The following is a 115,343-nucleotide window of genomic DNA, read 5'->3' on the forward strand; positions in this document are numbered from 1 at the left end:
AACCGTTCGGCGGTCGGCGAGCAGTACGTCGACCTCCAGCCGCGCACGTCCCACGGGCCGTATCTCCTGGACGGCAGCACCATTCCACGCGCGCGTACGCGCGTGCCGCTGCCCGCGACGGATCTCGTGCTCAGCCTGGACCGGCTCGTGAACTCGGTCGGCAAGGACGATCTGCGGGTCACCGTCGACGAGTTGGGCAGCGCGTTCGCCGGTACAGGGCCCGATCTCGGGCGCCTCGTCGACTCGGGGGACGCGCTCGTCGACTCGGCGACGGAGGCGCTGCCGCAGACCGTGTCGCTCATCGAGGACGCGCGCACGGCGCTCGGCACGCAGGCCGAACAGGGCTCGTCCATCAAGTCGTTCGCCCGGGACCTGTCGCGGCTGAGCGCGCGGTTGAAGTCCAGCGACGGCGATCTGCGCAAGGTGATCGGCGGCCTGCCGCCCGCCGCGCGGCAAGTCGACTCGCTGCTGAGGTCCCTCGACCCGAAGGTCTCGGTGCTGCTCGCGAACCTGATCAGCGGCGGCCAGGTCGTCCGCGCCCGGCTCCCCGGTGTCGAGCAGGCCCTCGTCACCTTCCCCGGCCTCACCGCCGGCGGCCAGACCATCGCGCCGGGCGACGGCACGACGCACTTCGGCCTGGCCCTGAACGTCGCCGACCCGCCCGCCTGCACCAAGGGGTACGAGGGGACGAAGTGGCGCGACCCCGCCGACACCCGCACCCGCGAGGCGAACACGGACGCGCGGTGCGCCCTGCCGCGCGGCAGCAAGACGTCGGTGCGCGGCGCGCAGAACGCGCCACGCGCGGCGACGAACACGGACGGAGACCCCGTCGGGATCGGCTCGACGGGCGGCCAACAGGCCATGTTCGGAAAGGAGTCGTGGCAGTGGCTGCTCGTTGGACCCATGACGTGAGGCGCCGGCTCACGGGCCGGCCGGCGAAGGCCGTACTCGTCGCGCTGACGGTGCTCGCGGTCGCGGTCACGACCGCGTTCGGGCTCGGTCTGCACCGTCAGCGCGAGGCGGAGCGGCAGCGCCAGGACATCCTGGCGGCGGCCCGCCAGTCCGCGCTGAACTTCACGACGCTGGACTACCGGCACTACGAACGGGACAGCGGCAACGTCCTCGACGGTGCCACCGGCGACTTCAAGAAGCAGTTCGCGGCGCAGACCGGGCAGTTGACCAAACTCGTCGCCGAGAACAAGTCGGTGTCCAAGGGACAGATCCTCGACGCGGGGCTCGTCAGGTCGGCCGCGGACTCCGCCCGCGTCCTGGTCGTCGCCGACAGCGAGGTGACCAACAAGTCGGTGCCCAAGGGCCAGGCGCGCACCTACCGGCTCCAGCTCGACCTGGTGCGCAGGGACGGCCGCTGGCTGACGTCCGACGTCGAGTTCGTCGGCTGACCGGTGACCACTGACCACTGACCACTGACCACTGAGGAGCGTGGAGGAGTGTGGGCGTGACGAAGACGTCGATGAGCGCGGCGGCGCGTGCGGCGGCGAAGCGGGCGGAGCGGGGGCGGCGGGCGCCGACACCGGCGGCGACGCCGGCGGGTCCGGGCGCTGTAGCGCCGGAACGCGTAGAGCCGGACCTCGTACAGCCGGATCCGGAAGAGACCGCGGACCCGGTGACGACCGCGGCCCCCGAGACCATCGCGGACCCCGAGACCATCGCGGACCCCGAGACGACCGCGGACCCGGTAAAGGCCGAGCCGGACCCGGAGCAGCCCGCCAGGACCCGCCCTCCCCTGCGCACCCTCGCCTGGTGCGCCCTGCTCCTCGTACTGATCGCGGCCCTCGTCGCCGCCACCGTCCTCGGCCTGCGCTACCGGGACGGCGTGCGGGCCGAGCAGGCGCGCGGTGAGGCCCTCGACGCGGCGCGGAAGGCGGCGCCCGTCGTCCTGTCCTACGACTACCGCCACCTGGACCGCGACTTCGCCGCCGCCCGCGACCGCCTCACCGGCGGCTTCCTCGACGAGTACCGCGGGACGACGTCGAAGGCGGTCGGGCCGACGGCGAAGAAGTACCACGGCGTCGTCAGGGCCACCGTGGCGCAGGCCTCCGGGGACGCGCCCGCCGCCGCCGTGAAGTCGACGTCCGCGGACCGCGCCGTGGTGATCCTCTTCGTGAACCAGACGACCCGCAGCACCCGGCTCGAAGGCCCCCGCGTGGACCTCAACCGGGTCCGGATGGCGATGACCCGCACCGCGGACGGCTGGAAGGTGAGCGGCGTGGACGCCCTCTGAGGCTCGGCGACCGGTCGTCGGAAGGCCGTTGTCAGTGCGAGCGGCTATCCTCGGTCCCGATGTCGAATTTAGGGGATTCGACGGACAACTGACCTTCTATGTAAGGGAGTTGGCGTGGGGGGAACGGGTGTGGTGCAGGATGCCGTCGCGGCGCGGGCCAAGGGGCTGACGAAGGCGTACGGGTCGGGTGAGACGCAGGTGCTCGCCCTCGATTCGGTGGACGTGGACATCGCGCGCGGCCGGTTCACGGCCGTGATGGGCCCTTCAGGGTCCGGAAAGTCCACATTGATGCACTGCCTGGCGGGGCTCGACACGGTCTCGGCGGGACAGGTGTGGCTCGGGGACACGGAGATCACGGGGCTCAAGGAGCGGGAGCTGACGCGGCTGCGGCGCGACCGCATCGGCTTCATGTTCCAGTCCTTCAACCTGATCCCGACGCTGAACGCGGCGGAGAACATCACGCTGCCGATGGACATCGCGGGCAAGTCCCCGGACGGGAAGTGGCTTGACCAGGTCATCGACACGCTGGGCCTGCGGGACCGCCTGGGGCACCGGCCCGCGCAGCTGTCCGGCGGGCAGCAGCAGCGCGTCGCGTGCGCGCGGGCGCTCGCCGCGCGCCCCGAGCTGATCTTCGCGGACGAGCCGACGGGGAACCTGGACTCGCGGGCCGGGCTCGAAGTCCTCGGATTCCTGCGGCAGTCCGTCGACGAGCTCGACCAGACCGTGGTCATGGTGACCCACGACCCGGGCGCCGCCGCCCATGCCGACCTGGTCCTCTTCCTCGGCGACGGCCGCCTCGTGGACGAGATGCGGGAGCCGACGGCGGAGGCGGTCCTGGAGCGCATGAAGCGTTTCGACGTCACCCGCCAGGCCGTCGTCGACAAGCCCGGCCCCGAGGTGTAGCCGTGCTGAAGGCGACGCTACGAAGCTTTCTCGCGCACAAGGGGCGCCTCGTCCTGTCCGCGCTCGCCGTCGTCCTGTCGGTGGCGTTCGTCGCGGGCAGCCTGATCTTCTCGGACACCGTGTCGCGCACCTTCGACCGGCTCTTCGCCTCGACGTCGGCGGACGTGCGGGTGGGGCCGAAGGAGGACGACTTCGACGAGTCGGTGCCCTCGGGCACGGTGCGTACGGTGCCTGCCTCGCTGGCCGCTCGGATCGACCGGGTCGCCGGGGTGGCGGACACGCACATAGACGCCGGGGTGGAGAACATCACGGTGGTCGACCGGCACAACAAGTCGGTGGGGCCGACCACGGGCGCGCCGACGATCGCCACCAACTGGGAGCCCACGGACCGCAGTCCGGTGCGCCTGACGTCGGGGCACGCGCCGCGCGGTCCCCGGCAGGCGCTGCTCGACGCGGACACCGCCGACAAGAAGCACGTACGCGTCGGGGACCCGCTCACGGTCATGGCCGAGCCCGGCTCGTTCAAGGTCGAGGTCGTGGGCATCGCCACGTTCCGTACGACGAACCCGGGCGCGGCCCTCGTCTTCCTGGACACCGGCACCGCGCAGCGCAGGCTGCTCGGCGGCACCGGCAGGGCGACGAGCATCGCGGTGGACGCGGCGCCTGGCGTCGCCGACGCGACCCTCAAGCAACGGATCGGCCAACAGCTCGGCGGGGCCTACGACTTGAAGACGGCCGACGAGGACGCGAAGTCCTCGGCGGAGGACCTCGGCGGGTTCCTCGACGTCATCAAGTACGTGATGCTGGGCTTCGCCGGGATCGCCGTCCTGGTCGGCGTGTTCCTGATCGTCAACACGTTCTCGATGCTGATCGCGCAGCGGACCCGCGAGCTGGGGCTGCTGCGGGCGCTCGGCGCGGACCGGCGGCAGGTACGGCGCTCCGTGCTCACGGAGGCGGTGCTGCTGGGGCTCGTCGGTTCGGCGGCCGGGTTCGCGCTCGGGGTGGGGCTCGCGTACGGCCTCATCAAGCTGATGGGCGTCTTCGGGATGAACCTCAAGTCCACGGAGATGGTGGTGGGTTGGGGCACGCCCGTGGTGGCGTTCGCGGTCGGCGTCGGGGTCACGTTCGTGGCCGCGTACCTGCCGTCGCGGCGGGCCTCCGGGGTCTCGCCGATGGCGGCGCTCGCGGACGCCGAGATAGCGGGTGTGGGGCGGCCGTTGAAGGTGCGGGCGGTGGTGGGCGGGGCGATCGGCGCGGCCGGCGCCGCCGCGCTGGCCGGCTGCTGGACGGCGGACAAGACCGCGCCCGCGGCCTCCCTCCTCGGCCTCGGCATCGTCCTCACGCTGATCGCGACGGTCGTCGCGGGCCCGCTCCTCGTACGGCCCGTGATCCGGGTCCTCGGTGGCGCGTTCCCCACCGTGTTCGGCTCGGTCGGCCGGATGAGCCAGCGCAACGCGCTGCGCAACCCGCGCCGCACCGGAGCCACCGCCGCCGCGCTGATGGTGGGGCTCGCCCTGGTGGCGGGGATGTCGGTGGCGAGCGCGTCCATGAGCCGGTCCTTCGACGAGCAGATCGACGACACGCTGGGCGCCGACTTCACCGTGCAGAACGCCAACTTCATGCCGTTCCCGCAGGAGGTCACCAGGAAGATACGGGCGACGGACGGCGTCGGCCTCGTCGTGCGCCAGCGGTTCACCGCGCTCGCGGTGCGGATGCCGGACGGGAAGCGGGTGAAGACGACGGCGGCCGGGTGGGACCGGCGCATCGACGACGTCGCGCACGTCACGTACGCGCGGGGCGACAGCGCCAGGGGCCTGGCGGCCGGGCACCTGCTGCTGCAGAAGGAGTTCGCGGACGACCACGGGGCGCGGGTCGGCAGCGTGCTGCCGGTGGAGTTCCCCGGCGGGCAGCGCGCCCGGCTGACCGTGGGCGCCCTCACCGACCAGGAGGGCCACGACTTCGGGATGGCGGGCGGCTTCGCCATGGGGATGCCGACACTGCTGAAGTACGCGCCGGGCGGCCAGGACTCGGCGGTGTACGTGAACGCCGCCTCCGGCACCTCCCCCGACGCGCTGCGCGACCGCCTGGAGAAGACCCTCGACCCGTATCCGCAGGTGCAGGTCCGCGACCTCGCCGACTACAAGGACCTCGTGCACGGCCAGATAGCGGTGCTCCTGTACCTGGTGTACGCGCTGCTGGGGCTCGCGATCGTCATCGCGGTGCTCGGCGTCGTCAACACGCTCGCCCTGTCCGTCGTCGAGCGCACCCGGGAGATCGGGCTGCTGCGGGCGATCGGTCTCGCGCGGCGGCAGTTGCGGCGGATGATCCGCCTGGAGTCGGTGGTGATCGCCGTGTTCGGGGCGGTGCTCGGGCTCGCGCTCGGCCTCATATGGGGCGTCGTCGCGCAGCGGGTGCTGGCCCTTGAGGGCATGAAGGCGCTGGCGGTGCCGTGGTCGACGATCGTCGCGGTGGTCGTCGGCTCGGTGGTCGTGGGGCTCGCGGCGGCGCTGTTGCCGGCGCTGCGGGCGTCGCGCATGAATGTGCTGGCGGCGATCGCGCACGAGTAGCGATACGGCACGGGTAGCGAAACGCACAGGTAGCGATACGGCACGAGTAGCGAAACGCACGGACAGCGATGCGGCACGAGTAGCGATGCGGAAGGGGCGCGGCGGTCGTAGGCTCGAACGGCCAGCAACTGTCCACGCCCGAAGGAGAGTTCATGCCGCGCCCCTTCCGCTTCGGCGTCAACCTGGTCACCCCCGCCCCCGACGACGCGTGGCGCGCCAAGTGCCGCAGGGCGGAGGAGCTGGGCTACGACGTGATCCTCGTCCCCGACCATCTGGGCGCCCCGTCGCCGTTCCCCTCGCTCGTGGCGGCGGCCGAGGCGACGAGCCGGCCGCGCCTCGGCACGTTCGTCCTCAACTGCGCGTTCTGGAACCCTGTGCTGCTCGCCCGCGAGATCACCACCACCGTCGCGCTCACGGGTGGCCGCCTGGAGCTCGGCCTCGGCACCGGCTACGTACGCGAGGAGTTCGAGCAGGCCGGCATCGAATGGGGCACGCCGGGCAGCCGCGTGGACCACCTGGAGCGCACCGTCACGGAGCTCGACCGGCAGCTCGCCGCCCCCGACCAGGGCCCGCGCCCGCCGCTCCTGATCGGCGGCAACGGCGACCGGATGCTGCGGATCACCGCCGAGCACGCCGACATCGCGGCGTTCACCGGGGCCAGGGCGCCGTCCGGGAACGCGGGCGGCCTCGAAGCGCTCACCGGCGACGAACTGGCGGAGCGGGTCGCCCTGTACCGGAAGTACGCGGCGGACCGCGCCGAGGCCGCCGAGCTGAACCTGCTCGTACAGCTGGTGGCGGTCACGGACGACCGGCCCGCCGCCGTCCAGCCCCTCCTGGAACACCTCCCGCACCTCACCGAGGAACAGGTCCTCGACTCCCCGCTCCTCCTCGTCGGCACCGTCGAGGAGATCACCGCGCAGCTCCTGGAGCGGCGCGAGCGGTACGGGTTCTCGTACATCACCGTCCTGGAGCCGCACATGGAGGCGCTGGCGCCGGTGATCGAGGAGCTGCGGGGGCGCTGAACAGCGTCCGGCTGACGTCCGGCACGGCGTCCGGCGTGGCGTCCGATATATGGAATTCGCGGCCTCCGGCGTCCCGCCGGTGATGGGATCGGCCCATGAGTGATCTTCTGAACGATCTTCGTATACGTGCCGCGGGACCCGCCGATCTCGATGCCGCGCTCGCCTTCTGGAAGGAGGCCGCCGAGGGCACCAGCATCAGCGACGACCGCTCGGGCGTGGAGCGCCTCGTCGCGCGCGATCCCGAGGCGCTGCTCCTCGCCGAGCGCGACGGTGAGCTCGTGGGCACGGTCATCGCCGGGTTCGACGGCTGGCGCTGCCACCTGTACCGGCTCGCGGTGCACCCGCAGGCGCGGCGCCAGGGCATCGGTTCCGCGCTGCTCGCGGCGGCGGAGGAGCGGTTCGTGGCGCTCGGCGGGCGGCGCGGCGACGCCATGGTCCTCGACCGCAACGAGCGGGCGCGGCACGCGTGGCGGGCGGCGGGGTACGCGCCCGAGCCGCAGTGGAGCCGCTGGGTGAAGCCGCTCGACGCCGTCGACGCACGCTGAGCCGGGCCCGAGGAACCGGGGGGGCTCCCACGAACAGCAGCCGTACTTTGCTGCTCCTTTAACATGGATGGGTCACTCGAACTCTGCGAAAGGTGTGAGCGTCCGCCCATGGGCGAGCCCCCTAGTATCTGGTCCACCCCCTCGCGCGGCCCCCACGAGCGCGCGTCCGTCCCGGCTCTGGCCGACCATGGGACGGAGGTGACGACCCGATGACCGAAGTGCTGCTGCTCGCCGTGGCGGTCCTGCTGTCGCTGGCCTGCGGCGCGTTCGTCGCGGCGGAGTTCTCGCTCACGACCGTGGAGCGCGCCGACCTGGAAGAAGCCGTGGACCGCGGTGAGCGCGGTGCGGCCGGCGCGCTGAAGGCCGTACGGAACCTCACCTTCCAGCTGTCCGGCGCCCAGCTCGGCATCACCGTCACCAACCTGGTCGTCGGCATGCTCGCCGAGCCGTCGATCTCCAAGCTGATCGCGGGCCCGCTGGAGTCGCTCGGCCTGTCGGCCGCCGCGTCGTCCTCGGTCGCGCTCGTGCTCGGCACCGCCCTGTCGACCGTGTTCCTGATGGTCGTCGGCGAGCTGGTGCCGAAGAACTGGGCGATCTCCGCGCCGCTGGCCGTGGCCAAGCGGGTGGCGACGCCGCAGCGCCTGTTCAGCGCCGCGTTCCGCCCGTTCATCACGCACCTGAACAACACCGCGAACCGGCTCGTGCGCCGCTTCGGCATCGAGCCGACCGAGGAGCTGGCCTCCGCGCGCGGACCGCAAGAGCTGATGGCGCTCGCCCGGCACTCCGCGAAGGAGGGCGCCCTGGAGGCGGACACCGCCGAGCTGTTCGTACGCACCCTGAACCTCGCCGACCTGACCGCCGAGAACGTGATGACGCCGCGCGTCCAGGTCATGGCCCTCGACATCCAGGCCACCTGCGAGGACGTGGCGAACGCGACGCGGGCCACCGGCCTGTCCCGCTTCCCCGTCTACCGCAGCACCCTCGACTCCGTCGTCGGCGTCGTGCACATCAAGGACGTCCTTGCCGTGCCCGACGATCTGCGGGCCCGCAAGGGCGTCGCCGATCTGCTGCGCGAACCCCTCCTCGTACCGGAGACGCTGACCGTGGACCGGCTGCTCGACCGGCTGTCGGGGAAGCGGACGATGGCGGTCGTCATCGACGAGTACGGCGGTACGGCGGGTGTCGCCACGCTTGAGGACATCGTCGAGGAGGTCGTCGGCGAGGTCCGTGACGAGCACGACCCGCACGAGACCCCCGACATCGCGGCCGCCGGCACCGACCCGGAGGGCCGGGCGCTGTACTCCGCCGACGGCGCCGCCCGCACCGACCAGCTCGCACGGGTCGGACTGCGCGCGCCCGACGGACCGTACGAGACGCTGGCCGGGCTCGTCGCGACCGAGCTGGGCCGGATCCCGGACATCGGCGACAGCGTCGAGGTCGCCGGGTGGCGGCTCGACGTCGTGGACGCGCACGGGCACCGCGCGGCGCGCGTCCTGCTGCACGCGCCGCTGATCCTCGACACGGAGGCGCGGCGCAGGGCGGACGAGGAGAAGGGTTCCGGTACGGAGAAGCGTTCCGGTACGGAGAAGCGTTCCGGTACGGAGAAGGGGGCGGCCCGATGACCGCGGTCCAGTTGCTGATCGGTCTGGCGACGCTCGTCGTCAACGCCTTCTTCGTGGGCGGAGAGTTCGCCCTGATCTCCGTACGCCGCAGCCAGATCGAGCAGGCCATAGAAGAAGGGGCGGAGGGCGACCGGCGCGCGCGCAGCGTGCTGTGGGGCCTGGAGCACGTGTCGGCGCTGCTCGCCGCGGCGCAGCTCGGCATCACCCTGTGCACGCTGGTCCTCGGCATAGTCGCCGAGCCCGCCATCGCGCATCTCCTGGAGCCCGCGTTCGACGGGGTCGGGGTGCCGCACGGCCTGGTCCACCCGATCTCGTTCGTGATCGCGCTGACCGTGGCGACGTATCTGCACATGCTGCTCGGCGAGATGGTGCCGAAGAACATCTCGCTCGCCGAGCCGGTGCGCTCCGCGCTGCTGCTCGGCCCGCCGCTGGTGGCCATCGCGCGCGCCCTGCGCCCGGTCATCTTCGCGATCAACGCCTTCGCGAACGGGCTGCTCAAGCTGCTGCGCGTGGAGGCGAAGGACGAGGTCGCGGCGACGTTCTCGGACGACGAGCTGGCCCGCATGGTCAAGGACTCCTCCGACGCGGGCCTGATCGACGACCGCGCGCAGGAGCGCCTGCACGACGCCCTCGAACTCGGCCGCCGGCCCATCAAGGACGTCGTCCTGCCGATCGAGAAGGTCGTCTACGCGCGCGTGGGCGTCACGCCGGAGGAGTTGGAGCGGCTGTCGGCCGAGTCCGGTTTCTCGCGCTTCCCCGTGGTGGACGAGGGCCGTCGGATCGTCGGCTACCTGCACGTGAAGGACGCCCTCGACGCGACGCCGCGCGACCTGCCGTTCCGGGTCCCGGACATGCGCTCCATCGCGCGCGTACGGGAGACGACGCCACTGGACGACGTGCTGACCGCGATGCGCGGGAGCCGTACGCACGTGGCGGCGGTGCTGGGGGCGGACGGCCGCCTTGCCGGGCTCGTCACGATGGAGGACGTACTGAGGGAGCTGTTCGGCCAACCGGTGTGAGCGTGCGGACTTGGAGAGGGGACCCGGATCGATGAGCCAGCTCGTCCTGAAGGACGTGACGTACGGCTATCCGGACCGGCCGGTCCTGGACCGGGTCTCGCTGTCCGTGCGGCCCGGTGAGAAGGCGTGCGTCATCGGTGAGAACGGCTCGGGCAAGTCGACGCTGCTGCGGCTGCTCGCGGGCGAGCTCGCCCCGGCCGACGGCTCCGTGGTCGTGACCGCCGACGGCGGCAGCGGCTACCTCGCGCAGACGCAGCCGCTGCCCCCGCAGGCCACGGTGCAGGACGCCGTGGACGCGGCGCTCGCCGAGCTGCGGGACCTGGAGCGGCGCATCGGGGATGCGGAGGCGTCGCTCGGTTCGGCCGGTCCCGGCGAGCTGACGGCGTACGCGGATCTGGTCGAGGCCTTCGAGGCGCGCGACGGCTACCGCGCGGACGCCCGCCTCGACGCCGCCCTGCACGGCCTCGGCGTCCCGCACCTGGCGCGCACGCGCACGCTCGGCTCCCTGTCGGGCGGCGAGGCGGCGCGCCTCGGCCTTGCCTGCGTCCTCGCCCCGCAGCCCGAACTGCTGCTCCTCGACGAGCCGACCAACCACCTCGACGACGAGGCGCTGAGCTGGCTGGAGGACCGGCTCCGAGCGCACCGGGGCACGGTCGTCGCGGTCACCCACGACCGCGTGTTCCTCGACCGGGTGGCCGGAACGATCGTCGAGGTCGACGGCGACCGCCGCTCCGTCGCCCGCTACGGCAACGGCTGGCACGGCTACCTGGAACAGCGCACGAGCGCGCGGCGCCGCTGGGAGGAGCGGTACCGGGCGTGGTCCGACGAGGTCGACCGCCAGGAACGCATCGCCGAGGACACCTCCGCCCGCCTCTCCGGCGGCTGGCGGATGCGCGACAGCAGCACCTTCGCCAAGTTCTCCAAGCACCAGCGCTCGGTGGAGGGCCAGGTGTCGGGCGTCGTCCGCAACGCACGCGAGCGGCTGCGCAGGCTGCGCGCCGACCCGGTCCCGAAGCCGCCGGAGCCGTTGCGGTTCCGTGTGGACGTGGACATGGACGTGGACGTGGACGTGGGTGCGGTGAGCGGGAGCCCGCTGGGCTCCGCCGAGCACGGTGTCCTCGAAGGCGGCGACCACCCCTTCCTCCGCCCCGTAGAGGTCACGGACGTCGTGGTCGACGGTCGGCTCGACGTGCCGGGGCTGATCCTCGAACCCGGCTCCCGCACCCTCGTGACCGGGCCCAACGGGGCCGGTAAATCGACCCTGCTCGCGCTCCTCGCCGGGCGCCTCGCGCCGGACCGGGGAACGGTCCAACTCCCGCCGCGCATCGGCTACTTGACCCAGGAAGTCGCGCACGACGGCACACGGCAGCCGCTCCTCGACGCGTTCGCGGCCGGGCTCGGCGGGCTGCCCGAGGACCACGCGCGGGCCCTGCTCGCGCTGGGCCTGTTCCGGGAGGAGGACCTGGCGGTACCCGTGCGGGACCTCTCCGTGGGGCAGCGCCGCCGCCTCGACCTGGCCCGCCTCGTCACTCGCCCCGCCGACCTGCTGCTCCTGGACGAGCCGACGAACCACGTCTCCCCCGCCCTCGCGGAAGACCTCGACGCGGCCCTGTCCGGCTACGCGGGCACCCTCGTCGTGGTCTCCCACGACCGCCGCCTCCGGTCCCGCTTCGAGGGCCGTCAGGTGCGGGTGGCGGGCGGGTCCGTCGCGGGGTGAGGACCGGAGGCGGTGGGCGCCTCCAGGACACCCGGACCGTGCGGTCCGATGCCCGCGGTGCCGACCGCCGTGAGGACCGCGAGCAGCGCCGCGAGGCCCGCCGTGCCGAGGGCCGCGGCCCAGTCGACGTCGAGCAGGCTCGTCGCGCCCGCGACCAGCACGGCGGCCAGCGCCTGCGCGAACGTCCGGATCGCGCGCTCGGCGGTGGCCTTCCAGAAACCGATGCTCCACATGACGTACTCCCCCGTTCGTCCGAAGGCTTCGTCCGAAGCCCTCGCGCGAAGCCCTCGCGGCTCCGCGCTCCTGGCATACCGCCACCGGGCCCGGCCGCACCAGACCCGCGGCGCACACCGCTTCGTTGCCCCGGGATACGATCTGTCCAGCCATGCACACGAACCCCACCCACACCAGCCTCGTCGCGGTCGGCGACTCCTTCACCGAGGGCATGTCGGACCTGCTGCCCGACGGCTCGTACCGCGGCTGGGCCGACCTCCTCGCCGACCGGATGGCCGCGCGCACCCCCGACTTCCGCTACGCGAACCTCGCCGTACGCGGAAAGCTCATCGGCCAGATCGTCGACGAGCAGATCGATGTCGCCGCCGCGATGAAGGCGGATGTCGTCACGCTGGTCGGCGGCCTCAACGACACCTTGCGCCCCAAGTGCGACATGGTCCGCGTCCGCGATCTGCTGACCCGGGCCGTGGAGACGCTGGCCCCGTCCTGCGAGCAGCTGGTGCTCATGCGCAGCCCCGGCCGCAACGGCCCGGTGATGGAGCGCTTCCGGCCGCGCATGGAGGAGCTGTTCACCTGCATCGACGACCTCGCGGCGAAGCACGGCGCCGTCGTCGTCGACCTGTACGGCGCCCCGGTCCTCGGCGACCAGCGCCTGTGGGACGTCGACCGGCTGCACCTCACGGCTGAGGGCCACCGCCGGGTCGCGGAGGCGGTCTGGCAGACGCTCGGCTACGAGCCCGAGTCCGACTGGCGCGCCGCGCTCGCCCCCGCCGTCCCCCCGAACTGGCTGACCCGCCGCGCGGCCGACGCCCGCTTCGCCAAGCAGCACCTGGCCCCCTGGATCGCCCGCCGCCTGACCGGCCGCTCCTCGGGCGACGGCCGCTCCCCGAAGCGCGCAGAGCTGTCCCCGTACCCGGACGACTCCCGCCCCTAGAACCCTTCTCCTCGACACAGCCCGCCGACGGTCCCGCATCATCACGCCCCGCCGACGGTCCCGCATCATCACGCCCCGCCAACGGTCCCGCATCATCACGCCCTGCCGTCGGACGAGAGGCAGCGGGGTCCGGGGCAGAGCCCCGCGACCGCACCCCCGTGAGACCGAAACCCTTGCCAACCCGCCGCCCCACCCGTTTCACTCGTGCCACGGGGCCCGGCAAGGAGCGTGACCATGAAGCCTCGCGTCCGCAGCGCCGCGCTCAGCGGCTACGTCCCCCTCACCCGCTCACTCGGCATCGCCCCGCACCCGCTCCTGCGCGAGGTCGGCCTGCGCCCCGCCGAACTCTCCGTACAGGACCACTGGATCCCCGGCCCCGCGGTGACCCGCCTACTGGAACGGTCCGCCGCCGCGGCCCGCCGCGAGGACTTCGGCCTGCTGCTCGCCGGCCGGCGCCGGTTCGCGAACCTGGGCCCGATCAGCCTCGTGGCCCGCGAGGAGCCGACCCTGCGCGGCGCGCTCGAACTCCTGATCCGGCACGAGGACGCGTACAACGAGATGCTGCACGGCCGCCTCGACGAATCCGGGGACCGGTCGGTGCTGAAGGTGTGGCTGGAGTCGGGCGAGCCCGCGCCCACCCGGCAGGCGACGGAGCTGGCCGTCGCCGTCTTCCACCACGTCGTACGGGAGATCCTCGGCGAGCGCTGCCGCCCGGTCGCGGTCTGCTTCACGCACTCCGCGCCCGCCGAACTCGGCACGCACCGCCGCCTGTTCGGCCCCGCCGTGGAGTTCGACCGCGACTTCGACGGCCTGGTGCTGCACACCCACGACCTCGACGCCCCCAATCCGCACTCGGACCCGCTGCTGCACGCGTACGCCCGCCAGTTCTTCGACTCGGTCACCGAGCCGCGCGGGGCCGCGCTCGTCGACCAGGTGCGGGAGCTGATCGAGGCGCTGCTGCCGACGGGCCGCTGTTCCATCGAGGAGGTCGCGCACCGCCTCGGCGTGGACCGCAGGACGGTGCACCGGCATCTGGCGGCGGCCGGGCAGACGTTCTCCTCGCTGCTCAACTCCACGCGGGCCCGCCGCGCGGAACAGTTGGTGGCGAACCCGAGCCATCAACTGACCGAGGTCTCGCTCCTCCTCGGCTTCTCCGCGCCGAGCGGCTTCTCGCGCTGGTTCCGCGACCAGTTCGGCTGCACCCCGCGCGCCTGGCGGGCCCGGCGCACGGGCACGGGTGCGTCAACTCCTGTCCCCAAGTGACAAGTTGGCTGTCCCTTTCGGTTAAGCGGCTCTCGTAACCCGTCCTTAACGTGTCGGTGGTAGGCGAGAAACCGCACCGAAGGGTACGTATCCATGCATTTCCATGACGACTCCCTCTACCCCGAGAACCAGCAGAAGCTGGTCGTCCAGGTGGCGCCCTACGGCCCCGAGTGGCTGCCCGGCGACGCCGACGACCTGCCGCTGACCATGGACGAGCACGTACAGGCCGCCGTGGACTGCTACAACGCGGGCGCCACCGTCCTGCACATCCACGTACGGGAGTTGGACGGGCACGGCTCGAAGCGGCTGTCGATGTTCAACGAGCTGATGGGGCGGCTGCGCGAGGCCGTGCCCGACATGGTGCTGCAGATCGGCGGTTCGATCTCCTTCGCCCCGGAGGACGAGGGCGGCGACGCGCAGTGGCTGAGCTACGACACCCGTCACATGCTGGCGGAGGTCTCGCCCGCGCCCGACCAGGTCACCATCGCGATCAACACCAACCAGATGAACATCGTCGAGCTCTTCGACGACGCCGACATCGAGGGCACGTCCATCGCCAAGCCCGGCTACTACAAGGCGTACCGGGACATGGTCGTCGAGGCGGGGCCCGAGTTCTACCTGGAGCACCTGAAGCGGCTGCGGGCGAACGGCATCCAGCCGCACTTCCAGCTCGCCAACCTGTCCCAGCTGGAGACCGTCGAGCGCCTCATCCGCAAGGGCGAGTACCACGGCCCGCTCGTCCTCAACTACGTGGCGATCGGCGGCGGTTTCGCGGGCCGGCACCCCGCCGACCTGGTCGAGTTCATCCGCCGCGTGCCGGACGGCGCCGTCCTCACCATCGAGGCGTCGATGCGCGCGGTGGCCCCCATGAACGCGGTCGGCATCGCGCTCGGCGCGCACGTCCGTGTCGGCAACGAGGACAACCTGTGGCGGAGGAAGGGCGAGCGGATGTCGTCCGTGCAGCAGGTCGAGCAGATGGTGCGGATCGCCGACGCGGTCGGCCGCGAGGTGGCCTCGGGACCGGAGGCCCGCGAGATCTACCGGCTCGGCGAGTGGTACGACAGCACCGACGAGACCCTCGCGCAGTTGGGCATGGTGCCCAATCGCGTCCCCGGGCAGCGCGGCGCCATGCTGCGTCCTGTCAACGTCGAGTCCGAGGGCGGCCGCTGATGGCGTACGCGGTCCGCTTCCACGAGACCGGCGGCCCGGACGTGCTGCGCTGGGAGCAGGTCGACGTGGCCGCCCCGGGCCCCGGCGAGGTGCGCGTGCGGCATCAGGCGGTCGGCCTGAACTTCGCCGACACCTACTTCCGCACCGGCCTGTACCCGGCGCCGCTGCCCGCAGGGCTCGGCGTCGAGGGCGCGGGAGTGATCCTTCAAGTCGGCCCCGGTGTCACGGAGTTCGCGGCGGGCGACCGGGTCACGTACACGGGCAGCCCGCTCGGCGCGTACAGCACCGAGCGGGTGATGCCGACGGATTCGCTGATCAAGCTGCCGGACGCGATCGGCTTCGACACCGCCGCCGCGATGACGATGCGCGGGCTCACCTCGGCGTATCTGCTGCGCCGCATCCACCCGCTGCGGGCCGGCGACACGATCCTGCTGCACGCGGCGGCGGGCGGCGTCGGCCTGATCCTCACGCAGTGGGCGAAGCTGCTCGGCATCACCGTCATCGGCACGGTGTCGACACCGGAGAAGGCGGCCGTCGCCCGGGAGCACGGCTGCGACCACACCATCCTGTACCGGCGCGAGAACGTCGCCGAGCGGGTCCGTGAACTCACGGGCGGGGAAGGCGTTCCGCTCGTCCTGGACAGCGTCGGCAAGGACACCGTCGAGGCGTCGATGGCCTCGCTGCGCCGCCGCGGACTCCTCGTCTGCTTCGGCACCGCGTCGGGGGTGCCGCCGCTGGACGCGATGCAACTGGCCGTCCACGGCTCGCTGTTCGTGACCCGGCCCGCGCTCGCCGACTACATCGCGGACCCGGCCGAACGGGCCGCGCTCGCCGGTGAGTTGTTCGACCACGTGGCGGCCGGCCGGATCACGGTCCGGATCCCGCAGCGGTTCGCGCTGCCGGACGCGGTCGACGCGCACCGCGCCCTGGAGTCGGGCCGCACGACGGGCTCGTCCGTCTTCGTCCTCTGAACCACGGGAGCCACCATGTCCGTACGCACGCGCACACCCCTGTCCGTCGCACCTCTCACCTGCACCCTCGGCGCCGAGCTGCACGGGGTTCAGCTCGGCGACGCCGCCCACGACGACGACCTGTTCGCCGAGATCCGCCAACTCCTGCTCCAGTACAAGGTGTTGTTCCTGCGCGACCAGACCATGACGCGCGCCGAACACGTCGCGTTCGCCTCCCGCTTCGGCCCCCTTGAGGACCACCCGGTGGCGGGCAGCGACCCCGAACACCCCGGCCTCGTCCGCATCTACAAGGACCTCGACTCCAAGCCCGAGCACTACGAGAACGCGCTGCACTGCGACGCGACGTGGCGCGAGTGCCCGCCGATGGGCGCGGTGCTGCGCTGCGTCGAGGGCCCGGCCGTCGGCGGCGACACCATGTGGATCGACATGGCGGAGGCGTACCGGCGGCTGCCCGACCGGGTCAAGCGGCGCGTCGAGGGGCTGCGCGCCCGGCACAGCATCGAGGCCACGTTCGGCGCGGTCATGCCGATCGCCGAACGGCACGCGCTCAAGGAACGCTTCCCCGACCCGGAGCACCCGGTGGTGCGCACCCACCCGGAGACCGGCGAGAAGATCCTCTTCGTCAACGCGTTCACCACGCACTTCGTGAACTACCACCGCCCGGAGAACGTGCGCTTCGGCCAGGACTACGCGCCCGGCGCCGCCGACCTCCTGCGCTATCTGATCAGCCAGGCCGCCGTCCCCGAGTACCAGGTGCGCTGGCGCTGGACCCCGAACTCCGTCGCCATCTGGGACAACCGCTCCACCCAGCACTACGCCGTCCAGGACTACTGGCCCGCCGTGCGCCGCATGGAGCGCGCCGGCATCACCGGCGATCGACCCTTCTGATGGCGGGCGCCGTCCTGACGTCACGGTCCGCGGACACACCACCGGCCGTGTCGCGCCGCTACGCGTGGCTCGTGTTCGCCCTGAGCTTCGCCCTGCTCCTGTCCGACTACATGTCACGGCAGGTACTGAACGCCGTCTTCCCGATGCTGAAGGCCGAATGGCTGCTCTCCGACGGCGAGTTGGGGACGCTGAGCGGGGTCGTCGCGCTGATGGTCGGCGTGCTGACCTTCCCGCTGTCCCTGCTCGCGGACCGCTGGGGCCGGGTGCGCATCCTGGTCGCGGCCGCCGCGGTGTGGAGCCTGGCGACGCTGGGCTGCGCCGTCGCGGCGGGCTACGGCGAGATGTTCGCGGCCCGCTTCGTGGTCGGTGTCGGCGAGGCGGCGTACGGAAGCGTCGGCATCGCGGTCGTGCTGAGCGTGTTCCCGGTGTCCCTGCGGGCGACGCTGGCCGGGGCGTTCATGGCCGGGGGCTCCTTCGGCTCGGTGCTCGGCGTCTCGGTCGGCGGCGTGGTGGCGCAGGCGCACGGCTGGCGCTGGGCGTTCGGCGTGATGGGCCTGTACGGGCTGGTGCTCGCGGTCGGCTACGGCCTGGTGGTCAAGGAGCGCAAGCTCGGCGAGCGCCCTCCCACGGGTCCCCGCCGCCCGCCGATCCGCTCCCAACTGCCGCACCTGTTCAACTCGGTGTCCGTGGTGTGCGCCTACGTCGGCAGCGGCCTTCAGATGTTCCTGGCGATGGCGCTGCTGACGTGGATGCCCAGCTATCTGGAGCGGTCCTACGGGCTTCCCACCAGTAAGGCGGGCCTGGCGGCAGGCGCGTTCGCCCTCATCGGCGGGCTCGGCATGATCCTGTGCGGCGCCGTGGCCGACCGGCTCAGCAGACGCGCCGGGATCCGCAACTGGACCGTGGCCATCGTTTGCAGCCTCGGCTCGCTCACCCTCCTGACCGCCGGTTTCCTGCTGCCGACCGGTCCGGCGCAGCTCGCCCTGGTCGGCCTGGGCACGCTGCTCGCGGGCGGCACCTCGGGCCCGGCGGCGGCGATGGTGGCGAGCCTGACCCCGGCCGCGATCGCCGCGACGGCGCTCGCCACGCTCACCCTCGCCAACAGCCTCATCGGCCTGGCACCGGGCCCCGCCCTGACCGGCGTCCTCGCCGACCACCTGGGCCTGACGGGGGCGCTGCGGGTGATCCCGCTCGTCGCACTCCTCGGCGCCACGGCCTTCGCCATCGGCAGACGCACGTACGAGAAGGACCTGCGCCGCACGGCCACGACCACGGCCACGGCCACGACTACCGCCACTACCTCCGCCACGAGCACCTTGGAGCCCCCACCGTGAACCATCCGCAACAGCCGACCGTGGTGTTCGTACCCGGCCTGCGCGACCACGTCGACGACCACTGGCAGACCCACCTCGCGCGGGAACTCCCCGGATCCCGCACCGTGCCGCCGCTGACCCGCGACCGCCTCGGCCGCGCCTCCCAAGTGGCGGCGCTGGAACGGGAGGTGGCCAAGACGACCACCCCCGTCCTCTTCGTGGCGCACAGCGCGGGCGTGCTGACCACCGTCCACTGGGCGCGGCGGCACAGCGCGCGCGTCGTGGGCGCGCTGCTCGCGGCCCCGCCCGACTTCGAGACCGCCCTGCCGGACGGCTACCCGTCCCGCAAGGAACTGCGCGAGCACGGCTGGTCCCCGGTGCCCCGGGAGCGACTCCCCTTCCCCAGCGTGGTCGCCGCGAGCAGGAACGACCCCCTGGCACGCTACGACCGGGTGGCGTCGCTTGCCGCGTACTGGGGCAGCCGGCTCGTCGACCTGGGCCCGGTCGGCCACCTCAACCCCGCTTCTGGGTACGGGAGTTGGCCCGGCGCGATGGAGCTGCTGAGTGAACTCGGCGTCACGCACCGGACGTTCGCGTAGGGCCCTTCCGGGCCTCAGCGCAGCGGGTCGTACGCCGCCAGGTCCGTGCCCGGGTCCGCCCCGCGCGCGAGGCGCGCCGCGAGCGACCCCGCGTACGGGCCCATCGTCAGTCCGGAGGCGCCGAGGCCGTTGACCACGACGAGGCCCGGCACCTTCGGGACCGCGCCGAGCAGCGGGCGGATGTCGGGGCCGACCGGGCGGAAGCCGATGCGGGTCTCGACGTGGGTGGCGTCGGCGAGGCCGGGGGCCACGGCCAGCGCCTCGTCGAGGACCTCCTTCAGCCCGGCCGCCGTGACCCGGTGGTCGAAGCCGGAGCCTTCCTCGCGGGTGGCGCCGACCACGACCCGGGAGTCGTCGAAGGCGAGCAGGTAGTGGCTGGACATCGGGAGCACCACCGGCCAGTCGGTGGTGTCCGTGCCCGGCAGCCGCAGGTGCACGATCTGGCCGCGCTGCGGCGCGATCCGCAGGGTGACGCCGAGCGGTTCGAGCAGCGCGGGCGCCCACGCGCCGGCGGCCACGACCACGCTGTCCGCGCCGATGAACGCGCCGTCGACCCGCACGCCGCGCGCCGCGCCGCCGGGCCCGTCGGCGACGACCTCGGCCGCGCCCTCCACGACCCGGGCGCCGTGCTTCACCGCCGCCCGGCACATCGCGTCCCGCACGAGCCGGCCGTCGAGGCGGGCCGCGCCGGGGATGTGCACGGCGGGTCCTTCGTGGCCGAGCGGCGGGAAGAGTTCGCGGGCGCGGCGGGCGTCGACCAGCTCCACGTCGCCCGCGAGCGGGGACTCGGCGGCGCGCCCGGACACGTACCGCAGTACGTCATCGGCCTCGTCCTCCGTGGTGAGCCGCAGCGAGCCGACCCTCCGGTACCCGAGTTCCGTCTCGCCGTCGGCGGCGAGGGCCGCGCGCAGCTCCTCGTAGTGCTCGGCGCCCGCGCGCGCGAACCGGTACCAGTCCGGGTCCTCGACCCGGGAGGACCACGGGCAGATGATGCCCGCCCCGGCGGACGTGGCGCGCCCCGGGGTCCGGGGGTCCACGAGGGTCACGTCGACCCCGTTCCTGGCCAGTTCGTAACCGGCCGCCGCACCGGCGATACCGGCGCCGACGACGACTGTGCGCATGCTGTTCTCCCTCTCTTCCGACTGGTGGCCCTTGGCGGCATGCGGGCTCACCGCACGCCGCCCATCCGGCGCCGCACCCACGGCGTAAGCAGGTGCATGACAATGCCTACCGCCATGACGGCCGCGCCGACCCCGGCGAAGTACCGGATCTCGGTCTCGGGGGTGTAGAGCCGCACCAACTGCGCGTTGATGCCGCCCGCCGCCGCGGAGGCCAGGAACCAGAGGCTCATCATCTGGGCCAGGAAGGCGCGCGGCGCGAGTTTGGTGGTGGCCGACAGGCCCACGGGTGACAGGCACATCGATCCGCAGATCACGACTACGTAGCTCAGCACCAGCCACCACGGACTGGCGGGCTCGTCCGTGCCGTTCAGGAGTCCGGGTCCGGCCATCAGCACGAACGAGGCGCCGCCGAGCAGCAGTCCGGTGCCGAACTTGCGCGGCGTGGACGGCTGCCGGTCGCCCCACTTGATCCACAGCCACGCGAAGAGCGGGGCGAGGACGAGCGTGGCGATGGGGTTGAGCGACTGGAACCACGACGACGGGACCGCGAACCCGAAGACCTCCAAGTCGGTGCGCTGGTCGGCGAATTGGGCCAGCACCGAACCGGTCTGCTCGTTCACCACCCAGTAGCAGACGGCGCCGATGAACAGCGGCACGTACGCGATCAGCCGGGACCGCTCCACGGCGTCCGTGCGCGGGCTGCGCACCATCATGACGAGGTAGCCGGCGGGCAGCAGCACGGCGAGCACCGACACCGCGTTGATCAGCGCGTCCACGGTGAGCGAACCGGCCGCGCCGAACACCGCGACGGCCACGGCGACCACCGCGACGCCCACGGACATCCGCACGGCCACCTGGCGGCGCTCACCGGTACGCAGCGGGTTCGTGGGCGCGTCCCCGGCCCCACCGAGCCGCGCCCGCCCTCGTACGTAGCCGAAGAGTCCCGCGGCCATGCCGACCGCGGCGAGGGCGAACCCGAGGTGGTAGTCGACCTGTTGGCCGAGCGTGCCCACCAAGTACGGGGCGATGAAGGCGCCCAGGTTGATGCCCATGTAGAAGAGCGAGAACCCGGCGTCGCGACGGATGTCCGCCGGCGCGTACAACTCCCCCACCAATGACGACACATTGGGCTTCAGCAGCCCCGTGCCGAGCACGATGAGCACCATCGACACCAGCAGCGCGGGCAGCCCGCCCGGCACCGCGAGCGCCAGGTGCCCGCACATGATCGCGACGCCGCCCAGCACGACGGCGCGCCGCATCCCGAGGAGCCGGTCGGCCACCCAGCCGCCGAGCACGCCCGACATGAAGACGAGGGCTCCGTACACCGACACCAGGGCGGCGGCGGTCGGCTTGTCGAGGCCGAGGCCGCCGTCGGAGGTCCGGTCGTAGAGGTAGTAGAGGAGGATCGCGGACATCCCGTAGTACGAGAACCGCTCCCACATCTCCAGGAAGAACAGGGTGGCGAGGCTGCGCGGATGCCCGAAGAACCGACGGTCACGGTGGTCGCCGGGCGGCGCCTCGCCCACCGCACGGGTATCGGTATCGCTTGTTTCGCTCATACCCACCTCTACCTCTCCACGACTTCAGCAGATCGTGCCGTCGGGCCTCCGCAGCAAGGGGCGGTCGACGGTCCAGAGCACCTCCGCGACGTCGCTGCCGCGATTGTGAATGGCGTGCGGGACACGGGACTTGAAGTGGATCGAGTCGCCGGGGCCGAGCACGGCCGTCTCCTCCGGCAACAGGAACGCCAGCTCACCGCGGAGCACGTAGCAGAACTCCTCGCCGTCGTGCTGCGTGACCGGCGACGGCTCGGCGGTCGGCTGCACCGTCGTGGCCAGCGTCTCGATGCGCTGGTCCGGCAACTCGGCCGTCAGAACGCGGTGTTCGCGCTCGCCCAGCGCCATCCGCGCGACGTCCGGGTCGTCGTGCCGGGTGACCGCGTACTCGCGCCTGCCGCGCCGCCCGGCCGCGCCGAGCAGTTCGACTGCGTCCACGTCCAGCGCGCTCGCCAGCGCGAAGAGCGAGGTCAGCGAGAGCGAGTTGATGCCGCGCTCGGCCAGCGAGAGAAACCCGGCCGAGAGCCCGCAGCGCTCCGCGAGCGTCCGCAGCGTCAGCCCGCGCTCGGTGCGCAGCCGCTTGATCGCGGCCCCCACCACGCGACTCGGCCCGTCCTCGACGACCGGCTCCTCCGACTGTTCCTGCTCCTCCGACTGCTCCTTGTCGACCACAGCGAAATTAAGTCACGCCAAACAAAGCCCGTCAATACTAAACACCTGCACCCTTCCGGCACCGCTCCGGCAGGCGCCCCACGACAGCCCCGCCGACCTGTACGTTCCTACATTCGGACGATGGTTCGGAGCCTGTAGGGACGCCCGGTAAACTTCCTCCACGTGACTGCGCCTGCAAAGCCCCGTATCCCGAACGTTCTCGCCGGCCGCTATGCCTCCGTCGAGCTCGCCACCCTCTGGTCCCCCGAGGAGAAGGTGAAGCTGGAGCGGCAGCTCTGGCTCGCCGTGCTGAAGGCCCAGAAGGACCTCGGGATCGACGTCCCGGACGCCGCGATCGCCGACTACGAGCGCGTGCTCGACCGGGTCGACCTGGCCTCCATCGCCGAGCGCGAGAAGGTCACGCGGCACGACGTGAAGGCCCGCATCGAGGAGTTCAACGCCCTCGCCGGGCACGAGCACGTCCACAAGGGCATGACCTCCCGCGACCTCACGGAGAACGTCGAGCAGCTCCAGGTCCGCCTCTCCCTCGAACTGGTCAGGGACCGCGCCGTCGCCGTCCTCGCCCGCCTCGGCAAGCTGTCCGGCGAGTACGCGGAGCTGGTCATGGCCGGCCGCTCGCACAACGTCGCCGCGCAGGCCACCACCCTCGGCAAGCGCTTCGCGACCGCGACCGACGAGCTGCTCGTCGCGTACGGCCGCGTCGAGGAGCTCCTGAACCGCTACCCGCTGCGCGGCATCAAGGGCCCGGTCGGCACGGCGCAGGACATGCTGGACCTGCTCGGCGGCGACGCCGACAAGCTCGCCGACCTGGAGCAGCGCATCGCGGCCCACCTCGGCTTCTCGCAGGCCTTCACCTCGGTCGGCCAGGTCTACCCGCGCTCCCTCGACTACGAGGTCGTGACCTCGCTCGTCCAGCTGGCCGCGGCCCCGTCCTCCATGGCGAAGACGATCCGCCTGATGGCCGGGCACGAGCTGGTCACCGAGGGCTTCAAGCCGGGCCAGGTCGGCTCGTCCGCGATGCCGCACAAGATGAACACCCGCTCCTGCGAGCGCGTCAACGGCCTCATGGTGATCCTGCGCGGCTACGCGTCGATGACCGGCGAGCTGTCGGGCGACCAGTGGAACGAGGGCGACGTCTCCTGCTCGGTCGTCCGCCGCGTGGCCCTCCCGGACGCCTTCTTCGCACTCGACGGCCTGCTGGAGACCTTCCTCACGGTGCTCGACGAGTTCGGCGCCTTCCCGGCGGTCGTTGCCCGCGAGCTGGACCGCTACCTCCCCTTCCTCGCTACGACGAAGGTCCTCATGGCCTCCGTCCGGGCGGGCGTCGGCCGCGAGGAGGCCCACGAGGCCATCAAGGAGAACGCCGTCGCCTCCGCCCTCGCGATGCGCGAGCAGGGCGTCGAGCGCAACGAGCTGCTCGACAAGCTGGCCGCCGACTCCCGCATCCCGCTGGACCGCGCCCAGCTCGACGAGCTGATGGCGGACAAGCTGTCCTTCACGGGTGCCGCCGCCGGTCAGGTCGCGCAGATCGTGGCCCGCGTAGAGGAGATCGTGAAGCGGCACCCCGAGGCCGCCGGTTACACGCCGGGAGCGATCCTCTGACCCGCCTTACGCAGGCCGACCTCGAGGCCGCTCGCGACCGTCTGCTTCCGGACGTCGTCGCGAGCGGCCTCGACGTCATCTTCTGCGGGATCAACCCGGGCCTCATGTCGGCCGCGCTCGGCCACCACTTCGCCCGCCCGGGCAACCGCTTCTGGCCGGTCCTCCACCTCTCCGGCTTCACACCCCGGCAGCTCAAGCCCGCCGAGCAGCGGGAACTCCTCTCGTACGGCCTCGGGCTCACGAACGTCGTCGCGCGCGCCACCGCGCGGTCGGACGAGCTGAGCGCGGACGAGTACCGCGAGGGCGGACGCCTCCTGGAGGAAAAGGTGACCCTCCTCCGCCCCACCTGGCTCGCCGTCGTCGGCGTCACCGCCTACCGCTCCGCCTTCGGCGACCGCCACGCCAAGATCGGCCCCCAGGACCGCACGATCGGCGGCGCCCGCGTGTGGGCCCTGCCCAACCCCAGCGGCCTGAACGCGCATTGGACGGCGGCGACGATGGCGGAGGAGTATGCGCGGCTGCGGGAGGCTGCCGCCTAGCCGAGTCGTTTCGGACGTCACCGCGCAGGCACGTGGAGAGCCGCCCGGGGCGTCCGCACGGGGGACGGACTTTCCGCGACGGGCGCATCGGTGTGGGTGCCGCGACGGGGAGCAGTCCCCGCGCTCATTGCGTCATCACCGCCCGCCAGGGCCGGGTGATGATCTCGCGGTAGGTGTGGTGGACGGGATGGTGCCCGACGTGCCGGAACACCCACTCCTGCGCGGCGAGCACTCCGTCCACACCGTCCTCGTACGGCGGTGACTCACATTCCGGCGTACCGTCCTCCAGGCAGACGACGCACACCATCTTCCGCGTCAGCGGCTCCGCATCCGGCTCCCGGTCCGGGGACAACAGCCACGTCGCCATAGTGATCACGGACTTGGGCATGCCGCACACCTCTCGGACAGGAGACTGTGAACGACGATGCTCGCCCGCAGCTGCTCGCCCTCGTCGGGCGGCCGCAGCAGTTCAGGGCGGGCGTCCCACTCCCGGCCGCCGCCTGGGATCCGGAGCTGGACATACGCCCCCTCGTAGCCCATCACGTAGCCCGCCTTGTTGTGCTCGGTATCAACGACCAAGTCGCCAATCCCGTACTCCTCGTTCATGTTTCACGACCCCCTTGCTGGATCACCTCTGCCAGCCGCATGGCCACATCTGCGCGGATGCGCCCCAGCTCCACGAGACGTAGGTGCGGAGAGGCACTGTCTACCGAGAGGGACGGCAGCACAATGCCCGCCTCGCTCAGCGCCGATCGCAGGGATTCCGCCGCCGTCTCGGGATCGACCTCCTGCGGCTTGGTTCGTCCGGCCATGAACAGGACGCTAAGGATGGGCAATTGATCTGCACTAGGCGAGTTACCCGAAGTTTCTTGACCTCCCGCCAGAGTTACGCGAAGTTATTCACAACGGCCCGACCAAGCCGACTCGTGGCCCTCCGGACTGCGTGATGCTTAGCGGATCAGCCCCGGAGAAGGGAACGATCATGGCCCGACGACTGCGCTTCAACGGCACCGGTAGCGGCGGCGGCTCCTGCCCAGCGGTGTATGAAGACCTCAACAGTGGCGAGGTCATCGTGCACGGTCCACGGCTCACCGACCCGGATGCGCTCGCCCAACTCCAGCACATCGACGAAGACGAGATCCCCATCGTCATGCCCCGCAACACGCTGGTCGACTTCGGGCCCAAGGACCGCGACACCGAGCCGCGCATCCTCGACCCCGAGACGTTCGCAGGGATGTTCACCAACTTCCAGCACAGCGCCTGGCACCTGGAGATGCGCCAGGGCTACGCCGTGGACCGGGCCACCGACACCTACGCCCAGTTCGTGCGCGGCGAGAAGCCGACGTGGGACATGGACTCATCGTGGGCCCGCACCATCAGCGCGAAGACACAGGACGGGGCCGACGTCGGCCGGGTCCGCATCGTCGACGACCCGCCCACCGAGGGACAGCTCTACCTACTCGCGCACGCCGAGCACAACGACGCCCTAGGCGAAGAGGTCCGCAACATGTGGCGCGCGGACGCCGAACGACACAACCTTCCCGACGAGGACTTCTGGATCTTCGATTCCCACATCGTCGCTCTATGCCTCTGGGACGACGACGACAACCTGACGGGCGTCGAACTGATCTCGGAGCCCGCACGCGTCAATCAGTACAACCGGCTGCGCGACGTAGCGCGGCATTACGCCATCCCCTACAGGGACTTCGTGGCGCGCATGGCCGCGACGAAGGAGTGAAAAGCAGGTGAGTGCCGGTGAGCACGGACTATCAGCAGGCGCGCGCGGATCTCGGAGTACGCCTCCGCGAACTGAGGCTCGCCGCACCTGAAGGCCGGCTCACCGGTACACAGCTGGCTGAACGCCTCGGGCCAGGATGGACCAAGGTAAAGGTCAGCAAGCTGGAGAACGGCAAGCAGACCGCCACACCCAACGACCTGCGCGCGTGGGCCGACGGAACCGGCCAGCCGGAGTCCTACGAGGAACTGCTCTCCAGGCTCCGCGGCTTCGAGTCCCACATCCGCTCCTGGCGCCGCCAACTGGCCGCCGGGCACCGGTCCGTGCAGGACGCCGCCTCGGCCGAGCACGACAGGACGCGCGTCCTCACCATCTGGGAAAGCTGCCTCATCCCCGGCCTGCTCCAGACGCCGGACTACGCGCGACACGTCTTCACCCGGCACGCCGAACTGATGCGGTCACCACCCGACACCGAGGACGCTGTCCGCTCTCGTATCCAGCGGCAGGAGTTGCTGTACCGGCCGGGGCACACCTGCCGGATCCTGATGTGGGAGGGAGCGCTTCGTTCACTCGTGTGCCCGCCGTCAGTGCTCGCCTCCCAACTCGACCGCATCACCGGAGTCGTCGGCCTCGACACCGTCGAACTCGGGATCATCCCCTTCAGCGCCTCCCTGAAGATCTGGCCCGGCAACAGTTTCTGGATCTATGACGAACGCCGGGTGATCGTCGAGGACTGGCACGCCGAACTGTGGATCGACGACGCCGACAGCATCGCCACGTACGTGCGCGTCTGGAGCACCCTGCGCGAGTCCGCCGTGTACGGCGCCGACGCGCACAACGTCATCAACGCCGCCCGGCGGACGCTCGGTTCACGATAATCCCCACGACAGCCCCACGGTCACATCGATCACCGGACGGTCCTCCTCGCACTCGCTGGGTGCGGCACCACGTACGCGGCCCCCAGGGACCTGATTTCACCAGTGAACTCCCCGACACGAAAAGGACGTTGCGCTTCTGCGTCATCGCACGGCGCACGGCTACGGAGACGACCACCCCATGGCACCTTCACCCTCACCGCCACCCCGAGCACTCGACGTACTGATGGCCATGCGCGAGGCCGCGATCGCCCGGTCCGTCGAGGACATGAGACGCGTGTACGCGATCGACGCGGTGCACGAGTTCCCCTTCACGCGGCCAGGCGTTCCGTCGCGGATGGAAGGAAGGGAGGCCATCATCGGGTTCGTCAGCGCGTTCTGGCGCACCACCCCACTGCGGTACGAGCGCTATCGAACCATCGCCGTGCACAGCACCGCGGACCCCGACACCATCGTCGTCGAGCAGGAGGTGGAGGGAACCAGTTCCACGACGGGCCCGTTCGTGCTGCCCAACGTTCTGGTGCTCACGGTCCGAGGCGGCGAGATCGCCCACGTACGCGACTACGCCAACCTGGTCGCCCTCGAAGCGGCCACCGGGAACGCCGCCCGGCGGGCGCCCGGTTCACGGTGACCGCCGGGCGCGCCGGTCGTACCTCGCCCTGGCGACGCGGCGCACGGCGCCACTCGCGACCGACACGCAGAAGCTGATCAGCGTCGCGCTCCCCCAGCGCGCCTCGTTCATGTCGCCGCCGTTGACCGCGATGCACAGCCACAGGGACATGAAGAAGGTCATCGTGCACAGGATGCGCGACGGGACCAGGTACCAGACCGGTTTGTCCTGGACGATGGCCGCGAATCTCCGGTCGATGTCCGCCTTCGAGAGATGTTCCCCGCGTTCCTCGCTCACCGTGTCCCCCGTTTCCGCTGAGCGGCCCCTGAACGATGAACTTAAGCGACAACTCCCGTAGGCGAAAGGCGAATCGGTATGCGTCGTACGCCTTCTTCGACAGTCACGGCTTGCGAGCCACCACCCCGTACTGGGCCACCCGCTCGCCCTCCTCGTCACGCCACCGCGCACACGACACCAGCCCCGGCTCCACGAACTCCAGGCCGTCGAGGAACGCGGACACTTCGGCGCCCGTGCGGGCCGTGATCGGGGGCTTGGCGTTTTCGTTCCAGAAGGCCATGGCCTCCGTGTTGCCCTCGCCGCCCAGTTCGAGGGTGGGGTGGGTGAGGACGACGTGGCTGCCGGAGGGGATGGCGTCGATGAGGGTGCGGACGATGGACGTGGCCTCGGACGTGTCGAGGACGAAGTTCAGGATGCCGAGAAGCATGACCGCGACGGGGCGGTCGAAGTCGAGGGTTTCGGAGGCCGCGTCGATGATCGCGCGCGGGTCGCGGGCGTCCGCGTCCACGTAGTTGGTGCGGCCCTCGGCGGAGCTGGTGAGCAGCGCGCGGGCGTGGGTGAGGACGATCGGGTCGTTGTCGACATAGACGACGCGCGCGTCCGGCGCGATGCGCTGGGCGACCTCGTGCGTGTTGTCGACGGTGGGCAGGCCCGTGCCGATGTCGAGGAACTGGCGGATGCCCGCCTCGCCCGCGAGGTAGGAGACGGCGCGGCCGAGGAACGCGCGGTCGGCGCGGGCGACCTCGCCGATGCTCGGGTACATGGACGTCACCATGTCGCCGACCTTCTCGTCGACCTCGTAGTGGTCCTTGCCGCCCAGCCAGTAGTTCCACACGCGCGCGTTGTGCGCGACGTGGCTGGAGATCCGGCCTTCCGGCTGGTTCCCGTCGGTGGCGGTCATGGGGTCTCCTTCGTGCGGGGCGGGCGGCTGATGCCGCTGATGACACTGCTGCTCAAGATCCCATGGTGGCACGGGAGTTCGAGTGCGTGCGGCAGCGGCCCGCCGCCCCACCGCCGGCAGGCGGATCACGCGTCCCTGCGCCGCACCGCCCACCACCCCGCGAACAGCGCCGCCGCCGCCCACAGCGCGGTCACCGCGAGCCCGGACCACGGGCCGAGCGAGCCCTCGGCGTGCTGGTGCAGGACCTGCTGACCCGCGCGGTCGGGCAGGTAGTCGGCGGCCCCGCCCGCGACGTCCCCGATCACGAAGGACACGATCAGCAGGAACGGTACGAGGATGCTGAGCACGGCCACCGCGCTGCGCAGCACCGCCGTGAGTCCCGCCGCGAACAGCGCCATGAGCGCGAGGTATACGCCGGCGCCGACGCAGGCCCGCACCGCTCCCGGGTCGCCGAGATCAAGTGCGTACGAGCCCATGAACGCCTGGCCGACGAGGAACGCGGCGAAGGTGGTGAGCAGGCCGACGACGAGGCCGCAGGCGCCGACGACCGCCATCTTCGCGGCGTAGAAGAGGGTTCTGTTCGGGACGGCGGAGAGGGAGACGCGCAGGGCGGCGTTCAGGTACTCGGAGGAGACGGCCGTGGCGCCGAAGGCGAGGGCCGCGATCTGGCCGAAGTTGAGGGCGTAGAAGGCGCCGAAGAGGAGGTCGCCGCCGTCTTCGGCCTCGGCCTCGGCCTGGCCGATCGTCGCGAAGGCGAGGACGGTCACGGCGAGGGTCGCGATGAGGACGGCGAGCAGTGAACCGAAGGTGCCCCGGAGTGACCTGACTTTGATCCACTCGGAGTGCAGTACGGCGGTGGGTGACATGGAGCGGGGTGACAGAGAGTTCATGGGTCAGGCCTCCTGGAGGGGCGTGGCGGCGAACTCGGTGTCGTTCGCGGTGAGGGCGAGGTAGGCCTGCTCCAACGAAGCCTGTTCGTCGGCGAGTTCGAGGACGGGCACGCCCTCGGTGGCGGCGAGCGCGCCCACTTCGGCGGCCGTGACGTCCGCCACGGTGCACAGGCCGTCGTCGGTGAGCGTCACCGTGTGGCCCGCGCGGGCGAGTGCGGCGCGCAGCCGGGCGGGGTCCGTGCAGCGCACGCGTACGCGGCGGGCGCTGTGCGCGGCGATGAAGTCCTGCATCGGGGTGTCGGCGAGGAGCCGGCCGCGGCCGAGGACGACGAGGTGGTCGGCGAAGGTCGCGGTCTCGTTCATGAGGTGGCTGGAGACCAGCACCGTGCGGCCCTCGCGCGCGAGGTCGCGCATCAACTCCCGTATCCAGATGATGCCTTCGGGGTCGAGGCCGTTCGACGGCTCGTCCAGGAGGACGACCTCGGGGTCGCCGAGCAGCGCCGCCGCGATGCCGAGGCGTTGGCGCATGCCGAGCGAGAACGTCTTCACGCGGCGCTTCGCGACGGCGGCGATCCCGGCCTGTTCGAGGACCTCGGCCACGCGCGTGGCCGGGATCCGGTTGCTGGCGGCCAGCGCCCGCAGATGGTCGCGCGCGGTGCGGGAGCCGTGTGCCGCCTGCGGGTCGAGGAGGGCGCCGACGACGCGCAGTGGTTCGTCGTACGTGACGTAGGGGCGGCCACCGATGAGCGCCGTCCCGGAGGTGGGGCGGTCGAGGCCGAGGGCGAGGCGCATGGTGGTGGACTTTCCGGCGCCGTTCGGGCCGAGGAAGCCGGTGACGCGGCCGGGGGCGACCTGGAAGGTGAGCCGGTCCACGGCGCGGGTCGTCCCGTACTCCTTGGTGAGGTCCTTGACGTCGATGCTGGTCATGGCAGCAGCGTCGCGTGCGGAACGGGGCGCGGGCCTCCCCCTGCGGTGGGCATCGCCTCCCCCGCACGGGGGGGCCGGGCCTGCCGGGGCGGCTGGCACGATGACGGCATGCCCCGCTCCCTGCCCCGCCCGCTGAGGCCGCTCGCGCGTGCGGTCACGTACACCCGCTGGCTGCATCTGCTGCTGGCGTCGGTGCTCGCCTTCACGTGCTCCTTCGTGTATCCGGGGCTCGAAGATCCCACCCCCGGGGACTGGGTGGCGGTCTACCTGATCCCGGTGCCGCTGCTCGCGGTGGCCGGTCTGGTGCCGGTGATGCGGCGGGCCGAGGGGCTGCAGGCGCGGTTGATGCTGTTTCCGGGTGGGCACGCGCGCGTGGCGGAGAGCGCGGAGGCCGGCACGGTGTCGGTGGCTCCGTCGGCTTCGTGGAGCGACCGGGGCAGGGCGGCCCTGTGGCTCGTGCTGCGGCATGTGCTCGGGTTGAGCGTGGCGCTGTTCTCCGGGCAGGCGATGGCGCTGGTACTGGAGTTGGCGGGGGCGGCGGCCGGCGAGCACGTGGACTCCACGTGGCGGTTCGTCGTCACGGGCACCGGCTGGTGGCACGTGCTGGTGATCCCGTTCGTCCTGGTGGTGATGCTGTACGTGGTGGCGGGCGCGGGCCGGGTGATGGCGCGCCTGGCGCCGCTGCTGCTCGGGCCCTCGGCCGCCGAACGGCTCGCGGTCCTGGAGGAGCGCACCGAACAACTCCTGGAGCACAACCGCATCGCCCGCGAACTGCACGACTCCATCGGGCACGCGCTGACCATCGCCGTCGTGCAGGCGGGGGCGGCGCGGGCGGCGGGCGACCGGGCGTTCACGGACCGGGCGTTGGAGGCCATCGAGGAGACGGGGCGGGCGGCCCTCGACGACCTGGAGCGGGTCCTCGTGGTGCTGCGCGAACCGGAGCGGCCCGCGAGCACCCGGCCGACGCTCCAGGACGCCGACCGGCTCCTGGACTCGGCGCGGGCGGCGGGCGCGAAGGTCGACGTGACGGTGTCGGGCCCACTGGGCACGGTCCCAGGACCGGTCACGCGCGAGGGCTACCGCATCCTTCAGGAGGCGCTCACGAACGTGCTGCGGCACTGCGGAACCGTGCCGGTCGCCGTGGTCCTCCAGGTCGCGGACGGGCGGCTCGTCCTGGAGGTGCGCAATCCGCTGCCCACGGGTGCGGGGTCCGCCGTCCCGGCCGGTACGGGCAGCGGGCTGCGCGGCGTCCGGGAGCGGGCCGCGCTCCTCGGCGGCACGGCCCGGACGGGCCCCTACGGAGCCGATTGGCTGGTGCGGGTCGAGCTTCCCGTGACCTGATCTACGCTGACGGGGTGCCGCTCACTGTCCTCCTCGTCGACGACGAACCCCTGGTCCGCGCCGGGCTGCGCGCCGTGCTCGAAGCGCAGGGCGACATCACGGTGGTGGGCGAGGCCGCGGACGGCGCGGCGGTCGTCCCGCTGGTGCGCGAGCTGCGGCCCGACGTGGTCGCCATGGACGTACGCATGCCGCTGCTCGACGGGATCGAGGCCACGCGTGCGGTGCTGCGCGGCGCGGAACGGCCGCCGAAGATTCTCGTGATCACGACGTTCGAGAACGACGAGTACGTGTACGGGGCGCTGCGCGCGGGCGCCGACGGGTTCCTCCTGAAGCGGGCGCGGCCCGAGGAGATCGTGCACGCGGTGCGGCTCGTCGCGGCGGGCGAGTCGCTGCTGTTCCCGGCGGCCGTGCGCAAATTGGCGGCGGAGTACGGGAGTTCGGCCGCGCGGGCGGCGTTGGAGCGGGCGGCGCTGACCGAGCGCGAGGGGCAGGTGCTGCGGCTGATGGCGCGCGGCCTGTCGAACGCGGAGATCGCCGCGGATCTCGTCGTCGGCACCGAGACCGTCAAGTCGCATGTGAGCGCGGTGCTGACGAAGCTGGGCGCGCGGGACCGGACGCAGGCGGTGATCGCGGCGTACGAGTCGGGGTTCGTGGCGCCGAGTTGAGGGGGCGACCTGCAAGGTTCCCGCGCCGCGCGGCTGAGCAGCGTACGGCACAGAAGTGCACCCGACTCTCGCCGCTTGCGGCTGCTGCGGGTACCATCCGGCCAACTGGTGCGACTGCGGGAGGACGACGGTGGGGCGGCTGACCGGCGGGGATCCCTCTCTGCTCAGGCGGATCAATTCGGCGGTGGTGCTGCACGCGTTGCGCTCCGCCGATTTCGCGACGCTCACGGAGGTCACGCGCGTCACGGGGCTTTCCCGGCCCACCGTGGAGGGCGTCGTCGAGGGGCTCATGGAGGCCGGGCTCGTCGTGGAGACCACGGTCGAGGAGTCGGGGGCGCGGCGGCAGGGCCGGCCCGCGCGCAAGTTCCGCTTCCGGGCCGAGGCGGGGCATCTGCTCGGCCTGGAGATCGGCGCGCACCGGGTGTCGGCGGTGCTCTCCGCGCTCGACGGGAGGGTGCTCGGTTCGGCGGCCAAGGAGGTCGACGAGGCCGCGGACGCGGACGAGCGGCTCGAACGGTTGCGGGGCACCGTCGCCGATCTGCTGCGCCGTGCGGGTGTGGCGCGGGGTTCGCTGTGGGCGGTCGGGGTCGGCAGTCCCGGGATCGTGGAGGCGGACGGGACGGTGCGGCTCGGGACGGCGCTGCCGGGGTGGACCGGGCTGCCGCTCGGCGAGCGGTTGCGGCGGTCCTTCAAGTGCCCGGTGTTGGTGGAGAACGACGCGAACACGGCGGCCGTGGCCGAGCACTGGAAGGGGGCCGGGGCGGACACGGACGACATGGTGTTCGTGCTGGCCGGGCTGAGCCCCGGGGCTGGTGCGCTGATCGGTGGGCGGCTGCACCGGGGGTACGGGGGCGCCGCCGGGGAGATCGGGGCGTTGCATCTGCTGGGGCGTGAGGTGCGGCCGGAGGCGTTGCTGTCCACCACGGGTGAGCCCTTGCATCCGTTGGACGAGCACGCCGTGGCGAAGGTGTTCGCGCTGGCGCGGGAGGGCGACGAGCGGGCGTCGGCCGCGGTCGAGCGGTTTCTGCAGCGGTTGGTGCACGACGTCGCGGCGTTGGTGCTCGCGCTGGACCCGGAGCTGGTGGTCGTGGGTGGGTGGGCCGCCGGGCTCGACGGGGTGCTTGAGCCGTTGCGGCGGGAGCTGGAGCGGTATTGCCTGCGGCCGCCGCGGGTGGCGTTGTCGGTGCTCGGCGAGGCGGCCGTGGCCACGGGGGCGTTGCGGCTGGCGCTCGATCACGTGGAGGCGAAGCTGTTCGCGGCGGAGAGCCGGGTCACCGCACGCCACTGACGCGCACGGCACCCCGGCTCCCGGACCGCTGTCCTACGACAGGGCCCAACTGGCCCCGGACGAGCCGGACTCGACGGTCAGGCGCCCGCCTGACGCCGGGCCGGGTGTGAGGAGGACCCGCTCGTCGGGAGCGGTGTGGTTGCCCAGCCGGACCCCGCCGAATCCGTCGGGCGTCGTGCACCACGGATAGCCGTCGTCGTTGGGCCGGAAGAGGTCCATCGTCACCGCGCTGCCGCCCAGTGGCTGGTACGGGTGGGCGGAGGTCGAGTTGACGTAGCGCCCCTTGTTGACCAGGTAGTAGCACGGGTTGTCGCCGGTCCGGCCCGCGGGGATCGCGCTGAACCGCTGGCTTTCCGCGTCCTCGTCGCGGTCGAGGATCACCGGCGAACCGGCGTCGTCCTGCCGGTCGACCTCCATGACCAAGGGCTCCGGCGTCTCCTCCTGAAGCACGACCTCCTTGGCCTGCAGCGCCTCGTCGGCGTTCTGGAGGAACCAACGCTGGGCGGCGGTGCCGTTGTAGTCCCGGCCCGGCGGGCGCCCAGAGCTGGTCCGCGGCCTCGGTCGGCCACATCACCGTGCGCGCGTCACGAGCGCCGCCCTCCTGCCCCAAGTACGTTCCGTTGTACGGCGCTTGCGCGTGGTGCATGCGGTAGTAGCCGGGGAACTCCGGGTCGGCGGCGAGGCTGAAGGTCCGCGCCGGGAGGTTGGCCTGGTTGAGCGGCTGGTCGCGCACGGAGTGATCGCCCTGGCTCGGGCCGGCCGCCTGGGTGGTGGCGGCGTTGCGGACGACCGTCCGCGCGGGCAGGGGCGGCGCCGCCGAGCGGGTGGGGGTCGGCGGGTTGGGCAGGTTGTTCAGCGCGTACAGGACCGGGTAGTGGTCGGAGGTCCGGATGCCGTTGACGACGGCGACGCCGGCCACGGCGGGCTGTGGCTGGACGCCGCCGTTGGGGACGACCACGTAGTCGAGGATGGACGACGACGAGGGGAAGGTGACCCCGCCGGGGCCGTGGACGGTCGCCGTGTTGCCGAGTTCGTTGGCCAGGCCGACCGGGTTGCGGCTGTAGACGGCCAGATTGACCCGGCCGGGCGGGGCGGTCTCGTTGGTGTCGGTGTGCAGCCAGTACAGGTACTGGGGGCGGCTGGCCGTTCCGATCCGGTACTCGCGGACCGGGATGCGGGTACCGGCGTTGTCCCAGTACTGGACCACGGAAGCTAACACGCGTGAAGGAAACGAGTGGGCCTGGTGGATATTTTTGAGACATGCGCGCCCATGGGGATTGCCGATGGGGACTCGTGGACCTCGCGACGGCCCGGCGCGCGGGTGGGTCAGGAAGCCTTCGGGTGCGGGGCGTCGTGGATCTCCACCGAGGCCGTGTCGCCGAAGGTGAGGCGGCAGGTGTCGGCGCGGTAGGTGGCGACGGAGACGGCGGCGGGGGTGCCGTGGGTGAAGTAGCGGGTGGTGACGACGAGGACCGGGGCGCCGGGGAGGCGGTCGAGTTCCTTGGCGTCGTCGGCGCGGGCCGAGCCCAGTTCGACGGCGCGGTCCTCGCCGTCGAGGCCGAGGCTCTGCAGCTCGCGCAGCACCGCACGCGCGCGTGCCGCGCCGGTGTCGGTGGTGGGCAGGTCGGGGGCCGCGGCGGAGGGGACGTAGAGCAGCTCGGCCGCGACCGGCTGGCCGTTCGAGACGCGGGTGCGGCGCAGGACGTGCACCTCGGTGTCCGGGGCGGTCTCGAGCGCGGCGGCGACGGCGCTCGGCGGGCTCTCGACGGTGGCGTCGACGGCCTGCCACGCGTCGTCGCTGCCGCCCGGCCAGTCCCTGGCGTTCGACGCGACGGCGACGCCCATGCGGGGCGGGGCGACCGTGGTGCCCACGCCGCGGCGGCGCTGCAGCCGGCCTTCCAGCTCAAGCTGTTCGAGTGCCTGGCGGAGCGTGGCGCGGGCGACGCCGAAGCGGGCCGCGAGATCCCGCTCGTTCGGCAGGATCTCCCCCACCGTGAACTCGGAGTCGAGCGCCTCGCTGAGCACGGTCTTCAGGTGCCAGTACTTCGGCTCCGGAGCCGCTTCCAACTGCGTGGTCCCCACCCTGTCCTCCGCAACAGCCGTGCCCTGGCAGCGTTTTATCGCCCTTGTTTATTAAAGGTTCCTGCCTTATCCCTGCGAGGGTATGACCGCTTTCGGAACTTGGTCAATACCAATCCCCGATCGGGACACGCCGGGACCCCGCGGGACATGGAGAGGCCCGGCCCCCCGCGCGCGTGGCCGGGGCCGGGCCCGAAGGCGGCAGCGGCTAGGCCAAGGAGGCCAGCTTGTCCGGGTTGCGCACGATGTAGACGTGCTGGATCCGGCCTTCGTGGAGGCCGAGTTGGATGACGGAGTCCGGCTTGCCGTTTCCGGTGACGAGCACGCCGAGCGCGCCGTTGAACTCCACGAGACGGAACTCGTAGCCCGCCGGAAGGCCCCGGCGCGCGGCGCCGTCCAGGAAGCGACCCACCTTGTCGGCGCTCTCGATGACCCGCAGCGGCGCCTTCGACTTGCCGCCGCTGTCGCCGACGAGCCGGGCGTCCGGGGCGAGCATCGCCATGAGCCCGTCGAAGTCGCCCCCGGCCGCGGCGGCCATGAAGCGTTCGGTGAGGTCGCGCTGCTGCGCCGGGTCGACGTCGAAGCGGGGCCGCCGCTCGTCGACGTGCTTGCGCGCGCGGGTGGCCAGTTGCCGCACGGCGGCCTCGCCGCGGTCGAGGGTGCCGGCGATCTCCGCGTACGACAGGCCGAAGGCCTCCCGCAGCACGAACACGGCGCGTTCGAGCGGGGAGAGGGATTCGAGGACGACGAGCACGGCGAGCGAGACGGAGTCGGCGAGCACGGCCTGCTCGGCGGTGTCGGGCACCGTCGGCCCGAAGTCCGTGACGAGCGGCTCGGGCAGCCATGGCCCTACGTAGGACTCACGGCGCGCCTGGACCTGCCGGAGTCGGTCGATGGCGAGGCGGGTGGTGATGCGCACCAAGTAGGCGCGCGGTTCGCGCACTTCGGCGCGGTCCGCTCTGTTCCAGCGCAGCCACGCGTCCTGCACCACGTCCTCGGCGTCGGCCACGCGACCCAGCATGCGGTAGGCCACGCCCATCAGGACGGGGCGGTGCTCTTCGAAGTCATCGATGTCGATACCGGTGCCCACTCGTCCATCCCATAGGACGCGTCGCCCGGTGTCCAGCGTGCATCCGACGACTTCGGCCACTCCCCTTGAACTGCGGGCTACCGAGCGGTAATTGTTGCTGACAAGGAGTCTAAGAGGTCTGAAGCGGGAGCGAGCGACATGGTGACAGAGGCGTCCTTCAGTATCGAGAGCGCCGGAGGTCCCCGCACGGTGCGCCTCGCGTACGAGCGCACGGGCACGGGGGAGCCGCTGCTCCTGCTGCACGGGATCGGGCACCACTGGGAGGCGTGGCAGCCGGTGCTGCCGATCCTCGCGGCGGAGCGCGACGTGATCGCGGTGGATCTGCCGGGGTTCGGGCGCTCGCCCGCGCTGCCGGACGGGCTCGGGTACGACCTGGCGGGTGTGGTGCCGGTCCTGGACGCGTTCTGCCGGCACCTCGGGATCGAGCGGCCGCACGTGGCGGGCAATTCGCTGGGCGGGCTGCTCGCCCTCGACCTGGGCCGCGAGAAGCTCGTACGGTCCGTCACGGCGCTCTCCCCCGCCGGGTTCTGGACCGAGGCGGAGCGGCGGTACGCGTTCGGGACGCTGCTCGCGATGCGGGCGGGCGCGCGGGCCATGCCGGTGCGGGTGATCGAGCGGCTCTCGCGTTCGGCGGTGGGGCGCGCGGCGCTCACCAGCACCATCTACGCGCACCCCGGCCGCCGTTCACCGGACGCGGTCGTCGCGGAGACGCTGGCCCTGCGGGAGGCCACCGGCTTCCGGGAGTCCCTGGAGGCGGGGCGTACGGTGCTGTTCCGTGACGACATCGCCGACGACGACCTGCCGGTCACGATCGGCTGGGGTGTCAGGGACCGGCTCCTCGTGCGCCGCCAGGGCATCCGCGCCAAGCACGTCATCCCGCGGGCCCGCCTGGTCAAGCTGCCCGGCTGCGGGCACGTCCCGATGAACGACGACCCGGCGCTCGTCGCGCGCGTGATCCTCGACGGCAGCCGCCCGGCCGGCTGACCGGCGGCCGAACACCCCCGAGCCCAGGGCGACCCCGGCCGCGACGAGCGCGCTGCCCACGCCCTGGGCGAGGCCGTACCTCCCCGATCCGACCAGCGGTGCGGTGCAGGCCGCCGATACGGGGATGAGCCCGGAGAACAGCGTCGCCCGCTCGGCGCCGATCCGCCGGATGCCCGTGTACCAGCACACGAAGCCGATCACCGTGACGATCGCCGCCTGCCACACCAGGGCCGCGAACTCGGCGCCGTCCGGCGCGCGCAACCAGGAGGCGCCGTCCACGACGACGCCGACAACGGCCGCCTCCAGTGCGGCGATCGCGCACACGACGCAGGACAGCAGCCGTGGGCCGAGCGGGCGCAGCACCGGCACGGCGAGCACCGCGAAGCCGACCTCCCCCGCGAGGGCGCATACGGAGAAGGCGATTCCGGCGGCGTCCGTGCGACCCCACCCCTGGACCGTGAAGGCTCCGGCGGCGACGAGCAACGCCCCGTAGAGGACGGCCCGTTGGGGGCGGGTACCACTCAGTGAGGGCACCAGTACGGCGACCACGACGGGCGCGCACCCTACGAAGACGCCCGGTACGGCGGGTTCGGCGGAGCGTTCCGCGGCGAGAATCGCGAGGTTGAAGCCGACCATGCCGACGGCGGCGAGCAGCGCGAGCCTCGCCCACTGGCGCGGCGCGAGGCTTCGCAGCGGGCGCGTTCCGCCGCGCCCGAGCAGCGGCAGGAGGAGCAGGCACGCGACGGCGTACCGGAGGAACTGGCCGCCCGCGTACGGGTAGTGGCCCAGGACGCTGTTCGCGGTGAACGAGCCGCCGACGAGGACGCAGGCGAGCGCGGCGAGCAGGGAGCCGCGGAGGGAAGTGACGTTCATGGAGGCGACGTTAGGGAGCGGGGTGGTCCGGTACGAGGTCCACTTGAGGGGCCGCGTCGGGGACCAATCCGCGCGGGGCGCGCGGCCCTTTAGGGTCGCCGGTATGACGCCGTCACCCGTCCCGGTACACCGTGACTCCCCCTCCCCCGCCTGGGAGTTGCTGCTGCCCGTGGCCTCCGTTGGCGCGGGCGGCAAAGGCGCGTTCCGCGCGCCCGGTTCCCTAGACGGCAGTGACGGTTGTTCACTTGGGTTTTCCGTTGGGATCAGGATCTGTCATCAGAATCGCGTCGTCCGAACCGTTACTGGAGGCATCCATGGCACACCGTCCGTCGAGTCCGAAGTCCCTGCCCAGCGGCGCGCTGCCCGGTCGCCGTGGCGTGCTGCGCGGGGCGGTCGCCGCCTCCGCCGCGCTCGGGCTGCCCGCGATCGGCGGCGCCGCCGCGCCCGCGTTCGCGCGCTCCGGGCGGCCGAAGGCCGGTTGGGGCGTGCAGGCCGGGGACGTGGGGGCGCACTCGGGGCTCGTGTGGGTGCGCTCGGACCGGCCCGCGCGGATGGTCGTGGAGACGTCAGCCACGGAGTCGTATCGGAACGCCACCAGATGGCAGGGGCCGCTGATCGGCCCCGACACCGACTTCACCGGAACGACCCGGCTGCGCGGTCTGCCGCCCGGCGAGCAGGTGCACTACCGCGTGCTGCTCGCCGATCCCGACGACCCGCGGCGCACCGGCGAACCGGTCGCCGGTACCTTCCGCACGGCGTCCGTGTCACGCCGCGACGGGGTGCGGTTCCTGTGGTCGGGCGACATCGCGGGGCAGGGCTGGGGCATCAACCCGGATCGGGGCGGCTACCGCGTGTACGAGGACATGCGCGCCCTCGACCCGGACTTCTTCCTGTGCAGCGGCGACAACATCTACGCCGACGGGCCGATCCTGCCCAGCGTGACGCTGCCCGACGGGCGGGTGTGGCGCAATGTGACGACCGAGGAGAAGTCGAAGGTCGCCGAGACGCTCGACGAGTTCCGGGGCGCGTTCCGCTACAACCTGCTCGACGAGAACCTGCTGCGCTTCAACGCCCAGGTCCCCACCATCACGCAGTGGGACGACCACGAGGTGCACAACAACTGGTACCCGGGGCAGATCCTCACGGACGAGCGCTACACGGAGAAGAACGTCGACGTGCTGTCGGCGCGGGCGCTGCGCGCGTTCAGCGAGTACTTCCCCGTCTCCACGCTGCCGCCGGGTGACAAGGACGGGCGGGTGTACCGGGTGCTGCGGCAGGGGCCGCTGCTCGACGTGTTCGTGCTCGACATGCGTACGTATCGGAACGCGAACTCTCCGGGGCGGCAGGCCGACGACACCACCGGCATCCTGGGAGCCGAGCAACTCGCTTGGCTGAAGCGGGAGTTGTCGCGGTCGCGGGCCGTGTGGAAGGTGATCGCCTCCGACATGCCGCTGGGGCTCGTCGTGCCCGACGGCAGCGCGAACTTCGAAGCGGTCGCGCAGGGCGATCCGGGGGCGCCGCTCGGGCGCGAGCTGCAGATCGCGGAGCTGCTGCGGCACATCAAGAGCGAGCGGATCACCGGCACGCTGTGGCTGACGACCGATGTGCACTACACGTCGGCGCAGCACTACGAGCCGGCGAACGCCGCGTTCAAGGACTTCGAGCCGTTCTGGGAGTTCGTGTCGGGGCCGCTGGCGGCGGGCGGGTTCAAGGCGCTGAAGCTGGACGGCACGTTCGGGCCCCGGCAGGTCTTCATCAAGGCGCCGGACCGCAACAACACCTCGCCGGCCGAGACCCCGCCGTACTTCGGCGAGGTCGAGATCGACGGCGACAGCGGGGAACTCACCGTACGGCTGCGGCAGGAGGGCGGCGACGTGCTGTTCTCGCAGACCTTGCAGCCGGGTCGGGTGGGGCAGTGAAGCGGGCAGTGAAGGGGCGGCGCCGGAGCGCGGAAATCCGACATAAGCCCGCTTAACCCGTCGGTCACAAACCGTTTGTGATCACGCAACACCGGTCCTGCACAGTGGGCGCATGAATATCCAGACGCATGATGTCGCCGTGATCGCCGTCGTCGCCTGCTGCGCCGCGACCCTGCCCGCCGCTGCCGCCGCCGGTCTCCGCTTGTGGTGGTCACGACGCAAGGAGCACGCTCCACCCACGGCGGATACCGGCGCACGGCCGCCCGTGTCCGCCCCGGCGAGCGGCAGCGCGCTGTGGCGGATGCGGACGACCGTGCGGGACGAGCCGGGTTCGCTGGCCTCGCTGTGCGCGGCGCTCGCGCAGTTGCGGGTCGACATCCTCAGCCTGCAGACGCACCCGCTGGCCGAGGGCACCGTGGACGAGTTCCTGTTGCGCGCGCCCGAGGAGCTGACCACGGGCGAGCTGGCCGGGACGGTCGCGGACGCGGGCGGCGCCGACACCTGGGTCGAGCGGGCGGACGCCCACGACTTGGTGGACGCCCCGACCCGGGTCCTCGGCCTCGCCACCCGCACCGCGCTCGACGCCGCCGAACTGCCGCTCGCGCTGCGGCAGTTGCTGGGCCGCTGCACCATCAAGCAGCTGCCCGCGCACGCGGCCGCGGGCACCGATGGCGCGCCGGTCGAGGGCGGCTTCGACGACACGGTGCTGCGGCTTCGCACCCCGGAGGGCGGGGCGATCACGGTGGAGCGGCCGTATCTGCCGTTCACGCCCACCGAGTTCGCGCGCGCCCGCGCCCTCGTCGAGCTCGACACCAGGCTCGGCCCGCGAGTGCCGGGCGCCACGGACGTCCTGACGCTGCCCGAGGGCAACGACATCACGGTGCGGCGCGCCGACGGCGGCGACCTGGCCCTGGCGAAGGCGATGCACGAGCGGTGCTCGCGCGACACCCTGGCGAGCCGCTACCACGGGCCCGTCTCGGACGCGGACCGCTACCTCAACCACCTGCTCAGCCCGCGCTTCGGCCGGACGCTGGCCGCGCAGACGGCCTCGGGGCGGATAGTCGCCCTCGGTCATCTGCTGTGGGACGGCGACGAGACGGAGCTCGCGCTGCTCGTGGAGGACGACTGGCAGCGCCGCGGCATCGGCACCGAACTCCTCGGCCGGCTCGTCGCGATGGCCGGCGAGGCGGGCTGCGCGAGCGTGTACGCGGTGACCCGGTCGTCCAACACGGGCATGGTCGCCGCCATGCGCGGCCTCGGCCTGCCCCTCGACTACCAGATCGAGGAGGGCACGCTGGTGATCACCGCCCGGCTGGCCGCGGCGCCGACGCGGACCGCGCAGCCGTACGCGTCCGAGTACGAGCGGGCCGAGCAGCACCAGTAACTCCAGCGGCACCAGTAGCACCCGCCCGAGGAGCGGCAGCAGCACCCAGCGCCCGGTCCAGGTCCGCCCACAGGTCCTCGACGTCCGCCGGGCCGACCGCCGGGGTGATCAGTCCGACCCCGGCGGTCACCGCGTGCGGATCGCCCGTCGGGCCGTTCGTGGAGCGGATCCGGGCGCTGCCGGAGGCCCGCACGGTGTTCCATCCGACGGGACCCGGCGACTACGTGGTGCACGTCCCGGTGTGCGGCATGGCCGACCTGCAACGAATGGCCGACCTGCAACGACTCGTGCTCGACGCGTTCACGGCGCGCCCCGAAGCGGCCCGCGTCGAGACCCGGTTGATCTTCCAGCAGTGGAAGTGCGGACCGCTGCTTCCGCCTGCGGCGAATCATGGTGACGTGGCCCCCTGACTCGTACGAGGATGTGTCCCATGCCACACACCGCGAGCCCTCAGCACGCCACCCCCGCCCAACTGCCCCGGCAGGTCGCCGACGCCTACGTAGACGCGGTGGTCGCCCTCGACCCCGTGGAAGGCACCTACTTGGGCGTCCGGGAGTCCCACAGCAAGCTCCCCGACCTGTCCCCCGCCGGTCTCGACGCCGCCGCGGACCTCGCTCGCGAAACCCTCGCCCGCCTCGACGAGGCCGAGCGGGCGCCCGGCGCCGACAGCGACGTCGAGCGGCGCTGCGCCCGGCTGCTGCGCGAGCGCCTGACCGCCGCGCTCGCGGTGCACGAGGCCGACGAGCACCTGCGCGCCGTCTCCAACCTGGGCTCGCCGATCCACAACGCGCGCGAGGTGTTCACGGTCACCCCGGCCGACACGGACGAGGACTGGGCGGCGATCGCCGAGCGGCTGCGCGCGGTGCCCGCCGCGTTCGCCGGCTACCGGGAGACGCTCGCGCTCGGCCTGGAGCGCAAGCTGTACGCGGCGCCGCGCCCGACCGCGACGGTCATCGGTCAACTCGGCGAGTGGCAGGGCTGGTTCGAGGAGTTCGTGGGCGCGGGGCCCGAGGCGCTGCGCGCGGAGCTCACGGCCGCGGCGCGCACGGCGGACGCCGCGACGGCCGAACTGCGGGACTGGATGCGGGACGTGTACGCGCCCGCCGTCGAGGGCGCGTCGAACGTGGTGGGCCGCGAGCGGTACGCGCGCTGGTCGCGCTACTACAACGGCACGGACCTCGACCTGGACGAGGCGTACGCGTACGGCTGGAGCGAGTTCCACCGGCTGCTCGCCGAGATGCGCACGGAGGCCGAGAAGATCCTGCCGGGCGCCGCGACGCCGTGGGTGGCGCTCGCGCACCTCGACGAGCACGGGCGGCACATCGAGGGCGTCGACGAGGTGCGGCAGTGGCTGCAGAAGCTGATGGACGAGGCGATCGGCGCGCTCGACGGCACGCACTTCGAACTCGCCGACCGGGTACGCCAGGTGGAGTCCCGCATCGCGCCCGCGGGCAGCGCCGCCGCGCCGTACTACACGCCGCCGTCGGAGGACTTCTCGCGCCCCGGCCGCACGTGGCTGCCGACGATGGGCCAGACCCGCTTCCCCGTCTACGACCTGGTGTCGACCTGGTACCACGAGGGCGTGCCCGGCCACCACCTCCAGCTCGCGCAGTGGGCGCACGTCGCCGGTGACCTGTCCCGCTACCAGGCGACGCTCGGCATCGTGTCGGCGAACGCGGAGGGCTGGGCGCTGTACGCGGAGCGCCTCATGGACGAACTGGGCTTCCTCACGGACGCCGAGACCCGGATCGGGTACCTGGACGCGCAGATGATGCGCGCCTGCCGCGTCATCGTCGACATCGGCATGCACCTGGAGCTGGAGATCCCGGCGGACTCCCCGTTCCACCCCGGCGAGCGCTGGACGCCCGAGCTGGCACAGGAGTTCTTCGGCGCGCACAGCAGCCGCCCCGCGGACTTCGTGGAGAGCGAGCTGACCCGGTACCTGTCGATCCCGGGCCAGGCGATCGGCTACAAGCTGGGCGAGCGGTCGTGGCTCCTGGGCCGCGAGGCGGCGCGGGCCGCGCACGGGGACGCCTTCGACGCGAAGGCGTGGCACATGGCGGCCCTGTCGCAGGGTTCACTCGGCCTCGACGACCTGGTGGACGAACTGTCGAAGCTGTAAGGGTGCGGCGGCCCCGGGGGATCAGGTCCGCCGGAAGCCGCCCTCCGAGTCGATGACCTGTCCGGTGATCCACTCGGCCTCGTCCGTGGCCAGCCACGCGATGAGCCGGGCCGGATCGTCGGGCATCCCCCACCGCTTGGCGGGGAACATCCCGGCGATGGCGTCGTACACGTCGCCGTCCAGGTAATCGGTGTCCACGGGGCCGGGGTTGACGGTGTTCACGGTCACGAACCGCGGGGCGAGCGCCGTCGCGAGGGAGCGCGTGATGGAGGCGAGCGCGCCCTTCTGCAAGCCGTACGCGATCTCTCCGGGCATCCCGTCGGCGATGTCCTGACCGGACGTCATCATGACGACCCGACCGCCCCGCGCCGCCTCCCGGCGCCGGGCGAAGGCCTGCACGAGCAGCACCACGGAGCGGGCGTCGACGGCCCAGTGGGCGTCCAGCATCGCGGCGTCGATGGTGTCGAGGGTGCCGTCGGAGCCGCTGAGGGCGTGGTTGGCGACGACGATGTCGAGGCGTCCGCCGAGGGCCTGCGCGGCGGCGTCGACGAGGCGCGCGGGCGCGTCGGGTTCGGTGAGGTCGGCGGGCCCGTGCGCCACGACCGCGTCGGCCGCACCGCACACCTCCCGTACGGCATCGGCCACTTCGTCGGGCCGGTCACCGCCCCACGGCTGCGACTCGTCGTGCGCCACGTGGTGGTGCAGATACACGCTCGCCCCGTACGCGGCGAGCCTGCGCGCCACGGCGAACCCGATCCCGCCGCGCCGGCTCGCCCCGGTGACGAGGGCGGCGCGGCCCCGCAACGGAAGAGGATCGCGGCGGAGTTCGTCGGCGGTTGGAGAAGGAAGTTTCGGCATGCCGTGGATCATGCCTGACGACGCGCTCGTGCCTAAGCTGTTTTTCGTGGAGCCGTCCCGCCTGCCCTTCATCGACGAGCACCGGATCGTCGTCGCCGCGCCCGCCGAGCAGGTGTGGCCGGTGCTGGCCGCGGAGTTCGGCCGCAGCAGCGGCCGGACCTTCGAGTTGTACGCCCGCTACGAGTTGACCTTCACCCTTTCCGAGCAAGTCCGCGACCGCACCGCACAACCAAGCCCCTGCGGCGATTGAGCAGCGGGGTCCGGGGCGGAGCCCCGCGACGTAGGAACGGGTAGCCGCGACAGGCCCGGTCAGCACCCGCAGGCATCCGCGTCGAGCGGGGCGGTCAACGGGTCGGCGGAGCGCCGCTCCACCCCTTCCCACGTCTCGTACGCGAACCCCTCACGCACCCAGTACTCGAACCCGCCCAGCATCTCCTTGACCTGGAACCCGAGCCGCGCAAGGGCGAGCGCGGCACGCGCACCCCCGTTGCAGCCGGGCCCCCAGCAGTACGTGACGACAGGCACCCCCCTGTCGAGGACCCGCTCCGCCTGCTCCTCGATGAGCGCCGTCGGCAGGTGCACCGCCCCGGGTACATGCCCCTGATCCCAGGACTCGGTGGACCGCGAGTCGAGCAGAACGAATCCGGGAGCACCGCCGGAGGCGAGCGCGGCGGCGACGTCGGACACGTCGGCGTGGAAGGCGAGGCTCGCGCCGAAGTACTCGGCCGCGGCGGACGGCGACGCGGGCGCGACGCGCAGCACGGGGTTGGCAACGTAAGCGGTGGTGGTGGTGTTGTTCATGCCGGAGAATCTACGGTCGGCCGCACGCCGGCTGAAGGCACGATCCCCGGCATTCCCCTTGTCCAGCCGGGGATTCCCCTGCTATTTCTCAACGGTGACCGCTGATTCCACGCCCTACGTCCCCGATGCCACCGACTGGCGCATCCTGACCGCCCTCCAGCGCGAGGGCCGCGCCGGATACGCCGAGCTGGCGCGGACCGTGTCCATGTCGGCGAGCGCCGTGACGGAGCGGGTGCGCAGGATGGAGGAGGCGGGGGTGATCGCCGGGTACACGGCGGTGGTCGTTCCGGAGCGCCTCGGCCTGCCGATCCTGGCGTTCGTGCGGCTCCGCTACCCGAACGGGAACTACAAGCCGTTCCACGACCTCGTCGAGGCGACGCCGGAGATCCTGGAGGCGCACCACGTCACCGGCGACGACTGCTTCGTGATCAAGGTCGCGGCGCGCTCCATGCGGCACCTGGAGGAGGTCTCCGGGCGGATCGGCGCGCTGGGCTCGGTGACGACGAGCGTCGTGTACTCGTCGCCACTGCCTCGGCGGGCGATCGCGGTCGGGTCCTGAGACCCGGGGCATTACGCGAACTCGGGGCGCGGGCGCTACGCGAGCTGGACGCCGCGCTGGCGCACCAGCGAACCCTCCCTCCCCTTCACGACCTCCAACTGCGCGTGCACGCGGCGCCGCAGGTCGCCGACGTGGCTGACGATGCCGACGCTGCGGTCCCGTTCGCGCAGGGAGTCGAGGACGTCGAGGACCTCGTCGAGGGTCTGGTCGTCGAGGCTGCCGAAGCCCTCGTCGATGAAGAGGGTGTCGAGGCGGACGCCGCCCGCCTCGTCGGTGACGACGTCGGCGAGGCCGAGGGCCAGGGCGAGCGAGGCGAAGAAGGTCTCGCCGCCGGAGAGGGTCGCCGTGTCGCGCTCGCGTCCTGTCCACGCGTCGACGACGTGCAGCCCGAGGCCCGAACGGCCGCGCCCCGCAAGGGAGTCGGAGTGCACCAGGGTGTAGCGGCCGGACGACATCCGGCGCAGGCGCGCGGTGGCTGCCGCCGCGACCTGTTCAAGGCGGGCGGCCAGCACGTACGACTCCAGGCGCATCTTGCGCTCGTTGTCGGCGGCGGTGCCGGCCGCGAGGGAGGCGAGGCGGGCCACCCGGTCGTACGTCTCGCGCAGCGGCCCGAGGCGGCGGGCCTCGGTGGCGGCGCGGCGGGAGAGCCGGTCTAGTTCGGCGCAGCGGCGCCGGGCCTCGTCGCGCGCGGAGCCGGCCGCCTGTACGCGCGCGTCGGCGGCGTGTGCGGCGGCCTGGGCGGCGGGCACGTCGGCCGCCGGTTCGCGGGCGGCCGCCGCGGTGTCCTCCTCGGCGAGCACCGCGCGTACGGCGGCCTCCTCCGACTGCCGTGCGTCCAGGCGGTGTTGGAGCTCGCGGTGGCGCGCGTCGTCGAGCAGCGCGGCGGCGGCCGCCTGCGGCGTGTCGAACCCGGCCCGGAACGCGGCGTCGGCGAGTCGCGCGTCCGCGTCCTTGAGGCGCCGCGCGGTGTCCTCGACGGCGCGGGCCGCGTCGGCGGCCTCGGTGAGGAGGGTGCCCTGCCGTTCCAGTTGCGCGGCGCGCGCCTCGACGCTCTCGGCGTCACCGCGCGCCTGTGACAACTCCCCTTCCAGGGAGGCCTGTTCACGGTCGAGTGCTTCGCGCAGCGAGGTGCGCGCGGCCGTCCGCTGTGCGACTTCCTGGCGGGCCGTGCGGCGCCGGTCGTGCTCGCTCTCGGCCTGGGCGAGGGCCTCGCGGGCGGGGTGCGCGGTGGACGCGAGGGCGTGCGCCTCGGCGTGTCGCTCCGCCAATTCGCGCGCCGTGTCGGCGAGTTGCGCGGCGGGCGTCTCTCCTGCCGCGGCCTTCGCCGCCGCCAGTTCCTCCCGTACGTCGCCCAGGGCGCGCTCGGCCTCGGTGCGGCGCGCGTCGGCGGTGCGGTAGGCGGCCAGCGCCGCTTCCTCGGTGGCCTGGTCGACGTGGCCCTCGGACTTCGGCATGGGCGCGGGGTGTTCGGTGGCGCCGCACACGGTGCAGGGCTCGCCGTCGGTGAGGGCCGCGGCGAGTTCGGCGGCGACGTCGCGCAGGCGCCGCTCCTTGAGGCCGAGCCAGTGCTCGTGCGCGGCGGCGGCCTGTTCGCGGGTGCGCAGCGCGTCGGCCTCGGCGGCTTCGGCTCGGGCGCCGAGCCGGTCGCGTTCGACGGCGGCGCGGGCCTGCGTACGGGCCGGTTCCAGTTGGCCCGCGAGGTGTTCGGCGCGGGTCGCGGCGACCTGCGCCTCGTCGACCCGGGCCTGGAGTTCGGCGCGGCGGGCGTCCCAGCCGTCGAGCCAGCCTTCGGTGTCGGCGAGCAGATCGGTGTCGGCGCGCTCCTCGCGGTCGACGCCGTCGCGTTCGCGCGCGAGCTCGCCGAGCCGACGCTCGGCGCGGCGCGCCGCGTCGAGCCCGCCGAGCTCCTGCGCGACACGCCGGGCGGCCGCCGCGAGCGCCTCCGGCGAGGCCGGGACTCCCCCGGCTCCGTACGGATCCGCGCGATCCCCCGCTCCCCCCGCTCCCCCCGCGAGCGCCTCCGGCGATGCCGGGCCGGTCCCGTCTGCGGGCGGGGCCCCGTGGCCACCCGCCCCCCAAGCCATCAGCTCCGCACGCGCCCGCCGGTCCTCCTCCAACGCGCCCCGGTGGGTCGCCTCCGACTCCTCCCGGAGGGCCAGCGCCGGTTCCACCGTCGCCGCCTTGCGGGCGCGGTCCATGCGGTCCTGGAGCGCGCGGTGTTCCTCGGCGCGCTCCTCAAGGGCCGCCGCGCGCTCGCCGGCCTGCGCGAAGCGCCGTTGCAGGCGGTGCGTCTCCGCGACGTCGGACAGGTGGCGCTGCGCCGCGATCCGCGCCGACTCGGCCGCGTCGAGGGCGAGATGGGCGTGCGTGAAGTGTTCGCGCGCGGTGGAGCGGGCGGTGGCCGCCCACGTCAGGACGGCGTCCGCGAGCCCGGGGTCGCCCGGGGCCGCGTCGACGGCGGGCAGCTCCACCAGGCCGCCGGCCGCCTGCTGCATGCGGTGGGCGTCGGCCAGCAACTCCGCGTCGCCCGCGACCACTTGCTTCTGCGCCACCTTGCGGTCCTCAGCGAGCCGCTGCTCGACGGCGGCGAACCGGTGCGTGTCGAAGAGCCGGCCGAGGAGTTTGCCGCGGGCCTCCGCGTCGGCGCGCAGGAAGCGCGCGAAGTCGCCCTGCGGGAGGAGGACCACCTGGCAGAACTGGTCCTTGCTCATGCCGAGCAGCTGCGTGATCTCCTCGCCGATCTCCTGGTGGGAGCGGCTGCCCGTGCTCTTCCAGACCCGTTCCACGGCGTCGTACTCGCGCAGCCAGCTCTGCGCCTTCTCCGTGGTGAAGCCGGTGCCGCGCTTCTTGGGGCGGGCGAACGGGGGCTGCCGCGTGACCTCCAGGCGGCGGCCCGCGACGGTCAGGTCGAGGACCACCTCCGTGCGCACGCCCGCCTCGGCGTGGTCGCTGCGCAGGGTCTGCCCCTGGCCGCCGCTGCCCTGCCGGGGGCCGGGCACGGATCCGTACAGCGCGTAGCAGACCGCGTCGAGGACGGAGGTCTTGCCCGCGCCGGTCGGGCCGTGCAGGAGGAACAGGCCCGCCGCCGACAGCTCGTCGAAGTCGATCCGCTGCGTGCCTCCGAAGGGGCCGAAGGCCGTGATGGTGAGTGTGTGCAGCCTCAACGGGCCACCTCGCGCACCGTGTCGTCCGTGCGCACGGCGTCGAACGCGGACCGCAGCACGGCCCGCTCGCTCTCGTCGGGCCCTGCGCCCCGGACGTGGGTCACGAAGTCCTCCGCGATCTCGTGGTCGTCGCGCCCCTTGAGGCGCTCGGCGTACGTGGCGTCCGGCTCGTCGTCGTCCGTGCGGCGCGGGTCGAAGAGCAGGCTGAGGGTGTGCGGGAAGCGGTCGGTGAGGCGGGCCATCGGGTCGTCGGGGCGGACGGTGTCCGTGAGGGTGGCCTCGACCCAGGAGTCCTCGTGGGGGGCGAGGTCCGGGTCGGCGAGGAGGTCCTCCAGGTCGCCGCGGATGCGGGCGAGGGGGCGTGGGACCGGGCAGTCGAGGCGCTCGGCGGTCACCGCGCCCTCGGCGTCGAGGTCGATCAGCCACATGCTCTTGCGGTGGTCGGTCTCGGAGAAGGAGTACGGGAGCGGCGAGCCGGAGTAGCGGACCCGGTCGGAGATGGTCTGACTGCCGTGCAGGTGGCCGAGGGCTACGTAGTCCGCGCCTTCGAAGACGCCCGCCGGGACGGCCGAGACTCCGCCCACCGTGATGTCCCGCTCGCTGTCGCTGGGTTCGCCGCCGGTCACGAAGGCGTGCGCGAGGACGACGGACCTGGTGCCCGCGGGGCGGGTGGCGAGGTCGGCGCGTACCCGGTCCATGGCGGCGGTGAGGACGTGTTCGTGGCCGGCCCTGGGGACGCCGAACTCGTCCTTCACCAGGGCGGGTTCGAGGTACGGCAGGCCGTAGAACGCGACGTCGCCGTGGGCGTCCGGGAGGACGATCGGCTCGGCGCACCGGGAGGGGTTCGTACGGAGGTGGATGCCGGCTCTTCCGATGAGTCCTGCGCCGACGCCGAGGCGGCGGGCCGAGTCGTGGTTGCCGGAGATCATCACGGTGGGGACGCCGAGTTCGGCGAGGCGGTGCAGGGCGTCGTCGTACAGCTCCACGGCCGCGAGTGGGGGGACCGCGCGGTCGTACACGTCGCCCGATACGACCACGGCGTCCACGCTCCGCTCGCGGGCGGTGTCGACGAGGTGGGCGATGAAGGCGGCCTGGGCGTCGAGCATGTTCACGCGGTGGAACGTGCGGCCCAGGTGCCAGTCGGACGTGTGGAGCAGTCTCATGTCGACCGAGGTTAATGGGTGGGTCTGACATCGGCGGGACGATTGTTGCGGGTGCCTCTCCTACGTCTCGGGGCGCTGCCCCGGACCCCGCTGCTCAATCGCCGCAGGGGCTTGATTTGGTCACTCGCCGCCGAAGCGTGATGTGGATCAGCCGTATGTTTCGCCGCCCAGGTCGAGCACCGCCGTGCCCGCGCTCGCGTCCGCCAGCCATGCCTGGAAGCGGTCGATGTCGGATTCCGGGAGGGCGATGTGGATCGTGACGTCGGCGTCGTAGTGGACGTCGCGGACCTCGCGGCCGGTGGACCGGAGGTCGTTCTGCATCTTGCCCGCGCGGGCGTGGTCGACGGTGACCGTGGCGAGGCGGAAGCGGTGGCGGGTGACCGTGCCGAGGGCGTCGAGGGCCTCGCCGACGGCGCCTCCGTAGGCGCGGATGAGGCCGCCCGCGCCGAGTTTGACGCCGCCGAAGTAGCGGGTGACGACGGCGACGACGTAGCGCATGTCGCGGCGGGTGAGCATCTGGAGCATGGGGACGCCCGCGGTGCCGCCCGGTTCGCCGTCGTCGCTCGCCTTCTGTACGGAGGCGTCGGCGCCGATGACGTACGCGTAGCAGTTGTGGTTGGCCGTGGGGTGTTCCTTGCGGACGCGTGCGACGAAGGCCTGGGCCTCCTCCTCCGTCGCGGCGGGCGCGAGCGCGCACAGGAACCGGGAGCGGCTGATCTCTGTCTCGTGCACGCCCTCGCGGGCCACCGTGCGGTACTCGTCCTGCATCGGACCAGCGTATGCGCAGGTTGCGAAGGACTGGCCCCCGCCCGGTGCACGGGTAACGATGTGATGGATACTCGCACGTCGTCCCAGACAGCCGCCCGAGTCGCCCAACAGGAAGCACCCGCACATGACCGGCATCCAGGCCGAGAGCCCTGCCGCCGCCCCCGCCACCACGAGCCGTTTCCGCTCCTGGCTGCTGGAGGGGCTCAGTGAGCAGACGGCCCGCCATCAGGGTCCGCACGGGCACGTTCCCGAGGAGCACAAGGGCCACAAGTGGTGGCGTGTGATGTGCCTGACGGGTGTGGACTACTTCTCCACGCTCGGGTATCAGCCCGGCATCGCGGCGCTCGCCGCCGGTCTGCTGTCGCCGCTCGCGACGCTCGTCCTGATCGCGCTGACGCTGCTGGGCGCGCTGCCGGTGTACCGGCGGGTCGCGAAGGAGTCGCCGCACGGCGAGGGTTCGATCGCGATGCTGGAGCGGCTGCTGCCCTGGTGGGCGGGGAAGCTGTTCGTGCTGGTGCTGCTCGGCTTCGCCGCCACCGACTTCATGATCACGATGACGCTTTCGGCGGCGGACGCGGCGGCGCACGTCGTGGAGAACCCGTTCGCTCCGGCCGGGCTGCACGGCGAGAACACCTGGATCACCCTCGCCCTGCTCGCGGCGCTCGGGGCGGTGTTCCTCAAGGGGTTCCGGGAGGCGATCCGGGTCGCCGTCGTCCTCGTCGGTGCCTATCTCGTCCTCAACATTGTCGTGCTGGTCACCGCGGCCGCCCATGTCTTCACCGAGCCGGTCAAGATCGGCAACTGGTGGGACGCGATGACGGCCGAGCACTCCTCACCGTTCATGATGATCGGCGTGGCGCTGCTGGTGTTCCCGAAGCTGGCGCTCGGCATGTCCGGCTTCGAGACCGGTGTGGCGGTGATGCCGCAGGTGCGGGGCGACTCCACGGACACGTACGCGAAGCCGAAGGGGCGCATCCGGGACACCCGAAAGCTGCTCACGACGGCCGCGCTGATCATGAGCGGGTTCCTGCTCCTGTCCAGCCTCGCCACGACGATCCTCATTCCGCAGCACGAGTTCGAGGCGGGCGGCTCGGCGAACGGGCGCGCGCTCGCGTATCTCGCGCACGCGTACCTGGGCGAGGGCTTCGGCACGGTGTACGACGTGTCGACGATCGCCATCCTGTGGTTCGCGGGCGCCTCCGCGATGGCGGGCCTGCTCAACCTGGTGCCGCGCTATCTGCCCCGCTACGGCATGGCGCCGGAGTGGACGCGCGCCGTGCGGCCGCTCGTCCTCGTCTTCATGGCGGCGGCCGTCTGCATCACGCTCTGGTTCAACGCGAACGTCGACGACCAGTCCGGCGCGTACGCGACGGGTGTGCTGGTCCTGATGCTGTCGGCGTCGTTCGCCTCGACGGTGGCGGTGCACCGGCGCGGGCACCGCAAGTCGACGGTCGGCTTCGGCGCGATCACGGCGGTCTTCGCGTACACCCTCGTCACGAACGTCGTGGAGCGGCCCGACGGCATCAAGATCGCCCTGATCTTCATCGCGGCGATCCTCATCACCTCCTTCGCCTCGCGCGTGCACCGCGCCTTCGAACTGCGCGCGGGCGCCGTCACGTACGACAGGACGGCGCTGCGGCTGATCGACGAGGCGGCGGCGCGGGGGCCGCTGCACATCATCGCGAACGAGCCGCAGGAGGAGACCAGGGACGACTACCGCGCCAAGGAGAGCTGCCAGCGCCAGGACACGCCCATGCCGGCGGACGGCCGGGTGCTGTTCCTGGAGGTCTTCATCCAGGACTCCTCCGACTTCACCGAGGACCTGCTGGTGCACGGCGACGAGAAGCACGGCGTGCGGCGCCTGCGCGTGCGCGGCCCCGGCGTCCCGAACACGGCCGCCGCCGTCCTCATGGACCTGCGCGAGCGCACCGGGCAGGTCCCGCACGCCTACTTCAACTGGACCGAGGGCCACCCCGTCGGCCACCTGCTGCGCTTCCTGGTGTTCGGCGACGGCGAGGTCGCCCCGGTCACCCGCGAGGTGCTGCGCCGCGCGGAACCGGACCCGCGGCGCCGCCCGCGCGTCCACGTCGGCTGAGCACGGGGCCGGGTCCGGGTCCGGGTCCGGGTCCGGGTCCGGGTCCGGGTCCGCTCGCCTCAGCGGCGGGCGCCGCGCAGACCCCTGCCGAGTTTGCGCAGCTTCCTGACGTTGGTGTCGGCGATGTCGTACAGCGTGCCCGCGCTGAGCAGGGCCAGCACCAGGCTGCCCGAGACCGCCATCACCGGCGGCCGGTACTCGGTGCCCGTGACCGAGGTGAAGCCGGGCTCCTTGACCGCCTTGAGGGTCAGGTCGGCCTTCGGCATGCGCTGGACGAAGGGGAGCTTCCAGACGCCGGGGAGGGCGGCGTAGGCGCGCATCGCGGCCTTGGTCGCGGGCAGCTCGACGCCGTTCTCCAGCCGCCACTTGGCCCGGTTCTCCAGGCCGCGGTGCCAGCGCTCCACGACGCCCGCGACCCGGTGCGGGTCGAGGTGGTGCCACGGCGCGGACTGGGACAGGTACATGCGCCGGGACAGTCCGGTGCGCAGCTTCACGTGCTCCGGGGTCTCGTCGGCGGTGACGCCCTCGGTCTCGATGAGCCAGCGGGTGGCACGGAACCGTCCGAGCATCGCGGCGCCGAAGACGGTGAGGTCGAGCAGGTGGTCGAGGATGAAGAAGCGGCTGTCGCCGATCGCCTCGCTGTACTTGGACCTGACCATGGATCGCATGATCCGCCAGTCCGCCGTGACGGCGCGGTTGACGTGCTCCAGGTAGGCGGTGTCCAGATTGCCGTCGCGGACGTCGCGTTCGGCGATGTTGGCGATGTGCCAGGAGGTCGTCATCGACAGCGAGAGGCCCTGGCTGTAGTAGGCGTCGATGATCGACGAGGCGTCGCCCACCATGGCGTACCGCTTCGGCGAGACGAAGGTGTCCGTGCAGTGCTGGACGTCCTTGAAGGCGCTGAACTCCAGCAGGTGGTCCTCGGTCAGCCAGTCGAGGATGGGGTAGCGGCGCAGCACCTTCCAGAAGACCTCGCGCGCGTTGCCCTCCTCGGGCTGCCGGTTGCGGTCGTAGGTGACGCCGACGCTCACCCGGTCCCCGGCCAGCCTGATGACCCAGATCCAGTACCCGGGGCCCCACAGGTGCAGGGTGTTGCGGTCGCGTTGGGCGGTGTCGCCGTCGGGGAAGTGGTAGGTCCACCGCTCGTCGAAGAGGTCGTCGGTGCAGTGCGAGAACTGTCCCCAGGCCGCGGTGGTGGCGAAGCCGGAGTCGAGCGGCAGGTCGTGGCCGAAGCGGCGGGCGAGCAGCCGGGCCCGGCCCGAGCAGTCGACGATCCACCGGGCGTCGATCCGGCCGCTCTCCTTGCGGTCGCGGGAGGCCCAGGTGAGGGTGTGGTCGGCGGTGTCCCTGCCGAGTGCGACCTCGCGTACGAGGCCGCGGTCCAGGAGGGTGACGCCCTCCGTCTTGCGGACCCGTTCGCGCAGTTCGGCCTCTATCTCGGGGCGGACGATCTGTGAGTCCTCGAACATCACGCGCGGGAACGCCGGGTTGACGGCCTTGTCGATCCAGTGCTGCGGCAGGTCGCTCTCGAAGCCCCACTCCGACACCGAGTCGTCGAAGCTGGTGCGGCCCTCCATTCCGTGGGCCATCCAGAAGCCCGCCTTGTGGAACGACTTCTGGAACGCCTCGTCCAGGTCGCCGAGGACGCGCAGGAAGGCGTTGGAGTAGATGAGGAGCGACTCGCCGACCTTGTAGCTGGCGAGCTGCTTCTCCGTGGGCTGGTCCACACAGACCACGGTCAGCCCGCGCTTGGCGTAGGCGAGCGCGTTGATCAGGCCGACGATGCCGGAACCGACCACGCACACGTCGGCACGGTGGTGTTCCCAGGGGGCGGCGTCGCGGTCGTTCGCGGGCATGGGCACTCCTTGGCTGGATGCGGCGCCGGCAGGGCTCCGGCGTGGGCGGTTCGGGCTGCGCTCTGCGGTGGGTCAGGCAACGGACCAGGTGTCGTTGCCGAGGAGCAGGGTGGCGAGGTCGCCGCCGCCGCGCTCGCCGACGGAGCGCTCCAACTGGGCGGCGAGCTCGGTGTCGTAGACGGGGCGCTCCACATCGCGCAGCACCCCGATCGGCGTGTGCCGCAGCGTGCCGGCGTCCGCGAGCCGGGACAGGGCGAACGCGGTGACGGGGGAAGCGGCGTGCGCGTCGTGGACGAGGATCCGCGCCTCGTTGGCGGGGGTGACGGTGTCGGCGTACACCTCGCCGCCGGGGCCGCGGAAGAGCCCCTGGTCGGCGAAGCGGACGGGGCTGCCGTGGGTGAGGCGTACGACGGCCCGGTCGCTGGTGGCGGGGTCCTTGAGCAGGTCGAAGGCGCCGTCGTTGAAGATGTTGCAGTTCTGGTAGATCTCGACGAGGGCGGTTCCCCGGTGGGCGGCCGCCGCGCGCAGCACCGAGGTCAGGTGCGCGCGGTCGGAGTCGATGGTGCGGGCGACGAAGGACGCCTCGGCGCCCAGCGCGAGCGAGAGCGGGTTCATGGGGGCTTCGAGGGAGCCGAGCGGCGTCGATTTGGTGATCTTGCCGGTCTCGCTCGTGGGGCTGTACTGGCCCTTGGTCAGGCCGTATATCCGGTTGTTGAAGAGGAGGATCTTCAGGTTCACATTGCGACGCAGCGCGTGGACGAGGTGGTTGCCGCCGATGGACAGCGCGTCGCCGTCGCCGGTGACGACCCACACGCTCAGGTCGGGGCGGGTCACGCTGAGGCCGGTGGCGATGGCGGGGGCGCGGCCGTGGATGGAGTGCATGCCGTACGTGTTCATGTAGTACGGGAAGCGGGAGGAGCAGCCGATGCCGGAGACGAAGACGAAGTTCTCGCGGGCGATGCCGAGTTCGGGCATGAATCCCTGTACGGCGGCCAGGACCGCGTAGTCGCCGCAGCCGGGGCACCAGCGGACCTGCTGGTCGGTCCGGAAGTCCTTGGCCTTCAGCGGGGCGGGGGCGGTGGGCAGGAGCGGCAGGGACAGGGGCGCGGCCTCAGTCATCGAGGGCCTCCTTGAGCACGAGGGCGAGGTCGGCCGACCGGAACGGCATGCCGTTGACCTGGTTGCGGGGGTAGGCGTCCACCAGGTATTCGGCGCGCAGCAGCAGGGCGAGCTGGCCGAGGTTCATCTCGGGCACGATGACCTTGTCGTAGGCCCGCAGCACCGTGCCGAGGTTGGCCGGGAAGGGGTTGAGGTGGCGCAGGTGTGCCTGGGCGATGCTGCCGCCGTCCGCGCGCACCCGCTGTACGGCGGCGGTGATCGGGCCGTAGGTGGAGCCCCAGCCGAGCACCAGCACCCGGGCCAGGCCCGTCGGGTCGTCGACCTCGATGTCGGGGACGGTGATGCCGTCGATCTTCGCTTGGCGGGTGCGGACCATGAAGTCGTGGTTGGCCGGGTCGTAGGAGATGTTGCCCGTGCCGTCCTGTTTCTCGATGCCGCCGATGCGGTGTTCCAGGCCGGGTGTGCCGGGGACCGCCCACGGTCGGGCGAGGGTGTGCGGGTCGCGCTTGTAGGGCCGGAAGACCTCGGTGCCGTCCTCTGTGGTGTGGTTCGGTCCGGTGGCGAACGGCACGCGCAGGTCGGGGAGTTCGTCCGGGCGCGGGACCCGCCACGGTTCGGCGCCGTTGGCCAGGTAGCCGTCGGAGAGCAGGAACACCGGGGTGCGGTAGGTGACCGCGATCCGGGCGGCCTCCAGCGCGGACGTGAAGCACTCGGCCGGTGTGGCGGGCGCGACGATCGGGACCGGGGCCTCGCCGTTGCGGCCGAACATGGCCTGGAGCAGGTCGGCCTGCTCGGTCTTGGTCGGCAGGCCCGTCGAGGGGCCGCCGCGCTGGATGTCGACGATCAGCAGCGGCAGTTCCATGGAGACGGCCAGTCCGATCGTCTCCGATTTCAGGGCCACTCCCGGGCCCGATGTGGTGGTGACGCCGAGCGCTCCGCCGTAGGCGGCGCCCAGGGCCGCGCCGATGCCGGCGATCTCGTCCTCCGCCTGGAAGGTCCGTACGCCGAAGTTCTTGTGCTTGCTCAGTTCGTGCAGGATGTCGGATGCGGGTGTGATGGGGTACGAGCCGAGGAACAGGGGCAGTCCCGCGCGTTCGGCGGCCGCGACCAGGCCGTAGGACAGGGCGAGGTTCCCGGAGATGTTGCGGTAGGTGCCGGTGGGGAGCGCGGCGGCGGCCACCTCGTAGGAGACGGCGAAGTCCTCGGTGGTCTCGCCGTAGTTCCAGCCGGCCCGGAACGCGAGCACGTTGGCCTCGGCGAGTTCCGGCTTCTTCGCGAACTTCTGCCGCAGGAAGCGCTCCGTGCCGCTGGTGGGCCGGTGGTACATCCACGACAGCAGACCGAGGGCGAACATGTTCTTGGCACGCTCGGCGTCCTTGCGGGCCAACGGGCTTGAGGCCAGGGCCTGGACGGTCAGCGTGGTGAGCCGCACCGGGTGGACGCGGTAGCCGTCGAGGGAGCCGTCCTCCAGCGGGTCGGCGCCGTAACCGACCTTCTGGAGCGCGCGTTTCGTGAACTCGTCGGTGTTCACGATGATTTCGGCGCCCGGCGGCAGGTCGGCGAGGTTCGCCTTCAGCGCGGCCGGGTTCATCGCCACCAGGACGTCGGGGGCGTCGCCGGGGGTGAGGATGTCGTGGTCGGCGAAGTGCAGTTGGAAGCTGGAGACGCCGGGGAGTGTGCCCGCGGGGGCGCGGATCTCGGCGGGGAAGTCCGGGAGCGTCGAGACGTCGTTGCCGAACGAGGCGGTCTCGGACGTGAAGCGGTCGCCGGTGAGCTGTATGCCGTCGCCGGAGTCGCCGGCGAACCGGATGACCACCCGGTCCAGCCGTCGGACCGGCTTGGGCCTGCTGACCATACTGACCATCGGTGGAGTTCCCCTCGCAGTGGACTCGGGCGGACGGACGCGCGGGTGGGTGGGTGGATGGATGCGGGCCGGCCCCGTCGGGGGGTTGAGGGGCCGGCCCGCGGCTCGTTGGGCCTCAGGCGGCCTCTGGGGGGCGGGTGAAGGCCAGGACGACGTTGTGTCCCCCGAAGGCGAACGAGTTGGACAGGACCGCGTCGACGGGCAGGTCGCGCGGTACGGCGCCGACCACGTCGAGGCCGAGGTCCTGGTCGGGTTCGGTGAGGTTGACGGTCGGCGGGACGACACCCGTGTCCAGCGACTGGACGGTGGCCACCGCCTCGATCGCGCCCGCCGCGCCGAGCGCGTGGCCCGTCATGGACTTGGGCGCGGTCACCGGCGTCCGGCGGGCGTACTCGCCGAGCGCCGTCCGCAGGGCCTTGGCCTCGGCGGCGTCGTTGTAGGTGGTGCCGGTGCCGTGCGCGTTGACGTACGAGATGTCCTCGGGCCGCAGCCGGGCCGAGCGCAGCGCCGCCTCGATGGCCCGCGCGGCGCCCGCGCCCTCCGGGTGCGGCGCGGTGACGTGGTGGGCGTCGGAGGACCTGCCGTAGCCGCGCAGTTCGGCCAGGACGCGGGCGCCGCGGGCGGTGGCGTGCGCGGCGGATTCCAGGACCAGGACCGCGGCTCCCTCGGCGAGGACGAAGCCGTCCCGGTCGGCGGCGAACGGGCGGCTCGCCCGCTCGGGCTCGTCGTTGCGGGTGGACAGGGCGCGGATCTTGGCGAAGCCGCCGACCATCATCGGGGTGACGGGCGCGTCCGCGCCGCCGGCGAGGACGACGTCGGCTTCGCCGCTGGTGATCATCTGGGCGGCGGTGATCAGCGCCTCGGCGCCGGAGGCGCAGGCGGTCACCACGGTGCTGCTGGGGCCGAGGATTCCGAGGTCGACACTGACGCGGCTCGCGGAGCCGTTGGCCATGCTCATGGGGATGAAGCGGGCGGCGAGCCGGCCGATGCCGCGGCTGTGCGCCGTGGCGGCGTTGCTCTCCCAGCTGTTGGTGCCGCCCGCGCCGGTGCCGAGGACGACGCCGATCCTGGCGCGGTCCTCGGCGGACAGGTCGAGTCCACTGTCCTCCAGGGCCAACTTTGCTGCCGCGAGGGCGAGTTGGGCCGTTCGGTCGGCCGTGGCGGCTTCCCGTCCTGTGAGGGTGAGTTCGGCGGGCAGGTCCACCTCGCCGGCGATCCGCACCGGCAGGTCGGCGGCGTCGAACCGGGAGATCCGCCGGACTCCGCTGACGCCCTTGAGCTGTCCGGCGTGGAAGTCCTCGGATCCCACGCCGATGGAGGTCACCGGGCCGAGCCCGGTCACCAGCACGCGCGGGTCGTCGGCGGTCACCGCACCGCCCCCGCGCCGGCGCCCGCGGTCGCTGCCGCTGCCGCTGCCGCGCCGCGAAGGTCGACCACATGGGCCACCACCTCGCCGACGGTCGACAGGCGTTGGGCGTCCTCGTCGTCGACGGGGGCGCCGAGGTTCTCCTCAAGGATGCTCACCAGCTCGACCAGGTCGAGCGAGTCCATGCCGAGGTCCTCGCGGAGCCGGGCGTCGTGGGTGACCTCCTCGGGGAGCAGGCCGAGGCGCTCGCACAGGAGGCCGGTCATCTGGTCGAGGACCTGCTCGCTGGTCTCGGGGTGGGGGGCTGGATTCACTGGGGCCGCCTTGGGTCGTGGAATTCGGTGTGCAGGGCGAAGTCCTGGCAGACGGCCTCGATCGCGCCGACGAATCGGTCGGCCTCGGCCGTGCTCAGCAGCAGGGGCGGCTGGATGCGCAGGACGCGGTTGCTGTTGGCCGTGACGAAGGTCAGGATCCGGTGGTCCCGGGCGAGTTGGGCGACGAAGCGCAGGCACATGAGGTCGCCGAGGGAGGACTCGACGGCCTGCCCGGCCCGGCGTACCGCGTCGCGCACCTGGTCGGGCAGCCAGTCCACGAGGGTGCGCAGGTCGCCCGGGAGCCGGGTGAGCGCCTCGTCGGCCAGCGCGCGGGCGGCGCCGGAGAAGTCCCCGTCGAACTCGATGGCGTTCATCAGTCCGATGCCGCGCACCTCGCGGACGAAGGAGTGGGGTGCGCAGACCTCGCGCAGCTGTTCGCGCAGTCGGGTGCCGACGGTACGGGCCCGTTCGGGGAGCCGCTCGGCGGTCAGGGTGTCAAGGGTGGCGAGGCCGACGGCGGCCGCGAGGTTGCCGCCGCCGAACGTGGAGGAGTGCAGCATGGCCCGGTCGGTGCTTCCGTAGGCGCTGTCCCACAGCTCGGTGCGGACGAGGGTCGCGGCCAGCGGAACGAGGCCGCCGGAGAGCGACTTGGCGACGCACAGGACGTCCGGTTCGAGGCCGTCGTGCTCGGCGGCGAACACCGCGCCGGTGCGGCCGAGGCCGGTCTGTATCTCGTCCAGCACGAACGCCGCGCCCGCCCGTCGGCACAGTCGCTGCGCCTCGGCCAGGTATCCGGGCGGCGGCAGGACGACACCGCCCTCCCCCTGGACGGGTTCCAGGATCAGCGCGGCGGCGCCGTCGAGCGCCGCGGCGAGCGCCTCGGTGTCGCCGTACGGCACGGCGACACAGTCGGGCAGCAGCGGGCGGAAGGCCGAGGTGTGGCCGCTGCGGCCGGTCACCGAGAGGGCGCCGAGGGTCTTGCCGTGATAGCTGTTCTCGGCGTACACGAGCCGGGTGCGGCCGGTGCCGGCCCGCGCCACCTTCAGCGCGGCTTCGACGGCTTCCGCCCCGGAGTTGGAGAAGAAGACCCGGTCGAGGCCGGGGGGCGCCAGGTGGCTGAGGCGTTCCGCGAGTTCCGCGGTGTGCGCGGGCATGGAGACGTACTGCACGAAGGTGGGCGCGCCGTCGTCGAGGAAGCCGCGCAGCGCCGCGGTGACGGCCGGGTGGTTGTGGCCGAGGTTGAGGCAGCCGTACCCGGCGACGAAGTCGAGGTAGTCGGTGCCGTCCTCGGTGGTGAGGGTGCAGCCCTGGGCGCGGGTGAAGACCCGGTCCATGCCGTGGGCGGCGAACAGCCGGGCCATCGGCGGGTTGACGTGGCCGCGGAAGCGGCGCGCCGTCTGTGCGGTGCGGTTCGGTGGCGGGGTGCGGCGCGGCGCGGCGTGGCGGGCGAGCCGGTCGAAGTGCTCCTCGTCGACGATCCGCCCGAAGCTCGCGAGCGGCGTCGGCAGGAAGCCGTGCTTGGCGGCGAGTTCGCCGATGGTGCGGATCCGGTCGAGGTCGAGTTCGCGGCCGAGCGAGAAGGGTTCGGCGCGCTCTTCGAGGGCGAGCACGATGGTCTCCGCGAGGCAGCCGTTGAGCTGCTGGGCGGGCGCGGGCAGGGTGCCGTCGCCGAGCCGGACGGCGTCGGTCGCGCTGACAAGGCCCGCGTCGATCACGAGTACGTCGTGTGCGTCGGGCGGAGCCGCAGCGACGTCGCGGGGCAGCGCGACGTCGACCACGACCGAACCGGGGCGCATCCGGGCGGCGTTCAGGGCGCCCCCGGTGGAGGAGGCGCTGACGTAGAGCCGGGGTGTGTCGTACAGCGGGGCCGGGTCGTCGTGCAGGGTGACCCGGGTGCGCTCGTCCGGTTCCAGGTAGCGCAGCAGGGACGCGTCGGTGCGGGTGCCGGGGCGGCGAACCAGGTCGAGTTCGTAGCCGTCGGCGAGCAGCAGCCGGGTCATCGCCAGGCCGATGGAGCCGGGGTAGCCGACGACGGTGAGGCGGGCTTCGCCCGGGCCCCGGCCGAGCCGTTCGGCGCAGTGCCGGACCGCGGCGAGGGCGGCGTAGGTGGTCAGGGAGTTGCCGCTGGTGACGGCGGTGTCGACGGTCTTGGCCGTCCACAGGCCGCGGTCGCCGACGATGGAGGTGGCCCCGCCGAGGCCGATCAGCCGGGCGCCCTCGTCGCGCAGCGCGGCGGCCTCGGCGGCGACCAGTTCCCTGGCGGCGTTCGGGCGGCGCAGCAACTGTTCGGCGGTGTGCGGAAGTTGGCGGACCATGCCGGAGCAGCGGGCGCCGAGGGCGGACGTGAGGGTGAAGGGCGGCAGTGCGACGTGGTGGCGGGCGGCTCCGGTGCGGGGTGTGCCGCGGTGGGCGTCGAGCAGCCGGCCGAGCAGGTCGGTGCCGCGGACCTGGTTGCGGTGGCCCGCGCCGACGGCGTGGGCGAGGAAGCCGAACCTCATCGGGTGCCTCCGGTGGCACTGGGCGTACGGGTCAGGGCGAAGGTGAGTTCGGGGAGGGTGTCGCGCTGCCAGCCGAGTTGGGACAGCAGGCTGAGTCCGTCGCCTTCGTTGTTGTGCGTGACGGGCACGGCGAAGAGGTTCACCGTCGAGCGGCGCAGGAGGGCGTCGCGCAGTGTCGCGGGGTCGACGTCGTCGAGCCTGCGACGGACCACGGTGAGCGGGCCGAAGGTCTCCTCGCCGTCCTCGGGAAGCAGGTGCAGCACCCGGGTCTGCTGTCCCGCGGCGGCCGCGTGCCGGCCTTCGCGATAGGTGCGGATCATGGAGTGGCCGCCGTCGATCAGCTGGAAGACGCTGAGGTTGCCCTGGAGCCGGTGCCCGTCGAAGCAGACCTGCTGGATCAGGGTGGGCAGGATGTCCGGTACGAGGGCGGTGGCGCCGTCGCCGATGAAGGCGAGGGTGTTGCCGGGCCTGGTGAGGGCGATGGCGGGCACCGCCTGGAGGGCGTCGCCCATCAGCGCGCGGCCGTACCAGCCGGAGAAGCCGGGTCCGGTGCGGGGCAGGTTGCGGATGGCGGAAAGACCGCCGCGTCCGACGTCGTACACACCGGTGTACGTGTAGTCGTGCCGGCCGATCAGTTCGTCCAGGACCCTGGCGAGCCGGTGGTGGAAGTAGTTGAGGCTCATCGGCCGCACGGGCAGTCCGTGCAGGACGTCCGAGGCGGAGTCGGCGGTCTCGGCGAGCGCGCGGCGCCGGGCGGCGAGCAACTCGGGGGCCACGTCGAGGCGTTCGCGGACGGCGCTCAGGAAGCCGAGGGCGTCGGCGTGGACGTGGTGGTCGGCGAACGGGGCGAGGTGCGCGGCCTCGTGGGTGACCTGGACGATGCGCAGGGAGCGGCGCAGCGCCCTCGGGGAGAACGGGGTGGCCGCTTCGGCGATGCGGCTCTTGACGAAGAAGAGGCACTGTTCGTCGCGGGGCCGCGGGCGTCCTTCGTGGTGCAGGAAGGCGTGCACCCGGGCCGAGTACCCGTACAGGCCGAGGGTGCCGAGGTATTCGGGGACGGTGCGGCCGTCGCTGTGGCGGGAGACGGAGCCGGGGCGGGTGAGGCTGTCGGCCAGGCCGATGCCGCCGGCCGCGGCGATCTCGTGGACCAGGGAGCGCTCCGTGCCGGTGAGCGGTCCGAGCTGCCACAGCACCCGCTCGGGGCCGTGGTTGAGCAGGTCGACGACGGGCCCGATGGCGTCCTCTGTGACGGTCGCCCGGGGCGCGGGCTGCGGGGGCGCCGGGGCTCGCAGGGGGGCGCCGGTGGCTTCCAGCACCTCGGCCGTGGCGAGCAGGACGACCGGGCCGAGGCCCTCGTCGTACGCGGCGAACGCCTCGGCCAGGTCGGCGTCGAGCCGGTTCGGGTCGTCGAGGTGGACGTACGGGACGCGGCGGGCGCGCAGGACGTCGCGGGAGTCCTCGGCGGAGTGCACGGTGCCCTGGAAGGGGTACCAGGTGTCCGCGCGGGAGTCGGCGCACACGATGAGGCAACGGGCGCGGGCCTCGCGGAGGTTGGCGAGCGTGCCGCGGAACTCGTCCACCATGCCGCTGGTGACGACGACGAGGGCGGGCGCGCCGTCCAGTTGCCACCGGGCGAGCGCGGCGCAGGCGAGGCTGTGCTCGCTCGGGCCGCGCAGCACGGGGTTGCCGGCGTCGGCGGCGCGGCGTTCCAGTTCGGCGATGAGCCCGGAGACCACCGAGCCGGTGTAGTAGTGCAGCCCCCAGGCGGCTTCGGACCGGGAGTCCCCGGACCGCGAGTCTCCGGACCGCGAGTCTCCGGACCGGGAGTCTCCGGACCGCGAGTCGAGGAAGTCGGCGAGCGCGCCCGCGAGTACGGGAGGTGCGGTGCGGGCGGAGGCGCGCACCGCACCCTTGGCGTGCCGGGTCTGGATCACGTCGGTGAAGGCGCAGATCAGGTCGGCGGCCAGCACCCAGTCGCGGTCCGGGAGCCGTCGGCGGCTGTACGGCTCGGCGATCCGGGCGCGCGGCTCGGGCGCCTCGTCGTAGATGTGCACGGTGTACGGGGATGCCTCGAAGCCGATGTGCGCGGGCAACTCGGCTCGCAGCGCGTCGAGTTCCTCGGTGAGGGTGCTGCCCAGGGGGCCCGCGCAGACTCCGGCCGCCGCGGCGTCGACCAGGACCAGGGCGAGCGTGGTGGCTCGCGCGGTGTCGGCCGCGGCGGCCCTGCTCAGCGGTGCTCCCGCTGCGGCGAGGGTCTCGGCGCCGCACACGGTGAGCGCGGCGTGCGGCAGCGCCCGGTCGAGGTAGCGCCGGGAGCGGTCGCGGGTGCGCCGGTAGGGCTCGGGCCAGTCACCGGTGTCGTACGGCAGCGCGGCGGTGGTCAGAGTCCGCTCCGAGCGGTCGACGAGGTCGCCGAAGGCGGCGGCGACGGCGCGTTGGAAGGCCGGGCGTTTGCCCACCGCCACGATCAGGAAGTGCGGCGGCATGGTGCTGCCGCTCCCGCTGTCCACTGTCCGATTCCCCCCAACTGGTACGCCGTTGCTCTCCGGGAGTGTGCGTGGACGTCCCTGGAGTCGCTCTGCATGTCTTCTGGAGGCGCCGGGGGACGGCGGTTCGGTTGTGGGACGCTCGGGGCACCGTGAGGAGGGGCATGTGGAACGGCAGCGGGTACGGGAGTTGCGGCGGCGGATCGGGTATCCCGATGTGCCGGTTCCGGCGGTCCGTGACTGGTTCACCCTGGGGGCGGGGTACGCGCCGGTGGAGTACGAGGCGCCGTCGGTGCCGGAGCCGGAGCGGGATCTCGCGGCGGTGTGGCGGCGGGCGGCGCGGCTGACCTGTCATCCGCTGCTGCTGCGGGACGGGGTGAGCGGCCGGCCGCTGAGTCCCGCCGGTCCCACGGGGATCACCGGCCGTGGCCGGCTGCACCGGCTCGGCCCGAACCCGACGGCCGACGCCGTGCTGACCCAGGGTACGAACGCCGAGGTGAGGGTGCTGCTGGTGCGGCGGCGCGACACGGGCCAGCTGGCCTTCCCCGGCGGCTTCCGGGAGACGGATCCGGTCACCGGCGCCGTGGAGGATCCGGTGCGGGCGGCGCTGCGCGAGGCGGCGGAGGAGACCGGGGTGCGGGTGCGCGGCGGGGCGGTGCGGCTGCTGCACCAGGGGGTCGCGCACTGGTCGGTGCGGAACACGGACAACGCCTGGATCGAGAACACCGCGATCCATGTCCGGCTGCCACCGGCCCCCGGCGGGCCCCCTCCGGTCGAGGGCCGCGACGACGCGCTCAGCGCGGGCTGGTTCCCGGTCCGTGACGTCGAAACGGAATCGCTCAGCGCCGCGCACGCCGCCACTTTGCGCCGACTGCGCCGCGCCCTCGACGGCTGATCCGAGCAATACAGGAGTCGCTCCACTCGCGAACGAGGGCCTCAACTAGGACTCCGGTCGAGTCCTAGTGATGGGTGGTCAGCGGTGGATGCGCTTCGTCCGTTCCTTCAAGAGTCCTGGTACTGCGACGCTTCCGAGCCGCGCGTGCGTCGGCTGGCCGTCGAACTGCACGCGGGCCGGGACCCCAGGGAGACGGCGGTGGCCGCGTTCCACCACGTACGCGACGGGATCCGCTACCGCATAGGCGACTGGCAGCAGACGGCGTCGCAGACCCTCGAACTCGGCGAGGGCACCTGTACCAACAGCGCCAACCTGCTGGTGGCGCTGTTGCGTTCGGTGGGCATCCCGGCCGGGTACGGCGTCATGCGGGTGCGCGGCCGGGAGTACTTCGGGCCGATCGCGCTGCCCCGGCTCGCCCGGATGGTGAGCGAGGTCAGTCGGCACGTGTACGCGTGTGTGCACCTGGACGGGCGCTGGGTGCGCTGCGATCCGTCCGACGATCTGGCGCTCTCGCTCGGCTCGGCGCACCTCAACCCGCAGAGCAGACCGGTCGAGTGGGACGGCGAGCGGGACGCGGTGCTGCACCTGGACGCCGACCACATCCAGGAGGACGTGGTTCCGGTCGCGGACATCTCCGCGCTGATGGCCAAGCGGATGCGGCGTACGCTCCGCCTCACGGTGCGCCTCGGCAATCTGTACATGGACTTCCTGCGGGAGCACGGGGCGCGGATGCGCACCACCGAGGAGGCGGACAAGCACTTCACGGCCTGGCTGCGGGACCATCACCCGACCCTGCACCTGCTGTACCGGGCGCTGCCCGAGGGCAGTTCGCCGGCCGAGCCCGCTCTGAGGTGAACGCTCCCCCACGGCCGGGCGGTCGGGCGGCTCGGGCCGCCCGGCCGCCCGGCGCGTACTCAGCCGTCCTTGAGGCCGAACTTGCGGTGCAGCTTCTTCAGGGGCTTCGGCGCCCACCAGTTGACGTGGCCGAGCAGCCGCATGGCCGCGGGCACCAACAGGCCCCGCACCAGCGTCGCGTCGACCAGGACGGCGAGCGCGAGTCCCGCGCCGAGCAGCTTGAGGATCGACAGCTCGGAGGTGGCGAGGGCGCCCAGCACGATGGCGACGATCAGTGCGGCAGCGGTGATCAGCCGTCCGGTGCGCTCCATGCCGAAGGCGACGGCGCGCGTGTTGTCGCCGGTGGCGAGGTACTCCTCGCGGATGCGCGAGAGCAGGAAGACGCTGTAGTCCATGGAGAGGCCGAAGGCGACGCAGAACATCAGGATCGGCACTGTGACCTCCAGTTGGCCGGTGTGTACGAAGTCGCCGACCAGCCACTTGAGATGGCCGTCCTGGAAGACGTACACCATGGCACCGAAGGACGCCGTGAGGCTCAGTGTGTTCAGTACGAGCTGCTTGATCGGGATGATCACGCTGCCGGAGAACAGGAACAGCAGCACGAACATGCTGATCGCGATGATCGCGCCGGCCCACGGCAGTCGGTCGCTCAGGCTCTCCTTGGTGTCGACCTGGGTGGCGGCGTCCCCGCCGACCAGGACGGTCCCCGGAGCGTCCACGGCCCGCACCGCGCGGACGTAGTCCTCGCCCGCGGCGGAACCGGCGTCGCGGTCGGACACCACGGACAGCCAGGTGCCACCGTCGCCGCGGAACGCCGCGGCCGCTTCGCCCGGACCCGCGGCGCGGCTTCCGTCGGCGTAGGTGCCTGCGGCGCTGTCCACCCGGACCGTGCCGGGCAGCGCCGACAACCGCTGTGCGTAGGCGGCGACTTCGCCGCTGCCGGGGTCGAGGTCGGGGGCGACGACCATGACGGGCGAGGTCTGCGCGTCCCTGAACTCCTGCCGGATCGTGTCGGAGGCCACCTGGGACGCCGCGCCGCGGGGCAGCACCCGGTCGTCCATCAGGGCGAACCGCGCCTGGGTGAACGGCAGGGCGAGCGCGGCGAGGGCGATCGCGACGGTGGCCCCGACGACCAGGGGGCGGCGCATGACGGCGAGGGCGAGGCGGTGCCACAGTCCTCGCTCCGGGCTGCGGGCCCCGGGCAGCTTGCGGCGCAGCGGGGCGAAGACGTCCCACTTGTCGATGCGGTGCCCGATGAGCGCGAGCAGCGGGGGCATGAGCAGGACCGTGGCGGTGGCGGCGATGACGACGACCACGATTCCGGCGTAGGCGAGCGAGCGCAGGAAGTAGATCGGGAAGACCAGCAGGGCGGCCAGCGAGAGGGCGACGGTGACGGCGGAGAACAGCACCGTCCGGCCGGCTCTGCGCAGGCTCGCCGCGATCGCCTCGGTGACCTCGCGGCCGGCCGCGAGTTCCTCGCGGTACCGGGTGACGACGAACAGGCTGTAGTCGACGGCGAGTCCGAAGCCGAGGGCCGTGGTGATGTTCAGCGCGAAGATGGACACCGAGGTGGTCTCGGCCAGCAGGCGCAGCACGGCGTACGTGCCGACCACGGACACCAGGCCGACCAGCGCGGGCACCAGCGCGGCGACGACCGAGCCGAACGTGGCGAGCAGGATCAGCAGGGTCAGCGGCGCGGCCAGCAGTTCGGCGCGGGTCAGGTCGGTGGCGCTCTGTTCGTCGGCCTCGGCGTTGATCTGGGCAAGGCCGGTGGCCTTCACGTCGAGCGGTCCCTGACGGCCGGTCACTTCGGGCACCAGGTCGGTGACGAGGTGGTGCACGTGGTTGTCGTCGCCGCCGAGCCTGATCAGGACGAGGCCGGTCCGCTTGTCGTCGGAGCGGAGCTGCCGGTCGCCGGAGGTCCAGTAGGACTGCGCGTAGACCACGCCTTCGGTGCGGGCTATGCGCTCCGTGAGCTCGCGGCCCGCGTTCGCGGCCGCGGCCTTGTCGACTCCGTCGTCGGAGCGGGCGACGAGGACGACGTTGGGTGCGCCGGCCTTGAACCGGTCGGCGAGCATGCGGTCGGCCTGAACGGCCTCGGCGCTGCTGGGTGTGTAGCCGCCGGCGGACAGCTTGCTCTCGGTGTCGGCGCCGAGTACCGCGGCGGCGGCCGCGATCAGCGCGACGAGCAGCATGGCGATGCGTCTGCGATCGGCCAGGCGACGCGCGAGCGTCGCCAGGCGGCCGGTCACCGGCTCCGGCCCGGCACCGGTTCGGGTGCGGGTTTCTGTGGTCGTGGACATGACTTCCTCACGTCATGGTGGCCGCCACGGCGACGCCGTGGCGTACGAGACCACGGCTCAGCGCCCCGCCAGGAGATGGCCGCACAGGTCCTGATGGACCCAGCTCTCCCACTGCGCCGGGGACCAGCCGCGTTCGGTGACAAACAGGTGGTAGACCTCGGGGCCGAGCACGACGTAGCAGGTGTCGACGGCGCGGTCGATGTCGAGGTCCTCGGCGAGGGCCCCCTTCTCGGCCAGGACCTCGACGAAGCGCCGCTGGACCATCCGGCGCTGCTCCTTGTTCGTCTCCCACAGCTCCGCTCCGTTGCCGCTGCTGATGACGGCGTTGCGGAGCACTTCGAGCAGCGGGACGACCCGCTCGTTGATGACCCGGGTCATGCCGGCCAGCGCGCGCACCAGCTCGCGGGGGTCGTCGAGGGACAGGGCCTCGACGACCTGCGGACGCTCCAGCGTCGGCACGGGATCGTCGTCCCCCGCCACGTGCAGGTCGATCAGCTCCTTGAGGATCTGCTCCTTGTTCCCGAAGGAGAAGTAGATCGTCTGCACCGCGACGCCGGACTCCTGCGCGATCGATTCGATCGTGGTGAGGCCGTAGCCGTGCCGCACGAAGAGCTTCATCGCGGCGTCGAGCATCTTCCGCCGGGTCTGCTGGGAGCGGAGTCGTCGCCCGTCAATCCGGTTCGCCATGAGGTCCCATCTGTTTTCTGTACTAGAACTCTAGAGTGCGACACCAGAATTGCACGCCTCAACGGAGGGACGCAACCATGACGCTCAGTTCCACCAAGACCGGACCGGCCGACGGCACCCGAGCCCCTCGCCCTCTTGTCCCCGTCCTCACGGGCGGCATGGGCCTGTCCATGCTCGCGCTCTACGCGACCGGGGCCCTGGGGCCGTTCATCGTGGCAGACCTCGGAATCTCACGCTCCGCGCTCGGGCTGCTGCCGGCCGCCGCGTTCGCCGTCGCCACCGCGGCCTCCCTGTACGCCGGGCACCTGACCGATCTGCTCGGCGGCCGCCGCGCGTTCCTCGCGCTCGTGGCCTTACTGGCGGCCGTCTTCGCGCTCCTGGCCGCCAGCCACACCTACCCCCTGCTGCTCGCCGCACTGGCTCTGGCCGGGCTGCCCCAGGCCCTGGCCAACCCCTCCACCAACCGCCTGATCGCCGCCCACGTCCCGGCTTCGCGGCGCGCGGAGGCGGTGGGCGTCAAGCAGTCCGGCATACCGATCGCGACGCTGCTCACCGGCCTCGTACTGCCGCCCCTCGCCGAGGCCCTGTCCTGGCGGGCCGCGGTCGCGCTCGTCATTCCGGTCATGCCGGCCATGGCCCTTCTCGCCCTCCGCGTCCTCCCCCGCGACCCCGCCCCCACCGGACCCTTGCGCTTCGGACTGCCGCACCCGCCGAACGCGGCCACCCGCTGGCTGATGGCGTACTCGCTGTTCTTCGGCTGCGGGCTGGCCCCGCTCAGCACCTATCTGCCGCTCTACGCGCACCAGCACCTGGGCATGGGCGAGACCCAGTCCGGCGCGCTGATCTCGGCCATCGGCGCGGCGGGCATCGCCACCCGCGTCATGTGGACCCGCTTCAGCGACCGGCTGACGGACACCCCCGTCCCCCTGCTCGGCCTGGCCGTGACGGCGCTCGCGTGCACAGCCCTGATCCCGGCGGCCACGCACGGCGGCTGGCTCGTCTGGGTGGGCGCCCTCGGCGTCGGCGGCTGCGGGGCGGCGGCCACCGCCGTGTCGATGGTCGCGGTGACCCACGGCAGCGGCTACGGGCAGACGGGCCACGCCTCCGCGCTGGTGTCGATGGGGTTCTTCGGCGGCTTCGTGGTCGGCCCGGTCACCTTCGGACTGCTCGCGGACGGCCCCTTGGGGTTCGGCGGCGCGTGGACCTTCGCGGGTACGGCGTTCGCCCTGGCGCTGACCTGCGCGTGGGTCGGCCGGCGCACCTTGCGGGCGGCGATCTGACCGGGTGGATCTCCAGGAAACACTTCCTGTAGTGGAACACTAGAGTTAACATCCAAGAAATGGCCCGGGGACTCCCCGCGCCACACCTTCACGGAGGGGAGGTCTGAGATGGCCGACGGGGTACTCGCAGGACGCCGGGGGGCACTCCTGCTCCTCACCGGTGTCGAGCTGATCGTCTTTCTGGACGTCTCGATCATCAATCTGGCCATGCCCACGATCGGTGCCGCGCTCGGCATCGGGGTGGTGGCGCTGGCCTGGGTGAGCACCGCCTACCAGGTCACATTCGGCGGCTTCCAGCTGGGCGCCGGGCGGGCCAGTGATCTCCTCGGCCCGCGCCGGATGTTCCGGGTCGGCCTCGGGGTCTTCACCGCCGCCTCGTTACTCGCGGGGCTCGCCCAGACCGGCTGGCTCCTGATCGGCGCGCGGGCGCTGCAGGGCGTCGGCGCGGCGCTGCTCATCCCCGCCGAACTCGCCCTGCTGGCGCTCATGTTCGCCGACCCGGAGGCCAACCGTCGGGCCTTCGGCGTGTGGAGCGCGATGGGCGCGGTCGGCGCGGCGAGCGGCGTGGCGCTCGGCGGCGTGATCGTCCAGGGGCTCGGCTGGGAGTGGATCTTCCTGATCAACGTTCCGATCGGTATCGCCGGACTGCTGCTGAGCGGTCGGCTGCTCCCCGCCGACAAGGCGGACCCGAAGGCCGCGCGCGGCCGGCTCGACCTGCCGGGGCTCTTCACCGGGACCGGCTGTCTGCTGCTGGCGGTGTACGTGGTGACGGAGGCGGCCGAGGGGGACCTCGGCCCGGTGCAGTGGACGCTCACGGCGCTCGCGATCCTGCTCGGCGCGGCGTTCATCGTGATCGAACGCCGGGTCGACGACCCGCTGTTGCCGTTCGGAGTGTTCCGCGAGCGGGACATCACCGGTGCCGCGGCCGCCAACTTCGTGGTCGGCGCCACCCATGTGCCGGTCTTCGTCTTCGTGTCCCTGTACTTCCAGGAGGTACGTGAGTACAGCTCGATCCGGGCCGGGCTCGCGGTGCTTCCGATCGCGCTGCTCAGCATTCCGGTCTCCCGCATGCTGATCCCGATGGCGCTCAAGCGGTTCGGGCCGCGGTGGGTACTGATCCTCGGCCTGTCCCTGATGACGGTCGCGCTGGTCATGCTGGGCACGATGCCCACCGACGCCGTGTACGTGACGCGGTTCCTGCCCGCGGCGGTGATCTTCGCGGTGGCGCTGCCCGCCTGCTTCGTCGGGTCCACGCTCCCCGGGGTCAAGGCCGCGAAGCCGGAACAGACCGGCATCGTCTCCGGCGTGATCAACACAACCCAGCGGCTCGGCGCGGGACTTGGCGTCGCGGTGCTGGCCTCCGTCGCCGAGTCCCGCACCGAAGCGGTCGGGGGACCACGGGCCGAAGCCCTCAACTCGGGCTTCCACTACGCCTTCCTGGGCGCGGCGGGACTCGCCGTCGCGGGACTCGTGGTGGCGGTGACCGTACTCCGTCCCGACCCGCCGCGCCCCGAGGAACCCGCGGCGGCCCCGCCGGCCGAGGAAGCCGCGGCCGCCGCGGACTGACCGCGGCCCACCGACAGGGCAGGGGCAGCCGTCCGGGCCGCCCCTGCCCGCCTGTTCACCGGGAACCGGGAACCGGGAACGGGAGCACGACGAACGGGCCGACCGCGGAAAGAAGCACACCGCGGCCGGCCCGGATCAGGGACGGGATGGTCAGGCACCAGATGGTCACGCACGGGAGGGGCAAGGGCGGGACGGTCAGGGGCGGCGGGGGCCTGTCAGTTCCAGGGTGCCGTCGGCGCGCCAGCGGCCCAGCCAGGAGGAGCGGTGGAGCAGGCCGCGTTCGGGGTCCGGGGCGCCGAGCCGGGTCTCCCAGCCGCCGACCCGGTCGAAGGGCAGGGCAGGCCCCGCCGCGCAGAGTTCGCCCACCCGGCCGGGCGGGAGCACCCGGCCGGCCCGGTCCAGGACTCGCACGTACACGTTCGGCATGGGCCCGCCCACGCAGGTGCCGCCCGACGCCTCCGGCGCCTCGGTGCCGAGTTGCCTCACGGCCCACGGCAGCAGACCCCCGACGGGCGCGAACTCACCCCACAGGGGGCTCGCCCCGTACCGGGCGCGATGCCGTTCGAGCAGGCTCGGGGGGCACGGCCCGCCGAGCAGCACCACCACGGCGGGAGCCTCACCACCCGGCTCCGCCGCCAGTACCCGGTCGTACTCCTCCGCGCTGAACAGGGCCGCGACCCCGCTGCCGAAGCCCCGCACCAGATCGTCCTCGCGCGTGAGGCCCAGGAACGTCCCGCCCGAGGCGAAGGCCCACCACATCGCGGACAGCGTGCGCGCGCCGCCGGGCGCCTGCCGCACGGCCACCGCGCCGGGCGCCGCGCCGATCTGCTGCACGCGCGCGGCCAGCATGCACTGCCAGGCCCGGTTGTCCACCAACTGCCCGCCCCGCTCGTCGACCATCAGGTACGTGGCGTCCATCGGCCCCGACCTGGGCAGCGCCGGGTCGGGCAGCAGCGCGTCGAGCCGGGCCCAGGTGCGGGCGTCGTCGAGAACGACGACCTGGGCGGCGGCCGGCAGCCCGGCCCGGGTGGCGGTGCCGCACAGCACCACCTCGGCCCCGCTCACCTCGCAGGCCCGCGCGGCCGCCTGCCGGCCGAAGTCGGCGGGCACCGGCACGCACACGCCGCCGGCCTTGAGCACCGCCAACTGCGCCACGACGGACTGCCGGTGGTCGCCGCAGTGCACGACGACGGGATCGCCGAGCTGCAGGCCGTTGCGGACCAGGCCGGTGGCCAATTGCAGCGCCCGGTTCTCCGCTCCGCCGTACGAGAGACAGCCCGCCTGATCCCGTACGGCCACGGCCTTGGGGCTTCGACGGGCTGTCGCGCTGAAGACGGAGTCGAGGGTGAACGGCCGCCCGGCCGCCGCCTTCCGGGTCGGTGCGGTCTTCTGAGTCGGTACGGTGCCGAGCGGGCGTGGCGCGAACAGAACGGGCTGGCTTGTCACCTGGTCCCCCTGTGGCTGCGGGCGGGATGTCCGCCGGAATGCGGCGGGTCGTTCATCCGCCGCACTCTCGATGCTGCATTCCGCCGGCACCCCGGGTCATCTCCCAGATTGCCGCATCGCCGAATTCCGGCCGCCCCGCGCGAGGTTGCGGATACCGTCAGGAGATGTAGTCGTACAGCAGATTGCTGTCCTCGCCGGATTCCGTCCAGTCGCCGTATCGGCGCATTCCGTACAACAGTGGTTTCCTGGTCCGCAATTGCCGTATCGACCGGACCCGGGCGAAGACCACACAGTGGTCGCCGACGGTGCGGGTCTCGGCCACCTCGCAGTCCGCGACGATGTGCGCGGACTCCACGAGATGCGGCCCGCGGGCGTCCCCCTCGACGCTCCAGTTGACCCGCTCGAAGCGGTCGACGGCCCCGGAGGCGAACAGCTCGGCGGTGGAACGGGCCTCGCTGTGCAGCAGGTTGACGGTGTATCCGCCACTGGCGAGGGCGGCCTCCAGGGTGGGGCTGCCGCACCTGAGGCAGACCAGCACGGTGGGCGGGTCGAGGGCGACGCTGCACAGCGAGGTGCACGTCATGCCCCGGGGCACGCCTTCGGGGGTCAGCGCGGTGAGCACGGTGACCCCCGTGGGGAATCCCGCCATCAACGGGCGGATGTCGGGGATGTGATCGACGGTCATGACGCATACCCTCCCGAATCTCAGGTCGCCGTCCGGAGGAGTTTCCCCCGACCGTCCGACGTCGGGGCACCGGACCGGCGGATCTCCTCGACCAGTTCCGCGGCGAAAGCCGGGAATTCCGGCCCCAGGAAATGGAAGTGGCCACCCTCGAAATACCGGACCCGGAATGTTCCCCGGGTTTCGGCCGCCCAGCCGCCGAGTGCGGCGGGCGGCGCCCAGATGTCGTCGCTCCCGCCGAAGGCCGTCAGGGGCGCCGACAGCGGGACCCTGGCCGGATCGGGGCGGTATCCCGCCACCGCGCCCAGGTCGGTGCGGACGAGACGGAGGAACCGCTCGCGGAACTCGGGCAGTTCGTCGATGCGCGGGTGCATGCCGCCCATCCGGGTCAGCTGGGCCATCAACTGCTCGTCGGACAGCTCGTGGTCGGGCAGCGCGACGGGGACGGCCCGCCCCGGCGGGGTCCGTCCGGACACCCCGACCCAGGAGGGCCCCCGGCCGACCGCCTCAAGGACCCGCGCGGTCTCGTGGGCGAGCAGCGCACCGAGGCTGTGGCCGAACAGGGCCAGCGGCGCCGTCCCGGCCCAGGGAAGGACGTCCCGCACGGTGACCTCGACCAGTTCCGCGACCGAGGAGAGCAGGCGGCTCCCGTGCCGCTTGCCGCGCCCGGGCAGGTCGAGCAGCAGCACGTCCCAGCCCTCGGGCACGGCACGGGTGAGCGGGAAGTACTGGGCGGCCGAACCGCCGGCGTGGTGGAAGACGACCAGCCGGAGTTCGGGGTCGTGCACCGGCCGCGGCCGGACGAAGGCGTCCACCGACGCGGACGGCGTGGCCGTGGAGCCGCTCATGCCCGCACCCCGCCGACGATGTCGTCCGCAAGCCGCCCGAGCAGCTCGGTCAACGGCAGGTCCAGCGGCAGGGCCTCGGCGGTGAGGCCGACCGCGTAGTTCTCCTCGACGCGGGTGATGAACAGGGTCGACATGAAGGAGTCGCCGCCGGAGTCCAGGAAGGACCGGTCCGGGTCGAGTTCCTCGGGTGCCTCCAGTACGGCGCTCAACTCCGCCATCAGGTACGCCTTGACCGCTTCCGCGTCGCGGGGCTCGGGGGCGCTCGGACGGTCGTCGGACCGGTCGGTGCCGCCCGCGCCGATGGCCGGTTCGTCGATCCAGTACCGGCTGCGCTGGAAGGGGTAGGTGGGCAGGTCGCCGAGGAGCCGTGCCCCCGGGGTGCGCAGCGCGTCCAGGCGGAGGTCCGCGCCGTCGGTGAACAGTGTCGCGAGCGCGCCCGGCAGGTCGGTCGCGGGATCGGTGAGCGCGAAGGTCCGGCGGCTTCCGGCCGCCTCCCAGGAGAGCCGGACGGGACCGTGGGCCTGCTCCACGTGCTCCACGTGCTCCACGTGCTCCACGTGCTCCACGTGCACAGGAAGGCCGAACGAGCCGAGCGCCGCGCGCAGTTGGGCCGCCGGGTCGTCCCCCGCTCCGGCCGCCTTGACCGCGTTGGCCGCCTTCGCGGCGAGCAGCGGGTAGGCGCCGCGCAGTGCCTCCAGGCAGGACGCCGCCACATCGGAGTCGTTCGGGAGCAGCAGGGTCACCTGGCGCGGCGGCCGTACGCCGGCCGCGGGCACCGCGCGCGGGACGGCGGCCTCCAACGCCGGGACCAGTTCCTCGGCGTCGGCGCCGAGGACGGCGATCCGGTGCGCGAACACCGCCCGGCCGGTGCGCAGGGTGTGGCACAGCGAGGGCACCGCGCCAGGTTCGGCCTGCTTGAGGCGGCCGGTGACCGAGGCGACGAGTTCGCCCAGGGCGACGGGGTCCTTGGCGGAGAGGGTGAGCAGTTCGGGGTGGGCGGCGACGGGCGCCGCCGGTTCGGCGGCGGGCGGCTCGTAGGCCTCAAGGACGACGTGTGCGTTGGTGCCGCTCATCCCGAAGGAGTTGATGCCGGCGACCCGCCGGCCGAGCTCCGCGGGCCAGGGCTGGTTGCGCTCCGGCACGGTGATCCGCATCCGCTCCCAGGGAATGTGCGGATTCAGCTCGCCGTCCTCGGCCGCGCGGGCGGCCGGGATCTCGCCGTGGTGCAGCATCAGGACGGTCTTGATGACGGCGGCCATGCCGGAGGCCGCTTCCAGGTGACCGAGCCGCGACTTGACGCTGCCGATGGGCAGCGGCACACCGCGGGCCCTGACCGCCTCGCCCAGCACCCCGTCCAGCGCCCCGACCTCGATGGGGTCGCCGAGCACCGTGCCGGTGCCGTGCGCCTCGACGTAGCCGAGGTCACCGGGTTCGACCCGGGCGTCCGCAAGTGCCGCGCGGACGACCTCCTGCTGCGCCGGTCCGTTGGGCGCGGTCAGTCCGGAGGCGGCGCCGTCGTGGTTCACGGCGCTGCCCCGCACCACGGCCAGGACCGGGCGGCCCTCGCGCTCCGCGTCCGCGAGCCGCATCAGCACCAGCGCGCCGACGCCCTCGCCGCGCCCGTAGCCGTCGGCGGTCGCCAGGAACGACTTGGAGCGGCCCTCCGGGGAGAGGGCCCTGGTCTGGCAGAGGGAGACCATCAGGTTGGCGGACAGCAGCAGGTTGGAGCCGCAGACCAGGGCGTACCGGCACTCCCGGGCCCGCAGTCCGCGCACCGCCAGGTGCAGCGCGGACAGCGAGGAGGAGCAGGCGGTGTCGACGCTGAGCACGGGACCGCGGAACCCCATGACGTGGCTGACCCGGCCCGCGCCGAAGCACAGGCCGCCGCCGGTCGTGTAGTACGGGTCGATGCGGCTGAGGTCGGAGCGGTCCTCAAGCCGTTCGCTGTACTCCGAGGCCATCATGCCGAGGTACACGCCCACATCGAGGCGGTCGGCCCTGCGTACCGCGATGCCGGCCCGTTCCAGCGCTTCCCAGGTGGTCTCCAGGAGCATCCGCTGCTGCGGGTCGAGCAGCCTGGCCTCGCGCTGCGAGATGCCGAAGAACTCGGCGTCGAAGTGCGCGATGTCGGCGAGGAACCCGGCCCGGTCCACGTAGGAGCGGCCGGGGCGGCCCGGTACCGGGTCGTGCACGGCCCGCAGGCCGGGGCGGTCCTCGGGGATCGGCGCGTAGGCGGTGCCGCTGCCGCGCAGGAAGTCCCAGTAGTCGTCCGGTGTGTCGAGCCCGCCCGGCAGCCGCAGCGCCGTACCGACGACGGCCAGTGGCGCGTGCCGCTCGTCCTCCAGCTCCCTGACCCGGTCCTGGAGGCGCCGGGACAGCTTGAGCTGATCCTCCATCAGGCGACGAATCGTGTCCTTGTCCATGATCGGTGCCCTCTACCTCTCTTCTGAGACGTCCGCTGAATGGTTCGCTGAGACGTCCGCTGAGATGTCCGCTGTGACGTCCGCTGTGACGTCCGCTGTGACGTCCGCTGTGACGTCCGCCTGGACTGCTCGGACGAGTTCGTCGAACGACAGGCCTGCCAGGTCGGGGAAGTCCTCGACGGGGTCCCGCGTCTCCTCCTCGGTCGGTTGCACGGGGAACAGCAACTCCGCGAGATGCGCGGCGAGTTGGGCGACCGTGGGGTGGTCGAGCGCGACGGTCGCCGGGAGGTCTTCGGCGAGCGCGTGCGCGAGGCGGGTGCGCAGGTCGATGACCATGATCGAGTCCAGTCCGCACTCGGTGAACCCCAGGTAGTCGTCCGGGTTCAGCGACTCGCCCAGCACGGAGTCGCCCAACTCCCGGATCGCCTGCCGCAGTCTCCCGTCGCGGTCCTCCGCGGGCAGCCCGGCCAGTCGCTCGCGCAGCCAGCCGCGTGCCGCGGCGCCACTCGCGGCCGGGGTGTCCCGGGGCCGGGGCGCGCTGCGCGGCGGGTCGGCGAAGAGGGTGGCCGCGGAGGTTCCGGCGCGCCGCTCGGTGAAGCGGGCCTCGTCCAGGCCGACGGCGACCAGCCGCGTCCGCTCACCGGCGAGCGCCAGCCGGAAGGGTGCCTCGGCCTCGGCGTCGCTCAGGGCCCGGACGCCGAGCCGGGCGATCGCCTGCCCGGTGGCGGCGGTACCGGCGAGACCCTGCTTGGCGTCCGGGGTCCACGGGCCCCAGTCCACGGCGGTGGCCCGCAGTCCTTCGCCGCGCAGCCGCTCGGCGAGGCCCGCGAGGAATCCGTTGGCGGCCGCGTAGTTGACCTGTCCGGCGGAGCCGAGCACGGCGGAGGCGGAGGAGAACAGCAGCAGTTGTACGTCGGGGTGGTCCGCGAGCGCCTCCGCCAGGTGGACCGCGCCGTGCGCCTTCGCGGCGAAGACCTGCCGGTAGGAGTCGGTGGTGAGGTGCTCGAACGCCTGGTCGGCCGAGACGCCCGCGAGGTGCAGGACGGTGCCGAGCCCGGCGGTGGCGCCGGCCTCGGCGACCGCGCGGCGGCAGTCCGCCGGGTCGGTGACGTCACCGCGCACGACGTGGACGGTGACGCCGCGCGCCGTCAGGTCGTCGATGACCGTCAGGGCGGCGGCGTCCGGTGCGGAGCGACCCATCAACGTAACGGCGGGGGCGCCGAGTTCGGCGAGGAAGCCGGCGGCGCTGAGGCCGAGCGCGCCGAGGCCGCCGGTGATCAGGGCGGCGCCGGGGTGTCCTGGCGCGCCGCCGGTGGTGCGGCAGGGTTCGAGGCGGGCGGCTCGCACGGTGCTGCCGGTGATCTCGACGCGCGGCGCCGCTCCCCCGCTGTGCGTGAGGGCGACGAGCGTCTCGGCCACGGTCGTGGCATCCGCCTCGGGGCCGAGGGTCAGGCGGACGAGGCGGCGCTCGGGCTGTTCGGCCTCCAGCGCGGCGAGCAGCCCCCAAAGCGTCTCCCGCACCTCGGCCGCGGTCGCCGCCGCGCTCCCGAGGACGGCGTACGGGACGTCGGGGGCGGCCGAACGCAGTCCGTCGGTGAGGGTCGACGCCGCTTCCAACGCCGCCTCGGCGCCGCCACCGCCCGCTCCATCGGGCGCGCAGAAGCGGGCGTCGACCACCAGGTCGCGGGGTCCGCCGTCGGGGGCCGCGGCCTGGTGGCCGAGCGCCGCGAACGCCTCCGTGATCCGCTGCCCGGTCGCGCCGCCGCCGAGTACGGCGACCCGCAGCGGGCCGCCTTGAGCGGGTGCGAACCGGTGTTCCTTCCAGACCGGTTCGTAGGCCGGGCTCGGGGTGTCGCGCAGGGAGCTCTCCAGCAGGGCACGGGGGGCGCGGCGGAAACGGAAGCCGTCGACGGTGAGCACGGTGCCGGGTGCGGCCCCGCCGCCCGCGCCGGTGCCCTCGTCGGTGAACAGGTGCAGGTCGGCGGCGCCGACCCGCATCAGCCTCTCGGCCTCGGGGTCCCTGGCCGTGGCGCGGATGTGCCCCCACAACTGCCCGCCGGGCGCGGGCCGTCCGCAGAAGTCGAGCCGGGCCACCGCGAACGGGATGGCCAGCGTCGTCTCCTCCGTCACCGTCGCGAGGTCGGCCTCGGCGACGGCGAAGGTGACGGCGCTCTGCAGCAGGGAGTCCAGCAGACCGGGGTGGATCTGCCAGTCGGCGGGGTCCTCGCGCGGGTCGTCGGGGACGTCGTAGCGCACCAGCGCCTCGTCGCCACGCAGCCAGACGTCGCCGATCCAGCGGAAGGACGGGCCGAGGTGGTAGCCGAGGGTGCGCAGGTAGCGGTAGAAGTCGGCGCCGCTCAGGTGCCGTTCGGCGGTGGCCCTGAAGGTGTCGGGGTCAGGGGCGGTCCGGTCCCGCACGGAGCCCGCGGGGACGACCCGGGCCGTGAGGTGCTCCTGCCAGTGCCCCTGGCGCGCGTCCAGCAGGCTCTGCACGCTGACCGTCCTGGTGCCGTGCTCCTGCTCCGCCTCGATCACCTGCAGCGGATAGCGCTCGTCCTCGCGCAGCACCAGGGCGCGCGGGAAATGCAGGTCCTCCAGGGCCACTCGGTCACCGTCGGAGCCGAGCGCGGACAGCACGGTCGCGGTCTGCGAGGCGCCGGGCACGGACACCGTGCCGAACAGGCGGTGGTCGGTGAGGTGGGCCGGGTAGCGCGGGGTCCGCTCGGTGGCCCAGACCCTGCCGCGCAGCGCCGGGGAGCTGAGTTCGGTGCCCCAGGCCGGTCCTTGGGCGGCGGGCGGGCGCGCGGCGTCGGCCCGTACGGGCGCCCAGTGCCGGGTCTCGGCGAAGGGGTAGCGCGGGCCGCCGGTGCGGTCGGGGGCGGGCTGCACGCGCCGCCAGTCGAGGTGGCCGCCGCCGAGATAGAGGGTGCGGGCGGCGCCGAGCAGGGCGGCGCGTTCGCCGGTGCCGCGGCGCAGCGAGGGCGCGAGGGCGCCGGCGGGGGCGAGCCCGGCGCCGCCGACGAGGTTGACGAGCGTACGGTCGGGGCCGATCTCCAGGCAGAGGTCGACGCCCAGTCCCGTGAGGGTCCGCGCGCCGTCGTGGAAGCGGACCGGGCGGCGGGCGTGCCGACACCAGTAGTCCGTGTCGTACTCCCCCGGTTCGGCGAGCCGGCCGGTGACGTTGGAGACGATCGGGACCTCGGGGTCGTGGAAGGTGAACGCTTCGAGGGACCTGCCCAGTTGCTCGATCGCCGGGTCGAGGAGACGGCTGTGGAAGGCGTGCGAGACGCTCAACTTCCGTGCGCGTACGCCCTGTTCGCGCAGCATTCCGGCGAGCGCGTCGACCGCGTCCGGGGAGCCGGCGAGCACGATCGACTCGGGTCCGTTGACGGCGGCCACGTCGAGGCCGTGTTCCGTGGCCCAGGCGGTGGCCTTCTCCTCGTCGGCGACCACGGCGAGCATCGACCCGCGTTCGCTGCGCTGCATCAGGTCGGCCCGGTCGGCGATGAGGGCGAGCCCGGTGTCCAGGTCCATGACGCCTGCGTGCACGGCGGCGGAGATCTCGCCGACGCTGTGGCCCATGACGACGGCGGGGGTCACTCCCCAGGACTCCCACAGCGCGGTCAGCGCGGTCTGCAGGGTGACGAGGGCGGGCTGGGTGCAGCGGGTCTCGTTGATCGCGTCGCGGTCCTCGCCGTAGAACATCACGTCGGTGAGGGACGCGCCGAGCCGGGGCGCCAGGATCTTGTCGCACCTGTCGAAGGCGGCTCGGAAAACCGGTTCCGTCTCGTACAGTTCGCGCCCCATGCCGAAGTACTGGCTGCCCTGGCCGGAGTAGAGGAAGGCCACGCGCGGCGCGCGGGCCGCCGCGTGTGTCGGCGCCTGTTCGCCGATGGCCCGCAGGAGTTGGTCGCGGGTGCGTCCCAACAGGGCGCGCCGGTACGGGAAGTGGCCGCGGCCCGCTCCGGCGGCGGCGAGGCGCGGCAGGTCGCCGTCCTCGGCAGCGGCCAGCTCCCGCTGCCACGCCTCGGTGAGCCGGGCCAGGCCCGCCTCGTCGGGGGCGGACAGCGGCAGCAGACAGGTGGGCTGCTCGTCGCTCGCGAGGAGTTCGGGGGCCGGTTCGGGGACCGGTTCGGGGGCCGGGTGGTCGGGCGGGTCGGAGAGCACGACGTGGGCGTTGGTGCCGGTGAAGCCGAAGCCGGAGACTCCCGCGACCCTGGGGGTGTCGGTGCGCTGCCACGGCGTGGGGGTGTCGACGACGCGGAGGTCCATCTCGGACCAGGCCACGTGCGGGTTGGGCTCCTTGAAGTGCAGGTTGCCCGGGATGAGTTCGTGCCGCAGGGCCAGCACCGTCTTGATCAGCGACACCACTCCGGCCGCGGACTCGCAGTGGCCCACGTTGCTCTTGACCGAGCCGGCGTGCAGCGTCCGCCCCGGTCGGCGCCCTTCGCCGAGGACCCGCCAGGCGGCTCCGAGTTCGATCGGGTCGCCCAGCGAGGTGCCGGTGCCGTGCGCCTCCAGATAGGACACCTCGGCCGGGTCCACCCGCGCGTCGGCGAGGGCGGCCCTGAGCATCTCCTCCTGCGCGGCGCCGTTCGGCGCGGTGAGCCCGGAGGAGGCGCCGTCCTGGTTCATGGCGCTGCCCCGGATCACGGCGTGCACCCGGTCGCCGTCGCGCCGGGCGTCGGCCAGCCGCTTCAGCACCAGTACGCCGCACGCCTCGGAACGGGCGAATCCGTCGGCGTCCGCGGAGAACGTCCGGCAGCGGCCGCCCGGCGACAGCATGTGCGCGCGGCTGACGGCGGTCCAAGAGGTGCGGTCGAGCAGCAGGTTGACCCCGCCGGCGAGCGCGGTCTCGCTCTCCCCGCTGCGCAGCGAGCGCACGGCCAGGTGCACGGCGACCAGGGAGGAGGAACAGGCGGTGTCCACGGCGACGGCCGGTCCGGTGAGCCCGAAGGTGTACGCGAGGCGTCCCGCGGCGGCGTTCAGCGCGGTGCCGGTGCTGTAGTAGGCGTCGACCTCGTCCGGTCCCGCGTCGGCGAGCAACCGGGCGTAGTCGGCGTAGCTGATGCCGACGAAGACGCCGGTGCGGGTGGACCGCAGGCGTTCGGGGTCGATGCCGCCGTCCTCCATCGCGTGCCAGGCCGATTCGAGGAGGAGGCGCTGCTGGGGGTCGAGGTTCTCCGCCTCGCGCGTCGACATGCCGAAGAAGGCGGCGTCGAAGCGGCTCACATCGCGTACGAAGCCGCCTTGATCGGTGATGGACGGTCCCGCGGAGAGCCCGGCGAGGCTCTCGCGGTCCTCGGGGACGGCGGTGATGCCGTCGCGGCCCTCGCTCAGCAGCTCCCACAGCTGCTCGACGGAGTCCGCCCGCGGGAACCGGCCGGCCATGCCGACGATCGCGATCGGCTCGGCGGCGGTGGGTCGCGGGGCGGGTTCGGGAGGGGCAGGGCTCGCGGGGGCAGGGGTGAGGGGGCGTCTCTTCGGCGCATCGCCGGAAGCCGGGGTCCCGGTAAGCCGGGCGAGGAGGTGGTCGGCGAGGCGGGTGACGGTGGGGTGGTCGAAGACATCGCCTGCGGGCACCGGGGTGCCGAAGGCCGCACCGAGCCGCACGGCCAGGTCGACCGCGGTGATCGAGTCGAGGCCGAGGTCGAGGAAGCCCACGGTCTCGTCGATGTCGTCGGCTCCGGCGTGCCCAAGCTGGGCGGCGAGCAGCCGGGCCACCTCGGTGCGGGCGGCGGCGGGGCGGGCCCGTTCGGGCAGGGCCAACAGGCGGTCGACGACGGAGGGTTCGGCCGCCGTGGTCGCGGCGACGGCGGCGGCGGGCGTGCCGAACAGGCCGCGGGGCCGCAGCCCGGACATGACGGTGCGCAGCCGGTCGAGGTCGAGCGGGCAGACGACGAGGTGGGCCTCGGCGCCCGGGGCGCTCGTCGTCAGCGCGGCGCGCCCCGCGGCGGCGTCGAACGCGCCGACCCCCAACCGCCCGGAGCGGCGCAGCAGTTCGGCGTCGGCCATGCCCGTGCCCGGGCCGCCGTCCGCGTCGAGGGCCCAGGGGCCGTAGCCGAGGGACACGGCGGGCAGGCCGAGTCCGGCGCGGTGGGCGGCGAGCGCGTCCAGCATGCCGTTGGCGGCGGAGTAGGCGGCGCAGTCCTCGGTGCCCCACACCGCCGAGACCGAGGAGACCAGGACGAAGAAGTCCGGCTCCCAGGCGAGCGAGGCCCGGTGCAGCCACCAGGCGCCGGCCGCCTTGCCGCGCAGCTCGGCGGCGTACGCGTCGGCGGTGAGGGCGACGGCGGGGGTACGGGTGAGGGTGCCGGCGGCGTGCACGACTCCGCGCACCGGGGGCAGCCCGGACAGGGCGGCGCAGGCCGCGGCGAGCGCCTCGGCGGTGTCGCAGCCGCCGTCCCGGTAGACGGCGCGCACGCCGCGTGCGGCGAGCTCGTCGAGGAAGTCCCGTGCCTCGGCGCCCAGTTCGGGCTCCGGGCGACGTCCGATCAGCAGCAGGTTGCGGGCCCCGCGCGCGACGAGCTCGGCGGTCAATCGGCGCCCGACGGCGCCGAGCGCGCCGGTCACGAGGTACGTCGCGTCCTCGCGCAGCGCGGTGGGTACCGGGGGCGCGTCGTCGGCCGGGGCGAGCCTCGGCACCCGTACGGTCCCGCCGCGTACGGCGCTCAGGTCCTGTGTGCGGTCGGCGGCGCCGACCAGGGTCAGCAGCGCCTCGGCGTCCGCCGCGTCCGGTTCGGCGGGCAGGTCCACGAGGCCACCCCAGGCGTCGCCGAACTCCAGGCCGAGGACCGGGGCGAGGCCGTGCAGGGCGGCGTGCTGGGTGGCGAGGGTCGTCTCCTCGTCCGTGGTGCGCCGCACGGCACGGGTCACGGCGTGCACCCGCGACCCTGCGTCGACCGCGCAGGCGACGGCATCGGTGACCGCGGCGCACAACTGGGCGGCCGGAACGGCGGGGTCGGACGCTTCCCGTGGCGCGTCGCCCGCGGTCGGCAGCGCCACGGGGCGGAAGGCGAGGACCACGGTGGCGGGTCCCGGGCGGGCCGACCAGTGGGCGGACCAGGCGGCGCGGCCGTCGGGCAGCGCGGCGCGGCGCCAGTGCGCGGGCAGCGCGATCGCCTCGTCGCACAGGACGGTCCCCCGGTACCCGATGGCGGCCGTCCGCCCGGCGAGCAGTTCAAGGATCGTGCCGTCGTCACCCGCGAGGACCAGCGGCACGGCGGTGGTTTTGTGGGACGCGTTGGACGCGGCGGCGTGTTCGTCGGACGCGCCGGACCCGGCGGCGGTCTCACGGGACCAGTCGGACCCGGTGGCCGGGTGGTCTTGCCACAGCAGGTGGAAGCGGGTGGGTGGGTGGTCGGGATTGCGTTTGGTTGGGGGCGTGGTGTGGGGCTCGGGTGCGAGGTGCTGGCGCTGCCACGGGTAGGTGGGCAGGTCGAGGACTTGGCGGGGCAGTGCGGGCGGTTCGGTCGTGGGGGCGAGTTGGACGGCGGCGGATTCCTCGCCACTGGCCAGGGCGCGCAGGGCCGCTGCGGCGGCCACCGGGGCGCACGCCGCGACCCGGGCGCGTACGTCGTGCCGGGCCCGGCCCTCGGTGGCCGTGTACGCGAACGCGGCGTAGTCGGCGGCGGGGAGTCCGTCCAGCCGGTCGGCGTACCGCGCGGCCAGTTCGCGCAGGGCCTGCGTGGTGCGCGCCGACAGGTCGAAGCCCGTGGCCTCGGCCGGCTCGGGGCGCGGGGCGTCGTCGGGTGCGCCGAGCACGACGTGGGCGTTGGTGCCGCTCATCCCGAACGAGCTGACGCCCGCGTAACGGCCGCCCTCCGCAGGCCAGTCGGTGGCCTCCGCGGACAGGCTGATGTGCGTGCCGGTGAGGTCGATGCGCGGGTTGAGGGTGCGGAAGTGCAGCAGCGGGGGGAAGCGGCGGTGCCGCAGCGTGAGCATCGACTTGACCAGTCCGGCGACGCCCGCCGCCGACTCCAGGTGGCCGAGGTTGGTCTTGGCCGAGCCGACGGCGAGCGGCGCGCCGCCGTTGCGGCGGCCGAGGACGGTGGCCAGCGCCTCCATCTCGATGGGGTCGCCCAGCGCGGTGCCGGTGCCGTGCGCCTCCACGTACCCGATGTCCGTGGGCTCAAGTCCGGCGTCGGCGAGGGCCTGTTCGATCAGGGCGCGCTGCGCGAGGACGTTGGGGGCGGTGAACCCGCCGGAGCGTCCGTCCTGGTTGACGGCGGAGCCGTGGATGACGGCCTGCACCCGGTCACCGTCGCGGAGCGCGTGGTCGAGCCGCTTGAGGACGACGACGCCGCAGCCCTCTCCCCTGGTGAAGCCGTTGGCGCGCGCGTCGAACGACTTGCACAGGCCGTCCGGGGCCAGGGAGCGGGTCTCCTGCACGAGCCGCATCGAGCTCGGCGACATGATCAGGTTCGTGCCGGCGGCCAGGGCGATCTCGCACTCGCCGCGCCGCAGCGCCTGCACGGCGAGGTGGACGGAGACCAGAGAGGAGGAGCAGGCGGTGTCGACCGAGACGGTGGGCCCGGTCAGGCCGAGGGCGTACGCGACCCGGCCGGCCGCGAAGTTGTGGCCGTTGCCCGTGGTCCAGTAGGCGTCGGGGTCGCCGCGCAGCCACTCCCGGTAGTCCTGCCACATGATGCCGAGGTAGAGGCCGGCGCGGGTGCCGCCGAGGCGGTCGGCGGGCACCCCGGCGTTCTCCAGCGCCTCCCAGCTGACTTCGAGGAGCAGCCGGTGCTGGGGGTCCAGGTGGCGGGCCTCGCGCGGGCTGATGCCGAAGAAACCGGCGTCGAAGTCCAGCACCTCGTCCAGGAATCCGCCCCGCTGCGCGAGCCCCTCCCACTCGGCGGCGAACGGCCCCTTGCGGCCGGGCGGCAGCGGGCCGACCAGATCGCGCCCGGCCATCAGGGCCGCCCAGTAGCCGTCCGGGCCGTCGATGCCGCCGGGCAGCCGCAGCCCGGTGCCGATGACGGCGACCGCCTGGCCGCCCTGTTGTTCGTCGAGTTGTCGGCGCAGGGTGCGAATGGTCGCGAGCGCCCGGGTGAGCGGGGTCTGGCGGGGTGTGTCAACGGCGCTGGTGTCCGGCATGGATCGGTTCCTCGCGGTCTGGTCCGGTGAGTGGCTGTCCGGTGGGTGGCGTCGATCGGAGGTGCGGGGTACGGGGTGCGGGGTGCCGGGGGTGCGGCGCCCGGCCGGCTCGCGTGGTGGCGTGGCCGGCCGGGCGCCGTCGGACTCAGGCCGCGCCCGCCTCGGCGGGATCGAGTTGCCCGCACAGGTACTCCGCGAGCGCCGCTGTCGTGCCGTACGCCCACAGCAGGGTCGGGGACAGGCGGGTGGCGAAGGCCGCTTCGAGCCTGTTGCGCAGCTCCAGACTCATCAGCGAGTCGAGGCCGAGGGACTTGAACGGGGTGCCGCTGTCGATCCGTTCCGGGTCGAGCCGCAGGACGCGTCCCGCCAGGTCCCGGATGCGCTCCTGGGCCGGGGCGATCCGGTCGGCGGGGGCGGCCGCGAGCAGCCGCGCGAGGAACTCCCCGCCGCTCGCCGCGCCGTTGGTGCCCTCGCGGGTGGTCGCGTACAAGCGCTCCCAGCTCGCGAGGGCCGCGGTGTCCGGGTAGGCGTCGAACCACTGCCGCAGATCGATCGGTACGTATCCCACGACCGGCAGGTCCCCCGCCAGCAGGCGGGCGAGGGCGGGCCAGGCCCGGTCGGCGGGAATGCCGCCCATGCCGCGCTCGGTGAGGCGTGCCCCGCGCGTCTCCTCGCTCGCCGCGAGGCCGATGCCGGTGAACGGACCCCACTGCACGCTGAGCGCGGGCAGTCCGCGCCGTCGGCGGGCCTCGGCCAGCGCGTCAAGGCCGGCGTTGGCCGCCGCGTAGGCGGCCTGACCGGCGTTGCCGACGAGGCCCGCGGCGGAGGAGAACAGCACGAACAGTTCCAGCGGGTCGTTCGCGGTCAGCCGGTCGAGATGCGCCGCGCCGACGGTCTTCGGCGCGAGCACCCGGTCGAGCTGCTCGGCGGTGAGGTTGCCGACGGTGGCGTCGTCGAGGACACCGGCGGCGTGCATCACGCCCCGCAGCGGCGGGAGTTCGCGGCGTACGGTCTCCAGGGCCGCGCCCAGGGCGGCGGCGTCGGCGACGTCGCAGCGCAGGGTGCGGACCGTGGTGCCGAGGGCGGTGATCCGGTCGATCTCCGCGACGGCGTCGGGGCCGGGGGCGGAGCGGCCGAGCAGCACGAGGGTGCCCGCGCCGTGCTCGGCGAGGTACCCGGCGAGCGACAGGCCGAGCGCGCCCAGACCGCCGGTGACGAGGTAGCTGCCGTCCGCGCGGAAGGCGCCGTCGGGCATCGGCACCGCCGCGACCGCGTCGACGGTGGCCGGGTCGGTCAGCACGGTGGTGACGGCGGGGTGCGCGGGGGTGGCCGGGTGTCCGTCGGCTCCCGGGGCGCGGTCGGCCGCCTCGGCGAAGGTGCGCGCGGCGGTCGGCAGCGGCAAGGCGGTGGCCGCCAGGTCCCAGGCCGCGGCGAGGGCGGCGCCGAAGCGTTCGGGGCGCCGTTCCAGGAGGCCGCGCGGGTCCACGGTGAACAGTGCGGCGCCGTCCGGGAGCGCCCGGGGTCCCGGCAGGGCGCCGTCGAAGCCGACGGCGCGCCCGTCGGGTTCCAGGACCGCCAGGGCCCGGTCGGGGCTCGTGCCGTGGGGGCGGCCGATCACGACGTCCGCTCCGCGCCCGCCGAGGGCCGCGCGCACCGCTTCGGGCCAGCCCGGGTCCGCGGCGTCGAACACCTCGACCCCGTCGAGCAGCGGGTGGCCGGACAGCGACGCCGGCCCGGTGTCCGTGGCCGGGGCCGACACGGGCGCCAAGACGCGGGGCCGCCCCGAATCCCCGCCGTCGAACAACTCAACCCCGTCGAGCAAGGGGTGGCCCGACAGGCGTGCCGCCCCGGTGCCCGCGGCCGCGCCCGACACGGGCGCCAAGACACGGGGCCGCCCCGAATCCCCGCCGTCGAACAACTCAACCCCGTCGAGCAAGGGGTGGCCCGACAGGCGTGCCGCCCCGGTGTCCGTGGCCGGGGCCGACAGGGTCGCGAGGACGCGGCAGCCCAAGTGGCGGGCCAGGGCCGCGGCGACGAGCCCCGCCGGCTCGTTCACGTGGACGAGGACGACGTCGCCGAGGCCGGCGCGCGCCGACTCCGTCAGGGCGTACCAGGCCGTGGCGGCGGGGATCGGCAGCGCGGCCCCCGTCACGTCGTCGACCTCCGCGGGCAGCGGCCTCGCGTGGTCCGCGCGGACCACGACGTGGCTGGCCGCCCCGCCGGGGGCGCACACGGCGACCCGGTCCCCCACCGCGAAGCCGCCGACCGTCCCGCCCACGGCGACGACCCGCCCGGCGCAGCCCGCCCAGGGCGCGGCCGGGCCCGCGGCGAGGGTCGCCGCGGTGGTCTCCACTTCGATCTCGCCGGGTTGCGGCGGGCGGCGTACGAGTGCGACGGGTACGCCGTCGGGGTCGATGCGGAACGGCTGGTGCGGGGTGCGCGCGGCGGGCAGCGGCATCGGCTCGTCGGCCGGGCCGCGGGTCAGGCGGGCGGCCAGCCGTCGGCCGGTGCGCAGCGCCAGTTGGTCCTCGGCGTCGGCGCCCGCGGCGAGCAGCTCGTCCGCGCAGGCGGCGCCGCGGTCCGGGTCGGCCGGGTCCAAGTCGATGAGACGGGGGGCGAGTTCGGGGTGTTCGCGGCGCAGGACGCGGGTGAAGCCCCAGTAGAGGGCGGCCCCGGGGTCCGGGGTGTCCTCGGGCGAGACCGCCTGCGCGCTGAGTGTGACGACGGCGAGCTGCGGGGGCACGGGCTGTGCGGCGCAGGCGCCGGCCAGCGCGGCGAGCCGCAGCAGGCCCTGTGCCTGGGCCCGGGGTCCGGCGTCCGCGCCGGGTGCCACGAAGACCACGCCGGTGGCCTCGCCCGGCTCCTCTTCGGGGTCGACGCGCAGCGTGTCCGCGCCCCGGTCGGCGAGTCCTTTGGTGATCAGGTCGGCGTCCGTGCCCGCGCCGACGACGACCACCCGTCGTCCGGGTTCCCGGGCGGTCTCCCGGACGGTCTCCTGGTCGGGTTCCTGGGCGGGTTCGGGCAGCAGGGTCCACTCCACGCGGTGCAGGAGTTCGGCGTCGGCGGACTCGTCCGGGCCGTCGGCGGCGAGCGGTGTCAGGCGCAGGCCGATGACGGCGAGCAGCGGGGTCCTGTCCTGGTCCGCGGCGAACAGGCGCAGGTCGTAGAGCCCGTCCGCGCGTCGCACGGCGTGCGACCACAGGGCGGTGACGGGTTCCGTGAACGTACCGGTGACGACGACGCGTTCGACGGCGGTCGGCACGACGGCCGACCGCGATCCGTCGTCGGAGACGAGGGCGAGCGAGACCTGGAGCGCGCCGTCCCAGAGGGCGGGGTGCAGTCCGTGCGGCCGGTTCGCCGCGCGCAGCCGCTCGGAGAGCACCACCTCGCCGGCGGCCTGGGTGCCGTCGGCCGTGACCGCGAGGGAGCCGACGGTCCGGAAGGCGGGGCCGTACTCGAGGCCGCGCGCGGCCCAGGCGCGGTAGAGCTCATCGGCCGCCGCCGGTTCGGCGGTCGCCGCCCAGTCCGGGAGGGTGGCCTGGGGGTGCGGGAGTTCGCCGAGCACGGCGCGGGCGGTGGCGTTCTCCTCCCACCGCTCGCCGCCGTCGGGCAGCGTGAGGACCCGCAGCGCCCCGCTGTCGGCGGCGTCCTCGGTCCATTCGACGGCGAGCCTCGCGGGTCCTTCGCCGAGCGGGATGCCCTTGTGGAAGGCGATCTGTTCCAGGCCGGCCGGCAGCCGTCCGGTCCGGGACCGTACGCCGGCGAGCGCGGCGGCGAGGACGGCGGCGCCGGGCAGCACCGGGGTGCCGTACACCTGGTGGTCGGCGAGCCACGGCAGGTCGGTGACGGAGGGTTCCAGGAGTCCTTGCCAGCGGCGGGGGTCGCCCGGCGCGGGTTCGAGGCGTGGTTCGAGGCCCTGGGCGACGCCGGTGCCGCGCGGCCGGTCGGTCGTCCAGTAGGTGTCCTGCCGCAGCGGGTAGCCGGGCAGCGGCAGCAGGGCGGTCCTGGGCAGGGCGCCGAAGGGTTCGAGGCCGGTGGTGTAGGCGGTGGCGAGGGCGCCGGTGAAGTCGGCGGCGCTGCCGTGGTGCCGGCGCAGGGTGGTGAGTACGGCGGCGGGGGCGGGGCGGTCGGCGGTGAGCTGCCCGAGGGCGGGCGCGAGCACGGGGTGGGGGCTGATCTCCACCACGTGGGTGACGCCGTCGTCGAGCAGTGCCTCCATGGTGTCGGAGAACAGGACGGGGCTGCGCAGGTTCTCCACCCAGTACGCGGCGTCCATCTCGGGCCCGTCCAGCGGCCGTACCCGGACGGTGGACATGAGCCGGGTGGTGCCGGCGCGGGGGCGTGCCGGGGCCAGTGCGGCGAGCAGGTCCGCGCGCAGCGGGTCCATCTGCGGGCTGTGCGAGGCGTAGTCGACGTTGACCAGGCGGCAGTACGTGCCCTCGGCCTCCAGGAGTTCCTTGAGGGTGAGCACGGACTCCTTCTCGCCCGACAGGACGCAGGAGTTGGGGCCGTTGTGCACGGCGAGGGAGATGCTGTCCTCGAAGCCCTCCAGGGCGGCGAGCGCGGCGTCGCGGTCGAGGTCGACGGCGAGCATCCGGCCCTGTCCCGAGGTGCGGCGGGCGATGGCGCTGCGGCGGGCCATCACCAGGGCGGCGTCCTCGTAGCTGAGGATGCCGGCGAAGGTCGCGGCGGTGATCTCGCCCTGGCTGTGGCCGAGGACCACATCGGGTTCGACCCCGCAGGCGCGCCACAGTTCGGCGAGGCCGAGGGACATCGCCCACAGCACGGGCTGGAGCATGTCGATGCGGGTGGTCCACTCGTCGTCGGCCCGGTCGGAGAAGATGTCGAGCAGGTCCCAGTCGACGTGCGGGCGCAGGGCCCGCGCGCAGCGGGTGACGGTCGCGGCGAACAGCGGGCTGTCCCGGAAGAGTTCGCGGCCCATGCCGTGCCACTGGGAGCCCTGGCCGGGGAAGACGAACGCGACGCGGCCACGGGGCACGGCGCGGCCGGTGGCCTCGCCCTCGGGGTGCTCGGCGAGGTCGGCGAGCGCGGTGCGCAGTTCCTGCGGGGTGCCGGCGACGAGGCCCGCGCGGTGCGGGAAGTGGTCCCTGCGCCAGGCCAGGGTGCCGGCGAGTTCGGGCAGGGCCTCGGGGCCCTCGGGCACGGCGGCGGCGAGCAGTTCGGCCCGCTCGGCGAGGACCGCGCTCTCCCGGGCGGAGACGGTGACGAGGGCCGGCAGTCCGGTGTCCGCGGCGGCGGGCGCGGCGGCGGGCTCGTCGTCGTGCGCGGCGAGCACCACGTGGGCGTTGGTGCCGCCCCAGCCGAAGGAGTTGACGCCCAGGTGGAGGGGGCCTTCGGTGGGCAGGGCCAGTGGTTCGCGCACGACGCGGACGTTGAGGTCGTCGAAGGGGATGGCCGGGTTGAGTTCGGCGGAGTGCAGGCTGGGCGGCACGGTCCTGTGCCGCAGCGCGAGCAGCAGTTTGAACAGGCCGGCCATGCCCGCGCTGGCCTCCAGGTGACCGATGTTGGTCTTGACCGAGCCGATGTAGAGGGGGTTCTCGGGTGTGCGGTGGCGGCCCAGGATCCGGCCGAGGGCGGTCGCCTCGATGGGGTCGCCGCGCCCGGTGCCGGTGCCGTGCGCCTCGACGTACGCCGGTTGGATCAGCGGCTCGCAGTCGCCGCCGTACGCCTGGCGCAGCAGGTCCTCCTGCCCGTCGGGGCTGGGGGTGACGAGGCTGTCGCCGCCTCCGTCGTTGTTGACGACGGTGCGGACGACGACGCCGTGGATGCGGTCGCCGTCGGCGCGGGCCCGGCTGAGTGTCTTGAGGTACAGGGCGGCGACGCCCTCGCCACGGACGAATCCGTTGGCGGAGGCGGCGAACGCCTGACACCGGCCGTCCGGGGACAGGCCGCCGAAGTGGGTGAGTCCGATCGTGACGTGCGGGTCGAGCATCAGGTTGACGCCGCCGACGACCGCGGACTCCACCTCGCCCGCGCGCAGGGCCTGCACGGCGAGGTGCAGGGCGACCAGCGAGGACGAGCAGCCGGTCTCGACGGCCATGCTGGGGCCGCGCACCTTCAGGAAGTACGAGAGCCGGGTGGCGACCATGTCCAGCGCGTTGCCGTACAGGCTGTGCGGGGTGGGCCGGGCGCCGCGGTGGAGGCGGAGCAGTTCGTAGTCGTGCCAGGAGGCGCCGACGTAGACGCCGGTGCGGCTGCCCGCCAGGCGGCCCGCGGGCTGGCCGGCGTCCTCCAGGGTGCGCCACACGACTTCGAGGAGGAGGCGTTGCTGCGGGTCGATGGCGGCGGCCTCGCGCGGGGAGACGCCGAAGAAGGCGGCGTCGAAGCGGTCCACTCCGTCCAGGAAGCCCCCGACGGCCTGGATGTCCTTCTCGGGGTCGAGGGGGCGTGCGGTGTCCCAGCGCTCGGCGGGTATCGGGCCGATGGCGTCGCCGCGCTCCATCAGGAGGGACCACAGGCTGTCGGTGTCGGGGGCTTGCGGGAAGCGGCCGGCCATGCCGACCACGGCGATGGGTTCGGCCATGGTCACTCGCCACCGCTCAGTCGCAGCCGGACCAGGCCCTTGCTGGCGTTGATCATGCGCGGGCCGATCTCCGGCGGGGCCTCGCGCCGGCACCAGATGGCGTTCTTGGCCATCTTGCCGGGCGACATGTCGAAGCAGCGGGTGCCTCGTTCGCCGAGCCGGAAGCCGGGAGAGACGAAGTCGGCGTCGCGGATGTGGTCCAGGATCCGGCCGGCGGCGTCGCCGGGAGAGACCTTTCCCTCCTCGACGGCCAGGCAGAGTTCGCGGGTGAGGTTGCCCATCTCGTTGAAGCCGGAGCTGACGGGCAGCGGGGAGCCGGGGTGCTTGCTGCGTTCGAGTTCGAGGAACACGTCCTCGCGTCCGGTGCGCTGGTACCGGTAGTAGGCGTCCTCCAGCATCACGTTGCCGAGCATGGTGCCGAGCATCCAGGTGCGGTTCACGGCGTTCCACAGCTCGTAGTCGCGGAAGCCGACGAAGGAGCTGTAGACGATGTCGTCGTGGAAGTCGAACAGGCCCTGCTGGAGGCTCTCGACGTAGTCGAAGCGGTCCTTGGACCAGTCGCCGTCGCGGGAGGCGGCGATCAGCCGCCAGCCGAGGGCGTTGACCAGTTCCAGGGTGTTGGTCAGGCCGCGGGAGTAGAGGGCGTCGATGAATCCGGCGGCGTGCGAGGTGAGGCAGAAGCGGTCGCCGACGACCTGGTGGGCGGAGTACTGCAGGCGCCCGGTGGAGACCCAGGGGCGGACGGCCTTCGCGCCCTCGAACTGCCAGGCGATCTCGGGGAACTTGGCCAGGAACTCGTCGAACTCCTGCTGTCCGGACAGCTCGCCCTTGGGGAAGACCCTGGGGTCGAGGGTGAGGCCCACGCTGCACAGCGGGTTGAGCGACTCGGGGTGGTTGTCGAAGGGGATGACCCACAGCCAGCCGCCGTCGAAGACGTGGTGCAGGGTGCCGTGGTGCCACGGGTTGGGCTGGTTGTGGCGGCGGGCGGCGGTCGGTGAGTCGTCGAAGGGCTTCACGCCGACCATGTGCGTGAAGACGGTGCGCGAGTGCGTGCGGGCCCGGGTCGGGGTTTCACGCAGGTCGAACTTGTCGGCGAGCGGGGAGCGGAAACCGCTGCCGTCCACCACGTAGTTGGCGCGGAACTCCTCGCCGCTGTCGGTGCGCAGCACGGCGCCGCTGTCCGGGTCGATCTCGACGTCGGCGATCCGGGTGGCGAGCCGGGGGTGGGCGCCGTACTTCACGGCGACGTGGAACAGGTAGGCGTCGATGTCCTGCCGGAACAGGTGGGTCTCGGTGCGGATCGCCGAGGGGACCACCAGCTGGTTGACCTCGGACGCCACCTGGGAGCGGCCCTCGCGGTGGTAGACGAACCCGAAGTTCTGCTTCTGTCCGCAGTTGCGCGAGACGTGCTTGCGGATTCCCTTGAAGCTGGACAGCGGCATCAGCTCCGGGACCTGGTAGCGGTCGGCGATGAGCCTGGTCATGCCGGAGGTGTACGGAATCGTGGACTCGCCGACGGCGAACCGGGGGTGCGTCCCGGCGTCGAGCAGCAGCACGCGGACGCCGTTGCGGGCGAGCACCGCGCCGAGCATGCCTCCGGCCATGCCGCTGCCGAGGATCGCCACGTCGTAGTCATTGCGCTGCTGCGCGGGCTTCGTGCTCGCCATCTTCGTAGTCCTTCCGTCTGTCTGCGGGCAGTTGGGACCTGACGCGCGACCGGTCCGGCGTCGGGGGGAGCTCCACCGGCCTGCCGTACACGCGGGACAGCAGCGGCCCGGTCATGGCGGTGGTCACCACGGCCATGACGACCATGAGCGAGTACAACGAGTCGTCGAGCAGGCCGAGTTGGAGGCCCACACCGAGGATCACCAGCTCGGTCAGACCGCGGGTGTTCATCAGTACGCCCAGGGCCGCGGCGGGCCGCGGCTGGAGCCCCTGGGTCCTGGCGCCCAGGTAGGTGCCGCCGAACTTGCCGAGGACCGCGACCACGAGGATCAGGCCGAGGTCGAGGAGCGCGCCGCCGTCGATGCCGCTGAGGTCGACCTTGAGGCCGGCCACCACGAAGTAGACGGGCAGCAGCAGGGAGGTGACCTGTTCGGTGCGGCGGTGGATCTCCTCGCGCAGGGTGTCGGCCCCCAGCCTGGGCATCACGGCGCCGCACAGGAAGGCGCCGAAGATGAAGTGCATGCCCATCGCCTCGGTGGCGGCGGCCGACAGGAGGGCGAGGGCGAGCACGCTCACGAGGAGGTGGCCCGAGAGCGCGACCGGTCGTCCGCCGCGCATCAGCAGCCTGCGCAGCACGGGGCGGACGATCACGGTCATGACGCCGAGGAACGGCAGCGCGAGGGCGACCTTCCAGTGTCCTGAGCCGTCGCCGCCGACGGCCTGGACGGAGGCGAGCGCCGCCCAGGCCACCACGTCGACGGCCGCCGCCGTGGCCAGTGCGAGTCCGCCGACCGCGGTGCTGCTCATGCCGCGGTCGGCCAGGATGCGGGCCAGCACCGGGAACGCGGTCACGGAGACCGCGAGCCCGAAGAAGACCACGAAGCCCGCGCGGTGGTCGGGGGCGTAGTCCCGGGCCAGGTAGGCCGCGAGACCGAGCCCCAGCGCGAACGGCACCAGGATGGAGCCGAGGGTCGCGCCGGCGGTGGACCGTCCCCTTCCGCGCAGTGCCGCTGCGTCGAGTTCCAGGCCCACGCCGAACATGAAGAGCGCCACGCCCACATTGGCCATCCCGGTCAGCAGCGCCTTGACGTCGCTCGGGAAGAGCGTGTCGGCGACTGCCGCCGGCAGCAGGGTCGGGCCCAGCAGCACGCCGGCGAGGATCTCACCGACCACGGGCGGCTGTCCCACCCGCTTCGCCAGGTACCCCAGCCCGCGGGCCAGGAACAGGATCAGGGCGATGTCGACGAACAGCAGTTGGACCTGGTGGCTGGTCACGACAGGTCCGCGCTCGCGACCAGGTCGTCCAGCGTGATGTTGAGCATGGGGTGCTTGCCGCTGAGGCCGGAGATCAACTGCACGAAGTCCGCGGACGGTTCGCGCTCCTTGTCGGGGTCGACCATCTCCTGCGCGAGGCTGTAGTAGAACTCCTTGTACTTGGTGCGGTCGTAGAACCGCTCCACGAAGGCGCGGATCTCGTCGAAGAAGCCGCGGTAGGCGGTGGCGTACCGCTTCAGGGCCTGCTCCTCGATCTCCGGGTGTTCGAGCACCTGGTGGACGATCTTGGACAGGACGCTGCCGGCCAGGGTGGCCAGCGCGACGCCGGTGGAGAACAGCGGGTCGACGAAGGCGGCGGAGTCCCCGACGCAGACCCAGCCGTCGCCGTGGAAGGTCTGGCTGGTGTACGACCAGTCGCGCGCGCTGCGCCAGCCGGCCGACTGGTTGGCGTTCGCCAGCATCTTCTTGAGCTTCGTGCTGCGCTCGATCTCGGCCGTGAAGAGGTCCTGGAGCGACTTGTCGGTCTTGCCGACCATCGAGGAGCGGGTGACGTAGCCGACGCTGATGGTCCCCTTGTCCAGCGGGATCGCCCAGAACCAGCCCTCGTCGAGGCCCTCGATGAGGATGTTGGTGTACTCGTCGCCCGCGAGCCGCTCGCAGTTGTCGAAGTACGTCCAGATGGCGACGTTGCGCAGCTCCTCGTGCCAGGTCACCTCGGAGTACCGGCGGCTGAGCAGGCGGGACTGCCCGGAGGCGTCGATGACCAGCTTGGCCCGGGCCTCGTACGTCTGGTCGGCGCCGCGCAGCGAGAAGCGGACGCCCACGACCCGGCCGTCCTCCTCGATGGGCTCCTTGACCGTGGCGTCCTCGATGATGTGGGCGCCGAGTTCGCGGGCCCGGTCGAGGATCAGCGAGTCCATGTCGGCCCGGCGGGTGTGGTACGCGTACGGGTAGGCGCCGCCTTCGACGAAGGAGAAGTTCCACGGCACCTGCTTGTTGCCCCAGACGAGCGTCCCGCCGTACTTGCGCTCGAAGCCGCGGGCATCCATGCGCTCGGTGATGCCCAGCTCTTCCATGGGGCGCATGAAGGCGGGGATCAACGACTCACCCACGTGGTAGCGCGGGAACCGTTCCCGGTCGAGTACCAGGACGCGGTGCCCCTCCTTCGCCAGCAGCCCCGCCGTGGTGGAGCCGGCGGGGCCGCCGCCGATCACGACGACGTCGAAGTCCTCAGGTACTCCGAACATTGTGGACGCCATGCCCTGTCCTCCCGTGTGCCTGATTCGGTGTGCGGTGCGGCCAGTGTTGACCGGGGCACCTGAAGACCCTCTGGACGACGTCTGCACACAGCGGTCAGGCGGTGCCCTGGTAGGCGCGGACGATGCCGTCGGTGTCGGAGATGCCCTCCGTGCGCACCACGCGGCCCTCGCTCAGCTCCCAGAAGTGCACGAAGCGCACGTCGAACTCGCCGCCGCTGCGCCGGAATCGGCCGGACCAGTCGCCCACGGCGGCGGCCCAGTCACCGCAGACCCTGATCTCCTGGACCTTGAAGGTGGTCTCCTCCAGGTACTGGAGGGCTCCCGTGAAGTACGCGGCGGCGCCGGCGTGCCCCTCGTAGTAGCCGGTGGACCAGGGCAGCGCCGGCGGGGTGGTGATCCGCACCTCGGGGTGGAAGATCTCCAGCACCGTCTCGATGTCTTCCTTCTCCAGCGCCTCGTACAGCCGCTCGACGACGGCCGCGGTCTGCTCCGACATGACCTGACTCCCCTTCGTTGCCACGAAAACGCGAGCGCCGGCGGCGTCCGCGCCGCCGAGTCTGTGTGCGCGCGCGAAGGGGCGTCACCTCCGTTATTGCGCAGTTTCCCGGCCGCCGGGACGGGGGTCGCCGATTTTGCTAGAGTCCCACTCTAGTTTCGGACTAAGAAAATCCCTGCGGACTCCCACCCGGGAGGAGAAGACAGTGACGACCGAGCAGTTCGAAGTCGCGAAGGCCCCGGCGGCGGGCCGGGCCGGGCCCTCGCGGCCGCGGCTGGCACTGACCGTCATCGCCGGCTGCCAGCTGATGGTGGTCCTCGACTCGACGATCGTGAACATCGCGAACCCGCACATCCAGAGCGCCCTGGACTTCTCCACCTCCGACCTGTCGTGGGTGGTGAACGCCTACACCCTGACCTTCGGCGGCCTGCTGCTGCTCGGCGGCCGGATCGGCGACATCCTCGGGCGGCGGCGGGTCTTCATGGCCGGCATCCTGCTGTTCACCCTGGCCTCGCTGTTCGCGGGCCTGGCCCAGGAACCCTGGCAACTGCTCGTCGCGCGCGCCCTGCAGGGCATCGGCGGCGCGATCGCCTCGCCCACCTCGCTGGCTCTGATCACCACGACCTTCCCCGAGGGCCCGCAGCGCACCAAGGCACTCGGTGTCTACGCGGCGGTCTCCGGCGGCGCCGGCGCGATCGGCCTCCTGGCGGGCGGCATGCTCACCGAGTGGCTCGACTGGCGCTGGATCTTCTTCATCAACCTGCCGATCGGCCTGCTGATCGCGCTCCTCGCCCCGATCGCCGTCCCCGAGTCCGAACGCCGCGTCGGCCGCTTCGACGTGCCCGGCGCGCTCACCTCCACCCTCGGCATGGCGGCCCTGGTGTACGGGTTCATCCGCGCCTCCGAGGACGGCTGGAAGGACACCTGGACGATCTCCGCCTTCGTCGCCGCGGCCGTGCTGCTGACCGGCTTCGTCCTGGTGGAGCGCCGGGTCCGGGAGCCGATCACGCCGCTCAAGTTCTTCGCCGACCGCAACCGTTCGGGCAGTTACGTCATCATGCTCGGGCTCGGCGCGGCGCTGCTCGGCCTGATCTTCTTCCTCGTGCTCTACGTACAGAACGTGCTCGGTTACAGCCCCATCCGCACCGGCGTGAACTTCCTGCCGGTGACGGTGGCCATCCTGATCGCGGCCGGGGTGGCCCAGCCGCTGCTCCCCCGCGTCGGGCCGAAGCCGTTCCTCGTCGTCGGCACCGCCCTGGTCACCGCGGCGATGCTCTGGTTCACCCGGATCTCCCCCGACAGCAGCTACGTCAGCGGAGTGCTGTGGCCCATGGTCCTGTTCGGCCTGGGGCTCGGCCTGACGTTCGTCACGCTCACCCTGACCGCCGTGTCGGGGATCAGCCACGACGAGGCCGGCGCCGCCTCCGGCCTGCTCAACGCCACCCAGCAGGTGGGCGGCGCGCTCGGCCTTTCCATCCTGGTCACGGTGTTCGGGACGGCGAGCCGCAACGAGGCGAAGGCGCAGATCCCGGACTTCATGGCGCACGGAACCCCCGAGCAGCAGGCCGCGTTCGCGAAGACGCACACGCTGCCCGCCCCTTGGGGCGACGCCGTCCTGACGCACGGCGTCACCACCGCCTACTGGGCCGGCACGGCCATCATCGCCCTGGCGCTGATCACTTCCGTGTTCGTCATCAAGGTCCGGCGCAGCGACCTGGCCGCGCTCAGCGGCTCGGCTGGCATGCCCGTGGGCTGACCACCCGCCCCACAGACGCGGCCGCCCGCCACATCCCCCGAGCGGGCGGCCGTGCACCGCTCGGTACCGAACCGAAGCGGTACCGCGAACGGCCCGCCACCCCTTTCCGGGGCGGCGGGCCGTTCGCGTCGTGCGGTGCGGGAGCCTCAGGCGGCCTGCGAGCGGCCGGCCGCCCACAGGGAACGGATCACCGTGCGCGGCTTGAGGACGGCGGTCGGCGGCACCAGCAGGTGCTGCATGTCCAGCATCACCCGGTGGGCGTCGACGGAGACATGGCTGGCGAGCATGACCCGCTTGACGTAGCGGTTGATCAGGGCGGCGCCCAGCGGCCTCGGGCCGACGGTCTCGGGGTACATGAAGTCCCCGCCGCTGGCCATCTGCCAGGGCGTCGCGATCGCCTGCGCGGCGGCCTGGTAGTAGGACCGCGCCATGGCCGACGAGGCCGCCGAGAACCGGTCGAGGGACCTGCCGAGCGCCTCGGCCTCCAGGACGCCGACCGTCATGCCCTGCCCGTAGAGCGGGTTGAAGCTGCAGATCGCGTCGCCCAGGGCCACATATCCGGCGGCGGGCTGCCGGAGGCGTTCGAAGAACCGCCGCCGGGCCTGCGGGTAGGTGAACTTGTGCGCGTTCTCCTTGTCCAACGGCTCGGCGCGGGCGAGGAGTTCGGCGACGTGCGGGCTCGGCAGCGCCTTGCCGAAGGCGAGGAAGCCGTCCGGGTCGACGGGGCTGTGCGCCCGGTGCCAGCCGCCCAGCGTCACCATCCAGCGGTTGCCCTCGACCGCGAAGATCGCGGCCGCCCGCTTGTCGTGCGGGGGCGTGGCGGCCATCAGGTACAGCAGCGCGTCGTCCCGCAGCCGGTCCCCCGGCGGACGGTGCAGCAGCCGGGTCGTGTATCCGACGTCGATCTTGACGGTGGCCGTCTCGGGCGTCTCGAAACCGAATTCCTCCAGCCAGCGGTCGGCCCGGCCCGCGCTGCGGCCGGTGGCGTCCACCACCAGGTCGGCCTCCATGTCCCCCGCGTCGGTCACCACTCCGGTGACCCGGGAGGCCCTGGAGAGCAGCCCGTTGACCACCGTCCGGTCGACGATCCCGACATTGGGCAGGTCCCGTACGCGGCCGCGTACGGTGTGCTCGAGGAAGGCCCGGCTCTGGCTGATGCCCAGCTTGCCGCTGGTGAAGCGGGTGCGGAGCGCGCCCATCTGATGGAACGCCAGGTCCGCCCCCGGGTCGAAGGGGACCGCGCCGCCGCCGATCAACTCGTGGGTCAGACCGGGGAACAGTTCCTCCAGTTTCATGCGCCCGCTGATCAGCAGGGCGTGCGCGTGACCGCTCTGCGGTACGCCCCGCCGGTTCTCGGCCGTCTCCGGCAGGGTGTCCCGGTCGAGCACCGTCACCCGCCCGTATCTTCGGGACAGTACGCGGGCGGCCACCATGCCGCCCATCGATCCACCGATCACCACCGCGTGGCCGCCGATCGCTCCCATCGCCATTCCCCAATTCCCCATGGCCGCGCGGGTTCGCGGCATCACGGGGAGTGTCGGCGGAGGGGCTCGTGGCTGTCGCCTTCGTGGTTGCTCAACCGCGGGCCCTGGCGGCTCAGGACGCGAACAGCTCCGGCAGCGCGAAGCCGAGCAGCAGCCGGGCGTCGTCGTGCCGGATGTCCGCGGGGGGTTCGAGCCGCAGCGTCACGCGGGCCACCTCGCCGCAGCGCAGGCGCAGCGGCCGACTGGTGCCGATCACGATGGAGCGCTGTCCGGTGCCGGTGGAGCGGGAGACGGCCTGCACGATCCAACGCCCTTCCGGCACATGCGGGATGCCCCACGGCCCGGCCCCCCGCTCCACCCTGCGGCACCGGGCCGCCCTGGGCGGTGGGCACGCGCGGGCGCTGCCGCCGACCGCGAACGCGGCCACGTACACCGGCTCGTGGTCGAGCCCGTCCGCCCGCTCCACGCTGCCGAGGACGGAGCCGTACGCGACCGCGGCGTCCTGGCCCCCGACGAAGTCGACCGCCTCCGCGCCCAATGACTGGAGCCGGCGGTAACGGCCGGGCGAGACGCCGACGACCTTGGTGAAGCGGGTGGTGAAGGAGCCGACGCTGGTGTAGCCGCACTGTACGGCGATGTCGGCCACGCTGTCCGAGGTGTGCAGCAGCCGGTGCCGCGCCTCCTCAAGGCGCACCGCGGTCAGGAAAGAGGCGGGCGGCAGGCCCGTCTGCTCCCGGAACAACCGTGCCATGTGAAACGGACTCAGACGGGCCATCACACTCAGCTCGGTGAGCGAGAGTTCTTCCCCGTACCCGATCCGTATACCACTGACGACCCGTTCGATCTCCGTGCGCACAGGACCCCCGTCCTCCGCAGAGCCCTCGGATCCGAGCCCGCTGCGCGCCAGAGAAGCAGACCCGATACACGCAGTCAAGAGCGTGTGACGCGCGTATACAGAATGTGCGAAGTCCTCGGTCCGGGCGGCCTCGACGGGGACGGCGCGCGAACTCGGTCTCCCGAGATGAGCACGTCACGTCCGCCACGAGCGCTGAGCAATATCTGCGGTGACAACAAACTCCGCACAAGTCCACAGTGAAGTCGGCGTCCACTCGGCGACGGGGATGAGGAAGCAATGCGTCTTGAACTCCTGGGTTCAATGCGAGCGTGGAACGAAAAGGACGAAGTGCCGCTCGGTCCGCCCAAACAGCGCGCGGTTCTCGGCCTGTTGGCGAGCCAGGTCGGCCGGGTGACCGGAATCGACCAGATCATTGACGCCGTCTGGGGCAGCGATGTCCCGCAGTCCGCCGTCAATTGCGTACACACCTATGTCGCCGGGCTGCGCCGGATTCTGGAGCCCGAGCGCGGTCCGCGGGAATCCGGCGGGGTGCTGGTCTCGGCCGGCGGCGGCTACGCCCTGTCCGTCGACCCCACCGCGATCGACGCCGGGCGCTTCGCCCTGGCCCACGGCCGGGCCCGCAGGCTCCTCTCGGAGGGCGACCGGGACGGCGGGATCGCGGCGTACGAGGAGGCGCACGCGCTGTGGCGCGGCGAGGCGTACGCCAACGTACCCGGGCCGTTCGCGGCGCTGGAGCGGGCCCGGCTGCACGAAGCGCGCCTGACGGCGGTCGAGGAGTGGGCGGAGGCCCTGCTCGCCGCCGGCCGGCACACCGAAGTGATCACGGTCCTCACCGACATGATCGCCAGGGATCCGCTGCGGGAGAAGCTGCGCTGGCTGCTGATGCTCGGCCTGCACCGCTCCGGCCGCCGGGCGCACGCCCTCACCGTCTACCGCGAGACCCACCGGCTCCTCCAGGAGGAGCTGGGCATCGACCCCGGAACGGAGCTGCGCCGGCTGCATCAGCAGATCCTCGGCGACCACGCGGGGCTGGCCCTGCGCGCCCCTGCGGGTGCCGCCGGAGCCGGTACGGGCGGGCCCTCCCGGGGCGCCGCCACGGTGCCCGCCCCATCAGTGCGTCCCGCCCAACTCCCGCCCGGCGCCCGGGGGTTCACCGGCCGCGCCGAGGAACTGGCCCGGCTGCGCAACGTCGTGGAACGCGAGACCGGCGAGGGCCACGCGGCGGTGGCCGTGGTCGAGGGCCCGCCCGGGGCGGGCAAGACCGCCCTCGCGCTCCAGCTCGCCCACGAACTCGGCGACCGCTACCCGGACGGCAAGCTCTTCGCCGACCTGCGCGGGTCCCACCCGGACCGCCCGCCGCTCGAAGCCCGCGAGGTGCTCGCCCAGTTGCTCGGCAGCCTCGGCGTCCCCCCGCAGCAGCTCCCCGTCGACCCGGCGGGACGCACCGCACTGTTCCGCAGCCTGCTGCACGGGCGCCGGGTGCTGATCGTGCTGGACGACGCGCTCCACGCCGAGCAGGTACGGCCCCTGATACCGCGCGGGCCCGCGTGTGTGCTGGTCACCAGCAGGCGGCGGCAGTTCGGCCTCGCGGCACGGGACGGGGCGTACCGGATCGAGATCGGCCCGCTCGCCCCGCAGGAGTCCGTCAACCTGCTGTCCCGTGTCGTGGGCCGGGAGCGGCTCGACGGCCAGTGGGACGCCGCCCGTGACCTGGCCCGGATGTGCGGGCATCTGCCGCTCGCGCTGCGGATCGCGGCGGCCGGCCTGCTCGCCAAGCCCGCGCTGCCCCTCGCGGAACTGGTGGACACCCACGCGCCGTGCCGCGGGAGCCTCGACTGGCTGGCCGTCGAGGACGACGTCGCGGCGAGCCTGCGGACGGCCTTCCAGGCGTCGGTCCGGCTGCTGCCGGAGGTCACGGCGCGGGTGTTCGGCGTGCTGGGGCTCCTGGAATCGGAGCCGATCACCGTGTCCGAAGCGGCCGAGGCGACCGCCCTCAGCCCCGAGGTGACCGCCCGTCAGCTGGCCGTCCTTGCCGACCACCACCTCCTGGAGGAGGTCGGCCGCGACCGGTTCCGCTTCATCAACCTCATCGGGCTGTACGCCGCCGAATACGGCCGTGGCACAAGGGCGGACCGGGACAGCGTCCGGGACCGGCTGCTGCGGAGACCGGTTCCGATCGGTTCCGATCTTGTCGAGGCGATGTTCTCGGCCACCGACTGCGGTTCCTGAGCAATATCGGAGGCGCCGCGGTCGGCATCGGTCGTGCAGAATTCAAGACACCGAGCCGACGCGGCATGAAATCGCCACGGCAACGGACTTATCGGGGGAGCAGGGGCATGCGACTAAAGACGCCGATCCGCCCTGAAAGGGCAGCGGAGATCGCGGTGGTCGGATATTCCTGCCGCCTTCCCGGCGCTCCGGACACGGAATCATTCTGGGAATTGCTCGCGCATTCCAGGAGCGCGGTTTCACAGGCTCCAGAGAATCGCTGGGAACGAGGCGATCCGCTTCCCGAGGACATACGAATCGGCGGCTTCCTTTCCGAAGTCGACCTGTTCGACGCCGATTTCTTCGGGGTGTCCCCGCGCGAGGCCGCCACCATGGACCCGCAACAGCGGCTGATTCTTGAGCTCGGCTGGGAGGCCGTGGAACACGCCGGGATACTCCCCGCCGCGCTGGCCGGTACCCGTACCGGCGTGTTCGTCGGCGTGATGATGGACGACTACGCGGCGCTCGCCGCCCGCCGGGGGCCGTCGGGGATCGGCCGGCACAGCCTGACGGGCACCCAACGCAGCCTCATCGCCAACCGGTTGTCCCACCTCCTCGGCCTGCGCGGGCCCAGCATGACGGTGGACACCGGACAGTCCTCCTCCCTGGTCGCCGTCCACATGGCCTGCGAGAGCCTGCGGCGCGGGGAGGCCACCACCGCGCTCGTCGGCGGGGTCAACCTCAATCTGCTCGCCGACTCCACGCTGCGCGTCGCCCGGTTCGGCGCGCTCTCCCCCGACGGGCGATGCCACACCTTCGACGCCCGGAGCAACGGCTACGTCCGCGGCGAAGGCGGCGGGCTGCTGCTCCTCAAGCCGCTCGACGCGGCGCTGGCCGACGGGGACCACGTACGGTGCGTGATCCTCGGCAGCGCGGTGGGGCACGACGGCGCCGACGAGGGCCTCGTCGTACCGAACGGCCGCGCCCAGCAGGACGTGGTGCGCGCCGCCTGCGCCGACGCCGGCGTCTCCCCCGCGGATCTGGACTACGTCGAGTTGCACGGCACCGGTACCCGGGTGGGCGACCGCGTCGAGGCCACCGCGCTCGGGCACTGCGCCGGCCGCGCCAGGCCGGGGCGGGCCCCGCTGTTGGTCGGGTCCGCGAAGACCAACGTGGGGCACTTGGAGGGCGCCGCCGGTGTGGTGGGGCTGCTGAAGGCCGCCCTGAGCATCGAGCACCGCACCCTGCCCGCAAGCCTGAACTTCACCGAGCCGCACCCGGACATCCCGCTCACCGACCTCAACCTGTCGGTCGTCGACGCCCCCCGCCCCTGGCCGGACCCTGACCGCCGGTTCCTCGCCGGTGTCAGCTCGTTCGGCCTGGGCGGCACCAACTGCCATGTGATCGTGGCGTCCCCGGCACCGCAGGACGCGCACGCACCCGAGACCGGCCACGCTCCCGCACCGGGCGGCACGGCGCCCGAGGTGTGGCTCGTGTCCGGGCTCGGCGAGGCCGCCGTGCGCGGACAGGCCCGACGTCTCGCGGAGTTCACCGACGGGCGGACCGACGTGGACGCGGGCCGTGTGGCGCGGGCGTTGGCGACCCGAAGGACCGCCTTCACGCACCGTGCGGCGGTCGTGGGCGCCGATGTCGAGACGCTGCGCTCCGGCCTCGTGGCCCTGGCCGAGGGCGCCCCGGCCGCGCGGGTGACCGAGTCTTCGCGGACGCCCGGCCGCGTGGCGCTGCTGTTCCCCGGACAGGGCTCGCCGTGGCCCGGCATGGCCGCCGAACTCCTCGCCACCGAGCCGGTGTTCGCGGCCCGCGTCGCCGAGTGCGCCGACGCGCTCGCCCCGCACATCGACTGGTCGCCGATGGACCTGCTGCGCGCCGGAGACCGGGCCGACCCCGCTCTCCTGGAGCGCGCGGACGTCAGCCAGCCCCTGCTGTTCTCCGTGATGGTGGCGCTCGCCGCCCTGTGGCGTTCGGCCGGGGTCGTACCGGACGCCGTGGCGGGCCACTCCCAGGGCGAGGTCGCGGCCGCGCACATCGCGGGCGCGCTGTCCCTGGACGACGCGGCGCTCCTGATCGCACGCCGGGGCCTGACCGCGACGGCGCTCGCCGGCCGGGGCGGGCTGCTCGCGGTGGCCGAGGGCGCCGACGCGGTCGCCGCCCGGCTCGCCGCGCTGGCCGACGAACTCGACATCGCCGTGGTCAACGGGCCGAACTCCTGCGTGGTCTCCGGGGCGCCCGCGGCGCTGCGCGCGTTCCGCGCCGCCGCCGCGGACTCCGGCGTCGAGACGCGTCCCGTCACCGCCGACTACGCCTGCCACTCGCGCCAGGTGGAGGAGGTCCGCGAGCCGCTCCTGACGGCGCTCGCCGGGCTGCGCCCCTCCCCCGCCGCCGTGCCGTTCTACTCCACGGTCACCGGCGCACTCATGGACACCACCGGGCTGACCGCCGACTACTGGTACCGCAATCTGCGGCACACGGTGCGCTTCGACACCGCCGTGGACGCGCTGCTGACGTCCGGTCACACGACGTTCGTCGAAGTCAGCCCGCACCCCGTACTGCTGACCGGCGTCCGCGACACCCTGGACACCCGCGGCCGGGCCGCCTTCACCACGGGCACGCTGCGCCGCGGCCGGGGCGGTCGCGCGCAGTTCCTCAGCGCGCTCGCCGAGGCGCACAACCACGGCGTCGCCGTCGACTGGGACGCCGTGCTGCCGCCCGACAGGGGCGGCCCCGTCGACCTGCCGACGTACGCCTTCCAGCGGGAGCGCTGCTGGCTCGACGGGCCGCTGCCCTCGGACGAGCCCGCCGCCGCTTCCCGGGACGAACCACCCGCCGCCCCTTCGGCGGGCCCGGCGAAGTCCACCGTGTCCGCGGCCGAACAGGCCCGCCGGGTACCGGAGTTGGTCACCGTTCAGGTCGCCGCGGTGCTCGGCCGCGAGGCCTCCTCCCTTCCCGAGGGCCGGACCTTCCGCGAGCTCGGCTTCGACTCGCTCGGCCTCGAAGAGCTCCTCCAGCGACTCGGGACCGCGCTGGAACTGCGCCTGCCCATCGCGGTCGCCTACGACCACCCGACCCCGGAGGCGCTGGCCCGGCACATCGGCACCCTGCTCGACGGCGCCGCCGAACCTCCCGGACAGGCGCTGCTCGCCCACCTCGACGCGCTGGACGCGGCCCTCGCGTCCGGCGAACCGGACGACACGGTGCGCGGCACGGCACTGACCCGGCTGCGCGCCCTCCTGCGGCGGCTCGACGGCGAGCGGACACCGGCCGACTTCACCGCGGCGATCCTCGCGGCCGGCCCCGAAGAGATTCTCGATCTCATTGACAACAGAGGCGAATTGTGACCAACGCAGACCGGCTCACCGAGTACTTGAAGAAGACCACGCTCGACCTGTACCAGGCGAAGGCCCGACTGCGCGAGGTCGAGGAGCGGGCGGCGGAACCCGTCGCCGTCGTCGGGATCGGCTGCCGGCTGCCGGGCGGCGTCGACTCGCCGGAGCGGCTGTGGCGGCTGCTCACCGACGGCACGGACGCGATCTCCGACTTCCCCACCGACCGCGGCTGGGACACCGACGACCTGTACGACCCCGAACCGGGGCGCCCCGGCAGCACGTACACCCGCAGCGGCGGATTCCTGCACGACGCCGCCGAGTTCGACGCGGCGTTCTTCGGGATGTCCCCGCGTGAGGCCGCCGCCGCCGACCCCCAGCAGCGGCTGCTCCTCGAAACGGCCTGGGAGGCCGTGGAGCGCGCCGGCATCGACCCCGCCTCGCTGCGCGGCAGTTCCACCGGTGTCTTCGCCGGACTGAGCCAGAACGGGTACGGCGGCGCCCTCGACCAGGCCACGGACGACACCTCCGGATATCTGCTCACCGGCACCGCGGGCAGCGTCGCCTCCGGCCGTATCGCCTACACGCTGGGCCTGACAGGACCCGCGGTCACCATCGACACCGCCTGCTCCTCCTCGCTCGTCGCGGTGCACCAGGCCTGCCGGGCGCTGCGCTCGGACGAGTGCGAACTCGCGCTGGCGGGCGGCGCCTCTGTGATGCCGAACCCGGGCATGTTCCTGGAGTTCTCCCGGCAGCGCGGCCTTGCCGCCGACGGACGCTGCAAGCCGTTCTCGGCGTCCGCCGACGGCACCGCCTGGAGCGAGGGCGCGGTGGTGCTGCTGCTTGAGCGGCTCTCCGTCGCACAGGAGCGGGGCCACCAGGTGCTCGGGGTGATCCGCGGCTCCGCCGTCAACCAGGACGGCGCGAGCAACGGACTGACGGCTCCCAGCGGCGCCGCCCAGACCCGGGTGATCCGGCAGGCGCTGCGCAGCGCCGGGCTCACCGCCGCGGAGGTCGACGCCGTGGAGGCGCACGGCACCGGCACCAAGCAGGGCGACCCCATCGAGGCCCGCGCGCTCATCGACGCGTACGGGGGCGCACAACGCGCGGACGCGGCCGAGCTGCTCGTCGGCTCGCTCAAGTCCAACCTGGGGCACACGCAGGCCGCGGCCGGGGCAGCGGGCGTGGTCAAGATGGTGCTGGCGATGCGGCACGGGCTGCTGCCCGCCACGCTGCACACCGACCGTCCGACCCCGCACGTCGACTGGGCGGGCAGCGGCGTCCGCCTGATCCCCGAAGCGACCCCGTGGCCCGCCCTCGACCGGCCCCGCCGGTGTGCGGTCTCCTCGTTCGGCATCAGCGGCACCAACGCCCACGTGATCCTGGAGGCGGCGCCCGACACACCCGCACCGGCACCAGCGACCGACGCACCCGCACCGGCGACCGCCCCCTCGCACCCGGTCCCGGTCACCGTCACCGCGCGCGACGAGGCGGCCCTGCGCGTCCAGGCGCGGCGGCTGCACGCCGCGCTGGCCGCCGACTCCTCGCTCGCGGCGGCCGACCTCGGTCATGCGCTGGCGAGCACCCGAACCGTCTTCGAACACCGCGCGACCGTGCTCGCCGACGGACGGGACGAACTGCTCGCCTCGCTCCAGGAAGTGGCCCACGGCGGCTGTCCGCCCGAGGCGGTGACCGGCATCGCCCGCTCCCGCCCGCTCGCGTTCCTCTTCCCCGGTCAGGGCGCCCAGCGGCCCGGCATGGGGCGCGAACTGCACGCGGCGTTCCCCGTGTTCGCCGACGCGTTCGACGAGGTGTGCGCGCACCTCGATCCGCTGCTCGACCGGCCGCTGCGCGAACTCGTCTTCACCGACTCCCCTTCGGCCGCCGCGGACCTGGAGCGCACGGGATACGCCCAGCCCGCGCTGTTCGCCCTGGAGACCGCGCTGTTCCGCCTGGTGTGCTCCTACGGCCTCGAACCGAGTCATCTGCTCGGCCACTCGATCGGCGAGCTGAGCGCGGCGCACGCGGCCGGTGTGCTGTCCCTGCCGGACGCCTGCACGCTGGTCGGCGCCCGCGCCCGGCTGATGCAGGCGGCCACAGGCGACGGCGCGATGTTCTCGGTCGCGGCGACAGAGGAGGAGCTGCGGGACACCTTGACGGGCGAGCCCGCCGTGTCCGTCGCCGCGGTCAACTCGCCTACGTCGACGGTGATTTCGGGCGAGGAGATGGCCGTGCTCCGGGTGGCGGCAGCGTGGGCCGAGCGCGGCAGGGCCACCCGCAGGCTGCGGGTGAGCCACGCCTTCCACTCCCCGCAGATGGATCCGGTCCTCGACGAGTTCCGTGCCGTCGCGCGCGGCCTTCGCTTCCGGCCGCCGCGCGTCCCGCTGGTCTCGAACCTCACCGGCCGCCTCGCCACCGACGGGGAACTGTGCTCCCCGGACTACTGGGCCGACCAGCTGCGTCGCCCGGTCCGCTTCCTCGACGGCCTGCGGCAGCTGGCCCGGGACGGGGTGGGCGGCTTCCTCGAACTGGGCCCCGGCGCCACGCTGTCCGGGTTCGCGCAGGAGAGCGGCGCCGCCACGCGCGCCGAGGACACGGTGGCCGTGCTGCGGTCCGGCCGTCCCGAGGCCCGTACGCTGCTGACCGCGCTGGCCCGACTGCAGGCCGACGGCGCCCAAGTGCGCTGGCCCGCCGAGCTGTTCGGCAGCGCGCCGCGCCGCGTCGAGCTGCCGACCTACCCCTTCCAGCGGCGGCGGCACTGGCTGGCGCGGCCGTCCACGACCGGCCCCCGGCCCACCACGGGGCGGCCACTGCTCGGCGCCGAGATCGAACTCGCGGGCACCGCCGAACGCCGCTTCGGGCAGACCCTGACCACCGACCGGCCCTGGTACCTGAGCGGCCACCGGCTGGGCGGCACGGCCGTGCTGCCGGGCAGCGCGATGCTCGACTGGGTGCTCGCCGCGGGCCGCGCGCGGCCGACGGCGGCCGACGGCGCCTGGTCGGTCACCGGCGCCGCCTTCACGAGCTTCCTGCCGGTGCCCGACGGCATGCCGGTCACCGTGCAGACCGTCGTCCGCGAGGACGGGTCGATCCGCTGCCTCAGCCGTCCCGGAGCGGAGCGGGGCGGCGACTGGACGACCCACGTCGAGGCGGCAGCCGTCGGACCGGCCGACGAGACACGGCCCGCCCCCGTCGACCCCGCCGCGCTGCGCTACGGGATGACCGAGCGGGACCCCGCCGAGCTGTACGAGCGCTTCGACCGGATCGGGCTCGGCTACGGACCCGCCTTCCGTTCGATCCGCCGACTGTGGTCCGAGGGAGACCGGGCGGTCGCCCTGATCGAGGTGCCGGAGGACGCCGGTGACGGTGCGACGGACGAGGCGGGGCTGCACCCCGTGGTGCTGGACGCGTGCGTCCAGACCGTCGGCGTGTTCACGTCCGCGGAGCCGGATCCGTGGGTGCCCACGGGGATCGACCGGCTCGTCGCCCACGAGCGGCTGCCGCACCGGGTCTGGTGCGAGGCCCGCTGGCAGCGCACCGCGCAGGCGCCGGAAGGCGCCCTCGACCTGATGCTGCTGGACGAGCACGGAGCGTGCCTCGCCACCCTGCGCGGACTGGTGATGCGGGCGGTGCCGCGCTCCGCGTTCCCCTCCCGCGCCGCCGCGCCCGGCCGCTACACCACCGTCTGGCAACCCGCGGCCGCGCTCGGCGTCGACGCCGAACCGCCCGCCGGTACCTGGCACGTGCACACCGTCTCCCCCGACACACGCACCACCGAACGGGTCGTCGTCGACGCCGGCACCGTACGGCCCGCGACCGGTGAGTCCGCCGGGCCCGTGCGCGGCGTGCTGGTCCGCCTGGCGGCGGGCCCCGCCGACGGGCAGCCGGTCAGCGCGGCGTACGGCCTCGCCGAGTCCGTGCTCGACGTCCTGCGCGAAACGGTGCGCGAACACGCCGCGGACCAGCCGGACCTGGTGCTGTGCAGCACGGGCGCCGAGGCGCCGCGCCCCGGCACCGACGACCCGGATCTGCGGCAGAGCGCGGCGGCCGGACTGCTCCGCGTCGTACCGACCGAGTATCCCGGGCTGCGCTGCGTCCACCTGGACCTCGATCCCGCGGCGCCCGAGCCGGACACCGTCGAACTGCTGCGCCGCGCGGCGGCCCTGCCCGGCTCCGGGCATCTCGCCGTACGGGACGGCCAGTGGTACGAGGCGCGGCTGCGCGAACGGTCCGCGTCCCCACGGGACCCGATGCCGGTCCGCGCGGACGCCACCTATCTGATCACCGGCGGCTGGGGCGCCCTGGGCCTGGCGACCGCCCGATGGCTGGCCGCCCGGGGCGCCGGATCCCTGCTGCTTGTGGGCCGGTCCCGCCCGGCCGCCGAGCCGGCCGTCGTGGCCGAACTGCGCGCCGCGGGCGTCCAGGTGACGCTGCGCGCCGCCGACCTGGCCGACGACACCGCGGTGCGGGAGCTGCTCGCGACGGCGGCGGCCGAACTGCCGCCGCTGCGCGGCATCGTGCACGCCGCCGGGGTGAACCCGGACGCGGCGCTGGAGAACCACGACGCGCAGCGGCTGCGCCGGACGCTGGACCCGAAGGTCCGCGGCGGCTGGCTGCTGCACCGGCACACGGCCGGCCTCGAACTCGACTTCTTCGTCCTGTACTCCTCCATCGCCTCGGTCTTCGGCGCCGCGGGCCAGGCGGGTTACGTCGCCGCGAACGCGTTCCTCGACGCCCTCGCCGAGCACCGCCACCACCACGGCCGCCCCGCGCTGAGCGTCAACTGGGGCCCGTGGGCCGAGTTCGGCATGGCCGCGGACCCGCGGATCCTGGACCGGTACGCGGCCGAGGGAGTCACCCCGCTGGCCACCGACGACGCGCTCGACACGCTCGGGACGCTCGGCGGCGACTGCCGGGCCTGCGTCGTCACCGTCGACTGGGCGAACCTCGCCGCAGGACGGCGCCGGCCCCCGTACACGCTGCTGGCCGATCTCCTTCCCGTCGGCGGCGCCGACGGGGCCGCGCCCCATGAGGGCCCCGCCGATTCCGGCCGGGTGCGCGAGCTGGCCCGGCTCGCGGTGTCCGAGCCGGAGGCCGTGCGCTCCACCGTCCAGGAGGAACTCCTCGACCGGGCCGCCCGCCTGCTCGGCCTGACCGGGCAGGAGCGGGACACGCTGCGCCCGGTCTTCGCGGACCGGCGCCTCGGCGAGATGGGCTTCGACTCGCTGACCACCATTCAGCTGCGCAACCAACTGCTGGCGGACTTCGGCGCCGACGTGGCCACCGGCACCCTGCTCGGCGGCACGCCCGCCGAGATCACCGACCTGGTCTGCCGCCAGCTGGCGGCGCTGTCCGTGCTGGCCGACGCCGACGACGCCGAGGCCGACGACGCGGACACCGAAGTGCTGACGCTCTGACCCACACCTGCCAGGGCCTGTCGTTCGGATCAGGCCGGGCAGGGACAAGGAGACACCGCTGTGAGTGGAACCGGTACGGCTATCGTGCCCGCGCTGCTGGACGAACTGGCCCGCAACGGCATCCGGCTCCAGACGGCCGATGACGGCCGCCTGGAGGTACGGGCCCCCAAGGGCCGGCTCACCGCCGACCTGCGCGAGCGCATCGGCCTGCACAAACCCGAACTGCTGCGCTGGCTCGCGTCGTTGAGCGCCCCGCGGCCCGCCACCGGGCCGCTGCCACAGGTCGTCCCCGACCCGGCGGGAAGGTACGAGCCGTTCCCGCCCTCGGACCTGCAGGCGTCCTTCCTGATCGGCAGCCGGGAGGGCTTCGAGTACTACGTCCGCCCGCACCAGTACTTCGAGTACGAACAGGAGGACCTGGACCCGGAGCTGCTGGAGCGGGCGATGAACGCCGAACTCCACTACCAGCGCGACAACATCGTGGTGGTCCGCGAGGACATGCGGTTGCAGACCGTCCGCTCCCCCGGGCCCGCCACCCTGCCCGTGCTCGACGTGCGCCACCTGAGCGCGCCGGAGGCCGAGTCGGCCGTCGAACGCGTACGTACGCGGATGGCGGGCACGCAGCCGGTGATCGAGCACTGGCCGTGGGTCGACCTGCGTCTCAGCCGGCTGCCCGGTGGGCGCAGCCGGCTGCATCTGAACAACAACAACATCTTCTGCGACGCCCCCGCCCTGCTGCGGTTCGTCTCCACCGTGCTGCGCCGCTACCGCGAGCCCGACTGGAGCCCGCCCCCGCTCGAGATCGGGTTCCGCGAATGCGTGCTGACCCTGGCCGAGTTGGAGGAGTCGCCGCTCGGCCAGGCGTCTAGGGCCTACTGGACCGAGCGCATCCCCGACTGGCCCGAGGCGCCCCCGGTGCCCCTGACGGGCGCCGATCCGCGCACCCGGTCGGATCTGCGCCGCCGCGAGCTGCTGTTCTCCGCGGAGGTGTGGTCCGCGCTCAAGCGGCGGGCGGCCGACCGCCACCTGACGACCACCAACGTGCTGTCCGCCGTACAGGCCGAGGTGCTGTCGTACTGGAGCGGTTCGCGGCACTTCCTGCTCAACAACATGATCACCCACCGGCTGCCGCTGCACCCCCAACTGCCGGACGTGATGGGCAACTTCGCGTCGCTGTACCCGCTGGAGGTGGACTGGCGGCCGCACGAGCCCTTCGAGGCGCGGGCCCGGCGGCTCCAGGACCAGGTCCTTGCCGACGCCGAGCACGGCCACTTCAGCGGCGTCAAGGTGCTCCAGGAGCTCAACCACGCCCGGCGCACCCCGGGGCGGGCGGTGTGCCCCTTCGCCATCGGCAGCGCGCTGTTCGTCGGCCCCCAGGACCTGCCGGTCGCGAGCCGTCTGGAGACCCCGCAGACCCTCGTCGACTGCGAGTTCTGGGACCTGACGGACGGCCGGCTCTGGGTGGTCTGGGACGTCATCGAGACGATGTTCCCCGACGGTCTCGTCGACGCGATGGAACAGGGCTACCGCACCGTGGTGGAGCGGCTCGCCGCCGATGACGATGCGTGGTC

General features: G+C 72.9%; 81 protein-coding genes and 2 pseudogenes (2 of these 83 running past the window's edge). 42 read left to right on the forward strand and 41 right to left on the reverse strand.

Annotated features, from left to right (window positions below; all coding sequences use genetic code 11):
• The 10 genes from RBJ65_RS20065 to RBJ65_RS20110 all read left to right on the forward strand — a co-directional run.
• Positions 1-912: the 3' portion of an MCE family protein gene (locus tag RBJ65_RS20065; RefSeq protein ID WP_306317579.1), read on the forward strand. Its footprint begins 303 nt before the window's first position; 912 of the gene's 1,215 nt are visible here — the last part of the coding sequence; its start codon lies beyond the left edge, outside the window; the stop codon is at positions 910-912.
• Positions 879-1,400 (forward strand): hypothetical protein, encoded by a 522-nt coding sequence (locus RBJ65_RS20070; RefSeq protein WP_372341207.1) that lies wholly within the window; start codon positions 879-881, stop codon positions 1,398-1,400. The genes RBJ65_RS20065 and RBJ65_RS20070 overlap by 34 nt, the downstream gene beginning before the upstream one ends.
• Positions 1,401-1,456: 56 nt before the next feature.
• A complete protein-coding gene (locus RBJ65_RS20075) occupies positions 1,457-2,242 on the forward strand; it encodes a hypothetical protein (protein WP_306317580.1) in 786 nt (261 codons plus the stop codon).
• Between the two features lie 114 nt (positions 2,243-2,356).
• Entirely contained in the window at positions 2,357-3,145 is a 789-nt protein-coding gene (locus tag RBJ65_RS20080; protein ID WP_306317581.1) for an ABC transporter ATP-binding protein, read from the forward strand.
• Positions 3,146-3,147: 2 nt separating this feature from the next.
• Positions 3,148-5,712 (forward strand): ABC transporter permease, encoded by a 2,565-nt coding sequence (locus tag RBJ65_RS20085; protein WP_306317582.1) that lies wholly within the window; start codon positions 3,148-3,150, stop codon positions 5,710-5,712.
• Between the two features lie 152 nt (positions 5,713-5,864).
• Complete coding sequence (locus tag RBJ65_RS20090) at positions 5,865-6,734, forward strand: LLM class F420-dependent oxidoreductase (protein ID WP_306317583.1); 870 nt, start codon at positions 5,865-5,867, stop codon at positions 6,732-6,734.
• Positions 6,735-6,841: 107 nt separating this feature from the next.
• On the forward strand, positions 6,842-7,279 hold the full coding sequence (locus tag RBJ65_RS20095; RefSeq protein ID WP_306317642.1) for a GNAT family N-acetyltransferase: 438 nt from the start codon (positions 6,842-6,844) through the stop codon (positions 7,277-7,279).
• 209 nt (positions 7,280-7,488) lie between these two features.
• Entirely contained in the window at positions 7,489-8,901 is a 1,413-nt protein-coding gene (locus RBJ65_RS20100; protein WP_306317584.1) for a hemolysin family protein, read from the forward strand.
• On the forward strand, positions 8,898-9,920 hold the full coding sequence (locus RBJ65_RS20105; RefSeq protein ID WP_306317585.1) for a hemolysin family protein: 1,023 nt from the start codon (positions 8,898-8,900) through the stop codon (positions 9,918-9,920). Before RBJ65_RS20100 ends, RBJ65_RS20105 begins: the two co-directional genes overlap by 4 nt.
• A gap of 31 nt (positions 9,921-9,951) precedes the next feature.
• A complete protein-coding gene (locus tag RBJ65_RS20110; protein ID WP_306317586.1) occupies positions 9,952-11,637 on the forward strand; it encodes an ABC-F family ATP-binding cassette domain-containing protein in 1,686 nt (561 codons plus the stop codon).
• Here the strand turns inward: RBJ65_RS20110 and RBJ65_RS20115 are convergent.
• Positions 11,601-11,870: a holin gene (locus RBJ65_RS20115; protein ID WP_306317587.1), complete on the reverse strand. Its 270-nt coding sequence runs from the start codon at positions 11,868-11,870 to the stop codon at positions 11,601-11,603. The two genes, RBJ65_RS20110 and RBJ65_RS20115, sit on opposite strands and share 37 nt — an antisense overlap.
• A 152-nt stretch (positions 11,871-12,022) precedes the next feature.
• Here RBJ65_RS20115 and RBJ65_RS20120 point away from each other — a divergent pair, with 152 nt between their 5' ends.
• The 7 genes from RBJ65_RS20120 (at position 12,023) to RBJ65_RS20150 (ending at position 19,009) form a co-directional block, all read left to right on the forward strand.
• Positions 12,023-12,805, forward strand: a complete 783-nt coding sequence (locus RBJ65_RS20120) for an SGNH/GDSL hydrolase family protein (protein WP_306317588.1) — start codon at positions 12,023-12,025, stop codon at positions 12,803-12,805.
• 234 nt (positions 12,806-13,039) lie between these two features.
• Positions 13,040-14,068: an AraC family transcriptional regulator gene (locus tag RBJ65_RS20125; RefSeq protein WP_306317589.1), complete on the forward strand. Its 1,029-nt coding sequence runs from the start codon at positions 13,040-13,042 to the stop codon at positions 14,066-14,068.
• 93 nt (positions 14,069-14,161) lie between these two features.
• Positions 14,162-15,238, forward strand: coding sequence for a 3-keto-5-aminohexanoate cleavage protein (locus tag RBJ65_RS20130; RefSeq protein WP_306317590.1), 1,077 nt, complete (start codon positions 14,162-14,164; stop codon positions 15,236-15,238).
• Positions 15,238-16,209: a quinone oxidoreductase gene (locus RBJ65_RS20135; protein WP_306317591.1), complete on the forward strand. Its 972-nt coding sequence runs from the start codon at positions 15,238-15,240 to the stop codon at positions 16,207-16,209. Before RBJ65_RS20130 ends, RBJ65_RS20135 begins: the two co-directional genes overlap by 1 nt.
• A 15-nt stretch (positions 16,210-16,224) precedes the next feature.
• A complete protein-coding gene (locus RBJ65_RS20140; protein ID WP_306317592.1) occupies positions 16,225-17,097 on the forward strand; it encodes a TauD/TfdA family dioxygenase in 873 nt (290 codons plus the stop codon).
• Entirely contained in the window at positions 17,097-18,431 is a 1,335-nt protein-coding gene (locus RBJ65_RS20145; protein ID WP_306317593.1) for an MFS transporter, read from the forward strand. Before RBJ65_RS20140 ends, RBJ65_RS20145 begins: the two co-directional genes overlap by 1 nt.
• The gene (locus tag RBJ65_RS20150; RefSeq protein ID WP_306317594.1) at positions 18,428-19,009 is read left to right on the forward strand and encodes an alpha/beta hydrolase; all 582 of its coding nucleotides are present in this window, start codon (positions 18,428-18,430) and stop codon (positions 19,007-19,009) included. The genes RBJ65_RS20145 and RBJ65_RS20150 overlap by 4 nt, the downstream gene beginning before the upstream one ends.
• A 14-nt stretch (positions 19,010-19,023) precedes the next feature.
• Here RBJ65_RS20150 and RBJ65_RS20155 read toward each other — a convergent pair whose 3' ends face one another.
• The 3 genes from RBJ65_RS20155 to RBJ65_RS20165 are packed head-to-tail and all read right to left on the reverse strand — an operon-like array spanning position 19,024 to position 22,358.
• A complete protein-coding gene (locus RBJ65_RS20155; protein ID WP_306317595.1) occupies positions 19,024-20,130 on the reverse strand; it encodes an FAD-binding oxidoreductase in 1,107 nt (368 codons plus the stop codon).
• A 47-nt stretch (positions 20,131-20,177) separates the two neighbouring features.
• Positions 20,178-21,689: a peptide MFS transporter gene (locus tag RBJ65_RS20160; protein ID WP_306317596.1), complete on the reverse strand. Its 1,512-nt coding sequence runs from the start codon at positions 21,687-21,689 to the stop codon at positions 20,178-20,180.
• 24 nt (positions 21,690-21,713) lie between these two features.
• Positions 21,714-22,358, reverse strand: coding sequence for a helix-turn-helix domain-containing protein (locus RBJ65_RS20165; protein ID WP_306317597.1), 645 nt, complete (start codon positions 22,356-22,358; stop codon positions 21,714-21,716).
• Between the two features lie 162 nt (positions 22,359-22,520).
• Between RBJ65_RS20165 and purB the strand changes: the two genes are divergently transcribed.
• Both purB and mug read left to right on the forward strand, forming a co-directional pair.
• Positions 22,521-23,960: an adenylosuccinate lyase gene (gene purB / locus RBJ65_RS20170; protein WP_306317598.1), complete on the forward strand. Its 1,440-nt coding sequence runs from the start codon at positions 22,521-22,523 to the stop codon at positions 23,958-23,960.
• Positions 23,957-24,499 carry a G/U mismatch-specific DNA glycosylase gene (gene mug / locus RBJ65_RS20175; RefSeq protein WP_306317643.1) on the forward strand — a complete coding sequence of 181 codons (543 nt, stop codon included), beginning with the start codon at positions 23,957-23,959 and terminating at the stop codon, positions 24,497-24,499. Before purB ends, mug begins: the two co-directional genes overlap by 4 nt.
• Positions 24,500-24,623: 124 nt before the next feature.
• Here mug and RBJ65_RS20180 read toward each other — a convergent pair whose 3' ends face one another.
• Genes RBJ65_RS20180 through RBJ65_RS20190 form a run of 3 tightly spaced genes read right to left on the reverse strand, consistent with a single transcriptional unit; the run spans position 24,624 to position 25,311 of the window.
• Positions 24,624-24,887 carry a hypothetical protein gene (locus tag RBJ65_RS20180; RefSeq protein ID WP_306317599.1) on the reverse strand — a complete coding sequence of 88 codons (264 nt, stop codon included), beginning with the start codon at positions 24,885-24,887 and terminating at the stop codon, positions 24,624-24,626.
• Positions 24,872-25,105: a hypothetical protein gene (locus tag RBJ65_RS20185; protein WP_306317600.1), complete on the reverse strand. Its 234-nt coding sequence runs from the start codon at positions 25,103-25,105 to the stop codon at positions 24,872-24,874. Before RBJ65_RS20185 ends, RBJ65_RS20180 begins: the two co-directional genes overlap by 16 nt.
• Positions 25,102-25,311: a hypothetical protein gene (locus tag RBJ65_RS20190; protein ID WP_306317601.1), complete on the reverse strand. Its 210-nt coding sequence runs from the start codon at positions 25,309-25,311 to the stop codon at positions 25,102-25,104. Before RBJ65_RS20190 ends, RBJ65_RS20185 begins: the two co-directional genes overlap by 4 nt.
• Positions 25,312-25,481: 170 nt before the next feature.
• On the opposite strand from RBJ65_RS20190, the gene RBJ65_RS20195 reads away from it, so the two are divergent.
• From RBJ65_RS20195 to RBJ65_RS20205, 3 genes are all read left to right on the forward strand, one after another.
• Positions 25,482-26,237 (forward strand): DUF6879 family protein, encoded by a 756-nt coding sequence (locus RBJ65_RS20195; RefSeq protein WP_306317602.1) that lies wholly within the window; start codon positions 25,482-25,484, stop codon positions 26,235-26,237.
• 17 nt (positions 26,238-26,254) lie between these two features.
• Positions 26,255-27,112, forward strand: a complete 858-nt coding sequence (locus RBJ65_RS20200) for a helix-turn-helix transcriptional regulator (RefSeq protein ID WP_306317603.1) — start codon at positions 26,255-26,257, stop codon at positions 27,110-27,112.
• A 178-nt stretch (positions 27,113-27,290) separates the two neighbouring features.
• On the forward strand, positions 27,291-27,740 hold the full coding sequence (locus RBJ65_RS20205) for a nuclear transport factor 2 family protein (protein WP_306317604.1): 450 nt from the start codon (positions 27,291-27,293) through the stop codon (positions 27,738-27,740).
• Here the strand turns inward: RBJ65_RS20205 and RBJ65_RS20210 are convergent.
• The 4 genes from RBJ65_RS20210 to RBJ65_RS20225 form a co-directional block, all read right to left on the reverse strand.
• Positions 27,732-28,016: a hypothetical protein gene (locus RBJ65_RS20210; RefSeq protein ID WP_306317605.1), complete on the reverse strand. Its 285-nt coding sequence runs from the start codon at positions 28,014-28,016 to the stop codon at positions 27,732-27,734. The genes RBJ65_RS20205 and RBJ65_RS20210 overlap by 9 nt on opposite strands.
• A 103-nt stretch (positions 28,017-28,119) precedes the next feature.
• Positions 28,120-28,917 (reverse strand): SAM-dependent methyltransferase, encoded by a 798-nt coding sequence (locus RBJ65_RS20215; protein WP_306317606.1) that lies wholly within the window; start codon positions 28,915-28,917, stop codon positions 28,120-28,122.
• 125 nt (positions 28,918-29,042) lie between these two features.
• The gene (locus RBJ65_RS20220) at positions 29,043-29,783 is read right to left on the reverse strand and encodes an ABC transporter permease (RefSeq protein WP_306317644.1); all 741 of its coding nucleotides are present in this window, start codon (positions 29,781-29,783) and stop codon (positions 29,043-29,045) included.
• A gap of 27 nt (positions 29,784-29,810) precedes the next feature.
• Positions 29,811-30,734 (reverse strand): ABC transporter ATP-binding protein, encoded by a 924-nt coding sequence (locus tag RBJ65_RS20225; protein WP_306317607.1) that lies wholly within the window; start codon positions 30,732-30,734, stop codon positions 29,811-29,813.
• A 120-nt stretch (positions 30,735-30,854) separates the two neighbouring features.
• On the opposite strand from RBJ65_RS20225, the gene RBJ65_RS20230 reads away from it, so the two are divergent.
• From RBJ65_RS20230 to RBJ65_RS20240, 3 genes are all read left to right on the forward strand, one after another.
• Positions 30,855-32,075 carry a sensor histidine kinase gene (locus tag RBJ65_RS20230; RefSeq protein ID WP_306317645.1) on the forward strand — a complete coding sequence of 407 codons (1,221 nt, stop codon included), beginning with the start codon at positions 30,855-30,857 and terminating at the stop codon, positions 32,073-32,075.
• 14 nt (positions 32,076-32,089) lie between these two features.
• A complete protein-coding gene (locus tag RBJ65_RS20235) occupies positions 32,090-32,740 on the forward strand; it encodes a response regulator transcription factor (protein ID WP_306317608.1) in 651 nt (216 codons plus the stop codon).
• Between the two features lie 130 nt (positions 32,741-32,870).
• Positions 32,871-34,028 carry an ROK family protein gene (locus RBJ65_RS20240; protein ID WP_306317609.1) on the forward strand — a complete coding sequence of 386 codons (1,158 nt, stop codon included), beginning with the start codon at positions 32,871-32,873 and terminating at the stop codon, positions 34,026-34,028.
• Positions 34,029-34,061: 33 nt separating this feature from the next.
• Here the strand turns inward: RBJ65_RS20240 and RBJ65_RS20245 are convergent, their stop codons facing one another.
• The 3 genes from RBJ65_RS20245 to sigJ all read right to left on the reverse strand — a co-directional run bounded on the left by RBJ65_RS20245 (position 34,062) and on the right by sigJ (position 37,197).
• A complete protein-coding gene (locus tag RBJ65_RS20245) occupies positions 34,062-34,478 on the reverse strand; it encodes a hypothetical protein (protein ID WP_306317610.1) in 417 nt (138 codons plus the stop codon).
• An 876-nt stretch (positions 34,479-35,354) separates the two neighbouring features.
• The gene (locus RBJ65_RS20250; protein WP_306317611.1) at positions 35,355-36,110 is read right to left on the reverse strand and encodes a GntR family transcriptional regulator; all 756 of its coding nucleotides are present in this window, start codon (positions 36,108-36,110) and stop codon (positions 35,355-35,357) included.
• A 205-nt stretch (positions 36,111-36,315) separates the two neighbouring features.
• A complete protein-coding gene (sigJ, locus tag RBJ65_RS20255; protein ID WP_306317612.1) occupies positions 36,316-37,197 on the reverse strand; it encodes an RNA polymerase sigma factor SigJ in 882 nt (293 codons plus the stop codon).
• A 138-nt stretch (positions 37,198-37,335) separates the two neighbouring features.
• On the opposite strand from sigJ, the gene RBJ65_RS20260 reads away from it, so the two are divergent.
• Complete coding sequence (locus RBJ65_RS20260; protein ID WP_306317613.1) at positions 37,336-38,181, forward strand: alpha/beta fold hydrolase; 846 nt, start codon at positions 37,336-37,338, stop codon at positions 38,179-38,181.
• A gap of 36 nt (positions 38,182-38,217) precedes the next feature.
• Here RBJ65_RS20260 and RBJ65_RS20265 read toward each other — a convergent pair.
• Positions 38,218-39,054: pseudogene (locus RBJ65_RS20265) on the reverse strand (DMT family transporter); the annotation flags it as partial.
• Positions 39,055-39,368: 314 nt separating this feature from the next.
• Here RBJ65_RS20265 and RBJ65_RS20270 point away from each other — a divergent pair.
• The 4 genes and pseudogenes from RBJ65_RS20270 to RBJ65_RS20285 all read left to right on the forward strand — a co-directional run bounded on the left by RBJ65_RS20270 (position 39,369) and on the right by RBJ65_RS20285 (position 44,479).
• Positions 39,369-40,973, forward strand: coding sequence for an alkaline phosphatase (locus RBJ65_RS20270; protein WP_306317614.1), 1,605 nt, complete (start codon positions 39,369-39,371; stop codon positions 40,971-40,973).
• Positions 40,974-41,085: 112 nt separating this feature from the next.
• A complete protein-coding gene (locus RBJ65_RS20275; protein WP_306317615.1) occupies positions 41,086-42,357 on the forward strand; it encodes a GNAT family N-acetyltransferase in 1,272 nt (423 codons plus the stop codon).
• Between the two features lie 146 nt (positions 42,358-42,503).
• A pseudogene (locus tag RBJ65_RS20280) lies at positions 42,504-42,767 on the forward strand (Lrp/AsnC ligand binding domain-containing protein); the annotation flags it as partial.
• A 20-nt stretch (positions 42,768-42,787) separates the two neighbouring features.
• Positions 42,788-44,479, forward strand: coding sequence for a DUF885 domain-containing protein (locus RBJ65_RS20285; protein ID WP_306317616.1), 1,692 nt, complete (start codon positions 42,788-42,790; stop codon positions 44,477-44,479).
• Between the two features lie 21 nt (positions 44,480-44,500).
• On the opposite strand, the gene RBJ65_RS20290 is transcribed toward RBJ65_RS20285, so the two are convergent.
• Positions 44,501-45,337, reverse strand: coding sequence for an SDR family oxidoreductase (locus RBJ65_RS20290; RefSeq protein WP_306317618.1), 837 nt, complete (start codon positions 45,335-45,337; stop codon positions 44,501-44,503).
• Between RBJ65_RS20290 and RBJ65_RS20295 the strand changes: the two genes are divergently transcribed.
• Positions 45,336-45,587 carry a hypothetical protein gene (locus tag RBJ65_RS20295; RefSeq protein WP_306317619.1) on the forward strand — a complete coding sequence of 84 codons (252 nt, stop codon included), beginning with the start codon at positions 45,336-45,338 and terminating at the stop codon, positions 45,585-45,587. The genes RBJ65_RS20290 and RBJ65_RS20295 overlap by 2 nt on opposite strands.
• Before the next feature lie 59 nt (positions 45,588-45,646).
• On the opposite strand, the gene RBJ65_RS20300 is transcribed toward RBJ65_RS20295, so the two are convergent.
• Positions 45,647-46,138, reverse strand: a complete 492-nt coding sequence (locus tag RBJ65_RS20300; RefSeq protein ID WP_306317620.1) for a rhodanese-like domain-containing protein — start codon at positions 46,136-46,138, stop codon at positions 45,647-45,649.
• A 94-nt stretch (positions 46,139-46,232) separates the two neighbouring features.
• Here RBJ65_RS20300 and RBJ65_RS20305 point away from each other — a divergent pair, with 94 nt between their 5' ends.
• Positions 46,233-46,697 (forward strand): Lrp/AsnC family transcriptional regulator, encoded by a 465-nt coding sequence (locus tag RBJ65_RS20305; RefSeq protein WP_306317621.1) that lies wholly within the window; start codon positions 46,233-46,235, stop codon positions 46,695-46,697.
• A 35-nt stretch (positions 46,698-46,732) separates the two neighbouring features.
• Here RBJ65_RS20305 and RBJ65_RS20310 read toward each other — a convergent pair whose 3' ends face one another.
• From RBJ65_RS20310 to RBJ65_RS20320, 3 genes are all read right to left on the reverse strand, one after another.
• Positions 46,733-49,861, reverse strand: coding sequence for an SMC family ATPase (locus RBJ65_RS20310; protein WP_306332156.1), 3,129 nt, complete (start codon positions 49,859-49,861; stop codon positions 46,733-46,735).
• Positions 49,858-51,024, reverse strand: a complete 1,167-nt coding sequence (locus tag RBJ65_RS20315) for an exonuclease SbcCD subunit D (protein ID WP_306324037.1) — start codon at positions 51,022-51,024, stop codon at positions 49,858-49,860. Before RBJ65_RS20315 ends, RBJ65_RS20310 begins: the two co-directional genes overlap by 4 nt.
• A 147-nt stretch (positions 51,025-51,171) precedes the next feature.
• A complete protein-coding gene (locus tag RBJ65_RS20320) occupies positions 51,172-51,792 on the reverse strand; it encodes a YigZ family protein (RefSeq protein ID WP_306324038.1) in 621 nt (206 codons plus the stop codon).
• Positions 51,793-51,916: 124 nt separating this feature from the next.
• Between RBJ65_RS20320 and RBJ65_RS20325 the strand changes: the two genes are divergently transcribed.
• A complete protein-coding gene (locus RBJ65_RS20325; protein ID WP_306324039.1) occupies positions 51,917-53,887 on the forward strand; it encodes an amino acid transporter in 1,971 nt (656 codons plus the stop codon).
• Between the two features lie 59 nt (positions 53,888-53,946).
• On the opposite strand, the gene RBJ65_RS20330 is transcribed toward RBJ65_RS20325, so the two are convergent.
• From RBJ65_RS20330 to RBJ65_RS20360, 7 genes are all read right to left on the reverse strand, one after another.
• Positions 53,947-55,743, reverse strand: coding sequence for an NAD(P)/FAD-dependent oxidoreductase (locus RBJ65_RS20330; protein ID WP_306324040.1), 1,797 nt, complete (start codon positions 55,741-55,743; stop codon positions 53,947-53,949).
• 72 nt (positions 55,744-55,815) lie between these two features.
• Positions 55,816-56,862 (reverse strand): 2-oxoacid:ferredoxin oxidoreductase subunit beta, encoded by a 1,047-nt coding sequence (locus RBJ65_RS20335; RefSeq protein WP_306324041.1) that lies wholly within the window; start codon positions 56,860-56,862, stop codon positions 55,816-55,818.
• Entirely contained in the window at positions 56,855-58,726 is a 1,872-nt protein-coding gene (locus RBJ65_RS20340) for a 2-oxoacid:acceptor oxidoreductase subunit alpha (protein WP_306324042.1), read from the reverse strand. Before RBJ65_RS20340 ends, RBJ65_RS20335 begins: the two co-directional genes overlap by 8 nt.
• A gap of 115 nt (positions 58,727-58,841) precedes the next feature.
• A complete protein-coding gene (fabF, locus tag RBJ65_RS20345) occupies positions 58,842-60,095 on the reverse strand; it encodes a beta-ketoacyl-ACP synthase II (protein WP_306324043.1) in 1,254 nt (417 codons plus the stop codon).
• On the reverse strand, positions 60,092-60,406 hold the full coding sequence (locus RBJ65_RS20350; RefSeq protein WP_306324044.1) for an acyl carrier protein: 315 nt from the start codon (positions 60,404-60,406) through the stop codon (positions 60,092-60,094). The genes fabF and RBJ65_RS20350 overlap by 4 nt, the downstream gene beginning before the upstream one ends.
• A complete protein-coding gene (locus RBJ65_RS20355) occupies positions 60,403-62,904 on the reverse strand; it encodes an aminotransferase class III-fold pyridoxal phosphate-dependent enzyme (protein ID WP_306324045.1) in 2,502 nt (833 codons plus the stop codon). Before RBJ65_RS20355 ends, RBJ65_RS20350 begins: the two co-directional genes overlap by 4 nt.
• Positions 62,901-65,414 carry a hypothetical protein gene (locus RBJ65_RS20360; RefSeq protein ID WP_306324046.1) on the reverse strand — a complete coding sequence of 838 codons (2,514 nt, stop codon included), beginning with the start codon at positions 65,412-65,414 and terminating at the stop codon, positions 62,901-62,903. The genes RBJ65_RS20355 and RBJ65_RS20360 overlap by 4 nt, the downstream gene beginning before the upstream one ends.
• Positions 65,415-65,556: 142 nt before the next feature.
• On the opposite strand from RBJ65_RS20360, the gene RBJ65_RS20365 reads away from it, so the two are divergent.
• Positions 65,557-66,285, forward strand: coding sequence for an NUDIX domain-containing protein (locus RBJ65_RS20365; protein ID WP_306324047.1), 729 nt, complete (start codon positions 65,557-65,559; stop codon positions 66,283-66,285).
• Between the two features lie 144 nt (positions 66,286-66,429).
• Positions 66,430-67,140, forward strand: a complete 711-nt coding sequence (locus RBJ65_RS20370) for a transglutaminase family protein (protein WP_306324048.1) — start codon at positions 66,430-66,432, stop codon at positions 67,138-67,140.
• 59 nt (positions 67,141-67,199) lie between these two features.
• Here the strand turns inward: RBJ65_RS20370 and RBJ65_RS20375 are convergent, their stop codons facing one another.
• Together RBJ65_RS20375 and RBJ65_RS20380 are read right to left on the reverse strand one after the other, a co-directional pair.
• On the reverse strand, positions 67,200-69,443 hold the full coding sequence (locus tag RBJ65_RS20375; protein ID WP_306324049.1) for an MMPL family transporter: 2,244 nt from the start codon (positions 69,441-69,443) through the stop codon (positions 67,200-67,202).
• Between the two features lie 57 nt (positions 69,444-69,500).
• On the reverse strand, positions 69,501-70,130 hold the full coding sequence (locus RBJ65_RS20380) for a TetR/AcrR family transcriptional regulator (protein ID WP_306324050.1): 630 nt from the start codon (positions 70,128-70,130) through the stop codon (positions 69,501-69,503).
• A gap of 77 nt (positions 70,131-70,207) precedes the next feature.
• Here RBJ65_RS20380 and RBJ65_RS20385 point away from each other — a divergent pair, with 77 nt between their 5' ends.
• Positions 70,208-71,410 (forward strand): MFS transporter, encoded by a 1,203-nt coding sequence (locus tag RBJ65_RS20385; protein ID WP_306324051.1) that lies wholly within the window; start codon positions 70,208-70,210, stop codon positions 71,408-71,410.
• Between the two features lie 108 nt (positions 71,411-71,518).
• The gene (locus RBJ65_RS20390; RefSeq protein ID WP_306324052.1) at positions 71,519-72,976 is read left to right on the forward strand and encodes an MFS transporter; all 1,458 of its coding nucleotides are present in this window, start codon (positions 71,519-71,521) and stop codon (positions 72,974-72,976) included.
• A 195-nt stretch (positions 72,977-73,171) separates the two neighbouring features.
• Here the strand turns inward: RBJ65_RS20390 and RBJ65_RS20395 are convergent, their stop codons facing one another.
• From RBJ65_RS20395 to RBJ65_RS20440, 10 genes are all read right to left on the reverse strand, one after another.
• Entirely contained in the window at positions 73,172-74,422 is a 1,251-nt protein-coding gene (locus RBJ65_RS20395) for an AMP-binding protein (RefSeq protein ID WP_306324053.1), read from the reverse strand.
• Positions 74,423-74,579: 157 nt separating this feature from the next.
• Positions 74,580-75,107, reverse strand: coding sequence for a flavin reductase family protein (locus RBJ65_RS20400; protein WP_306324054.1), 528 nt, complete (start codon positions 75,105-75,107; stop codon positions 74,580-74,582).
• Positions 75,108-75,127: 20 nt separating this feature from the next.
• On the reverse strand, positions 75,128-75,952 hold the full coding sequence (locus RBJ65_RS20405) for a thioesterase II family protein (protein WP_306324055.1): 825 nt from the start codon (positions 75,950-75,952) through the stop codon (positions 75,128-75,130).
• On the reverse strand, positions 75,949-78,375 hold the full coding sequence (locus RBJ65_RS20410) for a beta-ketoacyl synthase N-terminal-like domain-containing protein (RefSeq protein WP_306324056.1): 2,427 nt from the start codon (positions 78,373-78,375) through the stop codon (positions 75,949-75,951). Before RBJ65_RS20410 ends, RBJ65_RS20405 begins: the two co-directional genes overlap by 4 nt.
• A gap of 12 nt (positions 78,376-78,387) precedes the next feature.
• Complete coding sequence (locus RBJ65_RS20415) at positions 78,388-87,471, reverse strand: SDR family NAD(P)-dependent oxidoreductase (protein WP_306324057.1); 9,084 nt, start codon at positions 87,469-87,471, stop codon at positions 78,388-78,390.
• Between the two features lie 145 nt (positions 87,472-87,616).
• Positions 87,617-94,015 carry an SDR family NAD(P)-dependent oxidoreductase gene (locus tag RBJ65_RS20420; RefSeq protein WP_306332157.1) on the reverse strand — a complete coding sequence of 2,133 codons (6,399 nt, stop codon included), beginning with the start codon at positions 94,013-94,015 and terminating at the stop codon, positions 87,617-87,619.
• A gap of 2 nt (positions 94,016-94,017) precedes the next feature.
• Positions 94,018-95,682: an NAD(P)/FAD-dependent oxidoreductase gene (locus tag RBJ65_RS20425; RefSeq protein WP_306323283.1), complete on the reverse strand. Its 1,665-nt coding sequence runs from the start codon at positions 95,680-95,682 to the stop codon at positions 94,018-94,020.
• Positions 95,648-96,955: a cation:proton antiporter gene (locus RBJ65_RS20430; RefSeq protein WP_306323282.1), complete on the reverse strand. Its 1,308-nt coding sequence runs from the start codon at positions 96,953-96,955 to the stop codon at positions 95,648-95,650. Before RBJ65_RS20430 ends, RBJ65_RS20425 begins: the two co-directional genes overlap by 35 nt.
• A complete protein-coding gene (locus RBJ65_RS20435; protein WP_306323281.1) occupies positions 96,952-98,214 on the reverse strand; it encodes an NAD(P)/FAD-dependent oxidoreductase in 1,263 nt (420 codons plus the stop codon). Before RBJ65_RS20435 ends, RBJ65_RS20430 begins: the two co-directional genes overlap by 4 nt.
• A 94-nt stretch (positions 98,215-98,308) precedes the next feature.
• Positions 98,309-98,710 (reverse strand): nuclear transport factor 2 family protein, encoded by a 402-nt coding sequence (locus RBJ65_RS20440; RefSeq protein WP_306323280.1) that lies wholly within the window; start codon positions 98,708-98,710, stop codon positions 98,309-98,311.
• Positions 98,711-98,915: 205 nt separating this feature from the next.
• Between RBJ65_RS20440 and RBJ65_RS20445 the strand changes: the two genes are divergently transcribed.
• Positions 98,916-100,466, forward strand: coding sequence for an MFS transporter (locus RBJ65_RS20445; RefSeq protein WP_372341444.1), 1,551 nt, complete (start codon positions 98,916-98,918; stop codon positions 100,464-100,466).
• 146 nt (positions 100,467-100,612) lie between these two features.
• Here RBJ65_RS20445 and RBJ65_RS20450 read toward each other — a convergent pair whose 3' ends face one another.
• Entirely contained in the window at positions 100,613-101,992 is a 1,380-nt protein-coding gene (locus RBJ65_RS20450; protein WP_306323279.1) for an NAD(P)/FAD-dependent oxidoreductase, read from the reverse strand.
• A 70-nt stretch (positions 101,993-102,062) separates the two neighbouring features.
• The gene (locus RBJ65_RS20455) at positions 102,063-102,725 is read right to left on the reverse strand and encodes a helix-turn-helix transcriptional regulator (RefSeq protein WP_306323294.1); all 663 of its coding nucleotides are present in this window, start codon (positions 102,723-102,725) and stop codon (positions 102,063-102,065) included.
• 408 nt (positions 102,726-103,133) lie between these two features.
• Here RBJ65_RS20455 and RBJ65_RS20460 point away from each other — a divergent pair, with 408 nt between their 5' ends.
• The 4 genes from RBJ65_RS20460 to RBJ65_RS20475 form a co-directional block, all read left to right on the forward strand.
• Positions 103,134-105,035 (forward strand): AfsR/SARP family transcriptional regulator, encoded by a 1,902-nt coding sequence (locus RBJ65_RS20460; RefSeq protein ID WP_306323278.1) that lies wholly within the window; start codon positions 103,134-103,136, stop codon positions 105,033-105,035.
• 107 nt (positions 105,036-105,142) lie between these two features.
• Complete coding sequence (locus tag RBJ65_RS20465; RefSeq protein WP_306332158.1) at positions 105,143-108,370, forward strand: type I polyketide synthase; 3,228 nt, start codon at positions 105,143-105,145, stop codon at positions 108,368-108,370.
• On the forward strand, positions 108,367-113,772 hold the full coding sequence (locus RBJ65_RS20470; RefSeq protein ID WP_306323276.1) for an SDR family NAD(P)-dependent oxidoreductase: 5,406 nt from the start codon (positions 108,367-108,369) through the stop codon (positions 113,770-113,772). Before RBJ65_RS20465 ends, RBJ65_RS20470 begins: the two co-directional genes overlap by 4 nt.
• A 60-nt stretch (positions 113,773-113,832) precedes the next feature.
• A protein-coding gene (locus RBJ65_RS20475; protein ID WP_306323275.1) for an amino acid adenylation domain-containing protein crosses the window boundary here: on the forward strand, positions 113,833-115,343 show its 5' portion. Its footprint extends 2,662 nt past the window's final position; 1,511 of the gene's 4,173 nt are visible here — the first part of the coding sequence; its start codon is at positions 113,833-113,835; its stop codon lies beyond the right edge, outside the window.

Origin of the sequence: Streptomyces sp. KL109B, assembly GCF_030766935.1 — a bacterium.
Classification (GTDB): Bacteria; Actinomycetota; Actinomycetes; order Streptomycetales; family Streptomycetaceae; genus Streptomyces.

Excerpts from the sequence above, each read along its gene's own strand:
- RBJ65_RS20090 (WP_306317583.1), top strand. The coding sequence starts at position 5,865 with ATGCCGCGCCCCTTCCGCTTCGGCGTCAACCTGGTCACCCCCGCCCCC.
- RBJ65_RS20100 (WP_306317584.1), top strand. The coding sequence starts at position 7,489 with ATGACCGAAGTGCTGCTGCTCGCCGTGGCGGTCCTGCTGTCGCTGGCC.
- RBJ65_RS20105 (WP_306317585.1), top strand. The coding sequence starts at position 8,898 with ATGACCGCGGTCCAGTTGCTGATCGGTCTGGCGACGCTCGTCGTCAAC.
- RBJ65_RS20110 (WP_306317586.1), top strand. The coding sequence starts at position 9,952 with ATGAGCCAGCTCGTCCTGAAGGACGTGACGTACGGCTATCCGGACCGG.
- RBJ65_RS20115 (WP_306317587.1), bottom strand. The coding sequence starts at position 11,870 with ATGTGGAGCATCGGTTTCTGGAAGGCCACCGCCGAGCGCGCGATCCGG.
- RBJ65_RS20120 (WP_306317588.1), top strand. The coding sequence starts at position 12,023 with ATGCACACGAACCCCACCCACACCAGCCTCGTCGCGGTCGGCGACTCC.
- RBJ65_RS20125 (WP_306317589.1), top strand. The coding sequence starts at position 13,040 with ATGAAGCCTCGCGTCCGCAGCGCCGCGCTCAGCGGCTACGTCCCCCTC.
- RBJ65_RS20130 (WP_306317590.1), top strand. The coding sequence starts at position 14,162 with ATGCATTTCCATGACGACTCCCTCTACCCCGAGAACCAGCAGAAGCTG.
- RBJ65_RS20135 (WP_306317591.1), top strand. The coding sequence starts at position 15,238 with ATGGCGTACGCGGTCCGCTTCCACGAGACCGGCGGCCCGGACGTGCTG.
- RBJ65_RS20140 (WP_306317592.1), top strand. The coding sequence starts at position 16,225 with ATGTCCGTACGCACGCGCACACCCCTGTCCGTCGCACCTCTCACCTGC.
- RBJ65_RS20145 (WP_306317593.1), top strand. The coding sequence starts at position 17,097 with ATGGCGGGCGCCGTCCTGACGTCACGGTCCGCGGACACACCACCGGCC.
- RBJ65_RS20155 (WP_306317595.1), bottom strand. The coding sequence starts at position 20,130 with ATGCGCACAGTCGTCGTCGGCGCCGGTATCGCCGGTGCGGCGGCCGGT.
- RBJ65_RS20160 (WP_306317596.1), bottom strand. The coding sequence starts at position 21,689 with ATGAGCGAAACAAGCGATACCGATACCCGTGCGGTGGGCGAGGCGCCG.
- RBJ65_RS20180 (WP_306317599.1), bottom strand. The coding sequence starts at position 24,887 with ATGCCCAAGTCCGTGATCACTATGGCGACGTGGCTGTTGTCCCCGGAC.
- RBJ65_RS20185 (WP_306317600.1), bottom strand. The coding sequence starts at position 25,105 with ATGAACGAGGAGTACGGGATTGGCGACTTGGTCGTTGATACCGAGCAC.
- RBJ65_RS20190 (WP_306317601.1), bottom strand. The coding sequence starts at position 25,311 with ATGGCCGGACGAACCAAGCCGCAGGAGGTCGATCCCGAGACGGCGGCG.
- RBJ65_RS20195 (WP_306317602.1), top strand. The coding sequence starts at position 25,482 with ATGGCCCGACGACTGCGCTTCAACGGCACCGGTAGCGGCGGCGGCTCC.
- RBJ65_RS20205 (WP_306317604.1), top strand. The coding sequence starts at position 27,291 with ATGGCACCTTCACCCTCACCGCCACCCCGAGCACTCGACGTACTGATG.
- RBJ65_RS20215 (WP_306317606.1), bottom strand. The coding sequence starts at position 28,917 with ATGACCGCCACCGACGGGAACCAGCCGGAAGGCCGGATCTCCAGCCAC.
- RBJ65_RS20220 (WP_306317644.1), bottom strand. The coding sequence starts at position 29,783 with ATGTCACCCACCGCCGTACTGCACTCCGAGTGGATCAAAGTCAGGTCA.
- RBJ65_RS20225 (WP_306317607.1), bottom strand. The coding sequence starts at position 30,734 with ATGACCAGCATCGACGTCAAGGACCTCACCAAGGAGTACGGGACGACC.
- RBJ65_RS20260 (WP_306317613.1), top strand. The coding sequence starts at position 37,336 with ATGGTGACAGAGGCGTCCTTCAGTATCGAGAGCGCCGGAGGTCCCCGC.
- RBJ65_RS20270 (WP_306317614.1), top strand. The coding sequence starts at position 39,369 with ATGGCACACCGTCCGTCGAGTCCGAAGTCCCTGCCCAGCGGCGCGCTG.
- RBJ65_RS20275 (WP_306317615.1), top strand. The coding sequence starts at position 41,086 with ATGAATATCCAGACGCATGATGTCGCCGTGATCGCCGTCGTCGCCTGC.
- RBJ65_RS20285 (WP_306317616.1), top strand. The coding sequence starts at position 42,788 with ATGCCACACACCGCGAGCCCTCAGCACGCCACCCCCGCCCAACTGCCC.
- RBJ65_RS20295 (WP_306317619.1), top strand. The coding sequence starts at position 45,336 with ATGCCGTGGATCATGCCTGACGACGCGCTCGTGCCTAAGCTGTTTTTC.
- RBJ65_RS20290 (WP_306317618.1), bottom strand. The coding sequence starts at position 45,337 with ATGCCGAAACTTCCTTCTCCAACCGCCGACGAACTCCGCCGCGATCCT.
- RBJ65_RS20300 (WP_306317620.1), bottom strand. The coding sequence starts at position 46,138 with ATGAACAACACCACCACCACCGCTTACGTTGCCAACCCCGTGCTGCGC.
- RBJ65_RS20315 (WP_306324037.1), bottom strand. The coding sequence starts at position 51,024 with ATGAGACTGCTCCACACGTCCGACTGGCACCTGGGCCGCACGTTCCAC.
- RBJ65_RS20320 (WP_306324038.1), bottom strand. The coding sequence starts at position 51,792 with ATGCAGGACGAGTACCGCACGGTGGCCCGCGAGGGCGTGCACGAGACA.
- RBJ65_RS20325 (WP_306324039.1), top strand. The coding sequence starts at position 51,917 with ATGACCGGCATCCAGGCCGAGAGCCCTGCCGCCGCCCCCGCCACCACG.
- RBJ65_RS20330 (WP_306324040.1), bottom strand. The coding sequence starts at position 55,743 with ATGCCCGCGAACGACCGCGACGCCGCCCCCTGGGAACACCACCGTGCC.
- RBJ65_RS20335 (WP_306324041.1), bottom strand. The coding sequence starts at position 56,862 with ATGACTGAGGCCGCGCCCCTGTCCCTGCCGCTCCTGCCCACCGCCCCC.
- RBJ65_RS20340 (WP_306324042.1), bottom strand. The coding sequence starts at position 58,726 with ATGGTCAGTATGGTCAGCAGGCCCAAGCCGGTCCGACGGCTGGACCGG.
- RBJ65_RS20355 (WP_306324045.1), bottom strand. The coding sequence starts at position 62,904 with ATGAGGTTCGGCTTCCTCGCCCACGCCGTCGGCGCGGGCCACCGCAAC.
- RBJ65_RS20375 (WP_306324049.1), bottom strand. The coding sequence starts at position 69,443 with ATGTCCACGACCACAGAAACCCGCACCCGAACCGGTGCCGGGCCGGAG.
- RBJ65_RS20380 (WP_306324050.1), bottom strand. The coding sequence starts at position 70,130 with ATGGCGAACCGGATTGACGGGCGACGACTCCGCTCCCAGCAGACCCGG.
- RBJ65_RS20385 (WP_306324051.1), top strand. The coding sequence starts at position 70,208 with ATGACGCTCAGTTCCACCAAGACCGGACCGGCCGACGGCACCCGAGCC.
- RBJ65_RS20390 (WP_306324052.1), top strand. The coding sequence starts at position 71,519 with ATGGCCGACGGGGTACTCGCAGGACGCCGGGGGGCACTCCTGCTCCTC.
- RBJ65_RS20400 (WP_306324054.1), bottom strand. The coding sequence starts at position 75,107 with ATGACCGTCGATCACATCCCCGACATCCGCCCGTTGATGGCGGGATTC.
- RBJ65_RS20405 (WP_306324055.1), bottom strand. The coding sequence starts at position 75,952 with ATGAGCGGCTCCACGGCCACGCCGTCCGCGTCGGTGGACGCCTTCGTC.
- RBJ65_RS20410 (WP_306324056.1), bottom strand. The coding sequence starts at position 78,375 with ATGGACAAGGACACGATTCGTCGCCTGATGGAGGATCAGCTCAAGCTG.
- RBJ65_RS20415 (WP_306324057.1), bottom strand. The coding sequence starts at position 87,471 with ATGCCGGACACCAGCGCCGTTGACACACCCCGCCAGACCCCGCTCACC.
- RBJ65_RS20420 (WP_306332157.1), bottom strand. The coding sequence starts at position 94,015 with ATGGCCGAACCCATCGCCGTGGTCGGCATGGCCGGCCGCTTCCCGCAA.
- RBJ65_RS20425 (WP_306323283.1), bottom strand. The coding sequence starts at position 95,682 with ATGGCGAGCACGAAGCCCGCGCAGCAGCGCAATGACTACGACGTGGCG.
- RBJ65_RS20435 (WP_306323281.1), bottom strand. The coding sequence starts at position 98,214 with ATGGCGTCCACAATGTTCGGAGTACCTGAGGACTTCGACGTCGTCGTG.
- RBJ65_RS20440 (WP_306323280.1), bottom strand. The coding sequence starts at position 98,710 with ATGTCGGAGCAGACCGCGGCCGTCGTCGAGCGGCTGTACGAGGCGCTG.
- RBJ65_RS20450 (WP_306323279.1), bottom strand. The coding sequence starts at position 101,992 with ATGCCGCGAACCCGCGCGGCCATGGGGAATTGGGGAATGGCGATGGGA.
- RBJ65_RS20455 (WP_306323294.1), bottom strand. The coding sequence starts at position 102,725 with ATGGCCCGTCTGAGTCCGTTTCACATGGCACGGTTGTTCCGGGAGCAG.
- RBJ65_RS20465 (WP_306332158.1), top strand. The coding sequence starts at position 105,143 with ATGCGACTAAAGACGCCGATCCGCCCTGAAAGGGCAGCGGAGATCGCG.